This window comes from Lutibacter aestuarii, assembly GCF_042676885.1.
Lineage (GTDB): Bacteria > Bacteroidota > Bacteroidia > Flavobacteriales > Flavobacteriaceae > Lutibacter > Lutibacter aestuarii.
Map to the genome: position 1 here is coordinate 1 of NZ_JBHTIC010000005.1, position 115,343 is coordinate 115,343.

The 115,343-nt window shown below is 29.9% G+C and carries 109 protein-coding genes and 7 tRNA genes (1 of these 116 running past the window's edge); 50 read left to right on the forward strand and 66 right to left on the reverse strand.

What is annotated here, in order from left to right; genetic code table 11:
- Positions 1 to 101: 101 nt before the first annotated feature.
- The 10 genes from ACFQZW_RS02500 to ACFQZW_RS02545 form a co-directional block, all read right to left on the reverse strand.
- Positions 102 to 935: a DUF4382 domain-containing protein gene (locus ACFQZW_RS02500; protein WP_372801130.1), complete on the reverse strand. Its 834-nt coding sequence runs from the start codon at positions 933 to 935 to the stop codon at positions 102 to 104.
- A gap of 159 nt (positions 936 to 1,094) precedes the next feature.
- Positions 1,095 to 1,172: transfer RNA gene (locus tag ACFQZW_RS02505), tRNA-Val, on the reverse strand.
- A gap of 95 nt (positions 1,173 to 1,267) precedes the next feature.
- Positions 1,268 to 1,345 (reverse strand) — tRNA-Val (locus ACFQZW_RS02510).
- A 149-nt stretch (positions 1,346 to 1,494) separates the two neighbouring features.
- Positions 1,495 to 2,298, reverse strand: coding sequence for a hypothetical protein (locus ACFQZW_RS02515; RefSeq protein ID WP_386781422.1), 804 nt, complete (start codon positions 2,296 to 2,298; stop codon positions 1,495 to 1,497).
- A 294-nt stretch (positions 2,299 to 2,592) separates the two neighbouring features.
- Entirely contained in the window at positions 2,593 to 3,810 is a 1,218-nt protein-coding gene (locus tag ACFQZW_RS02520) for a bifunctional folylpolyglutamate synthase/dihydrofolate synthase (RefSeq protein ID WP_386781423.1), read from the reverse strand.
- A gap of 6 nt (positions 3,811 to 3,816) precedes the next feature.
- Positions 3,817 to 4,710 (reverse strand): energy transducer TonB family protein, encoded by an 894-nt coding sequence (locus tag ACFQZW_RS02525; protein WP_386781424.1) that lies wholly within the window; start codon positions 4,708 to 4,710, stop codon positions 3,817 to 3,819.
- A gap of 6 nt (positions 4,711 to 4,716) precedes the next feature.
- Positions 4,717 to 5,109, reverse strand: a complete 393-nt coding sequence (locus tag ACFQZW_RS02530) for an ExbD/TolR family protein (protein ID WP_298264571.1) — start codon at positions 5,107 to 5,109, stop codon at positions 4,717 to 4,719.
- Position 5,110: 1 nt separating this feature from the next.
- Complete coding sequence (locus ACFQZW_RS02535; RefSeq protein ID WP_298264569.1) at positions 5,111 to 5,803, reverse strand: MotA/TolQ/ExbB proton channel family protein; 693 nt, start codon at positions 5,801 to 5,803, stop codon at positions 5,111 to 5,113.
- 102 nt (positions 5,804 to 5,905) lie between these two features.
- Positions 5,906 to 7,276, reverse strand: a complete 1,371-nt coding sequence (nhaD, locus tag ACFQZW_RS02540) for a sodium:proton antiporter NhaD (protein WP_386781425.1) — start codon at positions 7,274 to 7,276, stop codon at positions 5,906 to 5,908.
- Positions 7,277 to 7,286: 10 nt separating this feature from the next.
- Positions 7,287 to 8,519 carry a Glu/Leu/Phe/Val dehydrogenase dimerization domain-containing protein gene (locus ACFQZW_RS02545; RefSeq protein ID WP_298264567.1) on the reverse strand — a complete coding sequence of 411 codons (1,233 nt, stop codon included), beginning with the start codon at positions 8,517 to 8,519 and terminating at the stop codon, positions 7,287 to 7,289.
- Between the two features lie 349 nt (positions 8,520 to 8,868).
- Here ACFQZW_RS02545 and ACFQZW_RS02550 point away from each other — a divergent pair, with 349 nt between their 5' ends.
- Positions 8,869 to 10,008 carry an acyl-CoA dehydrogenase gene (locus ACFQZW_RS02550; RefSeq protein WP_372801123.1) on the forward strand — a complete coding sequence of 380 codons (1,140 nt, stop codon included), beginning with the start codon at positions 8,869 to 8,871 and terminating at the stop codon, positions 10,006 to 10,008.
- 68 nt (positions 10,009 to 10,076) lie between these two features.
- Here ACFQZW_RS02550 and ACFQZW_RS02555 read toward each other — a convergent pair whose 3' ends face one another.
- On the reverse strand, positions 10,077 to 11,090 hold the full coding sequence (locus tag ACFQZW_RS02555) for a TlpA family protein disulfide reductase (RefSeq protein ID WP_372801121.1): 1,014 nt from the start codon (positions 11,088 to 11,090) through the stop codon (positions 10,077 to 10,079).
- Between the two features lie 14 nt (positions 11,091 to 11,104).
- Entirely contained in the window at positions 11,105 to 12,478 is a 1,374-nt protein-coding gene (locus ACFQZW_RS02560) for a TlpA family protein disulfide reductase (protein ID WP_298264564.1), read from the reverse strand.
- Positions 12,479 to 12,613: 135 nt separating this feature from the next.
- On the opposite strand from ACFQZW_RS02560, the gene hutH reads away from it, so the two are divergent.
- Positions 12,614 to 14,122 carry a histidine ammonia-lyase gene (hutH, locus tag ACFQZW_RS02565; protein ID WP_298285477.1) on the forward strand — a complete coding sequence of 503 codons (1,509 nt, stop codon included), beginning with the start codon at positions 12,614 to 12,616 and terminating at the stop codon, positions 14,120 to 14,122.
- Positions 14,123 to 14,579: 457 nt separating this feature from the next.
- On the opposite strand, the gene ACFQZW_RS02570 is transcribed toward hutH, so the two are convergent.
- Entirely contained in the window at positions 14,580 to 14,900 is a 321-nt protein-coding gene (locus ACFQZW_RS02570; RefSeq protein ID WP_298264562.1) for a DUF962 domain-containing protein, read from the reverse strand.
- 68 nt (positions 14,901 to 14,968) lie between these two features.
- On the opposite strand from ACFQZW_RS02570, the gene ACFQZW_RS02575 reads away from it, so the two are divergent.
- A complete protein-coding gene (locus ACFQZW_RS02575; protein ID WP_386781426.1) occupies positions 14,969 to 15,451 on the forward strand; it encodes a YciI family protein in 483 nt (160 codons plus the stop codon).
- A gap of 49 nt (positions 15,452 to 15,500) precedes the next feature.
- Here the strand turns inward: ACFQZW_RS02575 and ACFQZW_RS02580 are convergent, their stop codons facing one another.
- Positions 15,501 to 17,300 carry a TonB-dependent receptor plug domain-containing protein gene (locus ACFQZW_RS02580; protein ID WP_386781427.1) on the reverse strand — a complete coding sequence of 600 codons (1,800 nt, stop codon included), beginning with the start codon at positions 17,298 to 17,300 and terminating at the stop codon, positions 15,501 to 15,503.
- Positions 17,301 to 17,366: 66 nt separating this feature from the next.
- Here ACFQZW_RS02580 and ACFQZW_RS02585 point away from each other — a divergent pair, with 66 nt between their 5' ends.
- A complete protein-coding gene (locus tag ACFQZW_RS02585) occupies positions 17,367 to 18,866 on the forward strand; it encodes an aminotransferase-like domain-containing protein (RefSeq protein ID WP_386781428.1) in 1,500 nt (499 codons plus the stop codon).
- 37 nt (positions 18,867 to 18,903) lie between these two features.
- Here the strand turns inward: ACFQZW_RS02585 and ACFQZW_RS02590 are convergent, their stop codons facing one another.
- From ACFQZW_RS02590 to ACFQZW_RS02700, 23 genes are all read right to left on the reverse strand, one after another.
- A complete protein-coding gene (locus ACFQZW_RS02590) occupies positions 18,904 to 19,218 on the reverse strand; it encodes a DUF3467 domain-containing protein (protein WP_298264556.1) in 315 nt (104 codons plus the stop codon).
- A gap of 2 nt (positions 19,219 to 19,220) precedes the next feature.
- The gene (gene rpoC / locus ACFQZW_RS02595; protein WP_298264555.1) at positions 19,221 to 23,495 is read right to left on the reverse strand and encodes a DNA-directed RNA polymerase subunit beta'; all 4,275 of its coding nucleotides are present in this window, start codon (positions 23,493 to 23,495) and stop codon (positions 19,221 to 19,223) included.
- An 86-nt stretch (positions 23,496 to 23,581) separates the two neighbouring features.
- Positions 23,582 to 27,397 carry a DNA-directed RNA polymerase subunit beta gene (rpoB, locus tag ACFQZW_RS02600; protein ID WP_298264553.1) on the reverse strand — a complete coding sequence of 1,272 codons (3,816 nt, stop codon included), beginning with the start codon at positions 27,395 to 27,397 and terminating at the stop codon, positions 23,582 to 23,584.
- A 119-nt stretch (positions 27,398 to 27,516) separates the two neighbouring features.
- On the reverse strand, positions 27,517 to 27,891 hold the full coding sequence (rplL, locus tag ACFQZW_RS02605; RefSeq protein WP_298264552.1) for a 50S ribosomal protein L7/L12: 375 nt from the start codon (positions 27,889 to 27,891) through the stop codon (positions 27,517 to 27,519).
- A 42-nt stretch (positions 27,892 to 27,933) separates the two neighbouring features.
- Complete coding sequence (gene rplJ, locus ACFQZW_RS02610; RefSeq protein ID WP_298264551.1) at positions 27,934 to 28,452, reverse strand: 50S ribosomal protein L10; 519 nt, start codon at positions 28,450 to 28,452, stop codon at positions 27,934 to 27,936.
- Positions 28,453 to 28,474: 22 nt separating this feature from the next.
- A complete protein-coding gene (rplA, locus tag ACFQZW_RS02615; RefSeq protein ID WP_298264549.1) occupies positions 28,475 to 29,164 on the reverse strand; it encodes a 50S ribosomal protein L1 in 690 nt (229 codons plus the stop codon).
- Positions 29,165 to 29,178: 14 nt separating this feature from the next.
- A complete protein-coding gene (gene rplK / locus ACFQZW_RS02620; protein WP_298264547.1) occupies positions 29,179 to 29,622 on the reverse strand; it encodes a 50S ribosomal protein L11 in 444 nt (147 codons plus the stop codon).
- Between the two features lie 74 nt (positions 29,623 to 29,696).
- Positions 29,697 to 30,248: a transcription termination/antitermination protein NusG gene (nusG, locus tag ACFQZW_RS02625; RefSeq protein WP_298264546.1), complete on the reverse strand. Its 552-nt coding sequence runs from the start codon at positions 30,246 to 30,248 to the stop codon at positions 29,697 to 29,699.
- Between the two features lie 15 nt (positions 30,249 to 30,263).
- Positions 30,264 to 30,452 (reverse strand): preprotein translocase subunit SecE, encoded by a 189-nt coding sequence (gene secE, locus ACFQZW_RS02630; RefSeq protein WP_298264545.1) that lies wholly within the window; start codon positions 30,450 to 30,452, stop codon positions 30,264 to 30,266.
- Between the two features lie 14 nt (positions 30,453 to 30,466).
- Positions 30,467 to 30,539, reverse strand: a tRNA-Trp gene (locus ACFQZW_RS02635).
- Positions 30,540 to 30,604: 65 nt separating this feature from the next.
- Complete coding sequence (tuf, locus tag ACFQZW_RS02640; RefSeq protein ID WP_298264543.1) at positions 30,605 to 31,792, reverse strand: elongation factor Tu; 1,188 nt, start codon at positions 31,790 to 31,792, stop codon at positions 30,605 to 30,607.
- Between the two features lie 56 nt (positions 31,793 to 31,848).
- A tRNA-Thr gene (locus ACFQZW_RS02645) sits at positions 31,849 to 31,920 on the reverse strand.
- 8 nt (positions 31,921 to 31,928) lie between these two features.
- A tRNA-Gly gene (locus tag ACFQZW_RS02650) sits at positions 31,929 to 32,001 on the reverse strand.
- Positions 32,002 to 32,050: 49 nt separating this feature from the next.
- Positions 32,051 to 32,131: transfer RNA gene (locus tag ACFQZW_RS02655), tRNA-Tyr, on the reverse strand.
- Positions 32,132 to 32,153: 22 nt separating this feature from the next.
- A tRNA-Thr gene (locus ACFQZW_RS02660) sits at positions 32,154 to 32,227 on the reverse strand.
- Between the two features lie 97 nt (positions 32,228 to 32,324).
- Positions 32,325 to 32,624, reverse strand: coding sequence for a ribosome hibernation-promoting factor, HPF/YfiA family (hpf, locus tag ACFQZW_RS02665; protein WP_298264541.1), 300 nt, complete (start codon positions 32,622 to 32,624; stop codon positions 32,325 to 32,327).
- Between the two features lie 6 nt (positions 32,625 to 32,630).
- On the reverse strand, positions 32,631 to 33,518 hold the full coding sequence (locus ACFQZW_RS02670) for a tyrosine-type recombinase/integrase (RefSeq protein WP_386781429.1): 888 nt from the start codon (positions 33,516 to 33,518) through the stop codon (positions 32,631 to 32,633).
- A gap of 73 nt (positions 33,519 to 33,591) precedes the next feature.
- Complete coding sequence (rpsU, locus tag ACFQZW_RS02675) at positions 33,592 to 33,789, reverse strand: 30S ribosomal protein S21 (protein ID WP_298264538.1); 198 nt, start codon at positions 33,787 to 33,789, stop codon at positions 33,592 to 33,594.
- 93 nt (positions 33,790 to 33,882) lie between these two features.
- The gene (locus tag ACFQZW_RS02680) at positions 33,883 to 35,040 is read right to left on the reverse strand and encodes an acyl-CoA dehydrogenase family protein (RefSeq protein WP_298264537.1); all 1,158 of its coding nucleotides are present in this window, start codon (positions 35,038 to 35,040) and stop codon (positions 33,883 to 33,885) included.
- Positions 35,041 to 35,077: 37 nt separating this feature from the next.
- Positions 35,078 to 35,941 carry a ComEA family DNA-binding protein gene (locus ACFQZW_RS02685; RefSeq protein WP_386781430.1) on the reverse strand — a complete coding sequence of 288 codons (864 nt, stop codon included), beginning with the start codon at positions 35,939 to 35,941 and terminating at the stop codon, positions 35,078 to 35,080.
- 5 nt (positions 35,942 to 35,946) lie between these two features.
- On the reverse strand, positions 35,947 to 37,551 hold the full coding sequence (locus ACFQZW_RS02690) for an alanine/glycine:cation symporter family protein (RefSeq protein WP_298264534.1): 1,605 nt from the start codon (positions 37,549 to 37,551) through the stop codon (positions 35,947 to 35,949).
- Between the two features lie 109 nt (positions 37,552 to 37,660).
- Positions 37,661 to 38,656: a potassium channel family protein gene (locus tag ACFQZW_RS02695; RefSeq protein ID WP_298285503.1), complete on the reverse strand. Its 996-nt coding sequence runs from the start codon at positions 38,654 to 38,656 to the stop codon at positions 37,661 to 37,663.
- Positions 38,657 to 38,659: 3 nt separating this feature from the next.
- The gene (locus ACFQZW_RS02700; protein WP_298264531.1) at positions 38,660 to 38,887 is read right to left on the reverse strand and encodes a PspC domain-containing protein; all 228 of its coding nucleotides are present in this window, start codon (positions 38,885 to 38,887) and stop codon (positions 38,660 to 38,662) included.
- 103 nt (positions 38,888 to 38,990) lie between these two features.
- Here ACFQZW_RS02700 and uvrA point away from each other — a divergent pair, with 103 nt between their 5' ends.
- From uvrA to ACFQZW_RS02745, 9 genes are all read left to right on the forward strand, one after another.
- On the forward strand, positions 38,991 to 41,816 hold the full coding sequence (gene uvrA / locus ACFQZW_RS02705; protein WP_372800486.1) for an excinuclease ABC subunit UvrA: 2,826 nt from the start codon (positions 38,991 to 38,993) through the stop codon (positions 41,814 to 41,816).
- Positions 41,817 to 41,876: 60 nt separating this feature from the next.
- Positions 41,877 to 42,587, forward strand: coding sequence for an LOG family protein (locus ACFQZW_RS02710; RefSeq protein WP_298264529.1), 711 nt, complete (start codon positions 41,877 to 41,879; stop codon positions 42,585 to 42,587).
- A gap of 13 nt (positions 42,588 to 42,600) precedes the next feature.
- Positions 42,601 to 45,405 carry an aminopeptidase gene (locus ACFQZW_RS02715; protein ID WP_372800488.1) on the forward strand — a complete coding sequence of 935 codons (2,805 nt, stop codon included), beginning with the start codon at positions 42,601 to 42,603 and terminating at the stop codon, positions 45,403 to 45,405.
- A 157-nt stretch (positions 45,406 to 45,562) separates the two neighbouring features.
- Positions 45,563 to 48,013, forward strand: a complete 2,451-nt coding sequence (locus ACFQZW_RS02720) for an alpha-ketoacid dehydrogenase subunit alpha/beta (RefSeq protein WP_386781431.1) — start codon at positions 45,563 to 45,565, stop codon at positions 48,011 to 48,013.
- A gap of 212 nt (positions 48,014 to 48,225) precedes the next feature.
- Complete coding sequence (locus ACFQZW_RS02725) at positions 48,226 to 48,456, forward strand: 4Fe-4S binding protein (RefSeq protein WP_298264524.1); 231 nt, start codon at positions 48,226 to 48,228, stop codon at positions 48,454 to 48,456.
- 18 nt (positions 48,457 to 48,474) lie between these two features.
- The gene (locus tag ACFQZW_RS02730; protein WP_298264523.1) at positions 48,475 to 49,599 is read left to right on the forward strand and encodes a 3-methyl-2-oxobutanoate dehydrogenase subunit VorB; all 1,125 of its coding nucleotides are present in this window, start codon (positions 48,475 to 48,477) and stop codon (positions 49,597 to 49,599) included.
- Entirely contained in the window at positions 49,553 to 50,326 is a 774-nt protein-coding gene (locus tag ACFQZW_RS02735; protein ID WP_298264522.1) for a thiamine pyrophosphate-dependent enzyme, read from the forward strand. Before ACFQZW_RS02730 ends, ACFQZW_RS02735 begins: the two co-directional genes overlap by 47 nt.
- A gap of 6 nt (positions 50,327 to 50,332) precedes the next feature.
- A complete protein-coding gene (locus tag ACFQZW_RS02740) occupies positions 50,333 to 50,899 on the forward strand; it encodes a 2-oxoacid:acceptor oxidoreductase family protein (RefSeq protein WP_298264521.1) in 567 nt (188 codons plus the stop codon).
- 79 nt (positions 50,900 to 50,978) lie between these two features.
- Entirely contained in the window at positions 50,979 to 51,881 is a 903-nt protein-coding gene (locus tag ACFQZW_RS02745) for a TIGR01777 family oxidoreductase (RefSeq protein ID WP_386781432.1), read from the forward strand.
- Positions 51,882 to 51,891: 10 nt separating this feature from the next.
- On the opposite strand, the gene ACFQZW_RS02750 is transcribed toward ACFQZW_RS02745, so the two are convergent.
- The 3 genes from ACFQZW_RS02750 to dnaK all read right to left on the reverse strand — a co-directional run bounded on the left by ACFQZW_RS02750 (position 51,892) and on the right by dnaK (position 56,222).
- The gene (locus tag ACFQZW_RS02750) at positions 51,892 to 52,842 is read right to left on the reverse strand and encodes an NAD(P)H-dependent flavin oxidoreductase (protein WP_298264519.1); all 951 of its coding nucleotides are present in this window, start codon (positions 52,840 to 52,842) and stop codon (positions 51,892 to 51,894) included.
- Between the two features lie 84 nt (positions 52,843 to 52,926).
- Complete coding sequence (locus ACFQZW_RS02755) at positions 52,927 to 54,204, reverse strand: NAD(P)/FAD-dependent oxidoreductase (RefSeq protein ID WP_298264518.1); 1,278 nt, start codon at positions 54,202 to 54,204, stop codon at positions 52,927 to 52,929.
- A 107-nt stretch (positions 54,205 to 54,311) separates the two neighbouring features.
- Entirely contained in the window at positions 54,312 to 56,222 is a 1,911-nt protein-coding gene (gene dnaK, locus ACFQZW_RS02760; protein ID WP_298285520.1) for a molecular chaperone DnaK, read from the reverse strand.
- Between the two features lie 221 nt (positions 56,223 to 56,443).
- On the opposite strand from dnaK, the gene ACFQZW_RS02765 reads away from it, so the two are divergent.
- Positions 56,444 to 57,868, forward strand: a complete 1,425-nt coding sequence (locus ACFQZW_RS02765) for an L-serine ammonia-lyase (RefSeq protein WP_298264516.1) — start codon at positions 56,444 to 56,446, stop codon at positions 57,866 to 57,868.
- A 78-nt stretch (positions 57,869 to 57,946) separates the two neighbouring features.
- Entirely contained in the window at positions 57,947 to 58,282 is a 336-nt protein-coding gene (locus ACFQZW_RS02770) for a DUF2853 family protein (RefSeq protein ID WP_298264515.1), read from the forward strand.
- A gap of 71 nt (positions 58,283 to 58,353) precedes the next feature.
- On the opposite strand, the gene ACFQZW_RS02775 is transcribed toward ACFQZW_RS02770, so the two are convergent.
- From ACFQZW_RS02775 to ACFQZW_RS02815, 9 genes are all read right to left on the reverse strand, one after another.
- Positions 58,354 to 58,641, reverse strand: coding sequence for a hypothetical protein (locus ACFQZW_RS02775; protein WP_298264514.1), 288 nt, complete (start codon positions 58,639 to 58,641; stop codon positions 58,354 to 58,356).
- A 12-nt stretch (positions 58,642 to 58,653) separates the two neighbouring features.
- Positions 58,654 to 59,628 carry a deoxyhypusine synthase family protein gene (locus tag ACFQZW_RS02780; protein WP_298285529.1) on the reverse strand — a complete coding sequence of 325 codons (975 nt, stop codon included), beginning with the start codon at positions 59,626 to 59,628 and terminating at the stop codon, positions 58,654 to 58,656.
- Positions 59,618 to 60,556, reverse strand: coding sequence for an agmatinase (gene speB / locus ACFQZW_RS02785; protein WP_298264510.1), 939 nt, complete (start codon positions 60,554 to 60,556; stop codon positions 59,618 to 59,620). Before speB ends, ACFQZW_RS02780 begins: the two co-directional genes overlap by 11 nt.
- Positions 60,549 to 61,946 carry an arginine decarboxylase gene (locus tag ACFQZW_RS02790; RefSeq protein WP_386781433.1) on the reverse strand — a complete coding sequence of 466 codons (1,398 nt, stop codon included), beginning with the start codon at positions 61,944 to 61,946 and terminating at the stop codon, positions 60,549 to 60,551. Before ACFQZW_RS02790 ends, speB begins: the two co-directional genes overlap by 8 nt.
- Before the next feature lie 322 nt (positions 61,947 to 62,268).
- Entirely contained in the window at positions 62,269 to 63,027 is a 759-nt protein-coding gene (yaaA, locus tag ACFQZW_RS02795; RefSeq protein WP_386781434.1) for a peroxide stress protein YaaA, read from the reverse strand.
- A gap of 25 nt (positions 63,028 to 63,052) precedes the next feature.
- Positions 63,053 to 63,706, reverse strand: coding sequence for a VOC family protein (locus ACFQZW_RS02800; protein ID WP_298285534.1), 654 nt, complete (start codon positions 63,704 to 63,706; stop codon positions 63,053 to 63,055).
- A 79-nt stretch (positions 63,707 to 63,785) separates the two neighbouring features.
- A complete protein-coding gene (locus ACFQZW_RS02805) occupies positions 63,786 to 64,397 on the reverse strand; it encodes a CatA-like O-acetyltransferase (protein WP_386781435.1) in 612 nt (203 codons plus the stop codon).
- 25 nt (positions 64,398 to 64,422) lie between these two features.
- On the reverse strand, positions 64,423 to 65,448 hold the full coding sequence (locus ACFQZW_RS02810) for an RluA family pseudouridine synthase (RefSeq protein WP_386781436.1): 1,026 nt from the start codon (positions 65,446 to 65,448) through the stop codon (positions 64,423 to 64,425).
- Positions 65,448 to 66,038: a PASTA domain-containing protein gene (locus ACFQZW_RS02815; RefSeq protein ID WP_298285540.1), complete on the reverse strand. Its 591-nt coding sequence runs from the start codon at positions 66,036 to 66,038 to the stop codon at positions 65,448 to 65,450. The genes ACFQZW_RS02810 and ACFQZW_RS02815 overlap by 1 nt, the downstream gene beginning before the upstream one ends.
- 193 nt (positions 66,039 to 66,231) lie before the next feature.
- On the opposite strand from ACFQZW_RS02815, the gene ACFQZW_RS02820 reads away from it, so the two are divergent.
- The 4 genes from ACFQZW_RS02820 to ACFQZW_RS02835 are packed head-to-tail and all read left to right on the forward strand — an operon-like array spanning position 66,232 to position 70,251.
- Positions 66,232 to 67,209 carry a D-alanine--D-alanine ligase gene (locus ACFQZW_RS02820; protein ID WP_386781437.1) on the forward strand — a complete coding sequence of 326 codons (978 nt, stop codon included), beginning with the start codon at positions 66,232 to 66,234 and terminating at the stop codon, positions 67,207 to 67,209.
- 2 nt (positions 67,210 to 67,211) lie between these two features.
- Positions 67,212 to 67,667 (forward strand): pantetheine-phosphate adenylyltransferase, encoded by a 456-nt coding sequence (gene coaD, locus ACFQZW_RS02825; RefSeq protein WP_298285545.1) that lies wholly within the window; start codon positions 67,212 to 67,214, stop codon positions 67,665 to 67,667.
- Between the two features lie 11 nt (positions 67,668 to 67,678).
- Positions 67,679 to 69,424, forward strand: coding sequence for a M14 family metallopeptidase (locus ACFQZW_RS02830; RefSeq protein ID WP_298264498.1), 1,746 nt, complete (start codon positions 67,679 to 67,681; stop codon positions 69,422 to 69,424).
- A gap of 11 nt (positions 69,425 to 69,435) precedes the next feature.
- Positions 69,436 to 70,251 (forward strand): DUF1853 family protein, encoded by an 816-nt coding sequence (locus tag ACFQZW_RS02835; protein WP_298264496.1) that lies wholly within the window; start codon positions 69,436 to 69,438, stop codon positions 70,249 to 70,251.
- Positions 70,252 to 70,256: 5 nt separating this feature from the next.
- Here ACFQZW_RS02835 and ACFQZW_RS02840 read toward each other — a convergent pair whose 3' ends face one another.
- On the reverse strand, positions 70,257 to 70,667 hold the full coding sequence (locus tag ACFQZW_RS02840) for a VOC family protein (protein ID WP_298264495.1): 411 nt from the start codon (positions 70,665 to 70,667) through the stop codon (positions 70,257 to 70,259).
- 49 nt (positions 70,668 to 70,716) lie between these two features.
- Complete coding sequence (locus tag ACFQZW_RS02845; RefSeq protein WP_298264493.1) at positions 70,717 to 71,196, reverse strand: hypothetical protein; 480 nt, start codon at positions 71,194 to 71,196, stop codon at positions 70,717 to 70,719.
- Positions 71,197 to 71,323: 127 nt separating this feature from the next.
- Between ACFQZW_RS02845 and ACFQZW_RS02850 the strand changes: the two genes are divergently transcribed.
- From ACFQZW_RS02850 to ACFQZW_RS02875, 6 genes are all read left to right on the forward strand, one after another.
- On the forward strand, positions 71,324 to 73,612 hold the full coding sequence (locus tag ACFQZW_RS02850) for a type IA DNA topoisomerase (RefSeq protein WP_386781438.1): 2,289 nt from the start codon (positions 71,324 to 71,326) through the stop codon (positions 73,610 to 73,612).
- Entirely contained in the window at positions 73,599 to 74,174 is a 576-nt protein-coding gene (locus ACFQZW_RS02855) for a pseudouridine synthase (protein WP_298264491.1), read from the forward strand. The genes ACFQZW_RS02850 and ACFQZW_RS02855 overlap by 14 nt, the downstream gene beginning before the upstream one ends.
- A 114-nt stretch (positions 74,175 to 74,288) precedes the next feature.
- On the forward strand, positions 74,289 to 74,747 hold the full coding sequence (locus tag ACFQZW_RS02860) for a (2Fe-2S)-binding protein (protein WP_298264490.1): 459 nt from the start codon (positions 74,289 to 74,291) through the stop codon (positions 74,745 to 74,747).
- 2 nt (positions 74,748 to 74,749) lie between these two features.
- Positions 74,750 to 76,942: a xanthine dehydrogenase family protein molybdopterin-binding subunit gene (locus ACFQZW_RS02865; RefSeq protein WP_386781439.1), complete on the forward strand. Its 2,193-nt coding sequence runs from the start codon at positions 74,750 to 74,752 to the stop codon at positions 76,940 to 76,942.
- 33 nt (positions 76,943 to 76,975) lie between these two features.
- Positions 76,976 to 77,740 (forward strand): xanthine dehydrogenase accessory protein XdhC, encoded by a 765-nt coding sequence (xdhC, locus tag ACFQZW_RS02870; RefSeq protein ID WP_372801430.1) that lies wholly within the window; start codon positions 76,976 to 76,978, stop codon positions 77,738 to 77,740.
- A complete protein-coding gene (locus tag ACFQZW_RS02875) occupies positions 77,730 to 78,362 on the forward strand; it encodes a nucleotidyltransferase family protein (RefSeq protein WP_298285568.1) in 633 nt (210 codons plus the stop codon). The genes xdhC and ACFQZW_RS02875 overlap by 11 nt, the downstream gene beginning before the upstream one ends.
- A 4-nt stretch (positions 78,363 to 78,366) precedes the next feature.
- Here the strand turns inward: ACFQZW_RS02875 and ACFQZW_RS02880 are convergent, their stop codons facing one another.
- Positions 78,367 to 79,989 carry a SulP family inorganic anion transporter gene (locus ACFQZW_RS02880; RefSeq protein WP_372801428.1) on the reverse strand — a complete coding sequence of 541 codons (1,623 nt, stop codon included), beginning with the start codon at positions 79,987 to 79,989 and terminating at the stop codon, positions 78,367 to 78,369.
- A 98-nt stretch (positions 79,990 to 80,087) separates the two neighbouring features.
- Positions 80,088 to 80,669 (reverse strand): NUDIX hydrolase, encoded by a 582-nt coding sequence (locus tag ACFQZW_RS02885; protein WP_372801426.1) that lies wholly within the window; start codon positions 80,667 to 80,669, stop codon positions 80,088 to 80,090.
- A 7-nt stretch (positions 80,670 to 80,676) separates the two neighbouring features.
- Between ACFQZW_RS02885 and pyrE the strand changes: the two genes are divergently transcribed.
- Positions 80,677 to 81,318 (forward strand): orotate phosphoribosyltransferase, encoded by a 642-nt coding sequence (gene pyrE, locus ACFQZW_RS02890; protein ID WP_298264483.1) that lies wholly within the window; start codon positions 80,677 to 80,679, stop codon positions 81,316 to 81,318.
- A gap of 9 nt (positions 81,319 to 81,327) precedes the next feature.
- Positions 81,328 to 81,717, forward strand: coding sequence for an SRPBCC family protein (locus ACFQZW_RS02895; protein ID WP_386781440.1), 390 nt, complete (start codon positions 81,328 to 81,330; stop codon positions 81,715 to 81,717).
- Between the two features lie 19 nt (positions 81,718 to 81,736).
- Here the strand turns inward: ACFQZW_RS02895 and ACFQZW_RS02900 are convergent, their stop codons facing one another.
- Positions 81,737 to 82,474, reverse strand: a complete 738-nt coding sequence (locus ACFQZW_RS02900) for a biotin--[acetyl-CoA-carboxylase] ligase (RefSeq protein WP_386781441.1) — start codon at positions 82,472 to 82,474, stop codon at positions 81,737 to 81,739.
- Positions 82,475 to 82,560: 86 nt separating this feature from the next.
- Between ACFQZW_RS02900 and rsfS the strand changes: the two genes are divergently transcribed.
- The 7 genes from rsfS to ACFQZW_RS02935 are packed head-to-tail and all read left to right on the forward strand — an operon-like array spanning position 82,561 to position 87,949.
- On the forward strand, positions 82,561 to 82,932 hold the full coding sequence (rsfS, locus tag ACFQZW_RS02905) for a ribosome silencing factor (protein WP_298264478.1): 372 nt from the start codon (positions 82,561 to 82,563) through the stop codon (positions 82,930 to 82,932).
- 30 nt (positions 82,933 to 82,962) lie between these two features.
- Complete coding sequence (ftsH, locus tag ACFQZW_RS02910) at positions 82,963 to 84,930, forward strand: ATP-dependent zinc metalloprotease FtsH (RefSeq protein WP_298264476.1); 1,968 nt, start codon at positions 82,963 to 82,965, stop codon at positions 84,928 to 84,930.
- Between the two features lie 44 nt (positions 84,931 to 84,974).
- Positions 84,975 to 85,562 (forward strand): hypothetical protein, encoded by a 588-nt coding sequence (locus tag ACFQZW_RS02915; protein WP_298264474.1) that lies wholly within the window; start codon positions 84,975 to 84,977, stop codon positions 85,560 to 85,562.
- A gap of 3 nt (positions 85,563 to 85,565) precedes the next feature.
- Positions 85,566 to 86,381 carry a phosphatidate cytidylyltransferase gene (locus ACFQZW_RS02920; RefSeq protein ID WP_298264473.1) on the forward strand — a complete coding sequence of 272 codons (816 nt, stop codon included), beginning with the start codon at positions 85,566 to 85,568 and terminating at the stop codon, positions 86,379 to 86,381.
- Between the two features lie 2 nt (positions 86,382 to 86,383).
- Positions 86,384 to 87,034 (forward strand): phosphatidylserine decarboxylase family protein, encoded by a 651-nt coding sequence (locus tag ACFQZW_RS02925; RefSeq protein ID WP_298264472.1) that lies wholly within the window; start codon positions 86,384 to 86,386, stop codon positions 87,032 to 87,034.
- A 20-nt stretch (positions 87,035 to 87,054) separates the two neighbouring features.
- A complete protein-coding gene (locus ACFQZW_RS02930; RefSeq protein ID WP_298264470.1) occupies positions 87,055 to 87,315 on the forward strand; it encodes an acyl-CoA-binding protein in 261 nt (86 codons plus the stop codon).
- A gap of 22 nt (positions 87,316 to 87,337) precedes the next feature.
- Positions 87,338 to 87,949 carry a YceI family protein gene (locus ACFQZW_RS02935; protein ID WP_298264469.1) on the forward strand — a complete coding sequence of 204 codons (612 nt, stop codon included), beginning with the start codon at positions 87,338 to 87,340 and terminating at the stop codon, positions 87,947 to 87,949.
- 48 nt (positions 87,950 to 87,997) lie between these two features.
- Here ACFQZW_RS02935 and ACFQZW_RS02940 read toward each other — a convergent pair whose 3' ends face one another.
- The 5 genes from ACFQZW_RS02940 to ACFQZW_RS02960 all read right to left on the reverse strand — a co-directional run bounded on the left by ACFQZW_RS02940 (position 87,998) and on the right by ACFQZW_RS02960 (position 94,224).
- The gene (locus tag ACFQZW_RS02940) at positions 87,998 to 89,965 is read right to left on the reverse strand and encodes a DUF349 domain-containing protein (protein WP_298264468.1); all 1,968 of its coding nucleotides are present in this window, start codon (positions 89,963 to 89,965) and stop codon (positions 87,998 to 88,000) included.
- Between the two features lie 129 nt (positions 89,966 to 90,094).
- Positions 90,095 to 90,841, reverse strand: coding sequence for a shikimate dehydrogenase family protein (locus tag ACFQZW_RS02945; RefSeq protein WP_386781442.1), 747 nt, complete (start codon positions 90,839 to 90,841; stop codon positions 90,095 to 90,097).
- Positions 90,834 to 91,856 carry a DUF368 domain-containing protein gene (locus tag ACFQZW_RS02950; RefSeq protein ID WP_386781443.1) on the reverse strand — a complete coding sequence of 341 codons (1,023 nt, stop codon included), beginning with the start codon at positions 91,854 to 91,856 and terminating at the stop codon, positions 90,834 to 90,836. Before ACFQZW_RS02950 ends, ACFQZW_RS02945 begins: the two co-directional genes overlap by 8 nt.
- Before the next feature lie 2 nt (positions 91,857 to 91,858).
- The gene (locus ACFQZW_RS02955; protein ID WP_386781444.1) at positions 91,859 to 92,791 is read right to left on the reverse strand and encodes a DUF368 domain-containing protein; all 933 of its coding nucleotides are present in this window, start codon (positions 92,789 to 92,791) and stop codon (positions 91,859 to 91,861) included.
- 35 nt (positions 92,792 to 92,826) lie between these two features.
- Positions 92,827 to 94,224, reverse strand: coding sequence for a tetratricopeptide repeat protein (locus ACFQZW_RS02960; RefSeq protein ID WP_298264580.1), 1,398 nt, complete (start codon positions 94,222 to 94,224; stop codon positions 92,827 to 92,829).
- A 139-nt stretch (positions 94,225 to 94,363) separates the two neighbouring features.
- On the opposite strand from ACFQZW_RS02960, the gene pyrR reads away from it, so the two are divergent.
- From pyrR to ACFQZW_RS02985, 5 genes are read left to right on the forward strand one after another with little or no spacing between them, the layout of a single operon-like run.
- Positions 94,364 to 94,903 carry a bifunctional pyr operon transcriptional regulator/uracil phosphoribosyltransferase PyrR gene (pyrR, locus tag ACFQZW_RS02965; RefSeq protein ID WP_298264578.1) on the forward strand — a complete coding sequence of 180 codons (540 nt, stop codon included), beginning with the start codon at positions 94,364 to 94,366 and terminating at the stop codon, positions 94,901 to 94,903.
- Positions 94,904 to 94,907: 4 nt separating this feature from the next.
- Positions 94,908 to 95,840, forward strand: a complete 933-nt coding sequence (locus ACFQZW_RS02970; RefSeq protein WP_386781445.1) for an aspartate carbamoyltransferase catalytic subunit — start codon at positions 94,908 to 94,910, stop codon at positions 95,838 to 95,840.
- Positions 95,841 to 95,842: 2 nt separating this feature from the next.
- Complete coding sequence (locus ACFQZW_RS02975) at positions 95,843 to 96,175, forward strand: hypothetical protein (protein ID WP_298264462.1); 333 nt, start codon at positions 95,843 to 95,845, stop codon at positions 96,173 to 96,175.
- 17 nt (positions 96,176 to 96,192) lie between these two features.
- Positions 96,193 to 96,552 (forward strand): T9SS type A sorting domain-containing protein, encoded by a 360-nt coding sequence (locus tag ACFQZW_RS02980; protein ID WP_298285587.1) that lies wholly within the window; start codon positions 96,193 to 96,195, stop codon positions 96,550 to 96,552.
- Positions 96,549 to 97,466, forward strand: a complete 918-nt coding sequence (locus tag ACFQZW_RS02985; protein WP_298264458.1) for a ribonuclease Z — start codon at positions 96,549 to 96,551, stop codon at positions 97,464 to 97,466. The genes ACFQZW_RS02980 and ACFQZW_RS02985 overlap by 4 nt, the downstream gene beginning before the upstream one ends.
- Here the strand turns inward: ACFQZW_RS02985 and ACFQZW_RS02990 are convergent.
- Complete coding sequence (locus tag ACFQZW_RS02990; RefSeq protein WP_298264457.1) at positions 97,463 to 97,825, reverse strand: CoA-binding protein; 363 nt, start codon at positions 97,823 to 97,825, stop codon at positions 97,463 to 97,465. The two genes, ACFQZW_RS02985 and ACFQZW_RS02990, sit on opposite strands and share 4 nt — an antisense overlap.
- Before the next feature lie 342 nt (positions 97,826 to 98,167).
- On the opposite strand from ACFQZW_RS02990, the gene ACFQZW_RS02995 reads away from it, so the two are divergent.
- The 3 genes from ACFQZW_RS02995 to ACFQZW_RS03005 all read left to right on the forward strand — a co-directional run bounded on the left by ACFQZW_RS02995 (position 98,168) and on the right by ACFQZW_RS03005 (position 102,759).
- A complete protein-coding gene (locus ACFQZW_RS02995; protein ID WP_386781446.1) occupies positions 98,168 to 100,612 on the forward strand; it encodes a TonB-dependent receptor domain-containing protein in 2,445 nt (814 codons plus the stop codon).
- Between the two features lie 222 nt (positions 100,613 to 100,834).
- A complete protein-coding gene (locus ACFQZW_RS03000; RefSeq protein ID WP_372802028.1) occupies positions 100,835 to 101,797 on the forward strand; it encodes a hypothetical protein in 963 nt (320 codons plus the stop codon).
- Entirely contained in the window at positions 101,794 to 102,759 is a 966-nt protein-coding gene (locus tag ACFQZW_RS03005; RefSeq protein ID WP_298264453.1) for a hypothetical protein, read from the forward strand. Before ACFQZW_RS03000 ends, ACFQZW_RS03005 begins: the two co-directional genes overlap by 4 nt.
- 54 nt (positions 102,760 to 102,813) lie before the next feature.
- On the opposite strand, the gene ACFQZW_RS03010 is transcribed toward ACFQZW_RS03005, so the two are convergent.
- The 4 genes from ACFQZW_RS03010 to ACFQZW_RS03025 form a co-directional block, all read right to left on the reverse strand.
- On the reverse strand, positions 102,814 to 103,821 hold the full coding sequence (locus tag ACFQZW_RS03010; RefSeq protein ID WP_298264452.1) for a 3-oxoacyl-ACP synthase III family protein: 1,008 nt from the start codon (positions 103,819 to 103,821) through the stop codon (positions 102,814 to 102,816).
- A gap of 196 nt (positions 103,822 to 104,017) precedes the next feature.
- Positions 104,018 to 104,701 carry a nitroreductase family protein gene (locus ACFQZW_RS03015; RefSeq protein WP_386781447.1) on the reverse strand — a complete coding sequence of 228 codons (684 nt, stop codon included), beginning with the start codon at positions 104,699 to 104,701 and terminating at the stop codon, positions 104,018 to 104,020.
- A gap of 13 nt (positions 104,702 to 104,714) precedes the next feature.
- Entirely contained in the window at positions 104,715 to 106,286 is a 1,572-nt protein-coding gene (locus ACFQZW_RS03020) for a GMC family oxidoreductase (RefSeq protein WP_372801639.1), read from the reverse strand.
- 48 nt (positions 106,287 to 106,334) lie between these two features.
- Complete coding sequence (locus ACFQZW_RS03025; protein ID WP_298264448.1) at positions 106,335 to 106,943, reverse strand: YkgJ family cysteine cluster protein; 609 nt, start codon at positions 106,941 to 106,943, stop codon at positions 106,335 to 106,337.
- 175 nt (positions 106,944 to 107,118) lie between these two features.
- Here ACFQZW_RS03025 and htpG point away from each other — a divergent pair, with 175 nt between their 5' ends.
- From htpG to ACFQZW_RS03045, 4 genes are all read left to right on the forward strand, one after another.
- Positions 107,119 to 109,008, forward strand: a complete 1,890-nt coding sequence (gene htpG / locus ACFQZW_RS03030) for a molecular chaperone HtpG (RefSeq protein ID WP_386781448.1) — start codon at positions 107,119 to 107,121, stop codon at positions 109,006 to 109,008.
- Positions 109,009 to 109,177: 169 nt separating this feature from the next.
- Positions 109,178 to 109,870 (forward strand): hypothetical protein, encoded by a 693-nt coding sequence (locus ACFQZW_RS03035; RefSeq protein ID WP_298264444.1) that lies wholly within the window; start codon positions 109,178 to 109,180, stop codon positions 109,868 to 109,870.
- A gap of 5 nt (positions 109,871 to 109,875) precedes the next feature.
- Positions 109,876 to 110,262, forward strand: coding sequence for an NUDIX hydrolase (locus tag ACFQZW_RS03040; protein WP_298264443.1), 387 nt, complete (start codon positions 109,876 to 109,878; stop codon positions 110,260 to 110,262).
- A gap of 318 nt (positions 110,263 to 110,580) precedes the next feature.
- A complete protein-coding gene (locus ACFQZW_RS03045) occupies positions 110,581 to 111,279 on the forward strand; it encodes an RluA family pseudouridine synthase (RefSeq protein ID WP_298264442.1) in 699 nt (232 codons plus the stop codon).
- An 8-nt stretch (positions 111,280 to 111,287) separates the two neighbouring features.
- Here ACFQZW_RS03045 and ACFQZW_RS03050 read toward each other — a convergent pair whose 3' ends face one another.
- Both ACFQZW_RS03050 and ACFQZW_RS03055 read right to left on the reverse strand, forming a co-directional pair.
- The gene (locus ACFQZW_RS03050) at positions 111,288 to 112,976 is read right to left on the reverse strand and encodes a PNGase F N-terminal domain-containing protein (RefSeq protein WP_386781449.1); all 1,689 of its coding nucleotides are present in this window, start codon (positions 112,974 to 112,976) and stop codon (positions 111,288 to 111,290) included.
- 14 nt (positions 112,977 to 112,990) lie between these two features.
- Positions 112,991 to 113,782, reverse strand: coding sequence for a S1/P1 nuclease (locus ACFQZW_RS03055; protein ID WP_298264439.1), 792 nt, complete (start codon positions 113,780 to 113,782; stop codon positions 112,991 to 112,993).
- A gap of 111 nt (positions 113,783 to 113,893) precedes the next feature.
- Between ACFQZW_RS03055 and ACFQZW_RS03060 the strand changes: the two genes are divergently transcribed.
- The 4 genes from ACFQZW_RS03060 to ACFQZW_RS03075 all read left to right on the forward strand — a co-directional run.
- The gene (locus tag ACFQZW_RS03060; protein WP_298264438.1) at positions 113,894 to 114,754 is read left to right on the forward strand and encodes an SPFH domain-containing protein; all 861 of its coding nucleotides are present in this window, start codon (positions 113,894 to 113,896) and stop codon (positions 114,752 to 114,754) included.
- Positions 114,755 to 114,834: 80 nt separating this feature from the next.
- The gene (locus ACFQZW_RS03065) at positions 114,835 to 115,005 is read left to right on the forward strand and encodes a DUF4177 domain-containing protein (RefSeq protein WP_298264437.1); all 171 of its coding nucleotides are present in this window, start codon (positions 114,835 to 114,837) and stop codon (positions 115,003 to 115,005) included.
- Positions 115,005 to 115,148, forward strand: a complete 144-nt coding sequence (locus tag ACFQZW_RS03070) for a hypothetical protein (RefSeq protein WP_386781450.1) — start codon at positions 115,005 to 115,007, stop codon at positions 115,146 to 115,148. Before ACFQZW_RS03065 ends, ACFQZW_RS03070 begins: the two co-directional genes overlap by 1 nt.
- 3 nt (positions 115,149 to 115,151) lie before the next feature.
- On the forward strand, positions 115,152 to 115,343 hold the beginning of the coding sequence (locus ACFQZW_RS03075) for a hypothetical protein (protein ID WP_372801630.1). 315 nt of this gene lie beyond the right edge of the window; the window shows 192 of its 507 coding nt (coding positions 1-192); its start codon is at positions 115,152 to 115,154; its stop codon lies beyond the right edge, outside the window.

A 115,343-nucleotide genomic window follows, 5' to 3' on the forward strand; every position in this document is an offset into this window, starting at 1 on the left:
CAAGTTTGGAATTTTAAAACGGATTAAATAAATATAATTTGACAACCTATAAAAAAAGCTTCTAATTTGGAAGCTTTTTTTATAGGTTAATTGTTCATCAATTATTCTATAATTTTTAACTCTAGAACACCTAAATCGGTTATTACTCCAACTTCAACACTAATATTATTTAATTCGATGGTTTCAAATCCTTCTCTTTCAATTTTTAAATCATAAATATCATTTCCACTAGGAATACCTTGGAATAAAAATTTACCTTCTTCGTTAGTAATAGTGGTCCATTCATTCACCCCATCGGTAAGTAATACTGAAATATCTTGTTGATCAATTTCATCATTATCAACAACTTGGATAACACTTCCTGAAATAGCTCCTGAATTGACTTCAGTATTTACTTTTATCACAGGCTTTAAATTATATTTATTTGAACTACCTGCAGCTACAATAGATTTTTGTACATCCCAATCTAAAATAAATGTATAAGAAAAACCTGCCTCTAACTCAGTATCAATATTTAATTTTAATCCAGATTGCATTGCACTAGGCGTATCTAAATGAACTACATTCTCATTGCCGTCTATTACAAGAGTATTATTTTCTCCTAAAACTAATCGTATTTGTTTTAGCATTCCAGCAGGCATAATTTGATCTGTTAATAGTAGACTATTTCCAGCTATTAATTTAGTAAGATCAACCATTAATGGATACGTTTTCCCTTCAGATAATTCAAAACTTTTCCAGCCACCTTCATTCTCAGAGTCATTAAATAAAATATCTACTATTTCAACATTCACTTCTAAGTAATCTCCAGGAGCATCAATTAATTTTAACTGTACTCTAGCTGTATCATTATTTACGGTATTATTGCTACAACTTTGTAATCCAACTAGAAAGATGAACAAACCTAAAATTAAATAAATTTTTCTCGATAACATATTTTATAGTTTTAATTAATTAAAATTAGCTTCCCCTTTATTAAAAAACGAAAAATTAACAAAATTGTTTTATAGACTTAAATATACTTTATGTAAAGTAAATGGTAAAAGAATATAAAAAGAAATAAAAAAAGCTTCCAAATTGGAAGCTTTAAATTTTGGTGGGCAATGAGGGATTCGAACCCCCGACCCCCTCGGTGTAAACGAGGTGCTCTGAACCAACTGAGCTAATTGCCCTAAGCGGATGCAAATATATAATCTATTTTTAACTTAGCAAAGATTTTTTAATAAAAGAAATAAAAAAAGCTTCCAAATTTGGAAGCTTTAAACTTTGGTGGGCAATGAGGGATTCGAACCCCCGACCCCCTCGGTGTAAACGAGGTGCTCTGAACCAACTGAGCTAATTGCCCTAAGCGGATGCAAATATATAATCTATTTTTAATTTGAACAACATTTTGATAGCAAAAAAATGAATTAACATGAATGTTTTTTTAAATCAAAAACAACTAAAAAAAAACTCCAAACCAAAAGGCTTGGAGTCAACATCTTATCATCAATTTTATTTATGAAGTTCTGGAACATTTTGGTAAATATAATCTCCATGTCCTGAAAATATTTTACTATACTTATCAAAAAATTCTTTTCTTTTATCCTTATCAGCCCAATAGGCTTCAATTAATTTATTATTTTCTTTAAAGGAATTCTCAATGTCAGCAAAATTATCAAATACAAAAACTTCAATAGCATCTTTACTATTTGCCCCCCATAAATGACCATGGGTATAATATCCTTTTATTAAGCTATTTTTATTGGTAATGTTTTCAAAATACTCTTTAAACCCTGCACCTCCTCCATTTCCTAATTGATTTTTTTTAACATAAAAAATCAAAGGCTTATCTGAAGGTTCATGAAATTTTGAAAAAGGTAATGATCTATAAATCTCATCACTATGCATATCTTCATAATAACTTGACTGCTTTTTAAAAAACTTATCTCTTTCGTCTTTATCTGGCCAGCCTTCTTCAATTAATTTATTGGTAACGTCGTTTGCTTTTTCAATATCATCCCAATTCTTATAAACTGACACCAACAATACTTCTGTATCATCTGGTGTAAAATAATGGAAGTAAAAACCTGAACCAATAATTAAATCGTTTTTACTAGTAACTTTTTCATAATACTCTGTTTCTGTCTTCAACCAATCTGAAAAATCCACTGTAGGGTCAGAACTTCTATGCATAGTTGTAACCGTTAAATAAACAGGTTTATTTTCTTCTTTTGGTTCTTCCTGTCCATAGGTTTTAGTAGTAAATAAAAATACAAACACTACTAATACAAGCAATAATTTTTTAATTGTTTTCATGATATATAAAATTTAGTTAGTAATCAAAAACAATTTATTATTCAAAAAATAATAAACCTATTAGAGGTTAACATCATTAAGCTTGAGGTTAAAAGTATTTAAAAATGGAAAGGAGTGGTTAAAAAATTAATCCATTAAATGAGGTTCAATTGTTATCTTATTAAAAAGATTTAAAAATATTGAATTACGATATCAATATTTTTTTGATATTTCGATTACTAATATAATAATATTTTTGGAATAAAAAAATTATATTATCAAAATAAAGACAATATAAATAAAATAAAAACAAAATCACACAACTTCTGCAACTACAAATGTACTACCTCCTACAAATATCAAATCATTGGTATTTGCCATTTTTAATGCTGAATCATAAGCATCTTGAACAGAATTATATACATTACCAATTAAATTAAATTGTTTACAAATATTTTTCAACTCTTCAGCATCTAAACCTCTAGGGATATTGGGTTTACAAAAGTAATATATTGCTTTTTGAGGAAACATCGGAAGAATTTCTTTAAGCTCTTTATCATTTACAACTCCGAAAACAATGTGTAGGTTATTGAAATTCTCTTGTTGTAATTGTTTTAAAACATAGGTTAACCCTTCTTTATTATGTCCAGTATCACAAATTACTTTTGGTTGCTCATTTAATATTTGCCAACGCCCCAGTAATGAGGTGTTATTTACCACATTTAATAAACCTATTTTTAAGTTTTGCTTAGAAATTTTATAGCCTAAGTTTGTTAAAACTTTTATAGTTTGTACAACCGTTTTTAAATTATTTTGTTGGTAAGTACCTTTTAAATCTGTTTGTATATTTGAAACATTTAACTTGGATGCTAAATATAGCGGAGCACACTTTTCGTTGGCTATTTTTTCAAAAACAGGAAATACTTCTTTCTGAAATTCACCTACAACAACAGGAGTATTAGATTTAATAATACCCGCTTTTTCAAAGGCTATTTCGGGTAAGGTTTCTCCCAAAAATTGCGTATGATCATAACCTATATTTGTGATAACAGAAACTACAGGAGTAATAATATTTGTTGAATCTAACCTTCCTCCTAGTCCAACTTCTATAATTGCAATATCTACATGGTGCTTTGCAAAATGATTAAAAGCCATTCCAACGGTCATTTCAAAAAAGGAAAGCTGATTTTTCAATAAAAAATGTTGGTTATTTCCAATAAAATCAACTACTTCATTTTTTTTAATTTCAATACCATTAATTTTAATTCGCTCTCTAAAATCTTTTAAATGAGGCGAGGTATACAAACCTACTTTATACCCAGCTTCTTGCAAAACAGACGCCAGCATATGACTGGTTGATCCTTTACCATTTGTTCCTGCAACATGTATAGTTTTAATTTTTTTTTCTGGAAAGTTTAAATGTTTAGAAAGTGCTAAACTATTGGTTAAATCTTTTTTAAAAGCTGTTTTACCTTGCCTTTGATACATTGGCAATTGAGAAAACATCCAATTTAGAGTATCGTTATAGTTCATTAAAAATTATTGAGATAATGAAAATCTGTATTTTATAGTTCCTATTTGTTTAGAAGGTGCGTTAGCGTCTGGTTGCCATCTAGTTTTCAATGCTGCTTCTTTAGCTTGTGTCAATAAACAAGCTGCTGTATTTGTAGAACCCTTAACACCTGCCGTGGCCTTAATTACTCTTCCATTAGTATCAACTTCAATTCTAACAACTACCAATCCTTCTTCATTACAAATATAATTAGGCTTTGGTCTACTTAAAGGCTTTCTATTTCCTAATTGATAGTCTCCGTTACCACCACCTCCACCATTTCCGTAGTAGCCACTTGCATTAGGGTCACCAGTTATTTTACCTTTATCACCAGCCTGATTATCATTCCCTTCTCCTCCAGTTGCTGTACCTTCAGAATTATTAATCCCTCCTATTAAAGCATCTAATTTTTTTCGTTTTGCTTCTTCTTCAGCTTTTTGTTTTGCTATAGCTGCTTGTTTTTCTCTTTCAATTCTTTCTTTTTCTAACTGCGCTTTTTTAGCTTCCTCTTCAGCTTTTCTTTTTTGCTCTTGTGCTTTTTTAATAGCTATAGCCTCTTCATTATTTTGAGTAGCAACTTCTTCAGAAATATCAGTTGTTTGCTTAGAGGTCTCAGGTTCTGAAACTTTTTGTACTTCTTTAACTTCTTCTTGATTTTTTTCTATCTCCTGTTGCTCATTAACAACTGATTTAATAGGTTTTTTAGGTTGAATATTACCGCTTCCAACATTAGAAGTTCCAAAATTTACGGCAATACCATATTCTTCTGGTGGATCTAAATATTTCATCCCAACAAAAAAAAGTGCTACCAACAACAAGCTCATAATTACAGTTGTGATTGCTGCTGATTTACGTTTGTATTTTGTGTCTAATAAACTCAATTTACGTTATTTTGGTCGTACTGCTAATATTACTTTAAACCTATTTCTATTTGCTATATCCATTATTTTTACAGCCTTTTCTATAGGAACTCCTTCTTCAGCTCTTAAAACAATTGTTGGACTTTCTTTACCTGCTAATAAAGACAATAAATCTTGCTCTAAACTAGCTTCACTCACTTTAGAGTTATTAATATAATATGCTAAATTTTTAGTAATACTAACCGAAACTGATTTTCTATTTTCTGTTTTACCACTTGCTTTTGGCAATAAAATATCTAAAGCACTTGTAGTCACTAAAGTAGAAGTTATCATAAAAAATATCAGCAACAGAAATACAATATCCGTCATAGACGACATATTGAAATTAGGATTAATTTTATTTCTACCTCTAATATCCATATTAAATAGGTTCGTTTAACAAATCTAAAAACTCTACAGATTTTGCTTCCATTTCATAAACAACTTTATTTGTTCTAACCACTAAATGATTGTATTGTATGTATGAAATAATACCTACAATTAGTCCTGCAACAGTGGTAGTCATAGCTGTATACAATCCATCAGACAGCATTTTTATATCTATTTGCCCACCAGCATTTGCAATTTCATGAATTGCAACTATCATTCCAATAACCGTTCCTAAAAAGCCAATCATAGGTGCAGCTCCTGCTATAGTTGCCAGTACTGGAACATTTTTTTCTAATTTATAAATTTCTAATCTCCCAGCGTTTTCAATGGCTGTATTAATATCTTCTAAAGGTTTTCCTATTCTAGAGATTCCTTTTTCAATTAAACGTGAAGCTGGAGATTTTGTTTGTGCACATAAAATTTTAGCAGCATCTAATTTGCCATGAGACACATGATCTCTAATTTGATTCATAAAATTACTATCCGTTTTTGAAGCTGCTTTTATAGCAAAAAAACGTTCAAAATAAATATACAGGGCAACAGCAAGTAATACAATTAAAATGGCAATAATTATTTGACCTCCTATGCCTCCATCTATTATTAAATTATAAATTGATAGCGTTTTTTCTTCAGAAACATTCTCCGTTAAAGGGTCTGTTACATCTTGTAAAATAGTTAATAACATAAATTAATTTTTAATTACTTTCTTAAACGAAATTAGATGATATAAATTGTGGTTTATTATTTTAATATAAAAACCCCAAGTACAAACTTGGGGTTAAATTATTTAAAAATTTCTTAAAAACATAAAAGCCAAAGCCCCTACAACAAAACCTACTGCCGCTAACCAAGCTATATTTTTAAAATACCAGAAGAAATTGATTTTTTCCATTCCCATTGCCACTACTCCAGCTGCAGAACCAATTATTAGCATACTTCCTCCAGTACCTGCAGAATAGGCTACAAAATGCCATAAATGACTATCTATAGGCTCTTGAAACATTCCCATACTAGCAGCCACTAATGGCACATTATCTACCACTGCAGACCCAATACCTAATAACATAATTACCACATCTGTATTTGGAATAATTGTTTTTAAATGTTCAGCTCCAATAAATAACATACCTAATGATTCTAATGCTGCTACAGCCATTAATATTCCAAAGAAAAACAAAACACTTGGCATTTCAATTTTTGATAAAGACTTATGCACTGGACTATGAAACCCTTGTGAATCATCCCCATCAATATCAACTATATGAGAAATATTAAATTCGGATCTACTATAAATTTCAGCAAAAATTCCAACCACTGCTAAAGATAACATCATACCTACATAAGGAGGTAAATGTGTTACTGTTTTAAAAATTGGAACAAAAATAATTGCTGACAAACCTAAATACAACATGGTAGCTCCGTGTTTACTTTTATTGTTTGAGTCCTGATCATCTACAGAATCTATTTCAATATTCCCTTTAAACGGTTTCATAAATGAAGCTATTAATACAGGAACCACTACACATAATATTGATGGAATTATTAAATACTCAATAAGTTTAGCTGAAGTAACTTTTTTGCCTATCCAAAGCATAGTGGTGGTAACATCTCCAATTGGCGACCAAGCACCTCCAGCATTAGCTGCAATTATTATCAAACTGGCAAACCAAAGTCGAGTATTTTTATCATTAATAATTTTTTGAAGAATTGTTATTAAAACAATTGTAGCTGTTAAATTATCAATAATTGCCGATAATATAAATGCTAAGCTCGCAAAAATCCATAATAACTTTTTTTTATTTTTTGTTTTAATATAGTTTTTAAACGTTGCAAAGCCATCAAAATAATCTATAATTTCAACTATAGTCATTGCACCCAACAAGAAAAATAAAATTTCAGCTGTTTTTCCCAAGTGATGCAGAAGCGTTTCTTCTAATAAATGATGTTTTTCTTCACTTGTAAAACTCGCAAACCCTTCAATTAATTGATGACCTGCAGAATCAAACCAATTTATAAAATCATCTATTCCAAAGGCAACAATTGCCCATAGAATAGCCATCATACCTAGTGCTGGTATTAGTTTATCTAATTTTAAATTATGTTCTAAAGTTATTGCTAAATAACCTAAGATAAAAATGATAATTATTAACGCTTCCATTTATTATTATTTAAATTAATTGTCTTAACGCGATTTCAAACGCAGTTTTACAAATTTCTTTTTTATTGGTATTTTTTTGATAAGTTTTTTCTAATGCTTTTTTAATAGTATTTGAAGTATCTCCAAATATAGCACTATCTTTCATTGGCAACTCAACTTTAGACTCCATTAAATAAGCAAATACTCTTGCTATTCCACAATTTGATATAAAATCTGGTAATAAACTAACTTGACTATCTGTATATTCCATAATTGGTCCAAAGAAAATTTCTTTATCCGCAAAAGGAACATTTGCACCGGGAGAAATAACCTCTAAATTAGATTGTATCATTTGAGTTATTTGATCTTTAGTAACCAACCTTGATGCAGCAGCCGGAATAAAAATTTCAGCAGGTATAGACCAAATTTCCTGATTTATCTCATCAAAAGGAATTAAGTTTTCGGCACGTAATTTATTTCCATCTTTTTGAAGAAACAAAGTGGTCATTTCATCTAAGGTAAAACCTTCCTCTTTAATTAAACCTCCAACCCTATCTATAATACCTACAACTTTAGCTCCGAGCTGAGTTAAATAATATGCAGCAGCTGAGCCAACATTTCCAAACCCTTGAACTATAGCTCTTTTTCCTTTAATAGAGCCTCCATAAATGTTATAATAGTGTTTTACAGCTTCAGCAACTCCATATCCAGTTAACATGTCAGCTACTGTATATTTTCTAGACAAATCAGGTGAAAATCGCTTATCTTCAATCACTTTTATCACTCCATGTCTTAATTGACCAATTCTATTAATTTTCTCTGCCTCAGTTGGCTTAAAATGACCGTTAAAAACTCCTTCTTGCGGATGCCAAACACCACAATCTTCAGTCATAGGAATTACATCATGAATTTCATCTACATTCAAATCTCCACCTGTTCCATAGTAATGTTTGAGCAATGGAGTAACTGCCTGATACCATCTTCTTAAAACATCATTTTTTCTTGGATCATTTGGATCAAAATTAATTCCTGACTTTGCACCTCCTATTGCTGGTCCTGAGACTGTAAATTTCACTTCCATAGTTTTTGCTAAGGAAAGTACTTCATTCATATCCAATCCCTTACGCATTCTGGTTCCTCCTCCTGCAGCACCACCTCTTAATGAATTTATAACTGTCCAACCTTCTGCTTCTGTTTCTGGATCATTCCAATAAAAAACAATTTCTGGTTGCTTATTTTCGTATTTTTTTAGTAATTCTTTCATTTTAATTTTAAATAATAATTTTAGATTAACGACTTAACTTTAATATATACAGGTAATTAACTCATAAAAAACTCCTCCCAAAGGAGGTTACATTTGTGTCATAGTTATCAGTTTAAAATTATTATTTTAATGCTTGTAAAGTAAAAACAAATATAACAAAACTTATGAGCTTTTAAGGAAGATTTTATCTAATCTAAACGCTTTTAAAACAAGCATTATTTTTTACTTACAATTAATTTCATTTTTTCATTAGGAATCTAAGTAACAATTTACACATATAATAAATTTTCACTAAGAAATCTCTTATATTTGAAAAAAAAATAATCAATTATTATAAATAGTATTAAATATGGATTTTAATTTAACTGAAGAACAAATTATGATACGGGATGCAGCTCGTGATTTTGCTCAAAATGAGTTATTACCAGGAGTTATTGAACGAGATGAAAAACAACAGTTCCCTGCTGAACAAATTAAACAAATGGGTGAACTAGGATTTTTAGGAATGATGGTTGACCCAAAATACGGAGGAAGTGGATTAGATACGGTATCTTACGTATTAGCAATGGAAGAAATTTCTAAAGTAGATGCTTCCGCTTCGGTTGTAATGTCAGTAAACAACTCTTTAGTTTGTTGGGGACTCGAAACGTTTGGAACAGAAGAACAAAAACAAAAATATTTAGTACCACTTGCTAAAGGTGAAATTATTGGTGCTTTTTGTTTAAGTGAACCTGAAGCTGGTTCTGATGCAACTTCACAAAAAACCACAGCAATAGATAAAGGCGACCATTATTTATTAAACGGAACCAAAAACTGGATAACAAATGGTAACAACGCTAGCGTTTATCTTGTAATTGCACAGACCGACGCTGAAAAAGGACACAAAGGAATTAATGCCTTAATTGTTGAAAAAAACATGGAAGGTTTTGTTGTTGGTCCTAAAGAAAATAAACTAGGAATTCGTGGATCTGATACACATTCATTGATGTTTACTGACGTAAAAGTTCCAAAAGAAAATAGAATTGGTGAAGATGGTTTTGGATTTAAATTTGCAATGAAAACATTAGCTGGAGGAAGAATTGGGATTGCTTCTCAAGCATTAGGAATTGCATCAGGAGCCTATGAGCTAGCTTTAAAATACTCTAAAGAAAGAAAGGCTTTCGGAAAAGAAATTAGCAAACATCAAGCCATTGCTTTTAAATTAGCAGATATGGCTACTCAAATTGAAGCTGCAAGGCATTTATGTATCAAAGCTGCTTGGGATAAAGATCAACATCTAAATTATGATTTAAGCGGTGCAATGGCAAAATTATATGCTGCGGAAATGGCTATGCAAGTTACTGTAGAAGCTGTACAAATCCATGGTGGATATGGATTTGTAAAAGAATATCATGTAGAACGTTTGATGCGAGATGCTAAAATTACTCAAATTTATGAAGGAACTTCTGAAATTCAGAAAATTGTAATTTCTAGAGCAGTTTTAAGTTAATTAAAATACCAATCCATAAAAAAAGCGCTGAATACAACCAGCGCTTTTTTTTATAATTTTTAAAAATTTTAAATTCCTAATTCTGTAAAAAGATCTTTTAAATTTGGACTTGATGGTCTTGGAGCATCCGCTTGAACAATTTTACCGTCAGGGTCTATTAAAATAAATCTTGGTATAGCGTTTATTCCATATTCAGCAATAAATTTAGATTCAAAATTATTATCAGCATATAGTTGAATTCCTCCTAACTCTTCATCTTTCACCATTTGTTTCCAAGTTTCATAAGCATCTTGCTTATCTACAGAAATACTCACAAATTCAATATTCTTTCCATGATATTGTTTTTCTAAAGATTTTAAATGAGGGATTTCAGCTTTACAAGGTGCACACCAAGTTGCCCAAACATCTATATACACATATTTCCCTTTTAAATCGTCTAAAGAAGTAGTTCCTCCTGCAAAATTTTCATAATTCTCAAATTTTGGTGATATCTTACCTTTACCTAAACGAGCCATACTCTCGTGCATTCTTTCATAATTAGATTCAATATATCCAAAAAACATTTGATCATTTCTATCATCCATTTTTACAATAATAGAGTCTAAGTTAGGTGCATTATCTTTGTATTCTTTAAGCAACGTTTTTGCTTCTGATAATCTTGCCTCAAATTGTTCTTTATCTAATTGAAAATATGAATTTGGATTTGCAAAATCACTGGTATAGAACGAACGCTTATTTTCAATAAAATTATTTGTTACAGATCCTTCACCTTTAAATGTTACTCCATTTGAGAATTTTTCGCCTTTAAATTCTATATCTAAGTTATATCCATTTTTTAAAAATAGGGTAACTCTATCATTCCCATTAGAAATGGCAAAAACACCTTCTTCAACCTTTAAAGTGTCAGAAAAACTACCATCTTTATTTACAATTACATCTTTTGAATAATTTTTTCCTTGAATTGTAAACTTATCCAAATTAGAGATTTTAACTTTTCCTTCAATTTTAGCATAGTCTTTTACCTCTTCTTTACCACAAGAAATGGCAATGAAAACAGCTAAAATTCCAATTATATTTCTCATTTTAAAATATCTTATTAGATGTTAAGTTCGTTAAATAAGCTAATTAATTTTGGACTTGATGGTCTTGGTGCGTTTGAACTTACTATATTTCCTTCAGTATCAATTAAAATAAAACGAGGAATTCCTTTAATTAAATAATCTTTAACAAATTGAGAATTCCAATCGTTATCAGCAAACAACTGTACACCTTTCAATTCCTTTTCTTCAACCATAGTTTTCCATTTATCATGATCTGCTGCTTTATCAATTGAAATACTTACAAATTCAATATTTTTGTCGTGGTATTTTGCCTCTACTTCTTTTAAATACGGTATTTCAGCTTTACAAGGTCCACACCAAGTTGCCCAAACATCAACATAAACAAATTTTCCTTTTAAGTCATCTAAAGATGTTGTGCCTCCAGCATAATTTTCATAGTTTTCAAATTTAGGAGATGGCTGACCTTTAGCAACTACTTTAAGTTTGTTATAAGTTTCTGTAATTTCTTTTTTGTTATCTTCATTTGTTGAAGCATTAATAAAAGCAGTATAATACTCTTCTAAGTTTTCAGTATAAGTTATTCCATATTTAGCGTTTTCAAAAAGTAAGCTATTTTTTATGGTTTCACCTTGAATTTGAGCTGCTGTTTTTAAAAATGCCAAGTCTGCGTCTATAGAATCTTTTTCAGCTAATTTTGAAGCTTGCTTAAAATAATGACTAGAAACTAAATTTTTATAATCAGAAGAAAATAAAAAATCTTCTTCATTAGAATAATCCATCCCATCTAACTCAGCTAAAAATCCTTCAGAAACTTTAAATTCAGGTTTTTTTGCAAAATGAGCATGGTATCTTTCATAGATATTGATACTTTTTAAATATCCATAATTTATATTACGTTGTTCTTTTGATTTAAATTCTTCAGAAATACCTTCAGTAGAAGTTAAAAGATTGTTTAAAGCTGTTTTAATTTCATTAAATTTAGCTTTGTATTCATCTTCTTCAAGTTCATAAACTCCCATACCTTCTCCCATTATTTCTTTCTCTGTCTTACTTTTAGCTTGCAAATAGTTACTTATTTCAGAACCTTCACCTGTAAAAGCTAGAGTGTTCTTAAAATCGTTTGCATCATAAGCTACATTAACATTAAAACCTTCACTTAAATAAACTGGTGTTGCATTTTTTCCATCATACAACATATAAGTACCTGCTTTTAAAGTTAACGTATCAACAAAACTACCATCTTCAGCAATTTCAATTGTTTCTTTAAAAGATCTATCCATACTATTTACAGTAAACTCTCCTGGTAATTTATTTGTGATTTTTCCAGTTAAAACTGCATATTTAATTGGAGCTTCGTTTTTACATGAAACTATTGCAACTGCTGCAATAAGTAACCATATTTTTTTCATAATTAGTTATGTATTTTATTAATAATTTCCCAAAGATAAAATTTATTATTCAATAAAATTAATCCTAAATTACTTTAACAATTAATTTGCATATATTGATAGTATTGTGGAATTTTGATAACTCAAAAATTTCATATGGACAACATACATTTTATAAATGCTAAAAGAATAGATTTCACAATTTTAAGTGATATAATTTATAACGAAAAAAAAATAAAACTATCTAAAGAAGCCATTGATAAAATTGAAAAATGCAGGAATTATTTAGATTCTAAAATAAAACAAGATTCTTCACCTATTTATGGTATTAATACTGGATTTGGCTCATTGTGTAATGTAAAAATTAGCAGTGATAATTTACGTCAACTACAAGAAAATTTAGTGATGAGTCATGCTTGTGGCACTGGAGAAGAAGTTCCTCAAAGCATTGTAAAGTTAATGCTATTTTTAAAAATTCAATCTTTGAGCTACGGACATTCAGGTGTTCAATTAGAAACTGTTGAACGTTTAGTTGATTTTTACAATAACAATATTATTCCTGTTGTATATACCCAAGGTTCATTAGGAGCCTCAGGAGACCTTGCACCTTTAGCACATTTATCGTTACCCTTAATTGGTAAAGGTGAAGTTTATTACAACAACCAACGAATTAGTGGCGAGGATATTTTGAAAAAATTTGGTTGGGATAGTATTCAATTAAAATCTAAAGAAGGGCTAGCTTTATTGAACGGAACCCAATTTATGAGTGCTTATGGAATTCATTTAATTTTGAAATCTTATAAATTATCGTACCTAGCAGACTTAATTGGGACACTTTCATTAGAAGGATTTGATGGAAGAAATTCTCCATTTAATGAGCTCATTCATTTTATTAGACCTCATAATGGTCAAATAAATACCGCTGAGCGTATTAACGAATTTTTAGAAGGTAGTGAGTTGATAAATCAACCTAAAGAACATGTACAAGATCCATATTCATTTAGATGCATGCCTCAAGTACATGGTGCAAGTAAAGATGCTCTTTCCTATTGTAAAAAGATTTTTTTAACTGAAATTAATTCCGTTACTGATAATCCAAATATTTTTGTTGATGCAGATGAAATTATTTCTGGAGGTAATTTCCACGGACAAACTTTGGCATTAGCGTTTGACTTTTTAGGTATTGCTATGGCTGAATTAGGAAATATTTCTGAAAGAAGAACTTTTCAATTAGTTTCAGGATTAAGAGGTTTACCTCCATTTTTAGTAAAAAACCCTGGTCTTAATAGTGGTTTTATGATTCCACAATATACAGCAGCCAGTATAGTTAGTCAAAATAAACAACTGGCAACACCTTCATCTATAGACTCTATAGTTTCTAGTAATGGTCAAGAAGACCATGTAAGTATGGGAGCTAATGGAGCAACTAAAACAAAACGAATTGTTGATAATTTAGAAACAATTTTAGCTATTGAATTATTAAATGCTTCACAGGCTCTACATTTTAGACTGCCTTTGAAAAGTTCTCCTTTTTTAGAAACATTTTTAGCAATGTATAGAACCGATGTTCCTTTTGTAGAAAATGATAAAGTATTAAGTGATGAAATTAAAAAAACTGTTTCTTTTATAACTAACTTAGCTATTGATATTGAAGAACTTTTTTAATTTTAAAATACACTAAAATTTGAACCATAAAAAAAGCGGTAGGTTTGCCTACCGCTCTTAATTCAAACAATTTACAATGTATTTTTTTCTATTCTTATATTCCGAATCTTCTTTTATTATTCCAGGTTAAACTTTTCGTATTTTTAAAATCAACATTTATTGACCTTCTTTTTGAGTCTTGGCTTTTTACTTTTTTGATAATTTTCATATCAGCTTCTTTTAGTAGTTAATTATGGTACAAAAATACGATAACTTTAAATTTTGGACAAGATAAATATTAAATATTTATCATTATTTTAACTATTTTTCAAGTATATGTTAAAATAACATCAACGAAAACGTTTGAAATTTAACATATCTGTAATATAATTAAAAATAACAATTAAAAATATGTTAATAAGTCTTTAAGATTTAGATATACAAATTGTCGAAATAATTTTAAACAATTACAAAAAGATTAATCTTTTGATGAATCCAAAGATAATTTTCCAGTTACAATATCAAAATACATTTTAAAATCTGATCTTAAACTCCAAAGAGGATATTGAAATGTAGCTGGCTTATTTTTTTCGAAAAAGAAATGCCCTACCCAAGCAAAACCATAACCAGCAATAGGTACAAAAAACCATAATATAGGTTCATTATGGTAAACTGCAGTAATGGCTAGTGCAATAACAATTGTAGTTCCAACCACATGCAATAACCTACAAACTTTATGACTATGTTGCTTTAAATAAAACGGATAAAACTCTTCGAAGGATTTGATATTTTCTTTCATTTTGTATTAAAAAAATCAATTTACAAATAATTATTATATTTTAGTTATAACTTTATAAAACCTTCATTATGAAAACTATTTTATATATAACTTTAATTTCGTTAGTGGCTTTGTCATGTACAAATACTGGTAAAAAACCATCCGATAACAGCCCTAAGAATAATTCTAACTTTAATGAAACATTAGCAAAAAAATTAGGGGCTGATACTTATGGTATGAAAACTTATGTAATTGCTTTTTTAAAAAAAGGGCCTAGCCGGTTTAAAGACTCTATAGCTTCAGCTAAGTTACAAAGAGCTCATTTAGACAATATCATAAAATTGGCTGAAGAAGGTACATTGGTTTTAGCAGGACCATTTCTAGAAGAAGGAGAATTAAGGGGAATTTATATTTTTGATGTTAAAACTATTGAAGAAGCCAAAAAATTGACCGAAACGGATCCTGCAATACAAGCTGGTTCACTAAAAATGGACTTAAAACTATGGTACGGTTCAGCCGCATTACTTCAAATAAATGATATTCATCAAAAAATTGCTAAAATTAAAATATAAAAAAAGCTGTTTAAAATTTCAAACAGCTTTTTTATTATTTAGGAAGTACCTAGTAAATTTTATAATTTAAACCGAGCATTATATTTCCTTTTGGCATAGGTACTATATTTGTTTCGGTATATGCTGTATTAAAAATATTATTTGCTGCCAATGAAAGTTGAAATCCGTTTTTTAAACTAGCTAAAACTTTTGCATCAACCACATTATAACTTGTTCCATCAGTTCTTTCTACATATCTATATGAAATATTTTGACTAAATATCGTATTAAATTTGGTATCTAAACTTGATGTAAACTGATGTTTAATGCTATTTAAAGAATACCGAGTATATTCAATATTACTATCTCTAATATCATCATCAATAAAACTATATCCAATAGTTAATGTTTGGGTGTAATTTGCTAAATTAAATTTATATAATACAGCCGTTTCTATACCTTTTGTTACAACTTTACTAAAATTTCTTGTTTCCCATTTATCAGCTTCATTATCCTTAGTCCAATCAATTAAGTCATCTGATTTTCTATGAAACAGAGCTATATCAAAATTAAATTTCCCGCGAGTGTATTTAAACCCAATTTCTTTAGATAGGGCTGATTCAGGTTTTAAATTTGGATTTCCTAATGTTGTTGGTCCAACATAATATAAATCTGTATAAGTAGGAGTTCTATAAGTATATCCTATATTTCCATACAATTTAAAAAAGTCAGAAATTCTATATCCTAAATCCAAACCTGGAAAAGCTTTTGTATCAAAATCAGAATAAGAGCTAATGGCAATCCCTGGAGCAATATCAAAATTGTTAACTTCAAAACGATGCTCTAAAAACCCAGTTACAATGGTTCTGTTATGGTTTCCTAAGTTATTACTAACCAAAAATATTCTTGAAACATCAATACCAATTCCAGTTTTACCTAATGAAGAATTAATTACCATATTTGTTTCAGCTCCAACTTTATTAGAAATGTGAAGATTTCTATATGCTGGGGGATTATGACGTAAAAACAAATACATATCCTGATTTCTTCTCCAATATAAACGAGGTTTAATAGTTACATTACCCGAATTATATGTTGCTCTTAAAGCTATTAAACTTGTTTGAGTTTCTTCATATTGATCTTTATAATCTGGGTTTGCATAAAATCCGTTTGCACCAAACTTACGCTGCGTAAATGATGCTAACAAATTATAATTTTTAACATCAGATTTTAAAAAAGCAGCTACATTTTCAAAATCTGTATTAAATCTATACCCATCAGACTCCTGATAACCAACAGAGGCTAATATTCCACTATTATCAAAAGTTTGACTAAAGGTTGCTCCTCCTTTTTTATTTTCATAAGAACCATACCCTAAATCTACTTTTAATGAGTTGCTATGAATTTTTTTAGTCACAATATTGATTGCTCCAGTAAATGCATTTTGACCATAAATACGAGCTGTTGGTCCTTTAATAATTTCAATTCTTTCAATATTATCTAAAGCTAAAATTGCATTCATTGAATGGTGACCTGTTTGTGGATCATCCATTTTTACCCCATCAATTAAAACTAGTGTTTGATCAAAGTTTCCTCCTCTAATATAAAGGTCAGATTGCATACCGTCAACACCTCTTCTTCTAATATCTATTCCTATAATATTTTGTAATAAATCAGCAACATTTGAAGCTGGTGAATTTTGAATCTGTTCTGAAGTAATTAGGTTAATTGTTCTTGATTCTTTTGAAAAAGGCAATGCAATTCTATTAGAAGTAATTTGTACTTCCTTTAACTTAATTGTGTCATTTTGTGCATATACCGAGGCACAAGTACATAATAAAATGTATATTAATTTAATCGAAATTTTCATAAATAATGATTTAAAACGCAGCAAAATTAGTAACTTTCCGGACGATTAAAATAGTCCAGATTCAAAATGATAGATAGTCCGGTTAACACTCTTTTTAGACAGTTAATTAATTTAGATAAATCTAAATCACAACCTCTATATCTTCAGGTATCTGGACAAGTTGTAAACGCTATTCAGCGTGGTTATTTAACCAAGGGCACTAGGCTACCAGGAACTCGTGTATTAAGTCAATTATTAAAGGTTCACAGAAATACTGCTGTTGCAATCTATGAAGAATTAGCCTCTCAAGGTTGGGTAGAAATTATTCCAAATAAAGGCACATTTGTTTTAGAACCAGAACAAAAAACAGCAAAGATAAAAGCAACTTCTCAAAAAATAAATGAAGCATATATCTATGCTAAAACCACAGGTTTCCCTTTTCAACAGTCATTACATTTAGCTTCAACAGTTGAATATACAAACGCTAAATATACTATTAATGATGGTAAACCTGATATACGTTTACATCCTGTACATCAATTTACAAGATGGTACAGTGCTGCTATGAAACGAAAGACGTTAATAAATAAATGGAACAAATCAAACGATTTTTTCAACTCTTCATTTCAAACTCAACTATGCAATTACTTAAATGCAACTAGAGGCTTTCATATAAGTCCAAATAACTTAATAAATACACGTAGTATAGAAATGAGTTTATACGTGATCTCACAACTTTTAATAAAACAAAACGATGTTGTATTAGTAGGGCAATTAAGTAATTATGCTTCAAATATGATCTTTCAACAAACAGGTGCAAGTATAAAAACAATCCCTGTAGATAATGAAGGCATAGATGTTGAGTACATTAAAAAGCATTTTGTAAAAAATAGTATTAGATGTGTATATATATGTTCCCATAGAGATTATCCAACAGTAGTAACTTTAAGTGCAGAACGCCGTTTAAAATTACTACAACTTGCTAAAGAATACGGATTTGCTATTATTGAAGATGATTATGATTACGATTTTCAGTTTGAAGGTTCAGCAATGTTACCTATGGCAAGTGCTGACGCCAACGGTATGGTTATTTATTTAGGAAAATTTGGGCAATCCTTATTTCCAAGTTTTCAAACTGGGTTTGTAATAGCACCTGAAAATTTAATTTCAGAAGCTAAGAATTATTTAGAGTTACTTGATAAACAAGGTGATTTAATACAAGAACAAATGCTATCAGAATTAATTAATGAAGGTGAAATTTACCGGCTTACTAAAAAGAATATTGTTATCTATAAAAAAAGACGTGATTTAATATGTAATCTTTTAACTAAATATTTTTTTGAAACAATACAATGGAAAATTCCTTCAGGTGGATTGGCCATTTGGTTACGATTTCATCCTAAAATTTCGCTAGTAAAACTATCCAAAGAAGCTGAAAAAGATGATTTATTTTTGCCAAAAACAATTCTTTATCAAGATAAAAATACTTGTGCTATTCGTTTTGGTTTTGGACATTTAGACGAAAATGAAATTGAACTTGTGATTAAAAAATTAAAAAAAGCTTATGATAAAGTAATTTTAAACTAAAAAAATCCCGAACAAATGTTCGGGATTTTTTTAGTTTTTATGCTTCACCTGTTGGTCCAAAATTCATTGGAATTGGAGGCTGTTCATAGTCTTTTATTTCTCCGTGATTATTTTCAAACCTTTTCACGTTCTCTGCCAAAGCTTTTACCAAACGTTTAGCATGTTGAGGAGTTAAAATTATTCTCGATTTTACTTTAGCTTTAGGTTGCCCTGGCATTACACTTATAAAATCTACAATAAATTCTGAAACCGAATGATTAATAATGGCTAAGTTCGCATAGGTTCCTTCAGCAGTTTTATCATCCAATTCAATATTAATTTGTCCTTCGTTTTTAGGTTTTTGATCACTCATAATTAAAAGTTTGAATCCATTTCTTCTTTAGACCCTACAATAATATTATCATATTGTCTCATTCCTGTACCTGCAGGTATACGTTTACCTACAATTACATTTTCTTTCAATCCTTCTAAGTCATCCACTTTACCACTTACAGCAGCTTCGTTTAAAACTTTGGTTGTTTCTTGGAATGATGCTGCAGAAATAAATGATTTAGTTTGAAGCGATGCTCTTGTAATACCTTGCAGTATTTGTTCTGCAGTTGCAGGTTGTGCATCTCTAGCTTCAACTAAAGCTTTATCTTCTCTACGTAAAACAGAATTTTCATCACGTAATTGACGAGGTGTAATAATTTGTCCTTCTTTTAAGTTTTCAGAATCTCCTGCATTTTCAACTACTTTCATTCCATAAATTTCGTCATTTTCTTCAATAAAGTCATTTTTATGAACTAATTGATTTTCTAAGAACAATGTATCTCCAGAATCAATAATTCTAACTTTACGCATCATTTGACGTACAACAACTTCAAAGTGTTTGTCGTTAATTTTTACCCCTTGTAAACGGTACACCTCTTGAATTTCATTTACTAAATATTCTTGAACCGCTGCTGGACCTTCAATATTTAATATATCATTAGGTGTGATTGCTCCTTCTGAAAGTGGCATACCCGCTTTGATAAAGTCATTCTCTTGAACTAAAATTTGATTAGAAAGTTTAATTAAATACTTCTTAATTTCTCCTAATTTAGATTCAACTATTATTTCACGGTTACCTCTCTTAATTTTTCCAAAAGTAACAACACCATCAATTTCAGAAACCACTGCAGGATTAGATGGGTTACGTGCTTCAAATAACTCAGTAACTCTTGGTAAACCACCCGTAATATCACCTGCTTTACCAGATTTACGTGGAATTTTTACAATTATTTTACCTGAAGGTATTTTATCTCCATCTTCAACAATTAAATGAGCTCCAACAGGTAAATTATAAGATCTAATCACATTATCATTATCATCCTTAACTAATAAAGTAGGAATTAATTTTTTATTTTTAGATTCAGTAATTACCATTTCTTGGAAACCAGTTTGTTCATCAATTTCCACAAGGTAGTTTACACCTTTTTCAATATTCTCAAACTCAATAATTCCTGCAAATTCAGAAACAATTACACCATTAAATGGATCCCATTTACAAATTACATCATTTTTCTTAAGCTTTTGACCATCAGTGATATAGATAAATGAACCATAAGGTATATTATTAGTACTTAATGTTAATCCAGATTTTTCATCAACTAATTTAACTTCTGAAGTTCTAGAAATAACAATATCTACCTCGTTTCCATCTGAATCAATACTTTTTACAGTTCTTAAATCTTCAATTACCGCTTTTCCAGCAAATTTAGATGTTAATGTGTTTTCTTCAGAAATATTTCCTGCAACCCCACCAACGTGGAAAGTTCTTAAGGTTAACTGAGTACCAGGTTCTCCAATAGATTGTGCTGCAATTACACCAACAGCTTCTCCAATTTGAACCATATTTCTGGTTGATAAACTTTGACCATAACACTTAGAGCAAATTCCTTTTTTAGCTTCACAAGTTAATGCAGAACGAACTTCAACACTATCTACTGCTGAATTTTCAATTCTCTTAGCAATCTCAGTAGAAATTTCTTGTCCTGATTTTACTAATACTTCTTCTGTAATTGGATCAATAACATCATGAAGTGATACACGTCCTGAAATTCTTTCGCTTAGTGTTTCAACAATTTCATCATTCTTTTTAAGTGGTTGTACATTTAACCCTCTTAAAGTACCACAATCAAACTCATTTACAATAACATCTTGTGAAACATCAACTAAACGACGTGTTAAGTAACCTGCATCGGCTGTTTTTAAAGCCGTATCTGCTAAACCTTTACGAGCACCGTGAGTAGAAATAAAGTATTCTAAAATTGATAAACCTTCTTTAAAGTTTGATAAAATTGGGTTTTCAATAATTTCTCCACCTCCTGCTGTCGATTTTTTAGGTTTTGCCATTAAACCACGCATACCTGTTAACTGGCGAATTTGTTCTTTAGAACCCCTTGCACCAGAATCTAACATCATATACACCGAGTTAAATCCTTGTTTGTCTTCACGTAATCGCTTCATAGAAAGTTCTGTTAAACGATTGTTTGTAGAACCCCAAATATCAATAACCTGATTGTAACGTTCTTTATTAGTTAACATACCCATGTTATAGTTAGCAATAATATGGTCAACTTGGTCGTTAGCATCAGCTATCATTTTGTGTTTTTCTGGTGGAATAATAATATCACCTAAACTAAATGATAATCCTCCTTGGAATGCAAATTTATATCCCATCCCTTTCATATCATCTAAGAATTTTCCTGTTGTAGGAACATCAGTCACTTTTAAAATTTGACCAATAATATCTCTTAATGATTTTTTATTCAATACCTCATTTACATAACCTGCTGATTCTGGAACTACTTCGTTAAATAAAACTCTACCCACAGTAGTTTCAATAATTTGATCAACTAACTCTCCATTTTCATTAAAGTCTTTAGTTCTAACTTTAACACAAGCATTTAAATCAACAGCTTTTTCGTTAAAAGCAATGGTTACTTCTTCAGGAGAATAGAAAGTTAACCCTTCTCCTTTTACAGGAGCTTCAGGAGTTGATTTTCTTTCTTTTGTCATATAATATAAACCTAATACCATATCCTGTGAAGGCACTGTAATAGGTGCTCCATTAGCTGGGTTTAGTATATTATGTGATGCTAGCATTAGTAACTGACATTCTAAAATAGCTTCAGGTCCTAATGGTAAGTGAACTGCCATTTGGTCACCGTCAAAATCGGCATTAAAAGCTGTACATACCAATGGATGTAGCTGAATTGCTTTTCCTTCAATTAATTTAGGTTGGAATGCTTGAATACCTAGTCTGTGTAAGGTAGGAGCACGGTTTAACATTACAGGATGTCCTTTTAAAACATTCTCTAAAATATCCCATACTACTGGTTCTCTTTTATCTATAATTTTTTTTGCAGATTTTACTGTTTTAACAATTCCTCTTTCAATTAATTTTCTAATTACAAAAGGTTTGTATAATTCAGCTGCCATATCTTTTGGCAATCCGCATTCGTATAACTTTAACTCTGGCCCAACAACAATTACTGAACGTGCAGAATAATCAACACGTTTCCCTAACAAGTTTTGACGGAAACGTCCTTGTTTACCTTTTAAGGAATCAGATAGTGATTTTAAAGGTCTGTTAGACTCTGTTTTTACAGCTGATGATTTACGAGTGTTATCAAATAATGAATCTACAGATTCTTGTAACATACGTTTTTCATTACGTAAAATTACTTCTGGAGCTTTGATTTCAACCAATCTTTTTAAACGATTGTTACGAATAATAACTCTTCGGTATAAATCATTTAAATCTGAAGTTGCAAAACGTCCTCCATCTAATGGTACTAATGGACGTAATTCTGGAGGAGTTACCGGAATTACTTTCATTATCATCCATTCTGGACGGTTCTCTCTGTTTTTATTAGCATCTCTAAATGATTCTACTACATTAAGCCTTTTTAAAGCTTCAGTTTTACGTTGTTTTGAAGTTTCTGTATTAGCTTTATGACGTAATTCATAAGATAATTGATCTAAATCAATTCTATTAAATAAGTCAATTAAACATTCTGCTCCCATTTTAGCGATAAACTTTTCAGGATCGCTGTCATCTAAATATTGATTTTCAATAGGGAATGTTTCAAGAATATCTAGATATTCTTCTTCTGTAAGGAAATCCATTTTTTGCAATGGTTCTCCGTCAGCATTTTTAGCACCAGCTGGCTGAATTACTACATATCTTTCGTAGTAAATAATCATATCTAACTTTTTAGATGGCAATCCTAAAAGATATCCCATTTTGTTAGGTAATGATTTAAAATACCAAATATGAGCTACTGGAACTACTAAATTAATATGTCCTACTCTATCTCTACGAACTTTTTTCTCTGTTACTTCAACACCACATCGGTCACAAACTATCCCTTTATAACGAATTCTTTTGTACTTTCCACAAGCACATTCAAAATCTTTTATAGGGCCAAAAATTCTCTCACAAAATAATCCATCTCGTTCTGGTTTATGAGTTCGGTAGTTAATAGTTTCAGGTTTTAAAACTTCTCCGTTTGATTTCTCTAGAATTGCTTCTGGAGACGATAAACCAATCGAAATTTTATTAAATTTTTTTACAGTGTATTTATCGGTTTTTCTTGCCATAATAATATTGATGGATTCGAATTTAAAAATGTAAAAATATGATTACTTAGAAAGTTAAACCTTAACCTTCTAAGTAATCTTAGTTATTATTCCTCTAATCTAACGTCTAAGCCAAGTCCTCTTAACTCATGCATTAATACGTTAAATGATTCTGGTAATCCTGGCTCAGGCATTGAATCACCTTTAACAATAGCTTCATATGTTTTAGCTCTACCTAGAACATCGTCAGATTTTACTGTTAAAATTTCACGTAATGTACTTGATGCTCCATAAGCTTCAAGTGCCCATACCTCCATCTCTCCAAAACGTTGACCTCCAAATTGAGCTTTACCTCCTAATGGTTGTTGTGTAATTAAAGAGTATGGTCCAATAGAACGTGCGTGCATTTTATCATCAATCATATGACCTAATTTAATCATATAAATTACACCTACAGTTGCTGGTTGATCAAAACGTTCTCCTGTTCCTCCATCATATAAATATGTATGACCGTATTGAGGAACTCCTGCTTCATCAGTTAACTTTGTTATTTGATCAATAGTTGCACCATCAAAAATTGGAGTGGCATATTTTTGATCTAATTTTTGACCAGCCCATCCAAGAACTGTCTCATAAATTTGACCAATATTCATACGAGAAGGTACTCCTAATGGATTTAATACAATATCTACTGGTGTTCCATCTTCTAAGAAAGGCATATCTTCTTGACGAACAATACGGGCAACAATACCTTTGTTTCCGTGACGTCCTGCCATTTTATCACCTACTTTTAATTTACGTTTTTTAGCAATATAAATTTTTGCTAATTTTAAAATTCCTGCTGGTAATTCATCTCCAACTGAAACTGTAAATTTCTCACGACGTAACGACCCTTGTAAATCATTTACTTTTATCTTGTAATTGTGAATTAATTCATTTACAAGTGAGTTTATGTGATCATCTGTAGTCCAAACTCCTTTTGTTAAATAAATAAAATCAGGTACTGCGTTTAACATTTTTAATGTAAACTTCTTCCCTTTTTGAAGAATTTCTTCTCCTAAATCATTTTGTACACCTTGTGACGTTTTACCACTAATTAATGTAAATAGCTTTTCAATTAATATTGATCGTAACTCTTCTAATTTAGCAGTATATTTACTTTCTAAGTTGGCTATACTAACTTTATCTTTAGCTCTTTTAGATTTATCTTTTACAGCGCGTTCAAATAATTTTTTATCAATAACAACACCTCTTAAAGATGGAGAAGCTTTTAATGATGCATCTTTTACATCTCCAGCTTTATCACCAAATATTGCTCTTAATAATTTTTCTTCTGGTGTTGGATCTGATTCTCCTTTTGGTGTAATTTTACCTATTAAAATATCACCAGGTTTTACCTCAGCACCAATACGAATCATTCCGTTTTCATCTAAATCTTTTGTAGCTTCTTCTGAAACGTTAGGAATATCGTTTGTTAATTCTTCTGCTCCTAATTTTGTATCTCTTACTTCTAAAGAATACTCATCAATATGAATAGATGTAAAAATATCTTCTTTTACAACTTTTTCAGAAATTACAATTGCATCCTCAAAGTTATACCCTTTCCAAGGCATAAAGGCTACTTTCATATTTCTACCTAAAGCTAATTCACCTTTTTGGGTGGCATAACCTTCACAAAGTACTTGACCTTCTTCAACTCTATCTCCTTTTTTAACAATTGGTTTTAGGTTAATTGAGGTTCCTTGGTTGGTTTTTCTAAACTTAATTAAATCATATGTTTTACTATCTCCATCAAAGCTTACCATATGATCTTCTTCAGATTTATCGTATTTAATTTTAATGGTATTTGCATCAACATATTCTACAACTCCATCTCCTTCAGCATTCATTAAAATTCTAGAATCTTTAGCAACTCTTCTTTCTAAACCAGTACCAACAATTGGAGATTCTGGTCTTAATAATGGAACTGCTTGACGCATCATATTCGACCCCATTAATGCACGGTTGGCATCATCATGTTCTAAGAATGGAATTAATGACGCAGAAATTGATGCAATTTGGTTTGGAGCAACATCCATATAGTTAACCTTTTCAGGTTCTACTACAGGATAATCTGCTTCTTCACGAACAATTACTTTATCATTAACAAACTTACCATTTTCATCTAAAGGAAGGTTTGATTGCGCAAACTTCATTCCTTCTTCTTCTTCTGCGCTTAAGTATCTAGGCTCATCGGTAATGTTAACATTTCCTTCTTTTACTTCTCTATAAGGAGTTTCTATAAATCCTAAATTATTCACTTTTGCAAAAACAGCCAATGAAGATATTAAACCAATATTTGGTCCTTCAGGAGTTTCAATTGGACATAAACGTCCGTAATGTGTATAGTGAACATCTCGTACCTCAAACCCAGCTCTTTCACGGGATAAACCTCCAGGTCCTAATGCAGATAATCTTCTTTTGTGAGTTATTTCAGCTAATGGATTTGTTTGATCCATAAATTGAGATAACTGGTTTGTTCCAAAGAACGAATTAATTACCGATGATAAAGTTTTAGCATTGATCAAATCAATGGGCGTAAACACCTCATTATCACGAACATTCATACGCTCACGAATGGTACGAGCCATACGAGACAATCCTACACCAAACTGACTAGCTAATTGTTCGCCAACAGTACGTACACGACGATTAGAAAGGTGGTCAATATCATCTACTTCAGCTTTAGAATTAACTAACTTAATTAAATTTTTGATAATTGTAATAATATCAACTTTAGTTAAAACTTTTTGATCGATATCTTCGTTAAGTCCAAGTTTTTTATTCATTCTGTAACGTCCAACTTCACCTAAATTGTAACGTTGTTCAGAAAAGAACAATTTATCAATAATACCTTTAGCTGTTTCAAAATCTGGCGGTTCAGCATTACGTAATTGTCTGTAAATATGCTCAACAGCTTCTTTTTCAGAGTTTGTTGGATCTTTTTGTAAGGTATTGTGTATAATGGCATAATCGGCCATTTCATTGTCTTCTTTATGAAGCAATATAGTTTTTGAGCCAGATTCAATAATCTCCTCAATTTGTTCTTTTTCTAAAATAGTATCTCTATCTAATACTATTTCATTTCTTTCAATAGAAACTACTTCACCAGTATCTTCATCCACAAAATCTTCAAACCAAGTTTTTAAAACACGGGCTGCTAATTTTCTACCTAATACTTTTTTAAGTCCACTTTTTGAAACTTTAACTTCTTCAGCCAAGTTAAATATTTCAAGAATATCTTTATCTCTTTCGTAACCAATAGCTCTAAATAATGTGGTTACAGGTAATTTTTTCTTTCTATCAATATAAGCATACATTACTTGATTGATATCTGTTGCAAACTCTATCCAAGAACCTTTAAAAGGAATTACTCTAGCTGAATATAATTTAGTTCCGTTTGCGTGGAACGACTGTCCAAAGAATACTCCTGGTGAACGGTGTAGCTGAGATACTACAACTCTTTCAGCACCATTTATAACGAAAGTACCACTGTTAGTCATATAAGGAATTGTACCTAAATATACATCTTGTACGATAGTTTCAAAATCTTCGTGCTCAGGATCAGTACAGTACAATTTTAAGCGTGCCTTTAAAGGAACACTATAGGTTAATCCTCTTTCAATACATTCTTGTATAGAATATCTTGGTGGATCAACAAAGTAATCAATAAACTCTAACACAAATTGGTTACGAGTATCTGAAATTGGGAAGTTGTCAAGGAAGGTTTTATATAATCCTTCGGTACTTCGTTCGTCAGCTTTAGTTTTTAATTGGAAAAAATCTTGAAACGATTTTACCTGAATATCTAAAAAATCAGGATATTCAGTTACCAATTTAGCTGATGCAAAGTTTATTCTTTCGGTGAATTTTTTTGTGGCCAATGGACAAAAACTTTAGGTTAAAAAACTATTAAAATATAAGAACGAATATATACGCAAAATGGTTTAGGTCTAAGGGTATCCCCAGACCTAAACCTTAAATTGTTTTAGCTGTTGAAAGCTTATTTAAGCTCAACCTCTGCTCCAGCTTCTTCTAATGAAGCTTTTAATCCTTCAGCTTCGTCTTTAGAAATTCCTTCTTTGATTGGTGCTGGCGCGCTATCAACGATACCTTTAGCTTCTTTTAATCCTAAACCAGTTAATTCTTTAACTAATTTAACAACTGCTAATTTTGAACTACCTGCTGCTTTTAAAATTACATCAAATTCTGATTTTTCTTCAGCTGCTGCTTCTCCACCTGCTGCTGGACCTGCAACTGCTACTGCTGCTGCTGCTGGTTCAATACCGTATTCGTTTTTTAAAATATCAGCTAACTCGTTTACTTCTTTAACTGTTAAGTTAACAAGTTGTTCTGCGAAATCTTTTAAATCTGCCATTTCTCTTTGTTTAAATTTTATTATATTAGTTTATTAGTGCGCTTATTCTTTTTCTGATAAAGTTTTTAGAATACCTGATAATTTACTTCCTCCAGACTGTAATGCTGAAATAACATTTTTAGCTGGTGATTGTAATAATGTAATGATATCTCCAATAACCTCTTCTTTAGATTTAATGTTAACTAGTGAATCTAATTGGTCATCACCAATATAAATTGCCTCTTCAACATAAGCTCCTTTTAATAAAGGTTTGTTTGATTTCTTACGGAATTCTTTAATTAATTTTGCTGGCGCATTACCTGTTTCTGAAAACATTAAAGAAGTATTTCCTTTTAATGTAGATGGTAAGTCACCAAAATCTTTATCAGATTTTTCCATTGCTTTTGAAAGCAATGTATTTTTAACAACTGCCAGTTTTATATTTGCTTTAAAACATGCTCTACGTAAATTAGAGGTGTCTAAAGCATTTAAACCAGAAATATCTGCTAAGTAGATAATGTTTCCATCAGTTAACTGTGTTGTTAAAGCTTCGATTACTTGTGATTTTTCTTCTCTCGTCATAATTACTAAGTTTTAACTTTAATTAAACTGATTTTGGATCTATACCTACTCCAGGACTCATAGTACTTGACATAAAAATACTTTTAATATAAGTTCCTTTTGCAGCTGTTGGTTTTAACTTTATTAAAGTTTGAATTAATTCATTTGCATTTTCAGCAATTTTATTAACGTCAAATGATGCTTTACCAATTGCAGCATGTATAATACCTGTTTTATCAACTTTAAAGTCAATTTTACCAGCTTTTACTTCTGTTACTGCTTTTGCCACATCCATAGTTACAGTACCTGTTTTTGGGTTAGGCATTAACCCTCTAGGACCTAATATACGTCCTAACGGTCCTAATTTACCCATAACACTCGGCATTGTAATTATTACGTCAACATCAGTCCATCCTTCTTTAATTTTTTGAAGGTATTCATCTAACCCAACATAATCAGCACCTGCTGCAGTAGCATCTGCTTCTTTATCTGGAGTTACTAATGCTAAAACTTTAACATCTTTACCTGTTCCGTGAGGTAATGTTACTACCCCTCTAACCATTTGATTAGCTTTACGAGGATCTACTCCTAACTTAACAGCTAAATCAATAGATGCATCAAAATTTACACTAGTAATTTCTTTTACTAAAGCAGAAGCATCTTTTAAAGAATATGCTTGAGTTTTATCAACTTTAGCATGTGCTTCCTTTTGCTTTTTAGTTAATTTTGCCATTTTTAATAACTGTTTTATTGTTTTACTGGAGCTTCTCCTTTTACTCTAATACCCATTGATCGTGCCGTACCCGCCATCATTAACATAGCTGATTCTACTGTAAAAGCATTTAAATCTGCCATTTTATCTTCAGCAATCACTTTCAATTGATCCCAAGTAACTGTAGCTACTTTATTACGATTAGGCTCAGAAGAACCTTTTTTTACTTTAGCTGCTTCTAAAATTTGCACAGCTGCTGGTGGAGTTTTAACAACAAAGTCGAAAGATTTATCCTTGTATACAGTAATTGCAACTGGTAAAACTTTTCCTTGTTTGTCTTGAGTTCTAGCATTAAATTGCTTACAGAACTCCATAATGTTAACTCCGGCAGCACCTAAAGCAGGTCCAACTGGTGGTGATGGGTTTGCAGCACCTCCACGAACTTGTAATTTTACTACTTTACTAACTTCTTTTGCCATTTTTTAATCTTAAATTAGATATTACACATTATTTGGAAGCGATATGTAATACCACAAATTATATTATGTAACAATTATGAAATTTTTTCAACTTGCATATAACTTAGTTCTAATGGTGTTTTTCTTCCGAAAATTTTAACCATTACTTCAAGTTTACGCTTTTCTTCATTTATTTTTTCTATAGTACCATCAAAACCATTAAATGGTCCATCAATTACTTTAACTGTTTCTCCTACTACATATGGTATTGCAACATTATCATTTTGAACTGATAACTCATCAACTTTACCTAACATACGGTTGATTTCAGATTTTCTCATTGGAACAGGATCTCCTCCTTTAACTTCTCCTAAAAACCCAATAACACCAGGAATAGATTTAATTATATGTGGTAATTCTCCACTCAAGTTAGCTTCAATCATAACATAACCTGGAAAGTAAACTCTTTCTTTATTTATTTTCTTTCCATTACGTACTTGAATTACTTTTTCTGTAGGCACTAAAACTCTATCAACATAATCAGTCATTCCCAAACGAGCAATTTCATTTTCAATATAAGATTTTACCTTATTTTCTTGCCCACCAATAGCTCTAACTACGTACCACTTTTTAACAGAATCAGTCATAATAACTTTTTATAATTAAAATAGTTTAAAATACTCCGTCAAACCTGTTTGAAAAACTTTATCTACAAGAAATACTGCCAATGCAAATAAAACTGTAAAAATAGCAACAACTACTGTAGATTTTTGAGCTTCTTCCCAAGAAATCCAAGATACTTTATTGCGTAACTCTTCAAATGAGTCTTTAATATATTTAACTAAATTCATTTTTTCAAATTTTGCACGGGTGGAGAGGCTCGAACTCCCGACACCTGGTTTTGGAGACCAGTGCTCTACCAACTGAGCTACACCCGTAAACATAAGGTGCTCCTCTAAAAAGAAGCACCTATGATTTTATTTTATAACAAAGGTGTATCAGATTAATCTAATAATTCAGTTACCTGACCTGCACCTACTGTTCTACCACCTTCACGGATTGCAAAACGTAAACCTACGTTTAATGCAATTGGTTGGTGTAAATCTACAGTAATAGTTAAGTTATCACCTGGCATTACCATTTCAACTCCATCAGGTAAGTTAATAGTACCTGTTACGTCAGTTGTACGTACGTAAAACTGTGGACGATAGTTGTTGTGGAATGGAGTGTGACGTCCACCTTCTTCTTTTTTAAGGATATAAACCTCAGCTTTAAATTTAGCATGTGGAGTAACTGATTTTGGCTTACAAATTACCATACCTCTACGAATATCTTCTTTTGCAATACCTCTTAATAAGATACCTACGTTATCTCCAGCTTCACCTCTATCTAATATTTTACGGAACATTTCAACTCCAGTAATAGTAGAAGTTAATTTTTCAGCACCCATACCAATAATATCAACAGGATCTCCAGTATTAGCCACACCAGTTTCAATACGACCAGTTGCTACAGTACCACGACCAGTAATTGAGAATACATCTTCAATTGGCATTAAGAAATCTTTATCAACATCACGCTTTGGTAATTCAATCCAGTTATCAACTGCATCCATTAACTCCATAATTTTCTCAACCCATTTAGGCTCTAAATTTAAACCACCTAAAGCAGATCCTTGAATTACAGGAGTATTATCACCATCATATTCGTAGAATGATAATAAATCTCTAATTTCCATCTCTACTAATTCTAGTAACTCTTCATCATCAACCATATCCACTTTATTCATGAATACAACTAATCTTGGAATACCTACCTGACGACCTAATAAGATATGCTCTCTTGTTTGAGGCATTGGACCATCAGTTGCAGCTACTACTATAATAGCACCATCCATTTGAGCAGCACCAGTTACCATGTTCTTTACGTAATCCGCGTGACCTGGACAGTCAACGTGAGCATAGTGACGGTTAGCTGTTTGATATTCTACGTGAGCAGTATTAATTGTAATACCTCTTTCTTTTTCCTCAGGTGCATTATCGATTTGATCGAAATCTTTTACTTCAGAAAGTCCTTTCTCTGCTAATACAACAGTAATAGCAGCTGTTAAGGTTGTTTTACCGTGATCAACGTGTCCAATAGTACCAATGTTTAAATGTGGTTTCGAACGATCGAAGGTTTCTTTAGCCATAATTATTAATTTTTAAATCTTAGTTATATATAGTGTTAAATTCAATTCTTTACTTGAGCCAATGACGGGATTTGAACCCGTGACCTCTTCCTTACCAAGGAAACGCTCTACCCCTGAGCTACACCGGCCAAAAAAGAGCGAGAGACCGGGCTCGAACCGGCGACAGTCAGCTTGGAAGGCTGAAGCTCTACCAACTGAGCTACTCTCGCAATAATTTTTTCAAATCATCATTGGTAATAATTTCTTATTACTTTTTTGTGGTGAGAGGAGGATTCGAACCTCCGAAGCTTGCGCAGCAGATTTACAGTCTGCCCTCGTTGGCCACTTGAGTATCTCACCATTTTAATTTTTCAAAGACCTGAGCCGATGGAGGGACTCGAACCCACGACCTGCTGATTACAAATCAGCTGCTCTAGCCAGCTGAGCTACATCGGCATTTTACTCCACAAAAGAAGTCCGCTATTTCTAACGGACTGCAAATGTATTAAAGTTTTATTTTTAAACAAAACTTTTCTAATTATTTTTTAATAATTTATTTAGCACTTACTTTCTCTTTCATTTTAATTAAAGTTCGCTTTAAAGAATCAACAGCTAATGAAGTTCCTTCTTCAAAAGTTTTACATTGTTTTTTTACTACCATATCATTCCCTGGTACATTCAATTTTATATCTACTGTTTTATTTTCTTTTTCGCTGGTTTGTTGCACCTTTAAAAACACTTCACAATCTACTATTCTATCATAATATTTTTCTAAATTATTTACTTTTTTCTCAATAAATTCGATAAGCTTCTTATCTGCATTAAAATTAACCGACTGTACATATACTTTCATAAGAAATTAGTTTTTTTTGCTCCTTGGGTGAGCTTGGTTATATACTTCTTTTAACTTACCCAAACTACTGTGGGTATATACTTGTGTTGACGCTAAACTAGAATGCCCAAGTAATTCTTTAACCGAGTTTAAATCTGCGCCTTCATCTAATAGGTGTGTTGCAAAAGAATGCCTAATAATATGTGGGCTCTTTTTAACTTTTGACGACACACAACTAAAATAATTATTTATTATACGATACACAAGTGTATCATAAATTTTTTTACCTTTTTTTGTAAGAAATAAATAAGCTTCTTTTTTAGTTAGCTCTTCTCTAAAAATAATATATTTTTTTAAGGATTCTTTTACTGATTTTAACAACGGAATATAACGTTCTTTATTTCTTTTTCCTAATACTTTAACAGTATCATTAACAAAGTCAATATCTGTTATTTTAATATTAGTCAATTCGCTTCTTCTTATCCCTGTTGAATAAAATAATTCGACTATTACTTTATTTCTAACAGTTTCAAAATCAACCACACCAACATCAAAATTTATAACATCTGAAATTTCCTTTTTTGAAAAAGGAACTTGAACTTGCTTTGCAACTTTTAAAGCCTGATGCTTTTGAAGTGGATTTACCTTTATTTGGCTTGTTTTTAAAAGGAATTTATAAAATGATTTTAAGGAAGAAATTTTTCTATTTATAGTTCTATTTGAAATGTTCAATTCCACTAAACTTACAATCCAACTTCTAATTTGAGCGTAATTTACAGATGTAATATTACTAGAATGAAATTCTTTTTCGCAAAACTGTTGAAAAGTACAAAGGTCATTTTTATAGGCTGTAACCGTATGTTCTGAGTATTTTTTTTCTAAAGATAGGTATTTTAAAAAGGAAGTTATAGGCATAAAAAAACCGTTAGCACACAAATTTACGAATTGTTATTTGCATTTACTAACGGTTTAGTATTTTAATCAAAAATTAACCTTGCTCTTCTGCTGTTCTTAATCTTTGAATATATTGAGCTTTTATGTTTTGCGCACGTTTTGTAACTGATGGCTTATTGAATTGTTTACGGTTACGTAAATTTTTCATTGTTTTAGTACGATCAAATTTTCTTTTATAACGTTTTAACGCTCTATCAATATTTTCTCCGTCTTTAACTGGTATGATTAACATATTTTAGCACCTCCTTTCAAACTGTTCTTTTTAAATTTTGGATTGCAAAGATACAAACAATTTAAATACCTACAATAAATAAATTTATTTTATTTAAGCTAATGGTTTGTATTCTTTTTTATCAATAATAATTTTAGCTATAATTTCGCGTAAAATTTCAGAAGTACCTCCTCCAATTGGTCCTAATCTACTATCTCTTAAAAGTCTTGCCATTGGATACTCTTCCATATATCCGTAACCTCCAAGTAGCTGCAAACAGTTATAAATTACTTCATCAGCAATTTTTGTAGATATTAGTTTAGACATACTCGCCTCCTTGACAACATATTGTCCCTTATTTAACCTTCTAACAACAGAATAATTAAACTCTTTACACATTTCAATTTCACTAGCCATATCTGCCACTTTATGTCGTAACGCTTGAAATTTATCAATTGTTTTTCCAAACGCCATTCTTTCAGACATATAATTTAGCGCATAATTTAATGCGTATTCTGCTCTTGCATGTGCATTTACTCCCATAATAACTCTTTCAGAAGCAAAGTGCTGCATAATATATCCAAACCCTTTCCCTTCTTCACCCAACATATTTTCTTTAGGGACTTTTACATTATCAAAAGCTATTTCTGCTGTATCAGATGCTTTCCACCCTAATTTGACTAGCGGAGTAGCCGAAAGACCAATAGATTGGCGATCAACTACAAAAATACTCATGCCTTTATTTCCTAGTTTAGGACTTGTTTTTGCAGCAACAACTAAATAATCTGAATAAACCCCATTGGTAATAAATGTTTTTGATCCATTTAAAATATAAGTATCTCCTTTTTTAGTCGCTGTAGTTCTCATAGCTGCTACATCTGAACCTCCAAAAGGTTCAGAAATACACAAACAACCTACTTTATCGCCTTGTATACTAGGTGCTAAATATTTTTCTTTTATTTTTTGACTTCCTTCAGCATTTAAATGCGTCATTGCCAAATAAACATGCGCCCACATAGCAGCAGCAACCCCTCCTGAATTTACTTTTTGTAATTCTTCTAAAAAAACTACCATATAAAATAGATCTAGATTTAGTCCTCCAAATTCTTCAGGATAACTCAACCCAAAATACCCCATTTCACCAAATTTTTTAAAAACCGTTTTATCTATAAAACCGTCTTTTTCCCATCTATCAACATTTGGTACTACTTCTTTTTGTAAAAAATCTCGAAAACTTTGTCGAAATACTTCGTGTTCTTCTGTAAAATACATATTTTGAGTTTCAGGCTTACCGAATTATTATAAAAATTTATTTAGCGTCCAAATATAAGGCTATTCTACTAAATTTTTCTAAAGGAAAACCATCTATTTTTTTCAACTCTTCAATAGACTGTATTTCAGCAACTTCATCTCTATAATTAAAAATCTTTTTAGTAAGCTCATAATCTAAGTATACAATTGCTAAAACTTCTTTAAACGTGGCTTGATTGATGTTAATTTTTTGAATGATTGGTTTTTCTCTAATTTCAAAATAATCAAAAATTTTACCAACCAATAACGAATCTAAATTCCACACTTCATATACTTGTTCATTCATTGAAAAACCTTTTAATTTAGTCCTATAACTAACTATTCGATTTGCAATTTTATCGCCAACTCCATAAATTATTTTAAAATCAGATACACTTGCTGTATTGATATTTTGCTTTTGAATTGGCTTTGATGTTACTTTAGTTGAATTTGTTTGTTGATTAGTTGTTACCCAACTTGGAAATTTAAAAAATGGACTTATATTTTTAAGCAAACTATCTGAAACTCCTGTTACTTTTTGAAACTCACCAGCTGAATTTACAAACTTCCCTTCAGCCCTAAATTTGAGCAGCTTATCAATTTCTTCAACACTCATCCCTAACTGATAGCCTTTAAAATCAGTTATATAATTGGGATTGAATGGATATATTTTAGGTTCTTTCTTTTTTACTTGAATTAATTTTAAAGAATCCAATTCTCTTTGAAAATTTTGAACTTTATGTTCCGAAAAATCAATTTTATTTGTTGAAGAAAAATCAACAAAAAAATAAATGAGTTGCAATAAAACGATCATAGTTAATAAAAAGAAAACCCCATTTCTTTGGCGTTTATTATACCAGAAATGGGATTTAAATATTTTCATAAAGCTTATTTAATAAAGGTTAATTTTATTTTAAGCGCCTTTAAATATTTGATTAATTCTTTTCTAACTATTGGGAATAAGAATAGTAATCCTATCATATTTGGAAACACCAACGCTAAAATCATTGCATCGGAAAAAGCAAATACCGCTTGCATAGATGCAGCAGCACCTATAATAATAAAGGCAATAAATAACAATTTATAGGTCATATCTGCTGTTTTACTTTTTCCAAATAAAAATTTCCATGATTGCAAGCCGTAATATGACCAAGAAATCATTGTTGAAATAGCGAAAAGAACAACTGCTAAAGTTAACACATATGGAAACCATGGGATTACCGATTTAAATGCCATAGATGTTAAATTAACACCTCCAACAGAAACTCCATCAATAATTACATTCCCTGTTCCATCACCTCCATATACAAATAAGCCATCACTATTATAAAAAATAATAACTAAGGCTGTCATAGTACAAATTACAACTGTATCAATAAATGGTTCTAATAAGGAAACAATCCCTTCAGATGCTGGATATTTAGTTTTTACAGCTGAATGTGCAATTGCTGCAGATCCAGCACCAGCTTCATTAGAAAATACAGCTCTTCTAAAACCTGTGATTAACACTCCAAAAAAGCCACCTAAACCAGCACTTGGACTAAAAGCTTCTCTAAAAATTAGGGCTATGGCATCATCAATATAACTTGCGTGAGCAAACATTACTATTAAGCAAGCTAAAATATAAATTACCGCCATAAAAGGTACAATTTTTTCTGTAACAGAAGCTATTCTTTTGATTCCTCCAATAATCACAAATCCAACAACAATAGCAATCAACACACCAATTAAAGTTCCTGTGTACCCACCTTGCATTCCTAACATTGCAGATAATTGTTCTGCAGCTTGGTTGGCTTGTACAGCATTTCCTCCACCAAACGAAGCTCCCACACATAATATAGCAAATAAAACAGCCAATACTTTTCCAAAATTTTTAAACCCTCTCTCACTCATTCCTTTTGAAAGATAGTACATTGGCCCACCATAAACTGTTCCATCTGGACCAACATCTCTATATTTCACACCTAAAGTACATTCAACAAATTTGGTTGACATACTTAATAAGCCGGCAACAATCATCCAGAATGTAGCTCCAGGACCTCCAATTGAAATTGCTAAAGCTACCCCAGCAATATTACCTAACCCTACTGTACCCGAAACAGCTGTAGCCAAAGCTTGAAAATGACTCACTTCACCTTCCTTACTTTCATCTCTTATTGTATCTGGAATATCACCATCTACAATATTAATTTCAGCTTTTTCTACACCATGACCCTCAACTTCATCATATTTGCCCCTAACTACATTAATAGCTAAAGGAAATCTTCTAAGATTGATAAATCTAAAATAAATGGTAAAAAACAAAGCTCCTACAACAAGTAAAATAACAACTAAAGGAACTCCAGTACCAGGAACTACCCAAAACACTATTCCTTCCCATTTAGCAGTTATTGGTTCAAACCAATCGTTAATTTTTTCATCAATACCTTTTTCTTGAGCTTTAGTAATAAATGGCACTACTAAGAGTAGTAGTGATAGAAGTTTTTTGTTCATAATTACTGGTTAGTTTATAAAAGTGGATGCAATATGGCAAAAAAATGAGCTTACTACAAATTTTTAACAATAAACTTGTAAAGTTATCATTAACTAATAATCATGAAAATTATAAAATTTGACGAAGTTTCTGAATTTGATTTGGCCTGCCTAAAACAATCAGGTTAGAATTTTGTTTTAATATAGTTTCAGCTTCAGGATTTATAATATATTCATTATCAGCTGTTTTAAAACCTATTACATTACAACCTGTTTTTTTTCTTAAATCTAAATCTAAAATAGTTTTATTCAAATATTTTGATGGCAAGTCATTTATTGATATTTCTTCTAAATTAGCAGACTCATCATCTAAAAGTGTTAAACGATCCACAAATTCAACTAAATCTGGAGTAACCACCAAAGAGGCCATATGCATGCCCCCAATTTTATCTGGCATAATAATATTTGTTGCACCTGCAATTAATAGTTTTTTATAAGATGATTCGTTTGAAGCTCTACTTATTATGGTTAAATCTTTGTTTAATTGCCTTGCTGATAAAACTACAAACAAATTATCAGCATCAGATGGCAAGGCTGTTATTAAACTTTTAGCGTTTTGAATTGAAGCTTTCTGTAAAGCTTCATCATCGGTCGCATCACCTTCAATAAATAATATATTATCACGTTCTAACTCTTCTATAAGTTCTTTATCTTTTTCAATAACAACGCAAGGCATTTTAAAATTTTTCAATTTTATGGTTGCTTGCTTCCCATTTCTACCATAACCACATACAACGGTATGATTTTTTAAATTATCAATTTTTTGTTGCACTTTTTTATATTTTAAACGTTGAAGAATTTTTCCATTCGCTAAATATTCAGTCAAAGCCGAAACCGCATATCCATAAACAACAATACTAATTAAAATTAAAAATATAGTAAATATTTTTTCTGTATTATTTAAAGGATGTACTTCACCAAAACCTACCGTTGTCATTGTAATTATGGTCATATACAACGAGTTGATAAAAGTATCGTTTGAAATTAACATATAACCTAACACCCCAATTGACATTACAATTAGTAACAATGATATTGAAATGTATAGTTTTGTTTTTTTCAACATATATTACAAATCAAAAACAGATTTTCGCTTAGTATAAATCATATCTTTTAAGCGTAATAAAAACGCTAGTGTTAAATAAATTCCGAAAGAAAATCCAAGGGTAACAAAAGAAATATAAATAAAAAACAAGCGCACATAAGAAACATTAATACCCAATCTATCCGCAAATCTCGAAGAAACTGCGAATCCATGTTTTTCAAAAAAATGTCTTATAGAATCAATCCACTTCAAAGGCTACAAATTTGAACGCAATATACTAATTTTCAAAATAAGAAATGAGTGTTAACTAAATTTTAGCTTCATTTTTTCTACCTTTGCAACTTTCCAAAAAATTATGAAAAAAAACGATGAGTATATTGAAATTCTAGGAGCAAGAGTTCATAATTTAAAAAATATTGACGTTCGTATTCCTAGAGAAAAACTAGTTGTTATTACTGGTTTAAGTGGTAGCGGAAAATCTTCATTAGCCTTTGATACTATTTATGCAGAAGGACAGCGAAGATATATTGAAACATTTTCAGCATATGCTCGACAATTTTTAGGAGGCTTAGAACGACCTGATGTTGATAAAATTGATGGACTTTCTCCAGTGATTTCTATTGAGCAAAAAACCACCAATAAAAGTCCACGTTCAACAGTTGGAACCATAACAGAAATATATGATTTCTTAAGATTGTTATACGCTCGTGCAGCTGATGCCTATTCTTACAACACCAATAAAAAAATGGTAAGCTATAGCAATGAACAGATAAAAGAACTTATTTTAAAAGAGTTTGATGGTAAAAAAATTGTAATTCTAGCTCCTATTATAAAATCTAGGAAAGGTCATTACAGAGAGCTTTTTGAACAAATTGCCAAACAAGGTTTTTTACGTGTGAGAGTTGATGGTGAGATAAAAGAAATTGAAAAAGGAATGCGTCTTGACCGTTATAAAACTCATGATATTGAAATTGTAATAGACCGATTATTAGTAAATTCATCTTCCTTAAAAAGACTGGAAGAAACTATTACCACCGCCCTATACTCTGGCGAAAATGTTTTAATGGTTTTGGAGCATAACACCAATACGCCTCGATATTTTAGTAGAGAATTAATGTGTCCAGATACCGGTATATCTTACCCAAACCCTGAACCAAATTCATTTTCTTTTAATTCACCTAAAGGAGCTTGTACAACCTGTAATGGATTAGGTAGAATTCATAAAGTTAATATTAAAAAAATAATTCCTAATCCTGAAATTTCAATTAAAAAAGGAGGAATTGCTCCTCTTGGTGAACAAAAAAATAGTTGGATTTTTAAACAATTACACTTAATTGCAGAACGCTATAAATTTCAATTAACAGATCCTATTTCAAAAATACCTAAAGAAGCTTTGGCTATTATTTTAAATGGCGGAAACGAAAAATTTGAAATTGCTTCAAAAACTATGGGGATAACTCGCACTTATGAAATTGATTTTGAAGGTATTACAAATTTTATTCAAAATCAATATTCAAATAGCGAATCTACTTCAATAAAAAGATGGGCGAATGATTTTATGGATGATGTTGTTTGCGACACTTGTTATGGAAATCGTTTAAAAAAAGAAGCTCTATATTTTAAAATCAATAAAAAAAATATTTCTGAACTTGCTCAGTTTGATATTACAGAACTCGCTAATTGGTTTTCTAAAATTGAAGAAAAACTATCTAAAAAACAACTTAAAATAGCTTCAGAAATTATTAAAGAAATTAGCACACGAATTCAATTTTTATTGGATGTTGGTTTAGATTATTTAACGTTGGACAGAAGTTCAAAATCGCTTTCTGGAGGAGAAGCTCAACGAATTAGATTAGCCACTCAAATAGGCTCTCAATTAGTAGGAGTACTTTATATTTTAGATGAGCCTAGTATTGGTTTACATCAAAGAGATAATGAAAAATTAATAAAATCGCTATTAAATCTTAGAGATGTTGGAAACTCTGTTATTGTTGTTGAACACGATAAAGATATGATTGAACATGCTGATTTTGTACTTGATATTGGTCCAGGAGCTGGAAAACACGGAGGTGAAATTGTTAGCGAAGGAAGTTTTGAAGAATTAAAAACACATCACACGCTTACATCAGATTATTTGAATGGAAGCAAAAAAATTGAAATCCCTAAAAAAAGAAGAAAAGGAAATGGGAAAACAATTAAACTTAGCGGGGCTACAGGCAATAATTTAAAAAATATTACCGTAGAATTTCCTTTAGGAAAACTTATTTGTGTTACGGGGGTTTCAGGAAGTGGAAAATCTACTTTAATTAATGAAACCTTATACCCTATCTTAAACCATCATATTTATAGAGGTGTAAAAAAACCAATGCCTTACCAATCAATCAAAGGTTTGGAGCATGTTGATAAAGTAATTGATATAGACCAATCTCCTATTGGTAGAACACCTCGATCAAATCCAGCAACTTATACAGGAGTTTTTAGCGAAATACGAAATTTATATGCAAAAACTAATGAGGCTACCATAAGAGGTTATAAGCCTGGAAGGTTTTCATTCAATGTTAAAGGAGGAAGGTGTGAAACATGTCAAGGTGGAGGCGTAAGAGTTATTGAAATGAATTTTTTACCTGATGTTCATGTAGAATGTGAAACCTGTCAAGGAAAAAGATTTAATAGAGAAACCCTTGAAATTCGCTACAAAGGAAAATCAATTTCAGACGTTTTAAACATGACTATTGAAGAAGCTGTTGATTTTTTCCAACACATCCCTAAAATTTACAGAAAACTAAAAACAATAAACAACGTTGGTTTAGGTTATATAACTTTAGGACAGCAATCAACTACCCTTTCTGGTGGAGAAGCTCAACGTATAAAATTAGCTGCAGAATTATCTAAAAGAGATACTGGAAATACTTTTTACATCCTTGATGAACCAACTACTGGCCTGCATTTTGAAGACATTAGAGTATTAATGGAAGTTTTAAATAAATTAGCAAATAAAGGAAATACCATTTTAGTAATTGAGCATAATTTAGATGTGATAAAACTTGCCGACCATATTATTGACATTGGAATGGAAGGTGGAAAAAAAGGTGGCGAGTTAATTTGTTTTGGAACACCAGAAGAAGTTAGTTTGAATAAATTTAGTTATACCGCCAAATTCTTAAAAAAAGAATTAAATTAGTCGCCAATACTTTTTTATAATTCCAAAAATCATTTTATTTATAAAGAAAATTAAGAGAATATGACTCCTAACGAAGATAGAAAAATACGAGAAAAATTTAAACAAAAAACTTGGAATGAAATTAAAACCAACGATTCTTGGGCTATTTTTAAAATTATGGCAGAATTTGTTGAAGGTTTTGAACGTTTAAGTAAAATTGGACCTTGTGTAAGTATTTTTGGTTCAGCAAGAACCAAACAAGATCATCATTATTATAAACTAGCAGAAAATATAGCTTACAAATTAACAAAGCACGGTTATGGAGTAGTTACTGGTGGAGGGCCTGGAATTATGGAAGCTGGTAACAGAGGGGCAAACAGAGGAAAAGGAACCTCTGTTGGATTAAATATTGAACTCCCTTTTGAACAACATGACAACCCCTATATTGATGCTGATAAAAGTTTAGATTTTGATTACTTTTTTGTTAGAAAAGTAATGTTTGTAAAATACTCACAAGGGTTTGTAGTTATGCCTGGCGGCTTTGGAACTATGGACGAATTATTTGAGGCAATCACACTTATTCAAACCAAAAAAATAGGAAAATTTCCAATAATTTTAGTTGGAAGAAAGTTTTGGGCTGGTTTATTTGATTGGATAAAAAACACTTTAATTGATGAAGGGAATATTAGCCCTAAAGATTTAGATTTAATTTCACTTGTAGATACTGAAGAAGAAGTATTAGAAGTTATTGATACATTCTATAAAAAATATAGTTTAAGTCCTAACTTTTAAAAACCTCCCTCTTTTGAAAAAGCAATTATTTTTAATTTTATGTTTGGTTTGTTTGAATACTTTGTATTCTCAAACTAATACTATAAAAATAAATGCCATTTTCAACCCTTATGATAAAGAACTTAGAATTCAACAAAGCATAACGTATTACAATAACTCTGGTGAAATTTTAAATGAAATATATCTTCATAATTGGCCAAATGCTTATAAAGATAAAAATACACCCTTAGCAAAACGATTTATTGAAAACTATTCTAAATCATTTCATTTCGCTAATGAAAAACATCGAGGGCATACCAATATTAAAAGTATTTCTGTTGATTATGAATTGAGCAATTGGGAAACATCAGAAAATCAACCTGATATTATTAAAATTAGCTTAAAAGAACCTCTTCATTTAAACGGATCGGTAAAAATTAACGCAACTTACACGGTAAAAATACCCAAAGATAAATTTACAAATTATGGTGTAGATATATATACTTATAATTTGCGCTACTGGTATTTAGCACCTGCAATTTATAACAATGGATGGAAAACTTACAGTAATTTGGATATGGATGATTTGTATATTGATTATTCCAATTACGAAATTGATTTATTAACTCCTTTTGATTTTGTAGTTAATACTGATTTAGAAACCACACTAAGCGTTAAAAAAAATATTAATGTTTATAAATTAACTGGAAAACACAAGTTAGATGTGGAATTAAATATCAGTTCTCAAAATGACTTCATTCAGTTCAATACCAGTCCTGTTTCAATTATTACAAATTTAAATTCTGAAAAATTAAACAATACTGTTCAAACAGATATATTAAATAGAGAACTCGCTTTTATCGAATCTTATTTAGGTAAGTTTCCGCATCAAAAATTGCTTGTCAATAAAATTGAATACGATAAAAACCCTGTGTATGGATTTAACCAATTACCTTCCTTTTTAGCTCCTTATGCAGATAATTTTGAGTGGGACATCAAACTCTTCAAAGTAATATCTAAAAAATACATTGATCAACTTTTTTTATTTAACATGAGAGAAGATGCCTGGTTAGCTGATGGACTACAAACTTATTTAATGCTCAAATATGTTGAAAAATATTACCCAGAAATAAAAGCTATAGGAACTGTTTCTAAAATTTGGGGCATAAGAAATTTTAACTTAGCTAAAATTTCATTTAATCAAAAATACCCTTTTGTTTATCAATTTGCTGCTCGAAAAAACTTAGATCAAGCATTAACAACTCAAGCAGATTCATTATCAAACTTTAACAGAAAAATAGTAAATAAATATAAAGCTGGACTAGGCTTACAATATTTAGAAAATTTTGTTGGAGATTCAATAATTACAAATGCCATAAAAAATTACTCCAAAAAATATACTGGAAAAATGACAACAAGTCTATTGTTTTTTAACGAAATTAATACCGAAAAAAATATTGACTGGTTTAAAAATGATTATATAAAAACCAATAAAAAAGTTGACTATACTATTCAAAAAGTGAAAGAGAAAAACGATTCGCTTGAAATTACTATTTTTAACAAACGAAATTTTACCACACCTATTCAGCTTTATGGGATTAAAGATGATGAAATAAAGTATAAAAAATGGTTAATTGATATTGACTCAATAAAAAAAATAACCATTCCAAAAGATGGTTTTAATCGTATTTCATTAAATTATGAATCACTTTTACCTGAATATAATTTAAGAAATAACTGGAAAAATATTGACAAAAAAATATTTAACAGACCTCTTCAATTAAAATTTTTAAAAGATATTGAAAACCCTTATTATAATCAGTTTTTTTACACCCCAGTTGCAAGGTATAATTATTATGACGGATTAGTATTAGGGCTTGCCATATCTAATAAAACACTTTTACGAAAAAGTTTTAATTACAAAGTAACCCCTTCATATAGTACCAAAAGTAATTCATTTTCAGGCTCCTTTGCTTTTCAATATGAATACTTGCCAGAAAATAAAAAAATTGAAAAATTTTCTGCAGGTATAACTGGAGTTAGCTATCACTACGCTGAAAATTTAACCTATAATACTTTAACAAACTATGCATTATTAGAGTTTAAAAGAAAAAATTTAAGAGATGTTGAAAGCAAAGTTTTAGGAGCTTCATATACAGTTATAGACAGGGAAAAAACACCTACTTTAGATCAACATCCCGAAACCAATAAATACAATGTATTTAATTTTGGTTTTGGATATTCCAAACCAGGTATTATAAATGATGTTCGCTTTTCAACAAATATGCAAGTAGCTAATAAATTTAGCAAAGTATCACTTACAGGTCAATACAGAGTCTTGACGGATGCTAATAGACAGTTTGATTTCAGATTTTTTGCTGGCGCATTTTTAACAAATAAAACAGAAACTAACTTTTTTGATTTTGCTTTAGATAGACCAACAGATTATTTATTTCAATACGATTATTTAGGTAGATCTGAAACCACAGGTATTCTTAGTCAGCAAATAATTATTAATGAAGGAGGATTTAAATCTAAACTCCCAGTTGCATATGCAAACCAATGGTTAAGCACTATAAACACTAGCGTAGGATTATGGAGATGGCTTGAGGTTTATAACGATATAGGTTTTGTAAAAAACAAAGGGAAAAGTGCTTATTTTGCTTATGAGAATGGAATACGTCTTAATTTTGTACCCGATATTTTAGAAGTTTATTTTCCTTTCTATTCCAATTTAGGGTGGGAAATTACCGACCCTAGCTATAGCTCTAAAATTAGATTTGTTTTAGTAATTAAACCTAAAAAAATATACAATTTTATTAGAAGAGGTTTCTACTAACTTTTAAAATAATCTTTTATTTTTTTAAAAGTCATTAAACATATCTTAATTTTTATGATATATTCTCAATATTTTTTAAGATATTTCAACTGATTGAAGTTATTTTTAAATATCATTTAAAATCATTAACTTTGCAAAACTAAAAAAATCATAATATATGACTGTAAAATCTTCATCTACAAGCCATCAACAATTATCTTTTTCAGAATTTAAAAAAGAAGTACTTCAAGACTACAAAATAGCAGTAATAAGCAGAGAATGTAGTTATTTAGGACGTAGAGAAGTTTTAACTGGAAAGGCAAAATTTGGGATTTTTGGTGATGGTAAAGAAGTTCCTCAATTAGCTATGGCAAAAGCTTTTAAAAAAGGTGATTTTAGATCGGGATATTACAGAGATCAAACATTTATGATGGCTATTGGCGAATTAACACCTCAACAATTTTTTGCAGGGTTATATGCAAATCCAAGTATTAATGAAGATCCTATGTCGGGTGGACGCCAAATGGGAGGACATTTTGCAACTCATAGCTTAGATGAACAAGGACAATTTAAAAATTTAACAGAACAATACAATTCGAGTAGTGATATTTCACCAACAGCAGGTCAAATGCCTAGAATGTTAGGAATTGCTCAGGCTTCAAAAATGTTCCGTAACCTTCCTGAATTAAAAAATTCAAAATTTTCCAATAATGGAAATGAAGTTTCTTGGGGAACTATTGGTAATGCAAGTACTTCTGAAGGTGTGTTTTTTGAAACCATTAATGCAGCAGGTGTTTTACAAGTTCCTATGATTATTAGTGTTTGGGATGACGATTATGGAATTTCTGTGCCTGCAAAATTTCAAACCACCAAAGAAAGTATCTCTGAAATCTTAAAAGGGTTTCAAAGAGATGAAAATACTGATGGATATGAAATTATTGTAGTGAAAGGCTGGGAGTATCCACAATTAGTAGAGGTTTATTCAAAAGCATCTAAAATTGCTCGTGAAGAACACGTTCCAGTATTAATTCATGTAAAAGATTTAACACAACCACAAGGACATTCCACCTCTGGGTCACATGAACGTTATAAATCTAAAGAACGATTGATTTGGGAAAAACAACATGATTGTATTTCTAAAATGCGTGACTGGATTATTGAATTTGAACTTACTGATGAAAATGATAACGTATTAAAATTTGTAGATTCTGAGGAAGCTTTAATTCGAATTGAAAAAGATGCAAAAAAAGAAGTTAATCAAGCTAAAAGAGAAGCGTGGAATAACTTCTTAAACCCAATAAAACAACAACGAAGTATTTTAGCCCAACTATTAGAAAATCTAGCCTCAAAAAGTAATAATAAATCCTTTATTTCAAAACTTAAAAACGACTTAACTGCTATCAGTGATCCTTCAAGAAAAGATCTTTTATCAACGGCAAGAAATGCTATTATTTACGTTAGAAATGAAAGCTCTTCTGAAAAAAAACAACTGCAAAACTGGATTACTAATTATTTTGAAACAGAGCAACCAAGATTTAGTTCTCATTTAAATAGCACTACCGATAAAAATGTATTTCATGTAAAAGAAGTATTACCTACTTATAATGAGAACCCTGAATTAGTTGATGGAAGAATTATTATAAAAGATAATTTTGATTGTATTTTTTCTAAATATAATGATGTGTTTATTTTTGGTGAAGATTCAGGTAATATTGGTGATGTAAATCAAGGTTTGGTTGGACTTCAAGAAAAATATGGAAAATTAAGAGTTTCAGACACTGGAATTAGAGAAGCTACAATTATTGGACAAGGAATTGGAATGGCAATGAGAGGTCTTCGACCAATTGCCGAAATTCAATATTTAGATTATCTACTTTATGGCTTACAAATTATGAGTGATGATTTGGCTACCCTACACTATAGAACAGCAGGTAAACAAAAAGCTCCTTTAATTGTTAGAACTAGAGGGCATAGACTAGAAGGTATTTGGCACTCTGGATCTCCAATGGGCGCTATTGTACATTTATTAAGAGGAATGAATATTTTAGTTCCAAGAAATATGACTAAAGCTGCTGGTTTTTACAACACCTTATTAGAATGTGACGAACCTGCTCTTATTGTTGAAAACCTAAATGGATACCGTTTAAAAGAAAAATTACCAAACAACTTTGGAGAGTTTAAAACTCCTATCGGCATTGTTGAAACCATTAAAGAAGGAAAAGATATTACCGTACTTTCTTATGGTTCAACTTTAAAAATTGTGGAAGATGTAGTAAGTAAATTAAATCAGGTTGATATTGATATCGAAATAATTGATGCACAAAGTTTACTACCTTTTGACATTAAACAAGAGGTTGTAAAAAGCATCCAAAAAACCAATAGAATTATAATTATTGATGAAGATGTTCCTGGTGGAGCTTCAGCCTATTTACTTAACGAAATTTTAGAAAAACAAGATGCGTATAAATATTTAGATAGCAAGCCAGTAACTTTAAGCGCTAAAGAACACAGAGCAGCGTATGGTACAGATGGGGATTATTTTTCTAAACCAAATGCTGAAGATATTTTTGAAGCTATTTACCAAATAATGCACGAAGCTAACCCTTCAAAATATAACAAACTTTATTAATGTAATAATTGTTACATAAAAACTTAAAATTTTAAAAAGCACCTTGTAGGTGCTTTTTTTATTGAAAAAACATTGAAATTAATACAAAATAATTTTCAAAAAAAGATGACAATTATCACAGATTGACATTTATCATACTTTATACAATAAAATAGCTATATCTTTGAGAATACCTAAATAAGAAGTTACTAATCACTAATAAAATTATTAAAATGGCAAAAGTTAAAGGTGCAATTGTAGTTGACACTCAAGCATGCAAGGGCTGTGAAGTTTGCGTCCCTGTTTGTCCTGAAGACGTTATTGGAATGACTACAGACGTTAACAGAAAAGGCTATCATTACGCATATATGAAAAACCCAGAAGCTTGTACTGGATGTACAAACTGTGGTATAGTATGCCCTGATAGAGCTATTTCAGTGTATAGAGTAAAAGTTTCAGCATAATTTAATAAATCTATTAAAATGTCAGAATTAAAATTAATGAAAGGAAACGAAGCGTTAGCTGAGGCTGCTATTAGAGCAGGTGTTGATGCTTACTTCGGTTATCCTATTACACCACAATCAGAAGTAATTGAGTATTTAATGACGGAACGTCCTGAAGAAAGAACAGGAATGGTTGTGTTACAAGCAGAAAGTGAAATTGCTGCAATAAATATGGTATATGGTGCTGCAAGTACTGGAAAAAAAGTAATGACCTCATCATCAAGCCCAGGTATTTCACTAAAATTAGAAGGAATCTCCTACTTAGCTGGAGCTGAATTACCAGCAGTTATTGTAAATGTTGTTAGAGGTGGGCCTGGCTTAGGAACCATTCAACCCTCACAAGCAGACTATTTTCAATCTGTAAAAGGTGGTGGTCATGGAGATTATAAGCTTTATGTTTTAGCTCCTGCATCTGTTCAAGAAATGTCAGATTTTATAGAAGATGCTTTTGATATAGCATTTAAATATAGAGCTCCTGTATTAATTCTTTCAGATGGGTTAATTGGCCAAATGATGGAAAAAGTTCAGTTAAAAGACCAAAAAGAAAGAATTAGCAACGAAGAGTTAATCAAAAGACATGATAGCTGGGCGGTAACTGGTAAAACTAACAGAGAACGAAATATTATTACATCTCTTGATCTTCAATCTGAAAAAATGGAAGCTAGAGTTCATAGGTTAATGAAAAAATATGAACAAATGGAAAAAGAAGATCTTCGATTTGAAAAAATCAACTGTGATGATGCAGAATACTTAATTGTCGCTTATGGATCAAGTGCACGTATTGCACAAAAAGCAGTTGAATTAGCAAGAGAAAAAGGAATAAAAGCTGGTTTACTTAGACCAATTACTTTATTTCCATACCCAAAACAAGAACTATTTAAATTAGCTGACCAAGTAAAAGGAATTTTAAGTGTAGAACTAAATGCAGGGCAAATGGTGGAAGATGTTAAACTTTCAGTAGAACATAAAGTACCTGTTGAACACTTTGGAAGAACTGGCGGTATTATCCATACACCAGAAGAAATTTTAGAAGCCTTAGAACAAAAAATTATAAACCATGAACGTATTAGATATAGTAAAACCAGAGAATCAAGTATTCTGTAAAACAAAATTAATGACGGACACTACCCTTTCGTATTGTCCAGGATGTGGTCATGGAACCGCTCATAATTTAACCATGGAAGTTATTGATGAAATGGGAATTTCTGAAGATACTATTGGTGTTGCACCTGTTGGTTGTTCTGTTTTGGCTTATGATTTTATGAATATTGACATGACACAAGCCGCTCACGGAAGAGCACCAGCTGTAGCCACAGCTATTGCTAGAACTTGGCCAGAAAAGTATGTTTTTACATACCAAGGTGATGGAGATTTAGCAGCTATTGGTACCGCAGAAACTATTCATGCGTGTAATAGAGGCGAAAATATAGTAATCATTTTTGTAAATAATGGTATTTATGGAATGACTGGAGGACAAATGGCTCCAACTACATTAGAAGGCATGAAATCATCAACTTCTCCTTATGGTAGAGAAATTGCCTCTATGGGATCTCCTTTAAAAATGACTGAATTAGTTGCTAATTTGCCTGGTGTATATTATGTTACTCGCCAATCAGTTCATACTCACAAACACGCACGTAAAGCTAAAAAAGCTATTAAAAATGCTTTTGAAAATACTAGATTAAAAAAAGGACTATCTTTTATTGAAATAGTTTCAAATTGTAATTCAGGATGGAAAATGACTCCAAATGAATCTAATATTTGGATGGAAGAAAATATGTTCCCTTACTTCCCATTAGGAGATATTAAAGTTAATGGAAAATTAAAATAACAAATTATGACAGAAGAAATTATTATAGCAGGTTTTGGAGGGCAAGGAGTCCTTTCTATGGGAAAAATTTTAGCATACTCTGGCATAATGCAAAATCAAGAAGTTAGCTGGATGCCATCATATGGACCAGAAATGCGTGGAGGAACTGCAAACGTTACAGTGATATTAAGTGACGATAGAATTAGCTCTCCATATTTAAAGATTTTTGATACGGCTATTATTTTAAACCAACAATCTATGGATAAATTTGAAGAGAGTGTAAAACCTGGTGGAGTTTTAATTTACGACCCTAATGGAATTTCTCATCATCCAACCAGAACAGACATTAATATTTACCAAATTGAAGGTACCAAGTTAGCTGCCGAAATGGGAAATAAAAAAATATTCAACATGGTAATTTTAGGTGGATTTTTAAAAGTAAAACCTATTGTTCAATTAGAAAATGTAATTGAAGGTTTAAAAAAATCATTATCTGAACGCTACCATCACTTAATTCCTTTAAATACAGAGGCTATATCGACAGGAATGAATAAGATCACCCCATTTAAAGTTGAAAAACAAGTTTTTTCATAAATTAGTTTTTAGTTGTTCAATTTTTTTTTGAATTCGGTTATTTTGTAATATATTCAACTACAAAATAACCGAATTTTTTATGGCCTCAATATTGGTAACAGGTGGAACTGGATTAATTGGAAAACACCTCATAACTTTATTAAAGAAAAAAGGACATCATGTATCCATTTTAAGCAGAAATAATTCTAACAAAGAAAACATATTTCAGTGGAATATTGAAGAAAAATATATAGATGAGGAAGCAATTAAAAATGCTGATTATATTGTTCATTTAGCTGGTGCAGGTATCGCAGACAAACGATGGACGAAGAAAAGAAAAGAAATTATCATTAATAGTCGAGTTTTTTCAACTCATTTATTATTTCAAAAAGTTAAAGAGTTAAATCCAAACCTAAAAGGTTTTATTGCAGCATCTGGTGTGGGGTTTTATGGTGCAACCACTTCAACTAATATTTATACTGAAAATGACGTCGCTGGAAATGATTTTTTAAGTAAAACTTGTTCTCTTTGGGAAGAATCTTCTTTACATTTTAATTCTCTCAACATTAGAACTGTAATTTTTAGAACAGGAATTGTTTTAAGCAAAAAAAAAGGAGCTCTAGAAAAAATTGTTAAACCAATTAAAATGGGTTTTGGTGCTATACTAGGAAATGGCAAACAATACGTTCCTTGGATTCATATTACTGATTTATGTAATATGTATATAGCTGCTATTGAAAACGAAAAATATCAAGGAATTTATAACGCAGTTACTCCTGAACATACTACGCATCAAAACTTAACCAAACAAATTGCTTTAATTTTTCAAAAACCATTATGGTTACCAAATATACCAAAGCTATTTTTAAAAATAATTTTAGGAAAAATGGCTGTTATTATTTTAGAAGGAAGTAGAGTTTCCTCTCAAAAAATAACAGATATAGGATTTAAATTTAGTTTTCCTTCTTTAGAAAATGCACTGAATGATTTATTAAAAAAATAGCATACTAGAGCTATTCAATAAGCTGTTGTATGATTTTTGAAACAGGCAAAATTTCTTTGGTATGCTCAATACTAGGTCCTGCTACCCACACCGTTTTATAAGTAGCTTTTTTAGCTGCTTTTTCTGTTGCCTTCATTCCAATTGAAAAACGAATCATTTTAACCCATTTTTTCAATTTTTTATTTTTATTTAAAATGCGTTCAATCCAAGTTTGTTTCGTTCCAATTTTTTGAACATAAGGCGTGTTAATTACGGTGCAAGGCGTTCCTGAAATACGTTCAGTCATTACTATATCATTTGCTCCATACTTTACACAAGCTTGTTTATATTCTTCAGTTACATTAGCCTCTTCAGAAGCTATAAATGGACTTCCTACCGAAACTCCTTCCGCTCCTAAAATTAGCATTTTATCTATATCTTTTTTACATCCAACTCCTCCAGCAGAAATAACAGGAATGGCACAGTTTTTAACTAATTCAGAAATCAAAACTTCAGGAGAATGATTTCCTCTATGCCCTCCAGCCAAATTATTTACAGCAATTAAAGCATCTGCTCCTAAACCTTCAACCTTTTTAGCAAAATTTAAATCAGTTACATCACAAAACACTTTGATATTTTTTTTGTGAGCTCTTTTAATGCTCTCTTCTGGACTTCCTAATGAGGTAATAATAAAATCTACCCCTTCTTCACAAATAATTTGCAACTGGTCTTTGTATTTTATATTGGATTTGTTAACAATTAAATTAAATCCAAAGGCACCACCTTCAATTTTAGCCGCCTTTAATTCTTTAATGGCTGCGCGTAATTCATCTAAAGTTCTATAATTTAAAGCAGGGATACAGCCAGCTATACCATTTTTCATAGCTTCAATAACCATTGCAGTATTAGACACCAAAAACATAGGCGCTTGAATAATTGGATGCTTAATATTTAAAAGCTGAGTTAATTTAGTTACTGCCATAATAGAGTTTTAGCCAAATATAGAAAATTACTATGTATGCATAATAATTTCACTAAAAAAATTAAATGATATATAATATATATTTTAGGGTTTCTTTTTAAAAGGTCTAATTATCAATCTAGTTTCTCTATCAAACCGAATGTAATTATATACCCAGTTTAAAAAAACAACAGCTCTATTTCTAAAACCAATGAGTGAAAACAAGTGCACAAACATCCACACAAACCAGGCAAAAACTCCTTGAAACCTTATTTTTTTTAAATCAACTACGGCTTTATTTCTTCCAATGGTTGCCATAGCTCCTTTGTCTTTATATATAAAGGGTTTTAAAGGTTTATTAGTTATTTCTGCTATCATATTATATGCTAAATGTTTTCCTTGTTGTATGGCTGGTTGTGCCATCATTGGATGCCCTTTTGGATACTGATTAGTACTCATACATGCAACATCGCCAATAGCAAAAACATTCTTATACCCTTTTACTTTATTAAATTCATCTACTTTAATACGCTCTGCTCTTTCAATAATACATTCATTTTGTAAACCATTTACAGTTGCTCCTTTAACTCCAGCAGCCCAAATAACCGTCGCTGCTTCAAAATTTAAATCAGTATTTGTATCAACTTTATAACCATCATAATCTACTACATGAACATTTTTATAAATATTTACCCCTAAATGAATTAAAAAGTCTTCGGCTTTTTCCGAAGCAATTTCACTCATAGTATTTAACAAGCGATTCCCTCCTTGTACAATATTAATTTGCATTTGTCTGATATCTAAATCTGGGTAATCTTTAGGTAAAATTCCTTTCTTCATTTCTGCTAAAGCACCAGCTAACTCAACTCCAGTAGGGCCTCCTCCAACAATTACAAAATTCATTAAAGCATTACGTTCTTCAAGATTTGAGGTGAGTAAGGCGTCTTCAAAATTTTCGAGTATTAAACTTCTTAAATTTAAAGATTGTGGGACACTTTTCATAGCCATACTAAATTTCTCAATTTTAGTATTTCCAAAATAATTTGTTTTAGAACCTGTTGCTATTACTAAGTAATCGTATTTTAATTTACCAATGTTGGTTATTATTTTTCTTTTATTAGTATCTATCTCTGAAACTTCAGCTAATCTAAAATAAAAATTAGGGATATCTTTAATTACTTTACGTATTGGAAAAGCAATAGAATCAGGTTCTAAGCCTCCAGTGGCAACTTGATATAATAAAGGTTGAAATGTATGGTAATTATTTTTATCGATTAAAACGACTTGAAGTTCTTGGTTTTTTAAATTTTTTGCAAGCATAATTCCTGCAAAACCTCCTCCGACAATTACAACTCTGGGGAAACTAGTTTTAGGTATATTCATAACTTTTAGTTCGTAGTTATCAAATTTACAAATTATGAATTACACTAAACAAAAAAACGCTTTCAAAAATCGAAAGCGTTTTCTTAAGTATGTTAACGAATAACTAATTAGTCTTCTTTTACTTCTTCAAAGTCAACATCTTCTACATTATCTCCCTCATTTTTTGGTTGTGCATTACCTGCATCACCAGTTGGTGCGCCTTGTGCTTGCGCCTCTTGTTGAGCTTTATACATTTCTTCACTTGCTACTTTCCAAGCTTCATTAATTTTTTCCATTGCAGCATCAATTTGTGCAAGGTCTTTAGTTTCATGAGCTTTCTTTAATTCAACTAAAGCAGCTTCAATAGGTTCTTTTTTATCTGCTGATAATTTATCACCAAATTCTTTTAATTGTTTTTCTGTTTGGAAAATCATCGAATCTGCGCCATTAATTTTTTCAGCAACTTCTTTTGCTTTTTTATCAGCGTCAGCATTTGCTTCTGCATCAGCTTTCATTTTCTTGATTTCCTCCTCAGTTAAACCAGAAGAAGCTTCAATTCTAATGTCTTGCGTTTTGTTGGTTGCTTTGTCTGTAGCAGTTACATGAATAATTCCATTAGCATCAATATCAAAAGTAACTTCAATTTGAGGAACTCCTCTTTGTGCTGGTGGAATTCCATCTAAATGGAAACGACCAATCGTTTTATTATCTGCAGCCATAGCACGTTCTCCTTGAAGCACATGGATTTCAACTGATGGTTGGTTGTCTGCAGCTGTTGAGAATACTTGTGATTTTTTAGTTGGAATAGTTGTATTAGCTTCAATTAACTTTGTCATTACATTTCCCATAGTTTCAATACCTAAAGAAAGTGGTGTAACGTCTAACAGCAATACATCTTTTACATCTCCAGTTAAAACTCCTCCTTGAATAGCTGCTCCAATAGCTACAACTTCATCTGGATTTACTCCTTTTGATGGCGCTTTTCCAAAGAATTTTTGAACAGCTTCTTGTACTGCTGGAATACGAGTTGATCCACCAACTAATATAATTTCATCAATATCACCTGTTGTTAAACCTGCGCTATCCAATGCTTTTTTACAAGGCTCAATTGTTCTACGAACTAAATCATCAATTAATTGTTCAAATTTAGATTTAGATAAAGTTCTAACCAAGTGTTTTGGACCTGTAGCAGTAGCCGTTACATATGGTAAATTAATTTCTGTTGATGCTGAAGATGATAATTCTATCTTCGCTTTTTCAGCAGCTTCTTTTAAACGTTGTAAAGCCATTGGGTCTTGACGTAAATCCATATTTTCATCAGCTTTAAACTCTTCAGCCAACCAATCAATGATTTTTTGATCAACATCATCTCCTCCTAAATGCGTATCTCCATCTGTTGATAATACTTCAAAAACACCATCTCCTAATTCTAAGATAGATACATCATGTGTACCACCACCAAAATCAAAAACTACAATTTTTTGGTCTTGTCCTTTTTTATCTAAACCATAAGCTAAAGCTGCAGCAGTTGGTTCATTTATAATACGACTTACTTTTAAACCTGCAATTTCACCAGCTTCTTTTGTTGCTTGACGTTGTGCATCGTTAAAATATGCTGGAACAGTAACCACTGCTTCTTTTACTTCTGTACCTAAATAATCTTCAGCAGTTTTCTTCATTTTTTGAAGAACCATTGCTGATATTTCTTGCGGTGTATATAATCTTCCATCAATATCTACACGTGGTGTATCATTATCTCCTTTAACTACTTTATATGGTACACGTTCTGCCTCCATTTGAGATTCAGAATATTTATTACCCATAAAACGTTTAATTGAATAAATGGTTTTTAGTGGGTTTGTAACTGCTTGTCTTTTAGCAGGATCTCCTACTTTACGTTCTCCTCCTTCAATAAATGCCACAATAGAAGGGGTAGTTCTTTTTCCTTCGGCATTAGGAATTACAACAGGCTCATTTCCTTCCATTACAGAAACACAAGAGTTGGTAGTTCCTAAATCTATTCCTATAATTTTACTCATAATTATATTTTTAAATAATTGTTTTAATTTTTTTAAACTTACAATAAGCAATAGACAATGACTGTGCCATTAAAACAAATATGTCAAGTTGTCATAATTTAAAGTCATAACCAAAAAAATTGACATTAAATCTTAGCATTCTTTAGAATAATTTCAAAACATTTTCAAAAATGCATTTAACAAAGCCTTATATTTACACAATTTTTAAAACGAAAAATTAAATGGAGTGTATTTCTATTTTTGATATGCTTAAAATTGGAATTGGTCCCTCAAGTTCACATACTTTAGGTCCATGGAGAGCTGCTGAAAGGTGGATAAATCATCTAAAAAAAGTTAATTTATTTGATAGCATAACTGCTGTTAAAGTTGATTTGTACGGATCTTTATCTTTAACAGGAAAAGGGCATGCTACAGATTTAGCTGTGATTTTAGGTTTATCTGGTTGCGATCCTGAGTATATTCCTACTGATGAAATACAACCTTTAATTTCTAAAATTAAGGAGGAACAAAAATTAAAATTTGGCAACAGTTTCAATATTCATTTTGAAGCAGCTTCTAACATTGTTTTTAATAAAGAATTTTTACCATTTCATGCAAATGGAATCAAATTTACTGGCTTTAGCCATGATAAAGAAATTTCAACAGACACCTATTATTCAATTGGAGGAGGTTTCATTGTTAGAGAAGAACTAATACATGCCAAAGAAAATATTGAAATCCACAAAACATTTCCTTATCCAATTCAAAAAGCAAAAGAGTTAGAAGAATACTGTAAACAAACCCAATTAAAAATTTCTGAAATTGTATTAGAAAATGAACGTTCTTTAAGAAGTGATGAAGAAATTGACTTTGAAATAAAAAGAGTTTGGAATACCATGCTTGAATGTATGTATATTGGATGTCATACTGAAGGAAAATTACCTGGAGGTTTAAATGTTAGAAGAAGAGCTTTTGATTTACATGAAAAATTAAAAGAAGAAAAAAAATATAATTCTCCCGAAGAATGGCTAGTTGCTATTAGAAATACCGAAGTTAAATTTCGTCAAATATTAAAATGGGTAAGTTGTTTTGCTTTAAGTGTTAATGAAGTTAACGCTTCATTAGGACGAGTTGTAACAGCACCAACAAATGGTAGTTCTGGAGTAATTCCTGCTGTTTTAATGTATTATATGGTAATTGAAAATCATGATGCAGATTTTAAGCAGATTAAACAATTTTTATTAGTGGCTGGAGAAATTGGAAGTTTATTTAAAAAAGGAGCAACCATATCTGCAGCTATGGGAGGATGTCAAGCAGAAATAGGGGTTTCATCAGCGATGGCAGCCGGAGCCTTAACTGAGTTGTTAGGCGGAACCCCTGAACAAGTTTTAATGGCAAGTGAAATAGCTATGGAACACCATTTAGGTTTAACCTGTGATCCTATTGGTGGTTTGGTACAAATACCTTGTATTGAACGAAATGCTATGGGAGCTATCAAAGCCATAAATGCTGCTGAACTGGCTTTAGAAAGCGATTACTTAAATGCAAAGGTTCCTTTAGATAAAGTAATTTCGAGTATGTGGGAAACTGCAAAAGACATGAATGTTAAGTATAAAGAAACCTCAGAAGGTGGTTTAGCCGTTAGTGTAAATATTTCAGATTGTTAAAATAATTACGAAATACCAATTTTATTTTTTTATATTTGAGTATCTATTTTTAATTAATAATAAAAAAATTCGTTACTCATGAGTAAATTTGATGAAAAAATAACACTTTATCAAAGTGAAATGAAAAAATTAGGTCTTAGTTTTGACGCTGATTTACTAACAAAAGTTACTAAAGGATTAGGTCCTTCAATCTACAAAGCTGATGCTGAAACTGTTTCTGGATCTGATGAAAAAGAACTTGAAACTGTAAAAAATAATTTTTTAATTAAAAAATTAGGTTTATCTGATGGTCCAAAATTAGATAGTGCCTTAGAATCTGTAATTGAAAAAGTAGGAAAATCTAACAGAAATAAATATAGAGCTATTGTTTATTATTTATTAGTAAAAGAATTAGGTCAAGAATCTAAGTATTAATTGCATACTTATTTCAAAAAATAAAAAGACCTGCATGAGCAGGTCTTTTTATTTTTTAAGGGCTAGAAATTTTAATCTTCGTCCATTTCATCTGGTAAATCTTCTACATCATTATCATAAACTTCATCAAAGTTATCTTCGTCAGCATCATAGTCTTCCATCGTCTCTTCCAACTTCAAACTAATTTTAACTAAATAAATAGTGTCTTCAGTTTTTACTTCTACAGCTCTCACTGTTTCATCTTTCGCATTTTTAAAAGTTATAATATCTCTATATCCATATCCATTTGGAAATTTTTCAACTAATAAATCTAAAATATCACTTGTTAGTTTGCTATAATCTACAATTACTCTTTTCATTAATTTCTACAATTACATATTTAACAAATAAGCGAAAATCAAAGGCGCTACAATTGTGGCATCTGATTCAATAATATATTTTGGTGTATGAATATCTAATTTACCCCAAGTGATTTTTTCATTAGGAACAGCTCCTGAATAAGAACCATAACTTGTTGTTGAGTCTGAAATTTGACAAAAATAACTCCAAAACGGTGTATCGGTACGTTCCATATCTTGATATAACATAGGTACAACACATATTGGAAAATCTCCAGCTATACCTCCTCCAATTTGAAAGAATCCTATACCTTCTTTTGAATTTTCTGTATACCAATCTGCCAAAAACGTCATATATTCGATTCCAGACTTCATAGTGCTTGCTTTCAATTCACCTTTTAAAACATAAGAGGCAAAAATATTACCCATAGTACTATCTTCCCAACCAGGAACTACCATTGGCAAATTAGCTTCAGCTGCAGCCAACATCCAACTATTTTTAGGATCAATTTCATAATACTGTTCCAAAACTCCAGAAAGCACCAACTTATACATAAATTCATGAGGAAAATAGCGTTCACCAGCATCTTCAGCATCTTTCCAAATTTTAAAAATATGTTCTTGTAAACGTCTAAATGCTTCTTCTTCTGGGATACAAGTATCTGTAACTCTGTTCAACCCTTTTTCTAATAAATCCCATTCATCTTGAGGTGTCAAATCTCTATAATTAGGAACTCTTTTATAATGAGAATGCGCTACCAAATTCATGATATCTTCTTCTAAATTAGCGCCTGTACAAGAAATAATTTGTACTTTGTTTTGTCTAATTACTTCTGCAAATATTTTACCTAATTCAGCAGTACTCATTGCACCTGCAAGAGAAACTAACATTTTTGAACCTTTTGCTAATTGGTTTTCATATTCTTTAGCAGCATCCACAACTGAGGCTGCGTTAAAATGTAAATAATATTTTTCAATAAAATTTGAAATAGCTCCTTTAGTAGTCATAATCTTCGTCTTCGAATTTAGTTGATTTATGGTTAGGTTCTTTATAACCATCTATATTATCATATTCATCTATTTCAGTGTTTGCAAACTTGTAACTAAGCATTTTATAGTACAATTTTGCAGCTAAGAAATCTGATGATTTTTCATCTTTATTTGGGCAAAGTTCAACAATATCAAACCCTACTACATTCTTTTCTTTAAAAACTTTTTGAAGAAACTCCAATGTTTCATACCACAACAACCCTCCTGGTTCTGGCGTACCAGTTGAAGGCATAATTGACGGATCAAAAGCATCTAAATCAATAGTTAAAAAAACGTTATTAGTCATTAAATCTATTGCATTATCCATCCAATAATCATCTTGAGCCATTTCATGTGCAAAAAACACTTTATCTTCATCCATAACTGTTTTTTCAATAGCATCCATACTACGAATCCCTACTTGAATTAGGTTGGTATTTTGACTTGCTTCATAAACAGCACAAGCATGATTACATTTAGAGCCTTCATATTCCTTTCTCAAATCGGCATGAGCATCAATTTGCACTACTGTTAAATTATCAAAACACTCGTTAAATGCTCTAATTGAACCAATTGAAATTGAATGTTCGCCTCCAAATAAGGTTACAAATTTATTTTTTTGAATATAGGATTTTGTAATATTATGAACCTCTGCCACCATTGTTTCTGGAGATGAGTTTTCAGTAACAGGATCAGCTAAAAACACACCGTTTTTGTAAACTTCAGAATCTGTTTCAATATCATATAATTCCATATTTTCAGATGCTTCTAAAAAAGCTTCTGGACCTTTGTCTGCTCCTTTTTGCCAAGTACTTGTTCCATCATAAGGAACAGGGATTAAAACTACTTTTGAAGTTTCAATTTTTGAATACTGCTCAGGAATTCCTGCGTATGTTCTTTTATTCATAACCCAATATTTTTAAAAAATCTTTTGCTGTTTGTTTTTCTTTAAAAACTTTAAATTCTAATTTTTGTTCGTTGTTTTTTGATATAATTATATGTTTTGGCTGTGGAATTAAACAGTGTTGTAACCCTCCATAACCTCCTATTGATTCTTGATAAGCACCTGTATTAAAAAACCCTAAATACAATGGTTTATCTTCTTTATATGTTGGTAAATAAACGGCGTTTATATGCTGTTCTGAATTGTAATAATCATCACTATCACAAGTAAGCCCACCTAATAAAACACGTTCATAAACATCATTCCATCTGTTTAAAGGTAATAAAATAAATCTTTTATTTATAGCCCAACTATCAGGTAATGTAGTAATAAATGATGAGTTAATCATATTCCAATTTTCTCTATCATTTTGTTTTTTCTGATAAAGAACTTTGTAAATAGCTCCTCCGCTTTCGCCAACAGTATAACTGCCAAATTCTGTAAAAATATGTGGTATTTGCACCTCAGCTTCTTCACAAGCATTTTGAATTTGAGAAATAATTTCATCAATCATATACTCGTAGTCATAATCAAATGCTAATGAATTTTTTATAGGGAAACCGCCACCAATATTCAAACTATCTAAAGAAGGACAAATTCGTTTTAGGTTAATGTAAACTTTTAAACATTTATTCAATTCATTCCAATAATAAGCATTGTCTTTAATACCTGTATTGATAAAGAAATGTAACATTTTTAAATTTACCTTATTATTTTCTTTGATTTCTCTTCGATAAAAATCTACAATATTTTTATATCCTATCCCTAATCTTGAAGTATAAAATTCGAATTTTGGCTCTTCTTCAGATGCTATTCTAATTCCAATATTCATTTTTCTACGAACTCCATTTGTTAACAGTCCAATTTCTTCATAATTGTCTATTATTGGGATACAGTTTTTATGTCCGTTATTAATTAATTTTTGAATATTTGAAATATACTCATCCCGTTTAAAACCATTACATAAAATGTAGGTTTTATCGGTAATTTTACCTTCTTTTTTTAGGTTCTCTACAATGTTAATATCAAAAGCCGAAGAAGTTTCAATATGTATATCGTTGGTTAATGCTTCATCAAGCACATGTTTAAAGTGAGAACTTTTTGTGCAATAACAATAGTGATATTTGCCTTTGTATTTATGTTTACGCATAGTGCGTTTAAACATTTCTTTAGCTTTTTGAATGTTCTCGCTAATTTTTGGCAAATATGTAAATTTTAAAGGCGTTCCGTATTCTTCCACTAATTTCATCATATCAATATCGTGGAAGTGTAAATTTTTGCTGTTATCCACTTTAAATTCTTCTTGTGGAAAATCAAATGTTTGATTGATTAGATCAATATATTTATTATTCATTTAGTATTATATTAATTTTTTTGATAAAAAATAGCATAAAGCTATAAGATTTTACAGTAACTAATACTAAATCATACTCTTAAAACTGAATATATGTGCTGATTATTTACAACAAAAAGAAAGTTGTAATTGATAAAAATACGGTTAAAAGAAGTTCTTATTTTTTTATATTTTCCGTTATACTTCCTAAGTATATTGTAACCTAAAAACCTCTTTACAAATAGGTTACAACCGAAAAAAGACATATCTTTCATCGTTAATAAAAAATAACGTGACAAACATATATAAAAAATAAATATAATTTTAAAAAAAATATAAAAATTTATCGTGTAAATACCAATTCGGTAGTAGAAGATAAATTAGAATCTAATGCATACCCTTCATAATTAAACCCCTTTAAGCCTTCTAAGGTTTCAATATTATGATCAATTATATAACGAACCATTAATCCTCGAGCTTTTTTAGCAAAAAAACTAATCATTTTTAGTTTTCCATTTTTATAATCTTTAAAAACAGGTGTAATAACTGGAACTTTAAGTAAATTTGGTTTAATTACTTTAAAATATTCATTACTAGCAAGATTTAAAAATAACTCATCCTCATCTAATTCTTCATTTAAAGCTTCAGTAATTCTTTTCCCCCAATATTGATATAAGTTTTCTTTACGACCAACTTTTAACTTTGTTCCCATTTCTAAACGATAAGCTTGCATTAAATCTAACGGTTTTAACAAACCGTATTGACCCGATAAAATTCTTAGCTTATGTTGAAGTTCTTCTAACTTATTTGCTGGAATTGTATAGGCATCTAAACCAATATAAACATCTCCTTTAAAAGCATATACAGCCTGACGAGCATTTTGTAATGAAAATGGCAATTCCCATTCTTGATTTCTCTTCCAGTTTAGTTCTCCTAACTTGGAGGAAATATTCATTAATTCTGATAGTTTTTTAGGAGATTTCTTTTTTAAAACTTTATTTAATTTTTCAGCATCACTTAAAAAAATACCTTGTGTATAGTTTGAAGTTGGTATGTTGCTTTCGAAATCTAATGATTTTGCGGGTGATATAACTATTTTCATATTCTATTTTTAGTCTGAAACAAATTTACATGATTTCAATTATTTCTCCTTTTTTAAATTCAAAATTAAAATCCCCTTTAACAATAAAGTCTGATTGATAAATTTCATCTCCAGTAGGAAACCATTTTCTCAACTTATTATTCGCAATAATAAACAATCCATCTTCATCACCTAATGCACAAAACTGTTCCATATCTCCACTATAAATTTTTATTGCTTCAAAAGTATTTAATTTGTTTACTGTACGCTCTATATTATTCGAAGATATTCCTATTTCACTAATGCTATATAGTTGTTTTGAAGAAAATTTTGTTTCAGAAATTAAATTCATATTCTTTCTTGAAATAAATTCTACAATATTTTTATCAATATCATAAAAATAAATTGCTTTAGAATTCCAACTATAAAAATCTTGAATTTCATTGTCTTCAAAACATAAAACATCTACACGTTCTTTTAACCACTCTAATGCTTCTTTCTCTTTATTTGAAGGAATGTTAAAGGCAAAATGATATGGAGTTATATGTTTTTTATACTTAAATGTTAATAGCGACTTACCCACTCTAAAACTCGTAAATTCTGGTGTAGAAATTACTATTGGAAGTTCTAAAATTGTAGCGTAAAAATCTATTTGAAATTCTAACTTATTTGTAAATATTATCAGTTCTTTAATTTTCATTATAGTGTAAATGTAATACAACAAACAATAATTATCGTTAAAAAATAATACAATAAAATTATGAAAGAATAAGTTAAACTTATGTTAGTGTATTAATAAACTGTTGCATTTTAGAAAATAATAATGAAACGTGATAACCATCTAACAAGGCATGATGAACTTCAACTGAAAAAGGTATTTTTTTCAATTCATTGTCATTAAACAAGCCTCCAAAAACTATCTTTGGTATTCCTTTACTATATTCATCACCTTTTCTTGCGTGTTTAAATCCTGTAAACGAAACCCAAGGAATTGTAGAACAATGTACAATTGCTAATTCATCTTCATTTGTATTAAATACTTCACCTCTTTTAAGTTTTAAAATTGCTTTTTTTCCACTGGCATTAAATTCAAAAATTGAAGATGTAGGTGTAAATATAAAATCGCAAAATGAAAAAGTATGATCCTCATTTAAAATGGTAGAACCAACATTAACAGAATCAAAAGCATAAACTTTTTCATTTTTGATTCTTAATTTAAATTCTGGAATTTCATTTATACTTTTTATGGCCACATAAATACAAGCTAATGAAAATGATAAATCATGCTTTTTACAATACGTGTAAAGTTTTGTTACTTCTAAGTTTGCTGTAATATTGAAAAAAGGATCTTTATAAGATTTAAAAAATTTATATTGAGATTTTCTTTCCAATTATTTACATCAAACTCTTTCATTTTTATTCTTTTTGATGAATGGTATAGGTCCTCCATTTTTCAAGACAGTCCGACATATCTTGAGGTATCTCAGAATTGAATCTTAAAAACTCTTTAGTGGTAGGGTGTTCAAAACCTAATGTTTTTGCATGTAAAGCTTGCCGAGGTAAAACCGTAAAACAATTTTCTACAAACTGCTTATACTTTGTAAATGTGGTTCCTTTTAAGATGGTATCACCTCCATAACGTTCATCATTAAAAAGTGTATGTCCTATATATTTAAAATGAGCTCTTATTTGGTGAGTTCTCCCTGTTTCCAATTTGCACTGCACCAAGGTAACATAGCTAAATCTTTCAATTACTTTATAATGTGTTACGGCGTGTTTTCCAAAATCACCTTCAGGAAAAACACTCATTTGTAGTCTATTTTTTAAACTTCTACCAATATTCCCTTCAATAGTTCCTTCATCTTCTTCAATATTGCCCCAAACTAGCGCATAATATAAGCGTTCAGTTGTTCTATCAAAAAATTGTTTGGATAAATGTGCCATTGCAAACTCTGTTTTGGCAACTACTAATAAACCGCTAGTATCTTTATCTATTCTATGTACTAAACCTGGTCGTTCATTAGAATTAGTTGGTAAATTTTCAATATGATGAATCAATCCATTAACCAGAGTTCCTGAATAATTTCCATGTCCTGGGTGCACCACCATTCCAGCAGGTTTGTTTACAACAATAACTTGGTCATCTTCAAATAAAATTTCTAGAGGAATGTCTTCAGCAACTAATAAGTTTTCATGAGGCGGATGTGCTAATACTACCCTAACCTCATCTTTTGGTTTTACTTTGTAATTAGATTTTACTGGAATTTCATTTACCAATACATTTCCTGCCTTTGCTGCTTGTTGAATTTTATTACGAGTCGCATTTTCAATAAAATTCATTAAAAATTTATCAACACGTAAAGGAACTTGTCCTTCATGAGCCACATACCTAAAATGTTCGTAGAACTCTTCTTGTTCTTGCCCTATTTCTTCAATACTCATTACTGTGTTCCTCCTAAATTTGGTGAATAACTACCACTGCCTTTTCCATCACCTAATTTTAAGGTAATTATAGAATTTTTAGGTATTTTATCACCTGCTTTTACATCTTTTCCTTTAAATTTCATCCCTCTAACCACATCTTTCGCAATATCAGAAACGTAAATTGGATTGGCTCCAATTTTAAAACCAATAGCAGTAAGCTGAGAAACTGCTTGCCGTTTAGTTTTACCATATAAATTTGGTATTTCAACATCTGCGTAACCAGAAGGATTTAGTGTTAAATAAATTTTTCTATTTTCTTTCACATAATCTCCAGCTATAGGTGTTTGCTCTATTACTGATTGTTTTGGATAGTCCGGGTTGTAGCTTGCTGAATCTATAACTACAAAATTTAAGTCTAATTCTTCTAAGGCTTTTTCTACATTAGCTAAACTCATTCTTTCCAAATTAGGAACCTCAATTTTTTGATTATGGTTCGTAGATATATTTAACCATTTCATTACAAGGAAAATAAAAACTACCAAACCAATTACAGCTATTATTAACTGTTTTAAAAACGTTTTTGATTTTATAAATTGAATAAGACTCATTTTTTATATTTTAATTTTGCAAAGATACTTTTTTTGAGTTGAATTGTTTATTTCTTTAAACCTTAAAAAATAAATCTGTTTTAACAACCAACTTATTTTTTATTTCTAGCACTTAAATTTTCTTAATTTTTGCACTTAAACTATTAACTATATTTATGTAAGTTTGTAACTATACTCAAATAATAAACTTAAAATGAAAAAAAATATTGCCATTATTATGGGTGGTTACTCCTCTGAAGTAAATATTTCACTAGAAAGCGGAGCTGTTGTTTATCAACATATTTCTAAAGAAAAATACAATACATATAAAGTTCATATCTTAAAAAATAAATGGATAGTAGTTGATGATAATGGAAAAGAGTATGCTATTAATAAACATGATTTTTCTATCATAATCAATAACAAAACAATACATTTTGATTTAGTTTTTAATGCCATACATGGACACCCAGGTGAAGATGGAACTATTTTGGCATACTTTGACTTACTTGGAATAAAACATACTTCTGCCCCATTTTATCAAATGGCATTAACCTTTAACAAACGTGACTGCTTAAGCGTTGTTAAACAATATGGAGTTAAAACTGCTACTTCTTATTACTTAGATAAAGGTGAAACCATTGATGTAGGTAAAATAATAAAAAAAGTAGGCTTACCTTGTTTTGTTAAGCCTAATAAAGCGGGTTCAAGCTTTGGAATTTCTAAAGTGAAACATCAAAATGAAGTTATCCCAGCAATCGAAAAAGCTTTTACCGAAGATTCCCAAATTTTAATTGAAGAATTTTTAGATGGAACTGAAATTACTATTGGCGTTTTAAACTATCATAATACCATAAAAGTACTTCCAATGACCGAAATAGTTTCAGAAAATGATTTTTTTGATTATGAAGCAAAGTATTTAGGAAAATCTCAAGAAATTACCCCGGCTCGTATTTCAAATGAACTCCATAAAAAATTAGAAAAAATTGCTACAAAAGTTTATAAAATTTTAAATATGAGTGGTTTTTCACGTTCAGAATATATTATTGTAAATGAAGAACCTTACTTTTTAGAAATGAATACAGTTCCAGGACTCACTGCTGCTAGTATCATACCTCAACAAGCGGCAGAAGAAGGTATTGGTTTACAAGAACTTTTTGATAACGCCATTGAAATGGCCTTAAAAAACTAATTATGAGAAGAGCAATTTTTCCAGGGTCTTTTGATCCAATTACATTAGGTCACGTTGATATTGTTAATAGAGCATTGCCTTTATTTGATGAAATTATTATTGCTATTGGAATTAATTCAGATAAAAAATATATGTTTACTCTAGAAGAACGAGTAAATTTTATAAAAGAAAATTATAAAACGGAATCAAAAATTAAAGTACTTACTTACTCTGGTTTAACCACCGATTTTTGCAAAAAAATGGCTGTAGATTTTATTTTAAGAGGGTTGAGAAACCCTGCTGATTTTGAATTTGAAAAAGCCATAGCTCAAACCAACAGAAAATTATCTAATATTGAAACTGTATTTTTGTTAACATCCGCAGATACCGCATTTATTAGTTCAAGTATTGTTAGAGACGTATTTAGACATGGTGGAGACATAACAGGCTTTGTACCTGAAAGCGTTTACAAAAAATAGTGAAACTTCTTATGAAAAAACACTTTTACTTAGTACTCATAATTATTATAACTTCTTGTAGTAAACCCAACAAAACTACAGTTGATTTTACTACAAAATTTGAAAAATCAGAAGGATTAGAAACAACAACTTATGAAGAAACTATTTCTTATTTTAAAAAATTAGCTCAAGAATTCCCTGAAATTTCCATTCAAGAAATAGGAGTAACAGATAGTGGAAAACCATTACATTTAGTTGTATTTAATAGTTCAAAAGAGTTTAACTTTGAAAAAATTAATGAAGGAAATAAAAATGTAATTCTTATTAATAACGCAATACACCCTGGAGAATCTGATGGAGTAGACGCTTCTATGATGTTGCTAAGAGATATCGTTAAAAATCCTACTAAAATAAAACAGTTAGAACATATTGTTTTAGCAATCATTCCTATTTATAATGTTGGTGGAGCGCTTAATAGAAATAGCTCTTCTAGAGCCAATCAAAATGGCCCAAAAGAATATGGATTCAGAGGGAATGCAAGAAATTTTGATTTAAATAGAGATTTTATAAAAGCTGACACCAAAAATGCACGTACATTTGCTCAATTATTTCATCTGGTAAATCCCGATATTTTTATTGACAACCATGTAAGTAACGGAGCCGATTATCAATATACAATTACCCATTTATTTACTCAACACAATAAATTAGGTAATGATTTAGGTGATTTTATTGAAAACACAATGCGCCCTAGTATTGAAGCTGATTTACTTCAAAAAGATATTATTATAACACCTTATGTAAATGTATGGGGTGCAACTCCTGAAATTGGTTTTAGTCAATTTTTTGACTCTCCACGCTATTCCAGTGGATACACAACACTATTCAATACTCTAGGAATGATGATAGAAACACATATGCTAAAACCCTACAAACAACGTGTTGAGCAAACATATGGTTTGTTGGAAAGTATGATTGATTTCACTATAAATAATGGCAAAAAAATAAAACAACTTCGTAAAAATGCTGTAGATAACATTTTAAAAAGCAACACATATCCTATAGCCTATGAAGTAGTTAAAGACACCTGTTCTATTCTTCAATTTAAAGGATATGAAGGAAGTTATATTGACAGTAAGGTGACAACTGGAAAAAGACTTTTTTATGACCGAACAAAACCTTATACTAAAAATATTAATTATTACAATCAGTTTAAAGTTGTAAAAGAGATAAACATTCCTAAAGCATATATTTTAAAACAAGGTTGGTGGAAAGTTTTAGAACGATTAAATGACAACAATATTAAATACACAATAGTTGATAAGGATACAATTATAAATGTTGAAGAGCAACATATTAAAGACTACAAAACAAGATCTAATGCATACGAAGGACATTATCCACACTACAACACCTTAGTAACAACTACTTTAAAAGAAGTTAAATTTAATAAAGGAGATATTTACATTCCGGTAAATCAATTTGGAGCGAGATATATTATAGAAACATTAGAAGCTTCAGCAACAGATTCGTTTTTTAATTGGAACTTTTTTGATAGCATTTTACAACAAAAAGAAGGCTATTCCGCTTATGTTTTTGAAGATATTGCAGAACAATTTTTATTAAAAAACCCTACTGTAAAAATTGAGCTTGAGAAAAAAATAGCAACTGATGAAAACTTTGCAAATAATTCAAAAGCTCAATTAGATTTCATCTATAAACATTCTCCTTATTATGAATCGGCACATTTAAAATTACCAATTTATAAAGTGTTTTAATTCATTTGATTATGAGTTTGAATAGCAAAGAAATTCAATTACAATTTGAAGGTTTTTTGAATACTCCTAAACTTTGGACAACTACCAGCGTTTACACCTTAAAACAATTTAAATTTGAGTTGAAAAACACCTTACCCTTTAATGGAAACATTTTAAAAAATCAACGTTTAGGTAAAAGAGTTGAAAGTTTTGTGAGCTTCGTTTTAAATCAAACTGATTCTTGTAAAATTTTAATTGAAAATGCCCAAATACAAAACAATAAAACAACTTTAGGTGAACTCGATTGTATTTTGCTGCAAAATAACACCCCTGTTCATTTAGAAGTCATTTACAAATTTTATTTATATGATAAAACAGTTGGTAAAAACGAAATAGAACATTGGATTGGACCTAATAGAAAAGATAGTTTAGTTGCTAAACTCAACAAATTAAAAGAAAAACAATTACCTATTTTATTTAGTTCATTTACAAAACCATTATTAAAAAAACTAAATATAGATATTGCCACCATTCATCAACAAGTTCTTTTTAAAGCTCAATTATTTACCCCCTATAATAAAGAAAAACCAAAGTTTAACTTATTAAATAAAGAGTGCGTGAAAGGCTTTTATATTCATTATAATCAACTTTCACAATTCAACGATTGTAAGTTCTATATTCCAACAAAATTAAATTGGTTACAAGAAATTAGAGTACCTATTAGATGGTTAACCTATGAACCATTTTTACATAAAATTGAAATATTGATTCAACAAAAAACTGCTCCACTTTGCTGGTTAAAACATCCAAATGGCAACACTGAAAAGTTTTTTGTGGTTTGGTGGTAAAAAGATCAATCAAAAATTTCGTTTTCGTTTTTAAATGCTTTAAATTCTATTGGGTTTCCACTAAAATCCTCAGTAAACATTGTATATTGTTCACCTTTTGAATCTTTATACCTAAGTTGTGGTTTTACAATAAATTTACAATTTGCAGTCGTTAAACTTTGCTTTATATTTTCAAATTCTTCTAATGTTAAAATACATCCAAAATGAGGTATTGGCACTTTAACTCCATCTACTGTTCCACAATAATCCAGTTTTGGAATATTCCTATTGACATGAGCTGATAGTTGATTTCCAAAAAAATCAAAATCTATCCAGTTTTCTGTATATCTACCTTGTTTACACCCTAAAATATCTAGGTAAAATTTTTTGGTAGATGCGATATCTTTTACTTTAAAAGCATAATGAAAAGGTCTCATAATCAACTTATATTAGTTATTAAATTCGATATTAATAAAAAATCATTTTTTATTCAGGCCATTTAATAGTATCATCGTCAATAAAAAGTGGTGACCACTGTATTTCATCCAAAACACCATTAGTTAACCAAAAATTAATCGATTTTTCTTCTATTTCTATTACTTGGTGATTTTCATCATCACTTTCAGAGCAATCTTCTACATCAACATCTTCAAAATTTAAATCAGTTAATTGATTCAATAGTTCACTTTCTTGTAAACCAATCAAAGATTTCCCTTCTAATTGATAAAAATTAGAAGCAACAGAAATCATGGTTAATTTCCATTGTTCTTCTTCATCAAAACCTAAAGAAATTTTTAAATTTTCATACTCCCACGATTCCGTTAAATCTTTTGAACTTTCAGAATATGAAAAAGCATCAATAAATGAAGGCTCTCCTAACAACAATTTTACCTCAGCCCTACTCATTCCAAATTTAAGTACACCTAATCCGTAACCAAGTTTTATCTCTTTAATTTCATTTCTCATAATTATCAAATTTATATTTACAAAGGTACTTTAATAAATGCTAATAAAAATAAAAAACCAAAACTTGATTCTCTTTTAAAATTCACCTAAAATTACGTAATTTGAACACTTCAAAAAAAGAAAATAAATGAAAGTTTGTATAGCTGAAAAACCAAGCGTAGCAAGAGAAATAGCTTCTGTATTAGGAGCCAATACCAAACGCGAAGGTTATTTTGAAGGCAATGGTTATGCTGTAACTTATACTTTTGGGCATTTATGCACACTTTTTGAACCGAATGATTATAAACCACATTGGAAAAGTTGGGATTTGAATAATTTACCAATGCTCCCTGAAAAGTTTGAAACCAAAGTAGTTACAAATGATGGTATCAAAAAACAATTTAACATTGTTAAAAGTTTATTTGATAAAGCTGAAGTTATTATAAATTGTGGTGATGCTGGGCAAGAAGGAGAACTTATTCAACGTTGGGTTATTAATCAGGCTAATTATAAAGGAGAAGTTCAACGCTTATGGATTTCATCATTAACTACTGAAGCCATTAAAGAAGGGTTTGAAAATTTGAAACCTTCCAAAAATTATGATAATTTATACTATGCCGGATTTTCTAGAGCCATTGGAGATTGGTTATTAGGAATGAATGCTACCCGATTATACACGGTAAAACATGGTGGTTACAAACAAGTGCTGTCGGTTGGCAGAGTACAAACCCCAACTTTAGCCATGGTTGTCAATAGATTTAAAGAAATTGAAAATTTTAAGCCGCAGCCTTATTGGGAACTTCAAACCTTATACAGAGAAACACTATTTAACTGTGAAGAGGGTCGATTTTTAAAGAAGGAAGATGGAGAAGTTTTAGCCAAAAAAGTAAAAGAAAGTGACTTTGAAATTGTTTCAATTATCAAAAAAGCTGGAAAAGAATATGCTCCTAAATTATTTGATTTAACAGGCTTACAAGTGTATTGTAATAATAAATTTGGATTTTCAGCAGATGAAACCTTAAAAATTATTCAAAAATTATACGAACAAAAAGTAGTTACCTACCCAAGAGTAGATACCACTTTTTTACCAAATGATTTGTATTCAAAGGTTCCAGAAATTTTAAAAAACTTAACCAACTACAGTTCTCTAATTCAACCTTTATTAAACCAGAAAATTAGAAAATCTTCGAAAGTTTTTGATGATAAAAAAGTAACCGATCATCACGCAATTATCCCAACTGGAGTGCAAATTAATTTACAATATAATCAACAACAAGTATATGATATTATTACCAAACGTTTTATTGCTGTTTTTTATGAAGATTGTAAAGTTGCAAACACTGCTGTAATAGGACAAGCTGCTGAAGTTACTTTTAAAACTACTGGAAAAGAAATTGTAAAAAAAGGTTGGAGAATTGTTTTTGAAACAGCTGAAAATACTAAAAAAGAATCTGGAATTCTTCCTACTTTCACCAAAGGTGAAAAAGGACATCATGAACCTTCTTTTTTAGAAAAAGAAACAAAGCCACCTAAGCATTTTTCTGAAGCAACTCTTTTAAGAGCTATGGAAACTGCTGGTAAACAAGTGGATGATGATGAAATGAGAGAACTAATGAAAGAAAATGGTATTGGACGTCCATCTACCCGAGCAAACATTATTGAAACACTTTTTAAACGCAAATACATTATTAGAAACAAAAAACAAATTTTACCTACAATTACTGGTATTCAATTAATTGATATTATTCAAAATGAATTATTAAAATCTGCCGAGTTAACAGGAAGATGGGAAAAAAGATTAAAAGAAATTGAACAAGGAACTTTTAACGCTGGAACTTTTATAAAAAACATGAAAAAAATGGTAGACCATTTAGTATATGAAGTTCGTTCAGAAACTATTAGAGCAAATATTTCAGCTACTACCTCATCTAAAAATAATAAAAATTCGGCTAAAGAACTTAAAAAGAAAAAAGGAATCACTATTGAAAATTGCCCAAAATGTACTACCGGAACTATTTTAAAAGGTTCTACAGCTTTTGGTTGTAGCAACTACAAAAATGGATGTAATTTAAAACTTCCTTTTAATTATTTAGGTAAAAAAATATCTGAAAAACAATACATTAGATTAATTCAAAAAGGGTGTACTGTTAATTTAAAAGGCTTTAAAACTGAAGAAGGAAACGTTGATGGATTAATTCGTTTTGATGAAAACTTCAATCTTAAATTAGAACAAAAGAAAACGATAAAAAAAACAGACACTCTAACTTGTCCAAAATGTCAAACAGGAACAATATTGAAAGGAAAATCGGCTTATGGTTGTAGTAATTACAAAAAAGGTTGCAACTTTCTTTTTAGCTTTGAAGACATCAAAAAAAAAGCTGCAGGCTCTAAAATTACCAAAGAATTAGTATTACAAATTATAAATGGACAAGTTTAAACATCAACATTTTGCAATGTATAAACCTGACGGCTATTTAAGTCAATTTACAAATAATGATGTAAGTAAAAACAAAAAGAAGTTGTTAGGAGAATTTTATACATTTCCAAAAAATATTATGGCAATTGGCAGATTGGATGAGCCATCAGAAGGGTTACTACTACTTACCACAAATGGAAAAACCAGTGAATTTATTAGGAGTCGTAAAATAGAAAAAGAATACTTGGCACAAGTAGATGGCAACATAACTTCTAAAGCTATTGAAATGCTAAAAAAAGGAGTTGAAATTAGTGTTGAAGGCAAAAAATACTTAACCAATCCCTGTGAAGTTTCTAAATTAAATGAACACCCTGTTTTACCAAAAAGGAATAAAAAAATTAGAGATGATAGGCACGGTCCAACAAGCTGGATTTCAATTACAATTACGGAGGGCAAATTTAGACAAGTACGAAAAATGACTGCTGCTGTTGGTTTCCCAACACTGAGATTAGTACGAGTAAGAATAGGACATATTAAACTACAAAATATGATTCCTGGAGAAGTAAAAAAGATTAACCTTTAAAGCTATAAACACCTACAATTGCCCGTTAAAATCTTGTTAAACAACTTCTTCCTTAATAAATTTCAAAAAATATTCTTATCTTGTTGTTTCAAACTAAACTACTAAATTTATAAAATGATCACACTTCAAATAAATGGAGAAAAACACCAAATCGATGTTTCTCCAGAAATGCCTTTACTATGGGCAATTAGAGATATTATTGGACTTACAGGAACAAAATATGGTTGTGGTATTGGAGTTTGTGGGTCTTGCAAAGTTTTATTAAACAACTCTCCTGTACAATCTTGTATGATTCCAGTATCAGTAGCTGAAGGTCAAAATATTACAACTATTGAAGGTGAATCAAAAAACTTACAATTACTACAAGAATCTTGGGGAGAATTAAACGTACCTCAATGTGGATTTTGCCAACCAGGACAATTAATAGCTGCAACGGCTTTACTTGATAAAAATGACAATCCGACTGATGATGAAATTGATGAAGCGATGATTGGAAATATCTGCAGATGCGGAACCTATCAACGCATAAAAAAAGCAATTCACAGAACAGTTGAACTTAAAAAACAAAACTAATTATGAAACCTATAAAAAATGTAAGTCGAAGAAGTTTTGTTAAAAGTATTGGTTTAGCCTCTGGCGGATTAATACTAGCTTGTAACACTTCTGTATTTTCTGACAAAGAAAAAACTCCAGAAAATTTAATCAATTTTAATCCAAATTTATTTGTTCAAATAAATTCTGATGGAAGTGTTGTTTTAATTGCCTCTCGTTCTGAAATGGGCAACGGAGTTAGAACTTCATTACCATCGGTAATTGCAGATGAAATGGAAGCTGATTGGTCTAAAATTAAAGTTCAACAAGCCGTTGGAGATAAAAAATATGGCGATCAAAATACCGATGGTTCAAGAAGCATTCGTTATTTATATGAGCCTATGAGAAAAATGGGAGCAATTGCAAAAGCAATGTTAATTAGTGCTGCTGCACAAAAATGGCAAGTTCCAGAAGTTGAATGTTCTGCAGAGAATCATTTCATAATACATACAAGTGGAAAAAAAATTGGTTTTGGAGATTTAGTTGAAATTGCAAAAACTCTTGAAATTCCTTCAGATGAAAGTTTAACTTATAAGAATCCTAAAAATTTTAAATATATTGGCAAACATTTAAAAGGAGTTGATGTTAAAGCATACGCAAATGGCAGTGCTATTTTTGGGCTTGATAAACGTTTGCCCCACATGAAATTTGTTGCTATTGCACGTTGCCCTGTTACTTTTGGAAAAGTAAAATCGTTTGATAAATCAGCTGCTTTAAAAGTTTCTGGTGTAGAAGATGTAATTGAAATCCCTCGAATTGAAAAACCTTTTGGTGCCCTTGGAGGTGTTGCGGTAATAGCCACAAATACTTGGGCCGCTTTTAAAGGTAAAGAAGCTTTAAAAATTGAGTGGGATTTTGGTGAAAACCAACAATATGATTCTGAAAAATACATGAATCAAATTACCCAAAATGTTCACAAAGAAGGTAAAGTTGGAAAAAATCAAGGAAATATAAATAATGCTTTTAAAAATGCTCACAAAACCATTGAAAGCACTTTTCAATTACCACACTTAGCACATGCTCCAATGGAAGTTCCAAATGCAGTTGCTTGGGTACAAGGCGATACTTGTGAAGTTTGGGCTCCAACTCAAGCACCACAATCAACAAGAAAAGAAATCACAGATTATTTAGAAACTACAGAAGATAAAGTAACCATTAATGTTACCTTTTTAGGAGGTGGATTTGGAAGAAAGTCTAAACCAGATTACATTGTTGAAGCAGTAATAGCCTCCAAAGCCTTAAATGCACCTGTTCAAGTTGTTTGGACTCGTGAAGACGATATCAAGCATGGTTATTATCATACCACCAGTGCTCAATATATGAAAGCTTCATTAGATAAAAATGGCAAAGTAACTGGCTGGCTACATCGATTTGCATTGCCTTCTATTGTTTCAACATTTCAACCTGGAGTAGATTATGCTGCTGGTTTTGAAATTTCAAGCGCTGCAAATGTTCCTTTTGAAATTGATAATTTAAAAGTTGAAATTGGACAAGCCCCAGCTCATGTTCGTATTGGATGGCTGCGTTCAGTTATCAATATTCCTCACGGTTTTTCAATCAATGTATTTGCTGATGAATTAGCTTATGCTGCTAACAAAGACCCTTTAGAGTTTCGATTAAATTTAATTGGTAAAGACCGAATTGAAGACACTCAAGATCCTATAAAATATGACACTGCTCGTTTAAAAAATGTTTTGAAAATTGCCGCAAAAAATGCTGAATGGGGAAAAGAATTACCCGAAGGTCATGCTTATGGATTAGCAGTACATTATAGCTTTTATTCGTATGTTGCTTCCGTTGTAGAAGTTTCAATGAAAAACAATAAAGTTAAAGTTCATAATGTATATACCGCTATAGATTGCGGAACTGCAGTTAATAAAAATACTATCACCTCTCAAATGGAAGGAGCTGCCATTTTTGGAATGTCTTTAGCTTATTATGGTAAAATAACTGCTAAAAATGGAGCTATCGAACAAAATAATTACAACGATTATAAAATGATTCGAATGAATGAAATTCCTAAGGTTCATGTTGAAATTGTAGATAGTTCTGAAAAACCGACAGGTGTTGGTGAACCTGGTGTGCCTGTAATTGCTCCAGCAATTATAAATGCCATTTATAAACTTACAGGTAAACGCTATTATAACTTACCTTTAGCTGATTATGATTTGGTCTAATTACATAAAACATACACATTAATTAAAACCTTAATGAATAACAATTGGATTGAATTACTTTCTGAATTTAAACATAAAAAACAACCTATTGCACTGGTTACTGTAACAAAAATTTTAGGATCAGCTCCTTGTAAAGTTGCATCTAAAATGATTGTAACAGAAAAAAAAGATATTTTTGGAACTATTGGTGGAGGAAAACTTGAATTTCAAGTAATTGATGAAGCTATTACTGCTATTACTGAAAATAAAATTAAAGAATTTTCATATACATTAGGACCTGAATTTGAACAGTGCTGTGGTGGAAAAGTTGAATTAATTATAGAACCTATGAATCAACAACCCGAGTTGTACTTATTTGGAGCAGGTCATATTGGTGTGGAATTATGTAAAATTCTAAAAGACACGCCATTCAATATTACGCTTTTAGATATTCGCAAAAATTGGCAAGAAACTTTAAGTCTTGACCAAAGTATTACATTTTCTAATGTGGATTTTGACTTATACAAACACAATGTTAATTGGGGTGACAACTGTTATATAGTTATTATGACTCACGATCATAAATTAGATTTTGAAATTACTGCGCTAGCCCTAGATAGCAAAACCAAATATATTGGTTTAATTGGAAGTAAAACCAAAAAGAACAAATTTAATAATATGCTTAAAAATGAATTAAGTTTCAAAACGGGAATTTCACCTGTAAACTGCCCTATTGGTTTAGACTTAGGAGGAAATTCACCCAAAGAAATTGCAATTAGTGTTGCTGCTGAGTTGTTAAAAGTTCATTATGGAAAATAAGAAGGCTTTTATTTTATTAGCTGGAGGGAAATCTGAAAGAATGGGTGTTGCAAAAGGATTACTAAAATATCAACAAACTTTTTGGATATTAGAACAACTAAACAGAATTTCAAAAACTTCTATAAAAGAAGTATATATAGGTCTGGGTTATTATTATGACCATTATTTCTCAGCCATTCCTTGGCTTAAAATTGCACAAAAAAAAACCTTCGAATTTCAAGGATTAAACGTAAAAACTGTAATCAATAAAAACCCTGATTTAGGTTCATTTTCTACGCTTCAAACCGTTTTAAAAGCTATTCCAAAGCAGACAACTATTTTAATAAACCCAATTGACACTCCCCTATTAAATTCAGAAGAGTTGGCTAAACTTATTTCTGAAAAAAATGAGGTTGTATTTCCAAATTTTGAAGGCAAAAATGGACACCCAATAAAAATAAGTTCTCGAATTTGGAATAATTTTTTAACTATAAATACTAAAGATAAAAACGCTAGATTAGATTTTCAACTAAAAAAAGTAAGCCCTACCAAAATTACAATTGTAAATGTTTCTGATAGGGCAATTATTTTAAATTTAAATACAAAAAAAGAATGGGTTTCTTTTTTAAAAACACTTAAATAATAACTTATTTTTCAAATAGTCCTTTTGTAAATTTTTCTGGATTTGCTGCTAAATGGTAACGGGGATCGTCAACTGCTTCTTCAATAACTTCTTGAAATTTTGGATTGGATTTATACAACAATTCTTTACATTCCTCGCTCAAATGTTTTAAATGAATTTTTTTGCCAGCTGTTTCATATTTTTCAACCAAATTAAAAATAGCTTCTAATGCTGAATGATCACTTACACGAGATTCAATAAAATCTATTTCAACAACGTCTGGGTCATTTTTTACATCAAACTTTTCATTAAATGCAGAAATTGATCCGAAAAATAAAGGACCCCATATTTCATAAATTTTTGTACCATCATCTTTCATTCTTTTTCGCGCCCTAATTCTTGTGGCATTTTCCCAAGAGAAAACCAATGCACTAACAATTACCCCTGCAATTACAGCAATCGCTAAATCAAAAATCACAGTTAATGTTGATACCAAAATAAGAACAAATAAATCTGTTTTAGGAATTTTATTTATAATTCTAAAACTACTCCAAGCAAATGTACCAATAACAACCATAAACATTACTCCAACCAAAGCCGCAATCGGAATTTGCTCAATATATTCAGCTCCAAATAAAATAAACAACAGCAACATCACGGCAGCTACAATCCCTGAAAGCCTTCCTCTTCCACCACCTTTAATATTGATAATTGATTGACCAATCATGGCACAACCTCCCATACCTCCAAACAATCCAGTAACTATATTTGCACTTCCTTGTGCTACACACTCTTTATTTCCATTTCCTCTTGTTTCGGTTAAATCATCAATTAAATTTAGAGTCATAAGAGATTCAATCAATCCAATAGCTGCTAAAATTAAAGCATAAGGAAAAATGAAAACAATAGAATCCCAAGTAAATGGAATTTTAGAAAAGGTTTCTAATTTCAATGTTGGAAAGCCTCCTTTTAATCCTGTTCCTCCACCATCTCTTATAAAAGAACCTACAGTAGCGACATCAAATTTTAATAGAATAGCTATGGTACTAACTACTAAAATTGCTATTAATGCTTCAGGTAATTTTTTAGCTTGCCTAATTTTTGGCAATCCCCACATTATAAACATTGTTAAAGCTACTAGCCCAATCATTAAATACAGTTGACTTCCTTGCAACCAAGTCTTTTCGCCTTCAATTGTTTTTTGAAACATCCCCAATTGAGAAATGAAAATTACAATAGCTAAACCATTAACAAAACCCATCATTACTGGATGTGGAATTAAACGGACAAATTTACCTAACTTTAAAACACCTGCTAAAATTTGAATTATTCCCATCAATATAACCGTGGCAAACAAATAATATAACCCTAAATTTTCTCCGGGATCTCCCATTGCATTTCCTTCTGAAACTAAAGTTACCATCACTACTGCCAAAGCACCTGTAGCACCTGAAATCATACCTGGACGCCCACCAAATATTGAAGTAATTAACCCCATTATAAAAGCAGCATATAAACCGACTAATGGATCTACTCCTGCAACAAATGCAAACGCTACTGCCTCTGGAACCAAAGCTAAAGCTACTGTTATGCCAGATAAAACATCATTTCTTACATTTGATACTCTTTTCTCAATAAATTCAGTCATAATTTTAATTTTCAAAAAGCGGCAAAGGTAATGAATTAAATTTAGCTAAGTTTTTAACTATTTATTACTTAATAATCAAAAAGGTAATTTAAACCAACTTAAAACAACAACTTAATATTCTCATAAGTATTATGTAATGCAGCATTAACTGCTACTTTATTTTTAAAAATTACTTTTTTAATTCCTTCTTCAGTTTGAGGGGTAAGTTCTCCTGTAAAACTGGTTCTCATTAAAAACCAATACGTAATTTTTAAAATTATCTTATTTTTTCTTTCAAAAATGTGATAAGTAGTTTCTAATGGATTTTGTATTGTAAGCTTAGAAATTCCACATTCTTCCTCAACTTCTCTAATAGCGCATTGTTCAATAGATTCGCCTTTTTCTAATTTTCCTTTTGGCAAATCCCATTTATTCAATCTGTAAATAAACAACACTTCATTTTCTATGTTTAATACCTTTCCTCCTGCGGCTTTTTGAATTTTAAACAACGATTGAAACTGTTTCCAATCATTTTCTAAATGATCACATATTAAATAAATACCTGATAATTTCTTTTGAAATAAATCATTTATAATTGATTTAATTTCAGTAAGATTAAACTTTACCTTCTTATAGTTTGTTGAAATATTATTATTTTCTGTCAAAAATATTGGACAGTCATTCACAAAAACTTTATACATTTGCATTATGATTATGAGCAAAGATACTGCAAAAAAAACTGCTGAACTTTTATTACAAATAAAAGCTATCAAGCTACAACCAAACGACCCATTTACTTGGGCTTCTGGATGGAAATCGCCTATATATTGCGATAATAGAACAACGCTTTCTTTTCCTAAAATAAGAAATTATCTAAGAGAAAATTTGGCGAATATTATTGAAAAAGAATATGGTAAACCCGATGTAATAGCTGGTGTTGCTACTGGTGCCATTGCTATTGGAGTTTTAGTTGCACAACATTTAAACTTACCTTTTGTATATGTTAGACCTGAACCTAAAAGTCATGGTAGAAAAAATCAAGTTGAAGGTTTTTTAGAAAAAGGTAAAAATGTTGTTGTTATTGAAGATTTAATTAGTACTGGTAAAAGCAGTTTAAATGCCGTAAAAGCATTAAAAGAAGAAGGTGCTAATGTAAAAGGAATGGTGGCCATTTTTAATTATGGCTTTAAAATTGCTGATGAAAATTTTGAAAATGCCAACGTAAATTTAACTACATTAAGTGATTATGAATATTTACTTGAGCAAGCTTTAGATAGCAATTACATATCATCTAGTGAGTTAGAAACACTTAAAAACTGGAGAGAAAATCCAAGCAAATGGAATCAATAAAATAACGTTATGAACTTAGAAACTAAAAAAACTATCATCCCAAGATCTCAAAAAGATTTTTTCAATTTTTTAACCAATCTTGAAAATTTTGAACAGCTAATGCCTGAAAATAAAACTAAATTTGAAGTGGATGGAGATTCCTTTATTTTTGGTTTAAAAGGAATGCCGGAAATTAGACTAGTTATCAAAGAAAAACAAGAATTTGACAAAATTGTTTTAGGAGCGGCAAGTAGTAAATTAAACTTTTCACTTACAGCTACAATTACCGATGTAACTGAAAGTTCTTGTGAAGCACAATTATTATTTGAAGGTGATTTTAATCCAATGATGGCGATGATGGTAAAAGGACCACTTCAAAAATTTATTGATACATTAACCGACAATGCTTCAAAAATTTAAGCATTTATTTTAAATAATTTTAACGGCTCGCAAATTTTACTTCCTTTAAACTAAATTTGCGAGTTGTTTCGTTTTCCAATTCAATTATTAGCATCCCGCTTTCTTCAACATCTATAATTTTACCCAAAAATAACTCATCGTTAGCATCCACAAACATCGATGGTTTTTGAAATTTATATAGAGTTTTCATATAACGTTTTTTCAAAAATACAAACTCCTTTTTCTCAATAAATTGAACATAATAGCTAATTGAGTTTACAATTTTATTTAATAATTGATCTGCATTAAAATGAGTTCCAGAAATATTTTTTAAAGAAGTCACATTTTCAATGTCTTTTGGAAATAATTCTTGATTTAAATTAATTCCCATACCAATAATAGATTGCCTAATAAAATTTCCCTTTAACACATTTTCAATTAAAATTCCAGCTACTTTGTCGTTTTCTGCCAATATGTCGTTTGGCCACTTAATAAACAATGACACATCAACTCGTTTTTTTAACACCTCTAATAAACCTAATGAAACCGCCATACTTAAATAAAATTGATAAGCAATTTCAAATTCTTTAAATTTTATTAAAATACTGAATGTTAGATTTTTACCATAGTCAGAAACCCAGTTAGTTCCCATTTGACCTCGCCCTTCAGTTTGATGTTCTGCAACAACAACCGTAAAAGTATCTAAATCACTTTTTTGTGCTAACTTTTTTAAGTATGAATTTGTAGAATCAATGGCACTAAGTTTGATTATGTTCATTTGTAATTTATAATTTTAACAAAGTTACTTAAATAACAATTTATGATAAAAAAATAATAACTTTGTAACGAATAAAAAAAATATTAATGACAAAAAGAAAAGTAAGTACAGACGACTTAATAGCGGCAATTTTAAAAGCAATAGATGAAATTAAAGGTGAAGATATTCAAATTTTAGATTTGAGAGAAATTGAAAATACGGTTTGCGACTATTTTGTAATTTGTACAGGTACTTCTAATACACATGTAAATGCCATTTCAGGTATTGTACAAAAACAAGTAAGCAAGTTAACAAAAGAAAAACCTTGGCACGTTGAAGGTGAAGACACTAGTGAATGGGTTTTGTTAGATTATGTGAATGTTGTAGTACACGTTTTTCAAAGACAAACTCGTGAATATTACGATATTGAAAGCTTATGGGGAGATGCTAAAATTACCACCATAACTTCAAACAACTAAAATTTTAACTTATTGTAATTAAAGAAAAAAATGAGTCAGAATAAAAAAAATACAACAAATAAAAATATAAAGCCTCCAAAGTTTAACTTTTACTGGGTGTACGGAATTGTTTTGGTATTATTTATAGGATACCAGTTTTTTAATAGTGGAAGCTTATCTTCAAAAAACTTAAGTCAGAATGAGTTTGAAACCATTTTAACTGAAGGAGATATCGATAAAATACTAATTGTTAATAGAGATATTGCCAATATATTTATTAAAAGTGATGCCTTAGAAAAAGAAAAACACAAAAAAAATAAAACCTCTCTATACTCAATTAATACACCAATGTATTATTATAATTTTGGTGATTTACAAAACTTTGAAAAAGAATTAAACATTAAAAAGAGTGAAAATAACTTAGATTTTGATCTTAAATATGAAGAAAAAACAAACTTCTTAGAACAAATATTTATTTATTTACCATTTATATTTTTAATTGGTTTATGGATTTATTTTATGAGAAGAATGTCTGGTGGTGGTGCTGGAGGTGGCGGTGGCCAAATTTTCAGCATAGGAAAATCTAAAGCTAAATTATTTGATCAAGATCAAAAAGTAAAAACTTCTTTTAAAGATGTAGCAGGTTTAGAAGGAGCAAAAGAAGAAGTTCAAGAAATTGTTGACTTTTTAAAAAGCCCTGATAAATATACTGCATTAGGAGGTAAAATTCCAAAAGGAGCACTATTAGTTGGCCCTCCTGGAACGGGTAAAACTTTATTAGCTAAAGCAGTAGCAGGTGAAGCAGGTGTACCATTTTTCTCACTTTCTGGGTCTGATTTTGTTGAGATGTTTGTAGGTGTAGGAGCATCTCGTGTTCGTGATTTATTTAAACAAGCACAGCAAAAGTCCCCTTCAATTATTTTTATTGATGAAATTGATGCCATTGGTAGATCGCGTGGTAAAAGTAATATTACAGGTGGAAACGATGAAAGAGAAAATACACTCAATCAATTATTAACTGAAATGGATGGCTTTGGTACCGATACCAATGTTATTGTGATAGCTGCAACAAACAGAGCTGATGTTTTGGATAAGGCATTAATGCGTGCAGGAAGATTTGATAGGCAAATTTATGTAGACTTACCAGATTTAAAAGAACGTGAACAAATTTTTAAAGTTCATATCAAACCTATTAAACTTCATAAAGATGTTGATATTTCATTTTTATCTCAACAAACTCCTGGTTTTTCTGGTGCAGATATTGCTAATTTATGTAATGAAGCTGCTTTAATAGCTGCAAGAAAAGGAAAAAAAGCAGTACATCATCAAGATTTTTTAGATGCTGTAGATAGAATTGTTGGTGGATTAGAAAAGAAAAATAAAATTATTTCACCTAAAGAAAAGAAAACTATTGCATTTCATGAAGCTGGTCATGCAACGGCAAGTTGGATGTTAGAACATGCGGCTCCATTAGTAAAAGTTACCATAGTACCTAGAGGACAATCATTAGGTGCTGCTTGGTATTTACCTGAAGAACGTCAAATTGTTCAAGCTGAACAAATGTTAGATGAAATGTGTGCTACGTTGGCTGGTAGAGCTGCAGAAAAATTAATGTTTGATAAAATTTCAACTGGAGCACTCAACGATTTAGAAAAAGTTACTAGACAGGCAAAAGCAATGGTCACAGTATATGGACTGAATGATAAAATAGGAAATATAACTTATTACGATTCTTCTGGACAATCTGATTATAATTTCACAAAACCTTATAGCGAAGAAACTGCTCAAGTAATTGATAAAGAAATTTCTCAAATTATTGAAATTCAATATCAAAGAGCCATTCAAATTTTAAGTGATAATAAAGATAAATTAATTACACTTGCTGAACTTTTACTTGAAAAAGAAGTTATTTTCAAAAAAGATTTAGAAACTATTTTTGGTAAAAGAGCTTTTGAAGTAGAACCTAAAGAAACGACCACTGAAACCAATTCTGAAAATTCATTAGAAACAGAAGAGTAAATTCATTAGTTTTTTATAATTTTGAATTTATTCAATAAAAGTTAATGAGTTTTTTTAAAAAGTTATTTAATACTCCTAAACCAAAGGAAACTAAAGAAGATAGTTCAGATTTTCAAAACTTACCCATTGATCAAATTTTTGTCAAAAATTTCATCAAAAATAGTGGTAAGTTTTTATATTGTACTACCTTACAAGAAGTCTCTTTAAATTTAAAAAATATCATTCAAGAAAATTCTTGGGATACAATAATTTGTAATGAAAGTGATTTACTGAAATTAATTAAAACCATAAACGTCAAAACAACAAGCAAATTAAATGGAGAACTGCCATTTTTTGTGAGTTGTGAGCATTTAATTGCCGAAAATGGAAGCATTTTATTTTCTTCAAACCAATTAAAAGAGCTTAAAATATCAGAATTATCTGATAATTTTATTGTTTATGCAACAACCAGCCAATTGGTAAATACCAAAGGTGAAAGTTTAACAGGAATTAAAACGCGTTATCAAGGTAATATTCCTAATAATATTAGCGCAATAAAAAATTACAATCCTAATTCCAAAGAAGATGACTTTATGAGTTATGGAAATACCAATGCAAAAAACTTATATTTGTTACTTTTTGAAGACCTATAGTTTATGAAGAAACTTTTAAAACGGGCACTCTCAGGTTTTATTTTTGTTAGTGTTTTAATATTTTCCATATTATACAGTAAAATAACATTTATTGGCCTTTTCTTTATAATGATGATGTTTTGTTTGTATGAGTTTAAGAAAATGATACAACTTAAAAGTGTTTTTCCTTATTTAATTGGAACCTTATTATTTATTTTTGGAAACATTTTAAATGTCGATGACTTACCCTCAAGAATTATTTTTGAATATGTTGGTGTTGCATTATTTTTAACCATTTTTATAACTTTTGCATCTATCTTATTTGCTAAAAAAGAAGAAGTTATAAGTCATTTAGGAAAAATATTCTTATCCATAATTTATATTGTTGTACCTTTTACATTAATTGTTCAAATCCCTTTTTTAAATGCAAGGTTTAACTATGTAAACACTACTATTTTAGGCGTTTTTATTCTAATTTGGACAAATGATACATTTGCATTTTTGGTAGGTAAAAATTTTGGGAAAAGAAAATTATTAGAACGTATTTCTCCTAATAAAACTATTGAAGGCTTTATAGGAGGAATGGTTTTTACCTTTATAGCTAGCTTTGTTTTGGCAAGTCAATTTGATAGTCATACACTTATTCAATGGATAGTAATTGCAGGAATAGTGAGTATCTTTGGCGTATTAGGAGATTTAATAGAATCTATGTTTAAAAGACAAGCGGGTGTTAAAGACAGTAGTAACTTTATTCCTGGACATGGTGGTTTTTTAGATAGGTTTGATAGTGTTATCTTTGCAGCACCATTCATATTTATATACTTACAAGTAATTCAATAATTATGTTTCATAAAGAAGGTTTTAAAATAATTTTAATTGCAACATTTATTGTTGGTATAGGTATTATCGCTATTGAAAATGTTGTTTCCATAAATTGGTTAAATAAATTATTGGCAGCTACTTTGTTAATATTTTATATACTTATCTTACAATTTTTCAGAAATCCTAAAAGAACCACTAATATTAACGATTCTACTATTGTTGCACCTGTTGATGGTAAAGTAGTAGTAATAGAAGAAGTATTTGAAAAAGAATATTTTAAAGACCAGCGTATACAAATTTCAATTTTTATGTCTCCACTTAATGTACATGTAACAAGGTATCCAATGAGTGGAAAAGTAAAGTTTAGCAAATATCACCCAGGAAAATATTTAGTAGCTTGGCATCCTAAAGCTTCAGAAGAAAATGAGCGAACTACAATTGTTGTAGAAAATAAAAAATTTGGTGAAGTATTATACAGACAAATAGCGGGTGCTTTAGCTAAAAGAATAGTCAATTACGCTAAACCATCTATGGAAGTACTTCAAGGATCTGATGCAGGATTTATAAAGTTTGGATCTAGAGTAGATATCTTTTTACCTTTAAACACTAAAATTAATGTAAATTTGAATGATAAAGTAAAAGGAGGAGAACAAATAATTGCTACTTTATAGTTATTTATAAATACAAGCTAATGGGAAAAGAATTAGATATTGAATTTAAAAAAGCTTACAAAATAGCATCCACTACAAAAATTAAATTACCACCAGATGTAATGCTTCAATTTTATGCATATTATAAACAAGCAATAAAAGGGAATAATTATGAAAGACCATCTGGCAATGTTCAGCTTAGAAATGCGTTTAAACTAAATGCTTGGATTCAACTTAGCCATCTAACAGAAGATGAAGCAAAAATAAAATACATTCAACTAGTAAATAAACATCTAAAATAACTACTAATTAAAATTAACAATTATGAAAAAAATACGAATACTAAGTATGCTATTGGCAATTACCTTAATTTATTCTTGTAAAGAAGCTCCTAAAAAAGAAGTGAAAAAAGAAGAATTAAGTTATTCAATAGCAACTGAAACATCTACTATAAATTGGACTGCATTTAAAACAACAGATAAAGTACCTGTGAAAGGCCAGTTTACTGAGTTTTCAATTGAAAATTCAAAAAAAGCTTCAACACCTCTAGAAGCTTTAGATGGAATCAAATTTAAAATTCCCGTAAGCAGTCTATTTACAAAAGATACTATTAGAGATGGAAAATTAAAAAAATTCTTTTTTGGTGTTATGAAAAATACCACCTTTCTTTCAGGTACAGTTCATACTACAAATCAAAACACTGGTACAGTTGATTTAAATATGAATGGGATTACCCATACTTTGCCTATTACTTTTGTTTTAAGTGAAAATAACGTAGTAATTAATGCTGAAATGAATGTTGATAATTGGCAAGCTCAAGAAGCTTTAATTAGTTTAAATGAAGCATGCAAAGATCTACATACTGGACCAGATGGAGTTACAAAAACTTGGAGCGAAGTAAAAATTGAAGTATCCACCAATTTTATACAAAATTAAAAAGAAAGAGCCTCTAATTAGAGGCTCTTTCTTTTTAATTCTATTTTTTTAATAATCTATTCTTTTTAGATATTCTAATTTGGCTTTCCAAATTTCAAGCTTTTCTTTAAAGACATTGATATTATCTCTTACATTTTTAACTAAAGGATTGTCTTCAGTTACATTTGAAATAAAACCAATATTATTTTCAAGCTGTTGTATTTCTCTTACAATTTCATCAATCTTTTTTCTAACAAATAATTGTTCTGAATCCAATTTACGATAATCTTTTTGTTCTAAATAACCATTCACTAGGTTTTTAAACTTAATCATCTCTACCTCTTCCTTATCAATATCAGTTGAATCAACAATTTTATCTAACAATTTATTAAATTTAACCTCAACATGACGCATTTCATAGGGAACTCTACCTAATTCTCTCCAATCATTCACATAATCTTTAAGTTCGTCTAAAGTAATCTCATCTTTAGATTCTGCAGATTCTTTAATTTCTGTTAATAGTTCTTTCTTCTTATTAAAAACTTCTAATTGCTCTTTATTCCCAGCATCTTGTTTAGAGTGCAGTCTATCAAAATAATGATTACAAGCATCTTTAAATTGCCTCCAAAGCTTATCGGAATATTTTTGTGGCACATGACCAATCTTTTTCCAATCTGCTTGAATCTTCTTCATGATATCTGTGGCAACGTCCCAATCTTCACTATCTTTAATAGATTCTGCTTTTTCTATAAGTAACTTTTTGGCATTTAAATTTTCTAAATGAGCTTTTTTTACTTCTTTAAAATACTTGTTTTTTGCACTGTTAAATTTTCTAGTTGCTTGCTTAAATTTAGACCAAATTTGATCACTTTTTGCTCTTGGAACTTGACCAATTTCAAAAAACTTTTTACGTAATTTTTCAATTTCTTTAATACTCTTTTGCCAATCTGATCGAGTTTTATTACTTAAGAAATCTAAATTTTCAATTTCGGATATGACTTCTAGTTTTTTATCTATATTTTGTTCAAACTTAGATTTTAATTCTTTAAAGAAATCATGACGTTTGTCATGTACTTTTTTGGTTGCTTCACTAAAACGCCCCCAAACTTCATCTCTATGTTCACGTGGAATTGGGCCTATATCTTCTTTCCACATCTTATGCAATACTTGTAATTCTTTAAAAGCTAAATTAATATCATCCAATTCTGCTAATTCTTCTGCTTTTTCAACAAGTTTTAATTTTTCTTCAAAGTTATGTTTAAAATCTAAATCTCTTAAATCATTATTTAAATGCAATAAATCATAAAACCGTTCTACATGATGATGATAGGTTCTCCAAGTATCGTTATATTTTGCTCTTGGAATTGGACCTATTTCTCGCCATCTATCCTGTATATTTTTAAATAATTTATACATTGTTGCTCCATCAGCATTGTCAATTAAGTGCTTTAATTCTTCAATTAAATCTAACTTAGCTTGTAAGTTTTGTTTCAACTTACTTTCTTGTTGTGCATAATATTCATTACGTTTAATTTTATAATCGTAAAGAATACTATTATAGGTAGATTTTATAGGGTTGTTATATTGAAAATCAACAACATTACCACCTTCAGCTAAAAACTTTTCTTTTTCTTTTTTTAAAAGTTCTCCAAACTTAACATTGAAACTGTTTTTTATACTATTTACGTTGCTACTAATACTTTGAACCTTGTGTTCTTTAACAAGTACAGCTAACTCAGCAACTAAATCTTCTAAACTTAATTTAGAATAGTCTTTATGCTCAATTGCAGTTTCATCATCATTTTCTGAACTTTCCGCAATTTTACTCTCAATTTCATCAACTGCTTTATTGTTAGTACCAGCTCCTTCTTTTATGGTAGGTTCTGGCTCTTTTGTTACATTGTCTTCTACAGCAATAGGCTTACTTTTTGTGTTTTCAGCATGTTCTACTACTGCTTTTTCATCATTTAAATTTTCAGTTGTTTTTGAAGTTGAATTGTTTTCTTCTGCCGGTAATTTGTTGTTCTCGTCTAACATATAAAAATGTTTAAGGTTCGTTTAATTATATTAAATAATAATTTTCAAAATAGCAAATCTTATGATATCCTATTTCTTAATTAAGATGTTAAGTTGCTTTAACAGTTGCGTAAATTTACGTAATTCTTTTTATGAATTCCATATTTCCCATGACTTTTCGGCTTGTAATTCGAGCATTTCAAGTCCATTTTTTATTACTGCTCCTTTTTTTTCTCCTTCATTTAAAAATTTAGTTTTTGCAGGGTTATAAATTAGATCATATAATAAATGATTTGAGGATAAATAATGATATGGGATTTTGGGTGCATCATCTATATTTGGATGAGTTCCAATAGGTGTACAATTAATTATAATTGTATATTCCTTTAAAATATCTTCATTAAGTTGAGTATATAAAAACCTGTTTTCAGCTAGTTTTCTTGAAACAAATTTATATTGTATTTTCATCATTTTTAAGGCATAAGCAACAGCTTTAGACGCCCCTCCGGTTCCTAAAATTAGAGCTTTTTTATGATGAGTTTTTAAAAGAGGTTCTATCGATTTTTGAAAACCATAAAAATCTGTATTATACCCTATTAATTTATTTTCATCAGTAATTTTTATTGTATTTACTGCTCCAATTTCTTTTGCATTAGATTCAATTTTATTTAAGTATTTAATTACTGATTCTTTATAAGGTATGGTTACGTTTAGCCCTCTAAACTCATGTTCTTTATGGTACAAAATAAAAGGGAATTCTTCTACTTCTGGAATATCAAAGTTATAGTATTTATAAGGTTTAAGTCCTAATTTTTGAAATTTTTCAGTAAAATATTTTCTTGAAAATGAGTAGGATATATTTTTTCCTAACAACCCAAATTTAATTCTTTTATTCATCTATGTATTCTTTCCTTTCTGAACCGTATTTATCAATTAACAAAATAATTCCTGCACCAATTATTACAAATAAAATTGCTATCCAAGTTTCTTTGTTTGTAAAGTCAGGAAAGTATCTGGTATAATTTTCAATTACTTCGTTTCCATTTGCGTCAAATAAAACGTTACCATCAACTACTTTATAAACCACTTTTTTCCAAGGCCAAACAATTCCTAAAGATCCTGCTATAAACCCAATAATAACTGCTGATACTATTTGATGCCAACGTTTTAAAACATAACCTAAAATATGTGAGGTGAACACCAACCCAAAGGCTGAACCTCCAGTAAATGATCCTATAATTTTTAAATACCTAATTCTTTCATCATTATCCATAAAACTGAAATCACCTGTAAAAATTTCAGTAATGGTTTTAAATAACATATTTACAGAGTCGACCAATAACAATACATAGTTTCCTAATAAAATTAAAATAAACGACCCTGATAAACCTGGTAAAGTCATCCCCGAAACACCAATAATACCACAGGCAAATACAAACCATAAATTGTCGTTTTCTTTTGCTGGGTTCATAAAGCTTATAGCTACTCCTAATGAAATTCCAATAATCATAGCTACAATATTTCTAGTTTTCCAATTATTAAAATCTTTTGAAATGTAATAAATGGAACCTAATATCATTCCAAAAAAGGAGCTCCAAACATACAACTCATATCTTTGCAGTAAATAATCAAGAACAAGTGATACGCTAAAGTAGCTAAACATACTGCCTCCAAAAACTAACAATAAAAAAGTTGCATTTGTGTAATAATAAAAACTTTTGAACCTTCCATTAATTAGTAGTAATAAAGCCTTATAATTTATTTTTTTGAATGAATAAATCATTTCTTCATAAAAGCCCAATACAAAAGAAACTGTACCTCCAGATACGCCAGGAACTTTATTTGCTGCCCCCATTGACAATCCTTTAATAAAAAGGAAAAATTTATCTAACAAACTACGCTCCCTAGCCATAACTACTTTTTTGATGAAACTTTAGCCAATTTTTCTAATAAAATAATTACTAAAAAGCCTATTACAGCTAAAATTATTGCCATTGCTATTTGAGGTTCTCCTTCATAAGAAGAAGGCAAAATACTTTGCTCATTAAAAGGAACTTTTACACCATGAGAATTTAAACGCCACGTTAATGGTTGTTTCCAAGGCCATATTTTATTTAAGGATCCCAAAATAAAACCTGTTAATATTGCTAAAGTAAAATTTCTATAATGATTGAATAACCACTTTAAAATTTTGGAAAAAAATAACAACCCAACTATTGCTCCAGTGGCTAAAATTGCCAGTAGTTTGAAATCTTTATTATGAATGGCATCTAAAACTGGTTTATAGGCACCTAATAGAACTAAAATAAAAGAGCCAGAAATACCTGGCAAAATCATTGCACAAATTGCTATTGATCCAGCTAAAAATATAAAAAGTGGAGAAGAATTTTCTGTTACTAAAGGTTGTAAAGTTGTTATATAATAAGCAATCAGAGCACCTACAATAAACAAAAAAATAGTCAACAAATTCCAACGTGTAATTTGCTTTCCTATATACAAAATACTTGCCAATACTAAACCAAAAAAGAATGACCAAACAAGTATTGGTTTGTTTTCTAACAACCAAGAAATCAATTTGGCTAAAGATGCAATACTTATAAAAACACCAATCAATAGAGCAATTAGAAAATTTCCATTTATTGTTTTCCAAACAGCTTTTAAGCCTTCAGATTTAAGAACTCTTAATGTTTTTAAATTTATGGAACTTATTGATGTTAATAGTTCTTCGTAAATACCTGAAATAAACGCAATGGTTCCACCCGAAACTCCAGGCACTACATCAGCAGCACCCATAGCGATTCCTTTTAATGAAATAATTAAATATTGTAACAGATTTCTTTGTTGCATAAGCTCTTAAAAGTTATTGAGCAAATGTAACATTTTTATAATGAAGTTTTTTTGTATTGAGTTATAATATCCTTGACTTCTTTCATTTTGTAAACCTCCGGAAATAACTCTTTTATTACTGTGTGGTATTCAAAATCAATAGTTAAAGCATTAATTAGGTGAATTTTTCCTTTATGAGAATTGTTAAATTTAAAATACAAACCACTTAACCTGTATTCAATTTCTGCAAAATCATGGAAAAAAGATTTAGCTTTTAACAAATTTTTTAAAGCATCTTCAAACTCTCCTAAAAAACATAAAACATCACTTAGCCCAACCCAAATTGAAATGTCAAAATCTTGCAATAAAATACATTTTTCAAAAGCGGTTACTGCCTCTTCAAAATAGTTTAATTTTAAATTAATTTCTGCATATTTTCTCCAATACAACGGATTTTGGTCATCAATTTCAATAGCTTTTTTAACATAAAATAATGCTTTGCTATATCTTTTTTCTTTTAAACTTAGATTGGTAACTGCCATCCATCCTTTATCTAAAAGAGGATCTTCATGAACTGCTTTTTTATAATACTCAATGGCAAACTTTACATTATCAATTTTTTCGTAACATTCACCTATTCTTAGAAACACAAATGAAGTTGGATCATCTAATTTTAATGTTTCTTTATAATTTTCAATGGCTTCTTCATACTTATTTAATTGCTCTAAGGTTTTAGCTTTTTCTAAATAAGCTCCAACAAAATGCTCATCTATTAAAACTGCATAATCAAAAGCTCTTAGTGCTTCTTTATAATTTTCTAGTATAAAATATTGACGTCCTAATTGATGCCAAGCAACTTCACTATAAGGGTCTTCATCAATATACTTAGTTAAATAAGTTATTGCTTCAGTATGTTTCCCTTCCATATCAAAACAATAAATTACATTATAAAGCGAAGAATAATCTTCAAAATCTACTTCTAAACATTTAGCAAAGTGAAATCTAGCTTCATCAAAATTATTTAAAAATAAATATTCCATTCCTATCAACGCTAAAATATCAGCTTCATCATCAGTATATGCCAATGCTATTTTTAATGATGTTATTGCCTTTTCATGTTCATCATTTTTAGAAAAAATATTTGCTTGTTGTACATAAATTTCTTCATTGGTAGGTTCAATAGCCTGTAATTCCTTTAGCAATAAAGTAGCTTCTTTTGTTTTACTTTCAAATATTAGCAATTCTGCTTTTAATAATTTTAATGTAATAGAGTTTGGGTGTTGTTTTAAACCTAAAGCAATTGCTTTTTTAGCCAAGGAATTTTTACCAGAATCTAAATAATAATGTATAATCTCTTCAAACTCTGCTGAATCAAAAAAATAAACACTATTGGTTTTAAGCATAGATTCAAATTTTGATAAAGGAATATTATTTTCTTTTGGAGTTAAAGACATAAAGAAGTAGCTATAAATTAGTACTGGAATAAAAGTACAAGAACTAAACATCAAAATTGATTACAACTTCTAAATGTTTTTAACAAATTAATTAACAAAATGCTTTATATTTGTATTCCAAACAATGTTTGGTACTACCATGAGTAAAAAAATACTACTTAACTCAAAGGAAATTTATATCATTTTACATCGATTGGCTTGTCAGTTAATTGAAAATCATAATAATTTTGAAAACACAGTGCTAATTGGAATTCAGCCAAGAGGCATTTATTTAGCAGAGCGTTTAGTCTCTATTTTAAAAAATGATTATCACATTTCTAATATAAAATCTGGACAATTAGACATTACTTTTTACAGAGATGATTTTAGAAGACGAGAAGCTCCTTTAGAAGCTAACAAAACCAATATTAATTTTATTGTAGAAGATAAAAATGTTGTTTTTATAGATGATGTTTTGTTTTCGGGTAGAAGTATTAGAGCAGCTTTAACAGCTATACAATCTTTTGGAAGACCAAGTGATATAGAACTGTTGGTTTTAATTGATCGAAGGTTTAGTAGACATTTACCTATTCAACCTGATTACAGAGGAAGGCAGGTTGATGTTATAAATGAAGAAAAAGTTACTGTTAATTGGAAAGAAAAAGACGGTAAAGATGCCGTATACATTATAAATAACTAAATACATGAGTCAGTTAAGCGTACAACACCTTTTAGGAATAAAACATTTAAATAAAGCTGATATTGATTTAATTTTTAAAACTGCTGATCACTTTAAAGAAGTAATTAACAGACCTATAAAAAAAGTTCCTTCACTAAGAGATATTACCATTGCCAATTTATTTTTTGAAAACAGTACTCGTACTAAACTTTCATTTGAATTAGCTGAAAAACGTTTATCTGCCGATGTTATAAATTTCTCCGCAAGTCAATCATCTGTAAAAAAAGGGGAAACTTTAATTGACACTGCAAACAATATTTTATCAATGAAAGTTGATTTAATTGTTATGCGCCACCCAAATGTTGGTGCTTGTGATTTTTTATCAAAACATGTGAATGCACGTATAGTTAATGCCGGTGATGGAACTCATGAACATCCAACACAGGCACTGTTAGATTCCTACTCAATTAGAGAAAAGTTAGGAGATGTAACAGGTAAAAAAATAGTTATTGTTGGAGATATTTTACATTCTAGAGTTGCACTTTCCAATATTTATGCTTTAAAATTACAAGGAGCAGAAGTAAAAGTTTGTGGTCCAAAAACATTGATACCAAAATATATTGAAAGCTTAGGGGTACAAGTAGAGTACAACATAAAAAAAGCTTTAGAATGGTGTGATGTAGCTAATGTTTTAAGAGTTCAAAATGAACGAATGGCAATCAATTATTTCCCTTCAACAAGAGAATATTCACAATTATTTGGAATTAATAAAAAATTATTAGACTCTATTGATAAAAATATAGTTATTATGCATCCAGGTCCTATAAATAGAGGGGTAGAAATAACAAGTGATGTAGCCGATGCAGAACAATCTATTATTCTTAACCAAGTTGAAAATGGTGTAGCTATACGTATGGCAGTCATTTATTTATTAGCTCAACAAATACAACACAAATAGTTATGGAAATTTCAAAAACTGAAAAATATACACTCATCAAACCATCTGAAAATTCTGTAATTAATTTTCTAGAAAATTTTAAAAATAAGTATGCTAATTTTACTGAAGAACATTTAATAATAGATTTTTCAGATAAAATTAACACAAAAATTGAAGAATTATTATTATTTTTGGATTTAAGTGTACGTCATAAAGAGAACGGCACAAGTTTTGTTATGATTTGTAATGGAATTGATATTGATGAAATTCCAGAAGAAATTAGTGTGGCTCCAACATTTAATGAAGCTATTGATATTATAGAAATGGATGCCATTGAACGAGATTTAGGATTTTAAAAACCTTATGCTTATTGATGAAAAAACTACTTTTAATAACTTTCTTATGTATCTTTTCTTTTTCGTTTGCGCAGCAAAACGGAGAACAAAATACTGCAGTTATTCAAAAAGAGCCTCCTACTACCCTTTCATCAATTTCTGCATACCCAAATCCTTTTAATGTAAGAACTAGAATCAATTTTAAATCTTCACAATCTCAAATTATTGAATTTACTGTAAAAAATTTATTAGGTAAAACTGTATACTTTAAAAAAATTAATGCAAAAACAGGCTATAATTCAATTGAATTTGAAAGAGATGATTTAAGGAAAGGAATGTATATTTATTCTTTACAAACAGATTCAGAAATTATATCCAAAAGATTAGTTATTAGATGAGTTTAAAACTCACCATTTTAGGTTGCCACTCAGCAACTCCTCGTGTAAATACTCACCCTACTTCTCAATTTTTGGAAATTAAAAATCATCACTTTTTAATTGATTGCGGAGAAGGTACCCAAGTTTTACTAAGAAAATTTAAAGTTAAATTTTCAAAAATTAAACATATTTTTATTTCCCATTTACATGGAGATCATTTCTTTGGTTTAGTGGGTTTAATTTCTACTTTTAGATTATTAAACCGAATAACTGAATTACATATTTATGGTCCTAAAGGAATTAAAGAAATAATTACACTGCAATTAAAACTCTCAAATTCTTGGACAAATTACCCTCTACTTTTTCATGAATTAACATCCAAAAACAGTGAACTCATTTTTGAAGACACTAAAGTTGAAGTTTTTACCATTCCTTTAGATCATAGAGTTTACACTAATGGTTTTTTGTTTAAAGAAAAATTAGGAGAACGAAAGCTAAATATGGAACAAATTTCCAAGTATAAAGAAATTGAGGTTTGTGATTTTCAGAATTTAAAAAATGGCAAAGATTTTAGGTTTCAAAACGGTACAATTATTAAAAATAAAGAGCTAACCCTTAACCCTATACCACCTAAAAGTTACGCCTATTGTAGCGATACTGCTTACTTTCCAAAAATAGTTTCCATAATACAAAATGTAAATTGTTTGTATCATGAGGCTACTTTTTTAGAAGGTAAAAAGCAGCTAGCTTTAAAAACAAAACACTCTACAGCATTACAGGCTGCTAATATAGCAAAACAAGCTAATGCTAAACAGTTAATTATTGGACATTATAGCGGTAGGTATAAAAATATTGAAGAATTCAAAATAGAAGCCGATACAATTTATGAGAATACCCAATTAGCAGAATCAGGAAAAATATTTGAAATAAACTAAAACTCACCAATACTTAACAATACTAAAGTACAGGCTTTTTCAAATTTGATGTTATGTTCTGTTAACAATTTTTCCAATTCAATATTTTCTGTTCCAGGGTTAAAAATAACCCTTTTCGGTTTTAGATTAATTATATATTGATAATAACTTAACTGATGCATTTTGTTTAAATACAAAGTAATTGTATGAATGCCCTTAAAATTTTTAACATTTGAGTAAATTTTCACTTCGTTAACGTAGCCTTCCTCCTTCCCAACAGCAACTGTTTCAATATTATTGTCAACTAATTTATGTATCGCTAAATTAGAATATCTATTAGCATTTTTTGAAGCTCCTAAAACCAAAGTCTTTTTTATCATTTGTTAAAATTAGTTAAAGTTTGTTAAACAAAGTAACATAATTTAAAATATGGAGTCTGTTAAGAAGCTAAGGTAAGCATCACGTTTAAGGTCATAAAATAATCAACTAATTATGTTAAAAAAAACTTAAAACAGTACTTTGTTTTACATAGTACTATATTTAATTATATATTTGTCAATGCAAACTAACAATATCAACATTATGAATACTTTAAAACTAAGAACAAAAAAAATTGAAATAATGAACTCCTCAAAAAGAAATAATTGGAATACCAGAAGACGATATTCGGTTTCAATTCCTTATAAATTTATTTAAGCATATACTAACTCAATTAAAGAAACATGAAAAATATAGTATTACTATGCAGTTTTATATTCTCAATAACTGCATTTGCTCAAATACCTTCCAACGCTAACCCAAGAACTGGTACCATTAGCGGTAAGGTTGTAGATGCTAACACACAAAATGCCTTACCATATGTTACTATTGTTGTTAAAGATGCATTAAACAAATCTGTAACAGGAGGCATAACAGATGACAAAGGAACTTTTTTAATTAAACAAATTTCAGAAGGTAAAAACACCGTTGAAATTCAATTTATTGGATATAAAACAATTGAAAAAAAAATTAATATCACTCGTTTAAATTCAAAAATTGATTTAGGAACAATCCAATTAAAAGAAGAAGCTTCACAATTAAATGAAGTTGTTGTTGTTGCCGAAACTTCAACCGTATCACAAAAAATAGATAGAAAAGTAATTAATGTTGGAAAAGATTTAACTTCAGCAGGTACCACTGCTTCTGAATTATTAAATAACGTTCAGTCCGTATCCGTCGATAGTCAAACGGGAAATATAAGCTTACGTGGCAATGAAAACGTACGAGTTTTAGTTGATGGAAAACCTACTAATATAGATGCATCTCAGCTACTAAAACAAATCCCTTCAACATCCATAAAGAGTGTAGAATTAATTACCAATCCTTCAGCTAAATACAATCCAGAAGGAATGAGTGGTATCATAAACATTGTTTTACATAAAAATTCAAATATAGGATTTAACGGTTCAGTTAATACAGGCTTAACTATGGGTGAAAACAACCGATTTAACGGCTCAATGGACATGAATTTTAGAACAGGTAAAGTGAACTTTTTTGCTAACTATGGTTTTAATGATGGAAAAAGAGAAAATTATGGAGTTGTTAGACGTTCTGATAATAATTCAGTTCAAAATTTTCAAATGCTTGATGATAGAGCATCTCATTTATTAAAAGTAGGTGCTGATGTTTACTTTAATGATAAAAATACTTTTTCATTTTATACTACTCAAAATATGACCGATAACTTGTTTAATGGTGGTACTAATGTAACCTTTAACAACAACTTAAACAGTAATAGTAAGATGATTGTTGATGGTGAATCGGACTCACAAGCCTATAATTTTAACTATAAAATTGATTTTAACAAAAAAGGGCACAATTTAGAGTTTGAAGCTAACTTTTCTGATTCTGAAAGCCCTGAAGCTGCCAATTACAACGAGTTAGTTCGTCCAAATGATTTAACTACAAATTATGATGACAAAATAGTAAATGAAAGAAGTTCAAAACTCTATAATATTGATTATACAAATCCATTGTCTGAAAATTCAAAGCTAGAGCTTGGACTAGAAGCCAGATATAACGAAACAAATAACAGTAATGTTACAACTCAACATGAGTTTATATATGATACTAATGGAGAATTGATTGACGATGGCAATGGTTGGTATGAAACAAAATCTAAAGACTTTACTTCATTTGATTATAATAGAGATATATATTCTGCATACATAAACTACAACCATAAAATTGATAAAATAGCCATACAACTTGGTGCGCGTTTTGAACAATATGAAGTAGATGGAACTTTTGTAAAAGGGGCTGAAACTTTAAAATATTCTGATGAAATATTCTCGGTATATCCATCTGCATTTATTACCTATAATCCAAGTGATAAAAACCAATTTCAATTAAGTTACAGCAGAAGAGTTGATCGCCCATCTATTGGTCAAGTAAACCCTATTCGAGAATGGAGCACTCCATTAATTACTTCTGTAGGGAATCCAAATTTAAAACCTCAGTTTACAAATTCTTATGAATTTAATTATACCAAACAGCATAATAAAGGCTCCTTTACCATAGGAACATTTTATAGAAGAGTAAATGATAATATTAATAGAATTTTAAATATTGACCCATTAGATGAAGACAAAGTTGAATTATCTTTTAGCAATACCGAAAGTAACGACAGATATGGATTTGAAGTATCCTCAAATTATAAAATTGCTAAATGGTGGAGAACAAATGCAAGTTTTGATTTATATACGCAAAAAGAAAGTGGTTTAGCTAACGGTGAACAAGTTGAAGTTACCAATAATTCATTAAACTTTAGATTAAGCAATAGCTTTACTGCTAGTAAAAATCTTCGTTTTCAACTATTTACAATGTATAGAGGTGGTGGCGAATCTATTCAATTTAAAGTAGATCCAATGTGGATGATTAATACTGGAGCTAGCTTAAATGTGTTAAAAGGAAAAGGAACAATTAGCTTAAGAGTTAATGATATTTTTGAAGGAATGAAATTCAAATTTGATTCAGAAAACCCTTATCCACAATCGGGACAATTCAATTGGGAAAGTAGAACAGCCTATGTAGGATTTATGTACAGGTTTGGTGGTGGCAAAAATAAAGCAAAAGGCCGCAAAACTAGAGACAAAAACGAAGCTCAAAATAGTGGTGGCTTTATATAATTAATACTTAATTAACCTTTATTTAACAAATAAGCTGTCACAAAACATACTTTAGCTCGTTTTTAAAATATAGCATTGTAAAAAGTTTTGAAAAATATTAAAAGGATATTATAATTATTTGAATTAGTTAACTAATAACCTTTTACAAAGCCTCTAAACTTGCATTTTAGAGGCTTTTCTCAATTTATGAACAATTGTTTATCTCAAATTTATTTTGAAAATATGCCCAAAACAAAAATCATATTAATTCTTTTTTTGTCATTTATAAATGCAACTAGCTTTGCAAGTGACATCGATAAGTTGGTTTTTCCAAAAGCTGAAATTCTAAATAAATATACTGCACGTATTCCTTTTAAATTAATTGATCATTTAATTGTAGTTGAAGCCAATGTATTAAACAAAAAAGGGAACTTTATTATAGATACAGGATCACAAAATTTAATATTAAATAAAGTGCATTTTCCTTCTCAATATGGGCACAACAAAAAAAGAGTGGAAACAACAGGTGTTTTAAACAGCCTCGATAATCCTCTTCAAAAAAAGCTTAGTGAATTTAATTTATTACATTTTTCTTTAAAAGATAAAAACTCTGATATAATTGATTTATCACATATCGAAAAAAGTAAGAAAATGCACCTTTTAGGTATTATTGGTTACAGTATTTTAAAAGATTATGAAATTTTTATTGACCTTTATTTAAACCAAATTACCTTAACAAAGGTTGATAAAAATGGAAATAAATTAGATCCTAAAGTATATTTAGAAAAAATTGTTGACAGCATCGATTTTAAGCTAAAAAAACATACTATTGTAGTAAATGGTTCTATTAATAGTCAAAATCTAAAACTAGGATTAGATACCGCTGCAGAGTTTAATCAAATCAACAAAAGTGTCAATAAAAAAGTTTTAAAGCATTTTGTTCCAAAAAAACGAATTAATTTAGCTGGCGCAAGCAATAAACAAATTGAAGTTTTGGCAGGAAATTTGCATCGATTAAAACTAAGTAAAACAGTATATTTAGGCCCTATGAAAACCATTTTAACAAACCTTTCAAAAATGCAAGAAGCTTTTGGAGTTCAATTAGATGGAATTTTAGGTTATGAATTTTTTAAGTACAAAAGAACAATTATAAATTATCAAAAAGAGAAGCTATATTTTATAAATTATCCTTTAATAACTCAATGAATAAAACTGTAGCACATATAATCATTTTATTTTTAGTTTTTATAACTACAACAACATTTGCTCAAAACAGCAAGGTTAAAGGTTATAGAATTGAAGGAGATGAAATTGTATTTTCTTTTGATAAAAGAGACTATAAAAAAGTAACTAATAATAATTTTGGTGCTGAAAAAGACTTTGAAGATATTGATATAAATAGTGTAGTAGTGGCGGGAGAATTTAATAATTGGTCATTAAAAAAATGGCGAATGGTTAAGATAAGTGAAAACAGCTACGAATTAAGAAAAAAAATCGAAGATTTTACTGATGAATTTTCTTGGGAATTCAAATTTGTGATTAATAACTATTATTGGGCAGAGCCTAGTAAAGATATTGTAAATATTAGTAGAGCAACAAAAAATGGAAAAAAATTGAATGTTTATAATCTTAATTTTACAACCGCTTATGTTGATGAAAATGGAAATGCAACATTTAAATTAAAAGGTTTTAAAAATGCACACAATGTTATTTTATCTGGAACTTTTAACAAGTGGAATGAAGATTATTTTAACATGGTTCCAACTGATGATGGTTGGGAATTAACCTTACAATTAAAACCTGGAGAATACGAATACAAATTTATTGTTGATGGTAAATGGATGGAAGATCCTTCAAACAACCTAAAAAAAAGAAATGAATTTGATGGTTATAACTCTATCATTAAAATTTATAAATGGGTAACATTTCATTTAAAAACCAACTTAAATGCAAAAAAAGTCATTTTATCTGGATCATTTAATGATTGGGATGAAAATAAGTATAGAATGATTAAAACCGAAAATGGTTGGGAATATACCTTAAAACTTTTTGGAGGTAAATATCACTACAAATTTATTGTTGATGATTATTGGATGGTAGACCCAAACAATCCTGTAAAAGAATTTGATTATGATGGCAACATCAATTCAGTTTGTATTGTAAAATAAAAAAAGCACTTTAAAGTGCTTTTTTTATTTAATTTAGTTAAATTTAATTAGTTACTACCAACGGATAATAACACTACCCCAAGTAAAACCACTACCAAAAGCTGCTAAAACTACTAAGTCATTATCTTTAATTTTTCCTTCTTCCCAAGCTTCTGAAAGTGCAATAATAACAGATGCAGCAGTTGTATTACCATATTTCATTATATTATTATACACTTGATGATCCTCTAATTTAAACTTCTTTTGTATAAATTGAGATATTCTTAAATTAGCTTGATGAGGAATTAACATATCTATATCTGAAACTTGTAGATTATTAGTTTGTAAACCTTCCATAATTGCCTCAGAAAAACGCACTACCGCATGTTTAAACACAAAAGTACCATTCATATAAGGAAAATAAGACTCATCATTGGCATCATTTGCTTCAATTATCTCAGGAACCCAATGTCTAATGCTTGGAGCTAAAACAGTTAATTCTTCCGCATGTTTACCTTCTGAATGTAAATGAGAAGATAAAATTCCTTTAGTATTGTCTTCAGTTCTTGATAAAATTGCAGCACCTGCACCATCACCAAAAATTACTGATACTCCTCTACCTCTGGTTGTTTTATCTAATCCTCCTGAATGAAATTCTGCACCAACAACTAAAATATTTTTATACATTCCAGTTTTTATAAATTGGTCTGCAACTGAAAGCGCATAAATAAAACCTGAACACTGGTTTCTTACATCTAATGCTCCAACAGTTCTTAAACCTAACATCTCTTGCAATTGAACACCTCCTCCAGGGAAATAGTAATCAGGACTTAATGTTGCAAAAATTATAAAATCTATATCTTCTTTTGTTAATCCAGATCTTTCAATAGCAATTCTTGATGCTTTTGCACCCATAACTGCTGAAGTATCTTCGCTTCCTTCTTTGATCCATCGTCTTTCTTTTATACCTGTTCTTTCTTGTATCCATTCATCATTCGTATCCATTAATTTAGACAAATCTTCATTGGTCACGATGTTATCTGGAACATAATACCCTAAACCAGTTATTTTAGAATTATACATAAATTGTTATTTAAAGTTTATTTTTTCAAACATACACAAAAGTTAAAAGTATTACAACTAATTAGAGTTGTTAGAATTTTAGTATTTTCTTAATTTATATGGTGATATTTAAAAATAGTTTAAAAATTTATTATTAACAACTTAATTTTAAATAATTAAAACTTATAAATATCAAAAAATATAATAAACCTTGTAATTAATAAATTTGCATTACTTTTTCTAAAGATTTCCGATTAAGGTCTGGAACATAGGCTTTTTCAGCTTCATAACCAACCGGAAGCAATAAGAAAGCACGTTCATTATCGGGTCTTTTAAGTATTTTTTCTAAAAAACGCATTGGACTCGGTGTATGTGTTAAAGTTACTAAACCTGCATGATGAATGGCTGATATTAAAAACCCACAAGCTAAACCTACAGACTCGTTTACATAATAATTTTGATGTTTCTCACCACTTTCACCATACTCAAAAGGTCTTTTAAAAACTACTATTAAATAAGGTGCAATTTCTAAAAATGCTTTATCAGGGTTTGTCCCTAAAGGTTTTAAATCATTTAACCATACATCACTCATTCTACTTTCGTAACTTTTTCGTTCTTCTTCTTCAGCAGCTTCCCTAATTTTCTTTTTAATATTAGCACTTTTTATTACACAAAAAGTCCAAGGTTGTTTATGGGCGCCAGACGGTGCTGTAGAAGCTGTTTTTATAATATTTTCAATAACTTCTATGGGAATGTCTTTATTTGAAAAATGACGAACCGACCTTCTCTTATCCATCCAATTATAAAGACTTTTTGTCCTTTCAATCATTTCTTTTTCTAAAAAAGACTGTTGTTGATGTCTTATATGTTTAAATCCTTCAACTAAAATATAATCTTCCATTGTTATCCTCTTATTATTTTGGTTTGTTTGGTATTTTGCTCATTGCATGTTCACTAATTGCCGTTATTGTTAATGAAGGATTTACACCTGGATTTGCAGAAATCATAGCTCCATCACAAACAAACATATTTTTATAGCCAAAAACTTGGTTATTTTTATCAATAACTCCTTCCAATTTATTAGCTCCCATAACACAGCCTCCTAAAATATGTGCTGTAGTAGGCGTTCCAAACAGAACATCCGTAAAATTTGCATAAGGGATACCTTGTACTTTTTTTCCAAAGAGCTTTGCAAATTTGATGGCTTCTGAAATAAATGCGGTAGGTTTAGAACCAATTTCAGTTTTGGTTTTCATCTTAGTAATTTTTCCAAGTTTAATTTGCAGCGTACTATCTAATGTTTGCATAAATAATAAAACGGTGGTTTTTTTAGCATAGCTCCTAATAAAGAGAGTTTTTATTAATTTTAAAGGACTTTTAAACAATAAACCTAAAATACCTAACAATCTTAATATTGTAAACCTATTTTGAATAAAAGGAATGGTTAAAAGTTTGAAAAAACTAGAACCCTCTCCATATCGAACGGGTTCTATGTGGCTATTTTTATCGATATGCAAAATAGAACCTATTGCAATTCCTTTTGAATAATCTTTAGTATTATTAGCTGTTGAAGTGACTAATAATAATGATTCATTATTGGTTCGAATATTACAACCTAACTTAGCCGATAAATTTGGTAAAGATTTTTCTTTTAATTTTAATAAAAGAGGAACGGTTCCTAAAACTCCTCCTGAAAAAATTACTCCTTTAGAAGTTATACTAGCCTCCCTTTTTTTTCCAAAACTTGACTTATATTCAATTTGATAACCATTATTGCCATCTGAAGTTCCTATGGTTTTTACATTATAAACTTCTTTTTCTGCTAAAATTTTAACTCCTAATTGTTGAGCCAAATACAAATAGTTTTTGTCTAACGTATTTTTAGCATTAAATCTACAACCTGTCATACAAGCTCCACAGTTTATGCAGCCAGTTCTATCAGGCCCTTTCCCATTAAAATAAGGGTCTTTTACTGTTTTACCAGCTTCTCCAAAATACACTGCTACTTTTGAAGGTTCAAAATATTGTTTTTTACCAATATGTGTTGCAATTTCTCTAATTTCCGCATCAGCATCATAAAACTCTGGATTAATTTTAGCCCCTAACATTTGATAAGCAGTTTTATAATGAGGTTTTAAAGCTTCTTCCCAATTATTTAAATTTCCCCAACTTCCAGAGTTAAAAAAAGGTTGTTTAGGAACTGGTAATGTATTGGCATATGTTAAAGAACCTCCCCCCACTCCAACACCAGATAACACTGATACATGATTAAGAAAAGTCATTTTAAAAAAGCCTCTCATAAATAATTTTGGCTCCCAAATCCACTTTTTTAAATCCCAATTATTTTTAGGGAAATCTTCGCTTTTAAACCATTTTCCTTTTTCAATTACCAAAACTTTGTAACCTTTCTCAGCCAATCTTAAGGCACTTACCGATCCTCCAAAACCGCTTCCAATGATTACATAATCGTAATCTAAACTTTTCATACTTAATAATTACTTTCAATAAAAATAAGTAATTATTATAAATTATCATTAGGCTATCTTTTTAAATCTTCTTGGTATTGGTCTGTAAGCATAATAACTTAAAACCTCTTCAATGGCTCTAATTAAAGCTTTGTTAATTGGAAGTATGGTAGCTCCTAGTGTGAAATCAATTTGAGAAAGCTGCATATAGTAATCTGTAAAAACAGGAATTGAAGCTTTATTTTTTAAAGCATCAATAACTTGTTGATAATTTTGTGGCTGACTTTCTTTTAAAATTTTACATGTTGCTAACCTTAGTTGTCCATATTTATCTTTTACGGCTGCATAACCAAAAAGCCTGCATATTAAACCTCTATAACGATACTCTCCACAACTTCCACTACTACTATCTGTTAGTGATAAAGGCTGATAAATATGACAAATTGTAGTTGATTTATGATTTAATTCTCTTAAAACTTCTTCAGCTTTATCATTTAAAAATAAATAAAAAGCCCAAGGTAAAAACTCTAATGGTGAAGCTTCTACGTCTAGCTTAGTACAACATTTACCACAACCTGAAACACATTGCATATCAAATTGCTTTTTAAATGTTGTTATTTCCTGCTCAAGACAACCAAACATCTGTTCAATTAATCTTACTTTGCGTTCTATTGACATTCTTGAACGAATGTACGGTAAATTAGCTTACAAATTACATTGCTTAAAAAATTAACATCAATAAAAAATATAAAAATATAGGCTACATAAAAAGTGTCACTTTGTCATAATTGAAATTTTGGTACTTTATTTGACAAATAACTAGCGTTAATAATAAATTAAAAAATTAAAAAATATGGCAACTGGAAATATTAATGTAACGGCAGAGAATATTTTTCCTATTATTAAAAAATTCTTGTATTCAGATCACGAAATATTTTTACGTGAGCTTATTTCAAATGCAACAGATGCAACTTTAAAACTTAAACATCTTTCTACTTTAGGTGAAATAAAAGGAGATATTGGTAATCCAATTATTGAAATTAAAATTGACAAAGAAAACAAAGAAATTAGAATTATTGACCAAGGAGTTGGGATGACTGGTGAAGAAGTAGAAAAATACATCAACCAAGTCGCTTTTTCTGGTGCAGAAGAGTTTGTTGAAAAGTATAAAGACAAAGTTGAAGATTCAGGAATTATTGGTCATTTTGGATTAGGTTTTTACTCTTCGTTTATGGTAGCAAGTAAAGTAGAAATTTTCACAAAATCATTTGCTGAAGACTCGAAAGCTGTTCGTTGGGAATGTGATGGAAGTCCTCAATATACTTTAGAGGAAATTGAAAGAGGTGAAAGAGGAACTGAGATTGTTTTACATATTGATGATGAATCTTTAGAATTCTTAGAAGATTCTAAAATAAACGAGTTGTTAAATAAATACAACAAGTTTATGCCTATTCCAATAAAATTTGGAACACGAGAAGAAACTTTACCTTTACCTAAAGATGCAAAAGAAGGTGCTGAACCTGAAAAAATTACCGTTGACAATATTGTTAACAATCCAAACCCAGCTTGGACCAAAAAACCAACAGAGTTAAAAGATGATGATTATACTTCATTTTACAGAGAATTGTACCCAATGCAGTTTGAAGATCCATTATTTCATATCCATTTAAATGTTGATCATCCATTTAATTTAACAGGTATTTTATACTTCCCTAAATTAAGTAAAAGTGTAGATCCATTAAAAGATAAGATTCAACTATACCAAAATCAAGTATTTGTTACGGATAATGTGGAAGGAATTGTACCAGACTTTTTGCAAATGCTTAGAGGGGTAATTGACTCTCCAGACATTCCGCTAAATGTTTCTCGTTCTTATTTACAAGCAGATGGTGCTGTTAAGAAAATTTCAGGATATATCACTAGAAAAGTAGCTGATAAACTTATCAGTTTATTTAAAAACGATAGAAAGTCATTTGAAGATAGATGGGATGACATTAAAGTAATTATTGAATATGGAATGCTTTCTGAGGATAAATTCTTTGAAAAATCTGACAAATTTGCATTGTACCCTACGGTAGATAAAGAATATTTTACTTTTTCAGAATTAGAAGAAAAAATTAAACCCGCTCAAACTGATAAAGACAATAAATTAATTGTTTTATATGCTTCTGATGTTAAAACTCAACACAGCTATATTGACGCTGCAAAAGACAAAGGTTATGAAGTTTTATTGTTAGATTCTCCAATTGTTTCTCACTTAATTCAAAAATTAGAAGGCAGCAAAGAAAACATTCAATTTGTAAGAGTTGATGCTGATCATATTGATAATTTAATCAAAAAGGATGAAGATAAAATAAGTAAACTTTCTGATGAAGAAAAAGAAACATTAAAACCAATTATTGAAAATGCAATTCCAAAAGAAACCTACACCGTTCAACTAGAAGCTATGGATTCTAATGCCAACCCTTTTATTATTACGCAACCAGAATTTATGCGTAGAATGAAAGAAATGCAAGCCACAGGAGGTGGAGGAATGATGGGAATGGGAAATTTCCCTGAAATGTATAATCTAGTTGTAAACACTAATAATGAATTGGTAAGTGAAATTTTAAACACCAAAACTTCCAAAAAACAAGAGCGTTTAATAAAACAAGCTTTTGATTTAGCTAGACTTTCTCAAAACTTATTAAAAGGAGAAGAGCTAACAAATTTTATTAAGCGTAGTTTCCAAATGATTAAATAAATTAATTTTAGTATAAAAAAGCCACTAATTATAGTGGCTTTTTTTATTTATAGTTTTAACAAACAATTATTAAAATACTATTAATTACAACGTTTCATTTTTAGTATTTTTATCCGTAATTTAAAATAGTTGGCATTTTTTTTGCAGCTTTGTACTATAAATTTTATCAATGAATAATTTTATAAAATATTTTCTATTTAGTTTCTTAATATATTTAAGTGGAGGAAACATATTTGCACAAAGTGATACTACAAAAGTACACTCAAAAATTACGGATGAAACATCAAAAGGAATCCTTAAAAACACCAATCAATTAAAAGCTAAATTTCCAGTTACCAAAGCTAATCCTCCAGTAAACTTTAATTTAAACATTGATAAAAAGTTAAACACTAATGCTGTAAATAAAAAACTAAATTCAAATCCATCTAAATCACATGCCAATTTTTTAATGGAAACATTACCCGAGGATAGAGATATTATTACAAAAAAATACTTTCAAGGTAAAGATGTAACTCATCAAAAATTAGTTAGTAATTTTAGCTTGGGAACTGTAAATAGTAAAACTAAAACTGTAAAAGTTGAGTGTAGAGATTATAGTTATGTTGATGGAGATAGAATTAGAATTTACGTAAATGAAAAAGTAGTTAGTGATAATATTGGTTTAAAAGCAAATTATTATGTGTACTATATTAATTTAGATGAAGGCTATAATCGTATTGATTTTCAAGCATTAAATCAAGGGTTTTCTGGTCCTAATACCGCTGAAGTTAGTTTATATGATGCCAATGGAAATTTAATTTCATCTAAAGAATGGAATTTAGCTACAGGACAAACAGCAACATTAGGTGTTATTCACCGTTAATTTAAATGATGATATTAGCAGCTTCAGGAATCATACTTCAAGAAAAAAAAATATTATTACTTCAACGTTCTAATTATACAGAAAACTATCCAGGTTTTTGGGGTTGTCCAGGTGGAAGAGCTGAAAAAAATGAAACTGCAGAACAAAATGTAATTAGAGAAGTGAAAGAAGAATGTAATTTAGACTTTTCGCCAACTTCAATTATAAAAACAGGCATTTGGCAAGACCGAAAATATTATCGTTTTTTAGGAAATTGGAGTGGTCAAATTAAAATTCAAGAAGAGGAAGTTTTAGACTTTAATTGGTTTAATTACGAAAAAGCTATCAAATTAAATTTATCTTTCGATTATAAGGAAATCATTGAAATCTTGTATAAAAACAACTTACTTTAAGTTATAATTCACTGTTTTTTAACATTTTATTAGCAAAACTAAAATACTTTTAACTGTAACTTTTCTGTTTTAATATCGTCTTTATTATAAAGCCGCACAAAAACTAACTTAAATTAACCAATTATTAAAACTATTTATACGCATAAAGTTCCAAAAGAAATTGAAAACATTCGATTACAAGATTATGCCCCTAAGGTTTTTAATAAATTTATTCCATCAAATAGTGGAATTAAAAAAGCTATAAAAAAAGGGCTTTTTTTAGCTGATGGTAAAATTGCACAAACTGGAACTTGGGTAAATTATGGTCAGGTAATTCAATTGGTTGAAAATCTTGAAATTAAACCTAAAGTATTTGAGTACGATTTTGAAGTTATTTATGAAGATGAACATATAGCTGCAATAAACAAACCAGCAGGAATTACTGTAAGTGGTAATAAATTTAAAACCGTGTTTAATGCTTTACCTTACAATTTAAAAAAAAGCAAAGCCCCTGATGCTCTTTATAAACCAACTCCTTTACATCGGTTAGACAATCAAACTTCAGGAATTTTACTAGTAGCTAAAACAAAAACCGCTCAAATTGAATTGGGGAAACAATTTTCCAATCATACCATTCAAAAAAAATATTGCACTATAGTTATAGGTAAAGTACACGCAAGTCAACTAATTAACACCCCTATTGAAAATAAACTAGCGGAAACAAATTTTGAAATTATAAAAGTTGAAAAGTCTTTAAAATATAATTATTTAACTTGTTTAAAAGTATTTCCTAAAACAGGAAGAACTCATCAAATAAGAATTCATTTAGCCTCTATTGGACATCCTATTTTAGGAGATAAATTATATGGAAACAGTAAAACTCTTTATAAAGGGAAAGGATTATTTTTATGCGCTTCAGAAATTTCTTTCCTACACCCAAAAACATTTAAAACAATTCATCTTAAAATAGAAACTCCAACTAAGTTTATCTCGTTTTTAAATAGAGAAAAACGTAGGTGGAATACCTATAATGTATAAATTATAACTTATTTTAATTGTTTTTCACCTATCAAAATTCCAGAAACATTCCAATGACTGAAACTTGACCCTTCATCATCTCCCTGATCAATTACCACTTCTATAGTATGCGTTCCAGGCTCTAAATTATGTAATGGAATAATATACGGAGGTGTCAATGTTGCTGGGCACCAATTTGATCTACTCAAATCACTTGACGATAATCCATTGAAAAAATTTCCAGACGCGGGGTTGCTATATCTATAGGTAGCACAATCGGTTCTCCAAGGCACCACGCTATATACTAGTTTACCATCAATAAAAATTTCATTTAACTTTTGGTTAAACTCATCTCCTCCACCCCAACCTCCGTGTCCAGTTGAAGTAAATAACAATTGAGGATTCTTTATATTTTTTGGTATCGTTACAACTGCTTTTAAAGTATCATTTTTAAACAAACGTCCATAATTTTGACCAGACATTTCCATAACATTTAAGGTGCTAAATGCTGGTTGAATCCATCTTTTAATTTCTTTATTTTCTTCCCAAGAAGGATAATAATTAAATTCTAAGCTAACCTTATGGCCTCCTTTATCATAATTACCAATAAAAACTCCCACCCAAATTTCTTCTTGATCTGTTGGAATTAAAGTGGTGATATCTTGTTTGTAAGTTACAGAATTTTTCCAAGGGTAATTATTAATAACTCTTAAATTATTAAAGTGTCCTACTCCAAAAGAAGTAAAAAATCTCATAATTTCAATAGGTGTGTCATAAGCTTCATCACTAACTATTCCTTGATACTCTTTTTTGTCATTATCAAAATATTTTGGCAATTTATCAATACCTGAGACTAAGCCATCTAATAATGTTTTTTTTATTTGTTTTACTGGAAGAATAAAAACGGTTCCTGTTCTGTCATAAGCATCTCCATTAGAAATATTTGTTAGCTTAGCATACACCTGTGCATTTTTTTTAACCTCTTTTGGAAACTTAATTTTTTTTAAAATTACTGTCCCATTTGAAAATCGCAACGTTTTACCATCATCAGCTCCATCAACTGAAGTTGTTTTAATTGAAGGGTCAAAATTTATCGTTTCATTCTCAAATATTGGAAAGGTTACATATCGAGATTTTATTTTGTATTCTTCAAATTCAGCCTGTGTAATTTCCTTAGCATCATTTATTGGAAAATTAAGTTTCTGTTGCTCCTTTAATTCTTTAATTTCATTTACTCTTAGCTCTCTATTTCCATTTATTACTATTTTTAAAACAAAAGCATTTTTACTAGGTAAATAGTTTTTATATGGAGATCCTTTTATTGGACTTTCTTCTGTATACCAAACTTCAATTTTATTTGAAAAAGCTGAAAATAGCGCTTTTTTACATTTATATCCTTCAATAGTTTCTTCTTCATTTAAAAATTTTGGTTTACCAAGTTTATCAAAAGAAGTTATTGTTTTATATAATGATTCATTATATTTCATTATATCAACATTTTGCCCATTTTCAAAATCGATATAACTACGTACCTTATCATTTGAAGCTGATAAATAAACTACATTATCCACATAAATAAACGAAACACTAGATTTTTCATTTATTTTACCATTATTGTACTGTTTATAACTAACTTTAGTTGCATGATTTTTATTCTTAATTTGTGTAAAACTTATTTGAAAGACTAAAAAAAATCCAATCAATAAAAAAATTCTCATACTTCAATCCTCTTTTATTTAAATAAATCATTTAACACTTTAGCCAATCTAATTCCTCCTTTTTGTAATTGACTTCTTGTTAATTCAAAGTGATCATACATATATCTATAGCCTAACTTTTCTCCAACTTCAGTAGAATTATAAACCTCAACAGCATATTTTTGAGTTTCATTTACCCAATCTACAATAGTTCCTTTTTGTAAAAATTTCACCTGCTCTTTTGAAATTTTTGGGGAATTTTTAGCCAATTCCGTATAAGTCATATTAAAATGATTGATCATTTTCGAATCCCAAACCGAATGTAAATTTGTACCATCATTAAACCAACGAACTTGTAAAGTATTTCCTCCTTTATCTTCTTTTCTTCCAACATGCATAGGTTGATGAAGATCGCCTATTAAATGCACTAACATTTTTAAATAAAAAACTTTATCATCTTTAGTAGTATTTTTATCTAAAATATTTTTTTTACAAGTAGTAATTCCCACCACTAAATCTCCATAAGGATTTTTTTCTGAGTCTTCATAATTAACCCCAATAGGCTTGTTTACATAATGCCAAGAAGAAAATTTTCTATAACGCTCATCGGATTTAATATCATCACCAAAAGTTGATATCAAAGCTAAACTTTGACCATTTAACAAATCGGCAATTTTTCTCTTGGTTTTACTTGTTAAATAATCTTCTGCAATTTTTCCTACTGTTCTATGACCTGTTGCTCCCCAATCAGGATAATTTGTTGCATTTAGTGTGAAAAATGTAATTGTAAATGCTAAGAAAATATAGAGTTGTCTTAATGTTTTCATTATAAATTATTTTTGGCTAAGATAAAAAATAAAGTTGGTGAAATATTTGCAAATACTAAAAATAATTTTATATCTTTATGATATCATTTTAACATCAAATAAAATTACATCATGACACAAGAAAAAATAATAAAAGTTTCAAATGGCTATTTTATGTTATTCCTTTTTTTGGCTTTCATCGCAGGAATTATCACAGGTATTATTAATGGAAATATATGGATAATATTACCCTCTATTTTTTTAACAATACTTACATTACCCGGATTCTTTTTAGTAAATCCAAATACTTCAAAAGTCATACTTCTTTTTGGTAAATATATAGGTACTGTAAAAGAAAATGGATTTTATTGGGCAAATCCATTGTACAAAAAAAGAAGCGTTTCTTTAAGAGCTAGTAATTTTGATAGCGAACGTGTAAAAGTGAACGACAAGCTAGGAAATCCAATAATGATAAGTACCATACTTGTTTGGAAAGTAAAAGACACTTTTAAAGCTGCATTTGATGTAGATAATTATGAAAACTTTGTTAGAGTTCAATCTGATGCAGCTGTAAGAAAGCTAGCAAGTTTATATCCTTATGATAATTTTGAAGATGATGGAAAAGACGAAGAAATTACTTTAAGAGCTAGTGTTAATGAAGTAAGTGAAGCTCTAGAAGAAGAACTTGCCGAACGCTTAGACATGGCTGGTATTGAGGTACTAGAAGCTCGTATTGGATATTTAGCTTATGCACAAGAAATTGCAAACGCAATGTTAAAACGTCAACAAGCAACTGCAATAATTGCGGCAAGACATAAAATTGTTGAAGGTGCAGTTGGTATGGTAGAAATGGCTATTGAAAAATTAAGTGAACATGAAATTGTGGATTTAGACGAAGAACGCAAAGCAGCAATGGTTAGTAATTTAATGGTGGTATTATGTTCTGATAAAGACACTACTCCAATTGTTAATACAGGGACTTTAAACCATTAAAACCATGATTATTTTATTAATTCAACTTTTAATTTATATTACAAGCTCCTTAGCTTTATTATTGAACTAAACAAAAACTTATGAAAGAATATAAAATAATTAAACCCAAAAGTATTTGGTCCTACAAAGATAAAACCTTTGAAGATTTATTTAACAAATATGCGTCTCAAGGCTGGCATGTTATTAGTGTAGGGTATGGACAAACTGGAAATATTGCTAAGGCAGTATTAGAACGAGATAAAAATAGGTAATGAAAAAAATTACAAAATCCTCTAAAGGAATTGCTATTGGAGTTGCCATTGGAACAGCTTTAGGAATTGCTTTAAATAATATTGCATTAGGTATTGGTGTTGGAGTTGTTTTTGCGGCAGCTTATATTACAAAGAACAAATAAGGCATGAAAGTTTTCATTGAAGAACAAAAATTTACACAACCTCTAGTTATTATAGGTTTAGCTATTGCTGTAATTGGAGCTATTGTTTCAGTTATTGTTAGGCTAGAAACTATATCACAAAGTAACCTAACAGAAAAATTAACAGCTCTAAGCGGGGTAATCATAGTGCTTTTAGTAATACTGCTTTTTCTAAAT

Excerpts from the sequence above, each read along its gene's own strand:
- ACFQZW_RS02980 (WP_298285587.1), top strand. The coding sequence starts at position 96,193 with ATGAAAAAACTACTTTTAATAACTTTCTTATGTATCTTTTCTTTTTCG.
- ACFQZW_RS02685 (WP_386781430.1), bottom strand. The coding sequence starts at position 35,941 with ATGAAAATATTTAAATCCCATTTCTGGTATAATAAACGCCAAAGAAAT.
- ACFQZW_RS03015 (WP_386781447.1), bottom strand. The coding sequence starts at position 104,701 with ATGGAAGATTATATTTTAGTTGAAGGATTTAAACATATAAGACATCAA.
- ACFQZW_RS02745 (WP_386781432.1), top strand. The coding sequence starts at position 50,979 with ATGGCCTCAATATTGGTAACAGGTGGAACTGGATTAATTGGAAAACAC.
- uvrA (WP_372800486.1), top strand. The coding sequence starts at position 38,991 with ATGAAAAAAAACGATGAGTATATTGAAATTCTAGGAGCAAGAGTTCAT.
- ACFQZW_RS02545 (WP_298264567.1), bottom strand. The coding sequence starts at position 8,519 with ATGAAAGAATTACTAAAAAAATACGAAAATAAGCAACCAGAAATTGTT.
- xdhC (WP_372801430.1), top strand. The coding sequence starts at position 76,976 with ATGAATAACAATTGGATTGAATTACTTTCTGAATTTAAACATAAAAAA.
- ACFQZW_RS02845 (WP_298264493.1), bottom strand. The coding sequence starts at position 71,196 with ATGAGAAATGAAATTAAAGAGATAAAACTTGGTTACGGATTAGGTGTA.
- hpf (WP_298264541.1), bottom strand. The coding sequence starts at position 32,624 with ATGAAAGTATATGTACAGTCGGTTAATTTTAATGCAGATAAGAAGCTT.
- rplL (WP_298264552.1), bottom strand. The coding sequence starts at position 27,891 with ATGGCAGATTTAAAAGATTTCGCAGAACAACTTGTTAACTTAACAGTT.
- rsfS (WP_298264478.1), top strand. The coding sequence starts at position 82,561 with ATGACAAAAAGAAAAGTAAGTACAGACGACTTAATAGCGGCAATTTTA.
- rplK (WP_298264547.1), bottom strand. The coding sequence starts at position 29,622 with ATGGCAAAAGAAGTTAGTAAAGTAGTAAAATTACAAGTTCGTGGAGGT.
- ACFQZW_RS02945 (WP_386781442.1), bottom strand. The coding sequence starts at position 90,841 with ATGAATAAAAGAATTAAATTTGGGTTGTTAGGAAAAAATATATCCTAC.
- ACFQZW_RS02585 (WP_386781428.1), top strand. The coding sequence starts at position 17,367 with ATGATAGATAGTCCGGTTAACACTCTTTTTAGACAGTTAATTAATTTA.
- ACFQZW_RS02535 (WP_298264569.1), bottom strand. The coding sequence starts at position 5,803 with ATGTTATTAACTATTTTACAAGATGTAACAGACCCTTTAACGGAGAAT.
- htpG (WP_386781448.1), top strand. The coding sequence starts at position 107,119 with ATGGCAACTGGAAATATTAATGTAACGGCAGAGAATATTTTTCCTATT.
- ACFQZW_RS02815 (WP_298285540.1), bottom strand. The coding sequence starts at position 66,038 with ATGAGTCTTATTCAATTTATAAAATCAAAAACGTTTTTAAAACAGTTA.
- ACFQZW_RS02895 (WP_386781440.1), top strand. The coding sequence starts at position 81,328 with ATGAACTTAGAAACTAAAAAAACTATCATCCCAAGATCTCAAAAAGAT.
- ACFQZW_RS02800 (WP_298285534.1), bottom strand. The coding sequence starts at position 63,706 with ATGAAAATTAAAGAACTGATAATATTTACAAATAAGTTAGAATTTCAA.
- ACFQZW_RS03065 (WP_298264437.1), top strand. The coding sequence starts at position 114,835 with ATGAAAGAATATAAAATAATTAAACCCAAAAGTATTTGGTCCTACAAA.
- nusG (WP_298264546.1), bottom strand. The coding sequence starts at position 30,248 with ATGACTGATTCTGTTAAAAAGTGGTACGTAGTTAGAGCTATTGGTGGG.
- ACFQZW_RS02530 (WP_298264571.1), bottom strand. The coding sequence starts at position 5,109 with ATGGATATTAGAGGTAGAAATAAAATTAATCCTAATTTCAATATGTCG.
- ACFQZW_RS02995 (WP_386781446.1), top strand. The coding sequence starts at position 98,168 with ATGAAAAATATAGTATTACTATGCAGTTTTATATTCTCAATAACTGCA.
- ACFQZW_RS02735 (WP_298264522.1), top strand. The coding sequence starts at position 49,553 with ATGAACGTATTAGATATAGTAAAACCAGAGAATCAAGTATTCTGTAAA.
- pyrR (WP_298264578.1), top strand. The coding sequence starts at position 94,364 with ATGAGTAAAAAAATACTACTTAACTCAAAGGAAATTTATATCATTTTA.
- nhaD (WP_386781425.1), bottom strand. The coding sequence starts at position 7,276 with ATGGAAGCGTTAATAATTATCATTTTTATCTTAGGTTATTTAGCAATA.
- speB (WP_298264510.1), bottom strand. The coding sequence starts at position 60,556 with ATGAATAAAAGAACATACGCAGGAATTCCTGAGCAGTATTCAAAAATT.
- ACFQZW_RS02970 (WP_386781445.1), top strand. The coding sequence starts at position 94,908 with ATGAGTCAGTTAAGCGTACAACACCTTTTAGGAATAAAACATTTAAAT.
- rpoC (WP_298264555.1), bottom strand. The coding sequence starts at position 23,495 with ATGGCAAGAAAAACCGATAAATACACTGTAAAAAAATTTAATAAAATT.
- rplA (WP_298264549.1), bottom strand. The coding sequence starts at position 29,164 with ATGGCAAAATTAACTAAAAAGCAAAAGGAAGCACATGCTAAAGTTGAT.
- ACFQZW_RS03040 (WP_298264443.1), top strand. The coding sequence starts at position 109,876 with ATGATGATATTAGCAGCTTCAGGAATCATACTTCAAGAAAAAAAAATA.
- yaaA (WP_386781434.1), bottom strand. The coding sequence starts at position 63,027 with ATGAAAATAGTTATATCACCCGCAAAATCATTAGATTTCGAAAGCAAC.
- ACFQZW_RS02930 (WP_298264470.1), top strand. The coding sequence starts at position 87,055 with ATGGGAAAAGAATTAGATATTGAATTTAAAAAAGCTTACAAAATAGCA.
- ACFQZW_RS02885 (WP_372801426.1), bottom strand. The coding sequence starts at position 80,669 with ATGTATAAAGTTTTTGTGAATGACTGTCCAATATTTTTGACAGAAAAT.
- ACFQZW_RS02590 (WP_298264556.1), bottom strand. The coding sequence starts at position 19,218 with ATGAGTGATCAAAAACCTAAAAACGAAGGACAAATTAATATTGAATTG.
- secE (WP_298264545.1), bottom strand. The coding sequence starts at position 30,452 with ATGAATTTAGTTAAATATATTAAAGACTCATTTGAAGAGTTACGCAAT.
- ACFQZW_RS02670 (WP_386781429.1), bottom strand. The coding sequence starts at position 33,518 with ATGCCTATAACTTCCTTTTTAAAATACCTATCTTTAGAAAAAAAATAC.
- ACFQZW_RS02725 (WP_298264524.1), top strand. The coding sequence starts at position 48,226 with ATGGCAAAAGTTAAAGGTGCAATTGTAGTTGACACTCAAGCATGCAAG.
- ACFQZW_RS03070 (WP_386781450.1), top strand. The coding sequence starts at position 115,005 with ATGAAAAAAATTACAAAATCCTCTAAAGGAATTGCTATTGGAGTTGCC.
- ACFQZW_RS02925 (WP_298264472.1), top strand. The coding sequence starts at position 86,384 with ATGTTTCATAAAGAAGGTTTTAAAATAATTTTAATTGCAACATTTATT.
- ACFQZW_RS02750 (WP_298264519.1), bottom strand. The coding sequence starts at position 52,842 with ATGGCAGTAACTAAATTAACTCAGCTTTTAAATATTAAGCATCCAATT.
- ACFQZW_RS02555 (WP_372801121.1), bottom strand. The coding sequence starts at position 11,090 with ATGAGAAATATAATTGGAATTTTAGCTGTTTTCATTGCCATTTCTTGT.
- ACFQZW_RS02960 (WP_298264580.1), bottom strand. The coding sequence starts at position 94,224 with ATGTCTTTAACTCCAAAAGAAAATAATATTCCTTTATCAAAATTTGAA.
- ACFQZW_RS02855 (WP_298264491.1), top strand. The coding sequence starts at position 73,599 with ATGGACAAGTTTAAACATCAACATTTTGCAATGTATAAACCTGACGGC.
- ACFQZW_RS02840 (WP_298264495.1), bottom strand. The coding sequence starts at position 70,667 with ATGAGACCTTTTCATTATGCTTTTAAAGTAAAAGATATCGCATCTACC.
- ACFQZW_RS02820 (WP_386781437.1), top strand. The coding sequence starts at position 66,232 with ATGAAAAAAAATATTGCCATTATTATGGGTGGTTACTCCTCTGAAGTA.
- ACFQZW_RS02690 (WP_298264534.1), bottom strand. The coding sequence starts at position 37,551 with ATGAACAAAAAACTTCTATCACTACTACTCTTAGTAGTGCCATTTATT.
- coaD (WP_298285545.1), top strand. The coding sequence starts at position 67,212 with ATGAGAAGAGCAATTTTTCCAGGGTCTTTTGATCCAATTACATTAGGT.
- ACFQZW_RS02775 (WP_298264514.1), bottom strand. The coding sequence starts at position 58,641 with ATGAAAAGAGTAATTGTAGATTATAGCAAACTAACAAGTGATATTTTA.
- ACFQZW_RS02940 (WP_298264468.1), bottom strand. The coding sequence starts at position 89,965 with ATGTTAGACGAGAACAACAAATTACCGGCAGAAGAAAACAATTCAACT.
- ACFQZW_RS02830 (WP_298264498.1), top strand. The coding sequence starts at position 67,679 with ATGAAAAAACACTTTTACTTAGTACTCATAATTATTATAACTTCTTGT.
- ACFQZW_RS03000 (WP_372802028.1), top strand. The coding sequence starts at position 100,835 with ATGCCCAAAACAAAAATCATATTAATTCTTTTTTTGTCATTTATAAAT.
- ACFQZW_RS03060 (WP_298264438.1), top strand. The coding sequence starts at position 113,894 with ATGACACAAGAAAAAATAATAAAAGTTTCAAATGGCTATTTTATGTTA.
- ACFQZW_RS02985 (WP_298264458.1), top strand. The coding sequence starts at position 96,549 with ATGAGTTTAAAACTCACCATTTTAGGTTGCCACTCAGCAACTCCTCGT.
- pyrE (WP_298264483.1), top strand. The coding sequence starts at position 80,677 with ATGATTATGAGCAAAGATACTGCAAAAAAAACTGCTGAACTTTTATTA.
- ACFQZW_RS03025 (WP_298264448.1), bottom strand. The coding sequence starts at position 106,943 with ATGTCAATAGAACGCAAAGTAAGATTAATTGAACAGATGTTTGGTTGT.
- ACFQZW_RS02740 (WP_298264521.1), top strand. The coding sequence starts at position 50,333 with ATGACAGAAGAAATTATTATAGCAGGTTTTGGAGGGCAAGGAGTCCTT.
- ACFQZW_RS02580 (WP_386781427.1), bottom strand. The coding sequence starts at position 17,300 with ATGAAAATTTCGATTAAATTAATATACATTTTATTATGTACTTGTGCC.
- ACFQZW_RS02720 (WP_386781431.1), top strand. The coding sequence starts at position 45,563 with ATGACTGTAAAATCTTCATCTACAAGCCATCAACAATTATCTTTTTCA.
- ACFQZW_RS02790 (WP_386781433.1), bottom strand. The coding sequence starts at position 61,946 with ATGAATAATAAATATATTGATCTAATCAATCAAACATTTGATTTTCCA.
- ACFQZW_RS02875 (WP_298285568.1), top strand. The coding sequence starts at position 77,730 with ATGGAAAATAAGAAGGCTTTTATTTTATTAGCTGGAGGGAAATCTGAA.
- ACFQZW_RS02920 (WP_298264473.1), top strand. The coding sequence starts at position 85,566 with ATGAAGAAACTTTTAAAACGGGCACTCTCAGGTTTTATTTTTGTTAGT.
- ACFQZW_RS02515 (WP_386781422.1), bottom strand. The coding sequence starts at position 2,298 with ATGAAAACAATTAAAAAATTATTGCTTGTATTAGTAGTGTTTGTATTT.
- ACFQZW_RS02860 (WP_298264490.1), top strand. The coding sequence starts at position 74,289 with ATGATCACACTTCAAATAAATGGAGAAAAACACCAAATCGATGTTTCT.
- ACFQZW_RS02710 (WP_298264529.1), top strand. The coding sequence starts at position 41,877 with ATGACTCCTAACGAAGATAGAAAAATACGAGAAAAATTTAAACAAAAA.
- ACFQZW_RS03055 (WP_298264439.1), bottom strand. The coding sequence starts at position 113,782 with ATGAAAACATTAAGACAACTCTATATTTTCTTAGCATTTACAATTACA.
- ftsH (WP_298264476.1), top strand. The coding sequence starts at position 82,963 with ATGAGTCAGAATAAAAAAAATACAACAAATAAAAATATAAAGCCTCCA.
- ACFQZW_RS02695 (WP_298285503.1), bottom strand. The coding sequence starts at position 38,656 with ATGTTGAAAAAAACAAAACTATACATTTCAATATCATTGTTACTAATT.
- ACFQZW_RS03050 (WP_386781449.1), bottom strand. The coding sequence starts at position 112,976 with ATGAGAATTTTTTTATTGATTGGATTTTTTTTAGTCTTTCAAATAAGT.
- ACFQZW_RS02755 (WP_298264518.1), bottom strand. The coding sequence starts at position 54,204 with ATGAATATACCTAAAACTAGTTTCCCCAGAGTTGTAATTGTCGGAGGA.
- ACFQZW_RS02935 (WP_298264469.1), top strand. The coding sequence starts at position 87,338 with ATGAAAAAAATACGAATACTAAGTATGCTATTGGCAATTACCTTAATT.
- ACFQZW_RS02915 (WP_298264474.1), top strand. The coding sequence starts at position 84,975 with ATGAGTTTTTTTAAAAAGTTATTTAATACTCCTAAACCAAAGGAAACT.
- ACFQZW_RS02955 (WP_386781444.1), bottom strand. The coding sequence starts at position 92,791 with ATGCAACAAAGAAATCTGTTACAATATTTAATTATTTCATTAAAAGGA.
- ACFQZW_RS02560 (WP_298264564.1), bottom strand. The coding sequence starts at position 12,478 with ATGAAAAAAATATGGTTACTTATTGCAGCAGTTGCAATAGTTTCATGT.
- ACFQZW_RS02780 (WP_298285529.1), bottom strand. The coding sequence starts at position 59,628 with ATGACTACTAAAGGAGCTATTTCAAATTTTATTGAAAAATATTATTTA.
- tuf (WP_298264543.1), bottom strand. The coding sequence starts at position 31,792 with ATGGCTAAAGAAACCTTCGATCGTTCGAAACCACATTTAAACATTGGT.
- ACFQZW_RS02810 (WP_386781436.1), bottom strand. The coding sequence starts at position 65,448 with ATGAGTATTGAAGAAATAGGGCAAGAACAAGAAGAGTTCTACGAACAT.
- ACFQZW_RS02770 (WP_298264515.1), top strand. The coding sequence starts at position 57,947 with ATGAGTAAATTTGATGAAAAAATAACACTTTATCAAAGTGAAATGAAA.
- ACFQZW_RS02950 (WP_386781443.1), bottom strand. The coding sequence starts at position 91,856 with ATGGCTAGGGAGCGTAGTTTGTTAGATAAATTTTTCCTTTTTATTAAA.
- ACFQZW_RS02850 (WP_386781438.1), top strand. The coding sequence starts at position 71,324 with ATGAAAGTTTGTATAGCTGAAAAACCAAGCGTAGCAAGAGAAATAGCT.
- ACFQZW_RS02570 (WP_298264562.1), bottom strand. The coding sequence starts at position 14,900 with ATGAAAGAAAATATCAAATCCTTCGAAGAGTTTTATCCGTTTTATTTA.
- ACFQZW_RS02550 (WP_372801123.1), top strand. The coding sequence starts at position 8,869 with ATGGATTTTAATTTAACTGAAGAACAAATTATGATACGGGATGCAGCT.
- ACFQZW_RS02680 (WP_298264537.1), bottom strand. The coding sequence starts at position 35,040 with ATGTATTTTACAGAAGAACACGAAGTATTTCGACAAAGTTTTCGAGAT.
- ACFQZW_RS02835 (WP_298264496.1), top strand. The coding sequence starts at position 69,436 with ATGAGTTTGAATAGCAAAGAAATTCAATTACAATTTGAAGGTTTTTTG.
- rplJ (WP_298264551.1), bottom strand. The coding sequence starts at position 28,452 with ATGACGAGAGAAGAAAAATCACAAGTAATCGAAGCTTTAACAACACAG.
- ACFQZW_RS02975 (WP_298264462.1), top strand. The coding sequence starts at position 95,843 with ATGGAAATTTCAAAAACTGAAAAATATACACTCATCAAACCATCTGAA.
- ACFQZW_RS03020 (WP_372801639.1), bottom strand. The coding sequence starts at position 106,286 with ATGAAAAGTTTAGATTACGATTATGTAATCATTGGAAGCGGTTTTGGA.
- ACFQZW_RS02900 (WP_386781441.1), bottom strand. The coding sequence starts at position 82,474 with ATGAACATAATCAAACTTAGTGCCATTGATTCTACAAATTCATACTTA.
- ACFQZW_RS02865 (WP_386781439.1), top strand. The coding sequence starts at position 74,750 with ATGAAACCTATAAAAAATGTAAGTCGAAGAAGTTTTGTTAAAAGTATT.
- rpsU (WP_298264538.1), bottom strand. The coding sequence starts at position 33,789 with ATGTTAATCATACCAGTTAAAGACGGAGAAAATATTGATAGAGCGTTA.
- ACFQZW_RS02880 (WP_372801428.1), bottom strand. The coding sequence starts at position 79,989 with ATGACTGAATTTATTGAGAAAAGAGTATCAAATGTAAGAAATGATGTT.
- ACFQZW_RS03035 (WP_298264444.1), top strand. The coding sequence starts at position 109,178 with ATGAATAATTTTATAAAATATTTTCTATTTAGTTTCTTAATATATTTA.
- ACFQZW_RS03010 (WP_298264452.1), bottom strand. The coding sequence starts at position 103,821 with ATGTATAATTCTAAAATAACTGGTTTAGGGTATTATGTTCCAGATAAC.
- ACFQZW_RS02575 (WP_386781426.1), top strand. The coding sequence starts at position 14,969 with ATGAAAACTATTTTATATATAACTTTAATTTCGTTAGTGGCTTTGTCA.
- ACFQZW_RS02500 (WP_372801130.1), bottom strand. The coding sequence starts at position 935 with ATGTTATCGAGAAAAATTTATTTAATTTTAGGTTTGTTCATCTTTCTA.
- ACFQZW_RS02765 (WP_298264516.1), top strand. The coding sequence starts at position 56,444 with ATGGAGTGTATTTCTATTTTTGATATGCTTAAAATTGGAATTGGTCCC.
- hutH (WP_298285477.1), top strand. The coding sequence starts at position 12,614 with ATGGACAACATACATTTTATAAATGCTAAAAGAATAGATTTCACAATT.
- ACFQZW_RS02730 (WP_298264523.1), top strand. The coding sequence starts at position 48,475 with ATGTCAGAATTAAAATTAATGAAAGGAAACGAAGCGTTAGCTGAGGCT.
- dnaK (WP_298285520.1), bottom strand. The coding sequence starts at position 56,222 with ATGAGTAAAATTATAGGAATAGATTTAGGAACTACCAACTCTTGTGTT.
- ACFQZW_RS02520 (WP_386781423.1), bottom strand. The coding sequence starts at position 3,810 with ATGAACTATAACGATACTCTAAATTGGATGTTTTCTCAATTGCCAATG.
- ACFQZW_RS02990 (WP_298264457.1), bottom strand. The coding sequence starts at position 97,825 with ATGATAAAAAAGACTTTGGTTTTAGGAGCTTCAAAAAATGCTAATAGA.
- ACFQZW_RS03005 (WP_298264453.1), top strand. The coding sequence starts at position 101,794 with ATGAATAAAACTGTAGCACATATAATCATTTTATTTTTAGTTTTTATA.